Source organism: Alphaproteobacteria bacterium, from assembly GCA_033762625.1.
Lineage (GTDB): Bacteria > Pseudomonadota > Alphaproteobacteria > UBA9219 > RGZA01 > RGZA01.
Genome location: JANRLI010000025.1, coordinates 1 through 96,450, shown reverse-complemented (window position 1 = coordinate 96,450; position 96,450 = coordinate 1). Strand labels below are relative to the sequence as shown.

Annotated in this window: 85 protein-coding genes, 2 tRNA genes and 1 other RNA gene; 51 read left to right on the top strand and 37 right to left on the bottom strand. The window is 49.8% G+C overall.

Features of this window, described 5'->3' with window-relative positions; translation table 11 throughout:
* Positions 1-1,465 (bottom strand): hypothetical protein (locus SFW65_10640; protein ID MDX1923570.1); only part of this gene is annotated, 1,465 nt, incomplete at its 3' end.
* 83 nt (positions 1,466-1,548) lie between these two features.
* Positions 1,549-1,924: RNase P RNA component class A (rnpB, locus tag SFW65_10635), an RNA gene on the bottom strand.
* Positions 1,925-2,091: 167 nt separating this feature from the next.
* Here rnpB and SFW65_10630 point away from each other — a divergent pair.
* Positions 2,092-3,222, top strand: a complete 1,131-nt coding sequence (locus SFW65_10630) for an OmpA family protein (GenBank protein ID MDX1923569.1) — start codon at positions 2,092-2,094, stop codon at positions 3,220-3,222.
* Between the two features lie 266 nt (positions 3,223-3,488).
* Here SFW65_10630 and tcmP read toward each other — a convergent pair whose 3' ends face one another.
* The 4 genes from tcmP to SFW65_10610 all read right to left on the bottom strand — a co-directional run bounded on the left by tcmP (position 3,489) and on the right by SFW65_10610 (position 11,566).
* Positions 3,489-4,667: a three-Cys-motif partner protein TcmP gene (gene tcmP / locus SFW65_10625; GenBank protein MDX1923568.1), complete on the bottom strand. Its 1,179-nt coding sequence runs from the start codon at positions 4,665-4,667 to the stop codon at positions 3,489-3,491.
* The gene (locus SFW65_10620; protein ID MDX1923567.1) at positions 4,667-5,437 is read right to left on the bottom strand and encodes a phage Gp37/Gp68 family protein; all 771 of its coding nucleotides are present in this window, start codon (positions 5,435-5,437) and stop codon (positions 4,667-4,669) included. Before SFW65_10620 ends, tcmP begins: the two co-directional genes overlap by 1 nt.
* A gap of 89 nt (positions 5,438-5,526) precedes the next feature.
* Entirely contained in the window at positions 5,527-6,480 is a 954-nt protein-coding gene (gene pip, locus SFW65_10615; protein ID MDX1923566.1) for a prolyl aminopeptidase, read from the bottom strand.
* Between the two features lie 169 nt (positions 6,481-6,649).
* Positions 6,650-11,566 carry an NAD-glutamate dehydrogenase gene (locus SFW65_10610; protein MDX1923565.1) on the bottom strand — a complete coding sequence of 1,639 codons (4,917 nt, stop codon included), beginning with the start codon at positions 11,564-11,566 and terminating at the stop codon, positions 6,650-6,652.
* A gap of 153 nt (positions 11,567-11,719) precedes the next feature.
* On the opposite strand from SFW65_10610, the gene SFW65_10605 reads away from it, so the two are divergent.
* The 6 genes from SFW65_10605 (at position 11,720) to SFW65_10580 (ending at position 16,755) form a co-directional block, all read left to right on the top strand.
* On the top strand, positions 11,720-12,178 hold the full coding sequence (locus SFW65_10605; GenBank protein ID MDX1923564.1) for a RidA family protein: 459 nt from the start codon (positions 11,720-11,722) through the stop codon (positions 12,176-12,178).
* A 99-nt stretch (positions 12,179-12,277) separates the two neighbouring features.
* Entirely contained in the window at positions 12,278-13,444 is a 1,167-nt protein-coding gene (locus tag SFW65_10600; protein MDX1923563.1) for an EAL domain-containing protein, read from the top strand.
* Between the two features lie 151 nt (positions 13,445-13,595).
* Positions 13,596-14,420, top strand: coding sequence for a sulfite exporter TauE/SafE family protein (locus SFW65_10595; GenBank protein ID MDX1923562.1), 825 nt, complete (start codon positions 13,596-13,598; stop codon positions 14,418-14,420).
* Between the two features lie 101 nt (positions 14,421-14,521).
* The gene (locus SFW65_10590; GenBank protein ID MDX1923561.1) at positions 14,522-15,229 is read left to right on the top strand and encodes a hypothetical protein; all 708 of its coding nucleotides are present in this window, start codon (positions 14,522-14,524) and stop codon (positions 15,227-15,229) included.
* 37 nt (positions 15,230-15,266) lie between these two features.
* Positions 15,267-16,064, top strand: a complete 798-nt coding sequence (locus SFW65_10585; protein ID MDX1923560.1) for a DnaJ domain-containing protein — start codon at positions 15,267-15,269, stop codon at positions 16,062-16,064.
* Between the two features lie 4 nt (positions 16,065-16,068).
* Positions 16,069-16,755: an N-acetylmuramoyl-L-alanine amidase gene (locus SFW65_10580; GenBank protein MDX1923559.1), complete on the top strand. Its 687-nt coding sequence runs from the start codon at positions 16,069-16,071 to the stop codon at positions 16,753-16,755.
* Here SFW65_10580 and SFW65_10575 read toward each other — a convergent pair.
* The 21 genes from SFW65_10575 to SFW65_10475 form a co-directional block, all read right to left on the bottom strand.
* Positions 16,739-17,239 (bottom strand): RNA pyrophosphohydrolase, encoded by a 501-nt coding sequence (locus tag SFW65_10575; protein ID MDX1923558.1) that lies wholly within the window; start codon positions 17,237-17,239, stop codon positions 16,739-16,741. The genes SFW65_10580 and SFW65_10575 overlap by 17 nt on opposite strands.
* 1 nt (position 17,240) lies before the next feature.
* Positions 17,241-18,254 (bottom strand): divergent polysaccharide deacetylase family protein, encoded by a 1,014-nt coding sequence (locus SFW65_10570; protein MDX1923557.1) that lies wholly within the window; start codon positions 18,252-18,254, stop codon positions 17,241-17,243.
* 91 nt (positions 18,255-18,345) lie between these two features.
* Positions 18,346-19,860, bottom strand: a complete 1,515-nt coding sequence (locus SFW65_10565) for a S41 family peptidase (GenBank protein ID MDX1923556.1) — start codon at positions 19,858-19,860, stop codon at positions 18,346-18,348.
* Between the two features lie 71 nt (positions 19,861-19,931).
* On the bottom strand, positions 19,932-21,062 hold the full coding sequence (locus SFW65_10560; protein ID MDX1923555.1) for a peptidoglycan DD-metalloendopeptidase family protein: 1,131 nt from the start codon (positions 21,060-21,062) through the stop codon (positions 19,932-19,934).
* Positions 21,059-22,606, bottom strand: a complete 1,548-nt coding sequence (gpmI, locus tag SFW65_10555; protein MDX1923554.1) for a 2,3-bisphosphoglycerate-independent phosphoglycerate mutase — start codon at positions 22,604-22,606, stop codon at positions 21,059-21,061. The genes SFW65_10560 and gpmI overlap by 4 nt, the downstream gene beginning before the upstream one ends.
* 18 nt (positions 22,607-22,624) lie before the next feature.
* On the bottom strand, positions 22,625-23,083 hold the full coding sequence (locus tag SFW65_10550; GenBank protein MDX1923553.1) for a 23S rRNA (pseudouridine(1915)-N(3))-methyltransferase RlmH: 459 nt from the start codon (positions 23,081-23,083) through the stop codon (positions 22,625-22,627).
* A gap of 13 nt (positions 23,084-23,096) precedes the next feature.
* A complete protein-coding gene (locus tag SFW65_10545) occupies positions 23,097-23,513 on the bottom strand; it encodes a hypothetical protein (protein MDX1923552.1) in 417 nt (138 codons plus the stop codon).
* A 25-nt stretch (positions 23,514-23,538) separates the two neighbouring features.
* On the bottom strand, positions 23,539-24,063 hold the full coding sequence (rsfS, locus tag SFW65_10540) for a ribosome silencing factor (GenBank protein ID MDX1923551.1): 525 nt from the start codon (positions 24,061-24,063) through the stop codon (positions 23,539-23,541).
* Between the two features lies 1 nt (position 24,064).
* Positions 24,065-24,700 carry a nicotinate-nucleotide adenylyltransferase gene (locus tag SFW65_10535; protein MDX1923550.1) on the bottom strand — a complete coding sequence of 212 codons (636 nt, stop codon included), beginning with the start codon at positions 24,698-24,700 and terminating at the stop codon, positions 24,065-24,067.
* A gap of 11 nt (positions 24,701-24,711) precedes the next feature.
* Positions 24,712-25,989, bottom strand: a complete 1,278-nt coding sequence (locus tag SFW65_10530) for a glutamate-5-semialdehyde dehydrogenase (protein ID MDX1923549.1) — start codon at positions 25,987-25,989, stop codon at positions 24,712-24,714.
* A gap of 10 nt (positions 25,990-25,999) precedes the next feature.
* Positions 26,000-26,608 (bottom strand): hypothetical protein, encoded by a 609-nt coding sequence (locus tag SFW65_10525; protein ID MDX1923548.1) that lies wholly within the window; start codon positions 26,606-26,608, stop codon positions 26,000-26,002.
* An 8-nt stretch (positions 26,609-26,616) separates the two neighbouring features.
* The gene (proB, locus tag SFW65_10520) at positions 26,617-27,738 is read right to left on the bottom strand and encodes a glutamate 5-kinase (protein ID MDX1923547.1); all 1,122 of its coding nucleotides are present in this window, start codon (positions 27,736-27,738) and stop codon (positions 26,617-26,619) included.
* A 102-nt stretch (positions 27,739-27,840) separates the two neighbouring features.
* Positions 27,841-28,128: a hypothetical protein gene (locus SFW65_10515; GenBank protein ID MDX1923546.1), complete on the bottom strand. Its 288-nt coding sequence runs from the start codon at positions 28,126-28,128 to the stop codon at positions 27,841-27,843.
* A gap of 10 nt (positions 28,129-28,138) precedes the next feature.
* Positions 28,139-28,942, bottom strand: coding sequence for a hypothetical protein (locus tag SFW65_10510; protein ID MDX1923545.1), 804 nt, complete (start codon positions 28,940-28,942; stop codon positions 28,139-28,141).
* 77 nt (positions 28,943-29,019) lie between these two features.
* Positions 29,020-29,472, bottom strand: a complete 453-nt coding sequence (locus tag SFW65_10505) for a hypothetical protein (protein MDX1923544.1) — start codon at positions 29,470-29,472, stop codon at positions 29,020-29,022.
* 138 nt (positions 29,473-29,610) lie between these two features.
* A complete protein-coding gene (obgE, locus tag SFW65_10500) occupies positions 29,611-30,615 on the bottom strand; it encodes a GTPase ObgE (protein ID MDX1923543.1) in 1,005 nt (334 codons plus the stop codon).
* A 77-nt stretch (positions 30,616-30,692) separates the two neighbouring features.
* Positions 30,693-30,947, bottom strand: coding sequence for a 50S ribosomal protein L27 (rpmA, locus tag SFW65_10495; GenBank protein MDX1923542.1), 255 nt, complete (start codon positions 30,945-30,947; stop codon positions 30,693-30,695).
* 29 nt (positions 30,948-30,976) lie between these two features.
* Positions 30,977-31,291, bottom strand: coding sequence for a 50S ribosomal protein L21 (gene rplU / locus SFW65_10490; GenBank protein MDX1923541.1), 315 nt, complete (start codon positions 31,289-31,291; stop codon positions 30,977-30,979).
* 143 nt (positions 31,292-31,434) lie between these two features.
* Entirely contained in the window at positions 31,435-33,270 is a 1,836-nt protein-coding gene (locus tag SFW65_10485; GenBank protein MDX1923540.1) for a tetratricopeptide repeat protein, read from the bottom strand.
* Positions 33,267-35,111, bottom strand: coding sequence for a tetratricopeptide repeat protein (locus SFW65_10480; protein MDX1923539.1), 1,845 nt, complete (start codon positions 35,109-35,111; stop codon positions 33,267-33,269). Before SFW65_10480 ends, SFW65_10485 begins: the two co-directional genes overlap by 4 nt.
* A gap of 43 nt (positions 35,112-35,154) precedes the next feature.
* Positions 35,155-36,033 (bottom strand): glycosyltransferase family 2 protein, encoded by an 879-nt coding sequence (locus SFW65_10475; protein MDX1923538.1) that lies wholly within the window; start codon positions 36,031-36,033, stop codon positions 35,155-35,157.
* A 115-nt stretch (positions 36,034-36,148) separates the two neighbouring features.
* Between SFW65_10475 and SFW65_10470 the strand changes: the two genes are divergently transcribed.
* The 14 genes from SFW65_10470 to SFW65_10405 all read left to right on the top strand — a co-directional run bounded on the left by SFW65_10470 (position 36,149) and on the right by SFW65_10405 (position 58,017).
* Positions 36,149-36,225 (top strand) — tRNA-Arg (locus SFW65_10470).
* A gap of 79 nt (positions 36,226-36,304) precedes the next feature.
* Complete coding sequence (locus SFW65_10465; GenBank protein MDX1923537.1) at positions 36,305-36,658, top strand: zinc ribbon domain-containing protein YjdM; 354 nt, start codon at positions 36,305-36,307, stop codon at positions 36,656-36,658.
* Between the two features lie 401 nt (positions 36,659-37,059).
* On the top strand, positions 37,060-38,355 hold the full coding sequence (locus SFW65_10460; GenBank protein ID MDX1923536.1) for a galactosyldiacylglycerol synthase: 1,296 nt from the start codon (positions 37,060-37,062) through the stop codon (positions 38,353-38,355).
* A 17-nt stretch (positions 38,356-38,372) separates the two neighbouring features.
* The gene (locus SFW65_10455; GenBank protein MDX1923535.1) at positions 38,373-39,629 is read left to right on the top strand and encodes a metallophosphoesterase; all 1,257 of its coding nucleotides are present in this window, start codon (positions 38,373-38,375) and stop codon (positions 39,627-39,629) included.
* Entirely contained in the window at positions 39,626-40,471 is an 846-nt protein-coding gene (locus SFW65_10450) for an HAD hydrolase-like protein (protein MDX1923534.1), read from the top strand. The genes SFW65_10455 and SFW65_10450 overlap by 4 nt, the downstream gene beginning before the upstream one ends.
* Positions 40,472-40,876: 405 nt before the next feature.
* On the top strand, positions 40,877-41,830 hold the full coding sequence (locus tag SFW65_10445) for a hypothetical protein (GenBank protein ID MDX1923533.1): 954 nt from the start codon (positions 40,877-40,879) through the stop codon (positions 41,828-41,830).
* A 30-nt stretch (positions 41,831-41,860) separates the two neighbouring features.
* A complete protein-coding gene (locus SFW65_10440; protein MDX1923532.1) occupies positions 41,861-45,049 on the top strand; it encodes a hypothetical protein in 3,189 nt (1,062 codons plus the stop codon).
* On the top strand, positions 45,049-48,360 hold the full coding sequence (locus SFW65_10435) for a hypothetical protein (GenBank protein ID MDX1923531.1): 3,312 nt from the start codon (positions 45,049-45,051) through the stop codon (positions 48,358-48,360). Before SFW65_10440 ends, SFW65_10435 begins: the two co-directional genes overlap by 1 nt.
* Entirely contained in the window at positions 48,357-50,639 is a 2,283-nt protein-coding gene (locus SFW65_10430; protein ID MDX1923530.1) for a hypothetical protein, read from the top strand. Before SFW65_10435 ends, SFW65_10430 begins: the two co-directional genes overlap by 4 nt.
* 37 nt (positions 50,640-50,676) lie before the next feature.
* The gene (locus SFW65_10425) at positions 50,677-52,173 is read left to right on the top strand and encodes a hypothetical protein (GenBank protein MDX1923529.1); all 1,497 of its coding nucleotides are present in this window, start codon (positions 50,677-50,679) and stop codon (positions 52,171-52,173) included.
* Positions 52,174-52,551: 378 nt separating this feature from the next.
* On the top strand, positions 52,552-53,649 hold the full coding sequence (locus SFW65_10420) for a hypothetical protein (GenBank protein ID MDX1923528.1): 1,098 nt from the start codon (positions 52,552-52,554) through the stop codon (positions 53,647-53,649).
* Positions 53,650-53,778: 129 nt separating this feature from the next.
* On the top strand, positions 53,779-55,047 hold the full coding sequence (locus SFW65_10415; GenBank protein ID MDX1923527.1) for a PhoH family protein: 1,269 nt from the start codon (positions 53,779-53,781) through the stop codon (positions 55,045-55,047).
* Positions 55,048-55,121: 74 nt separating this feature from the next.
* Entirely contained in the window at positions 55,122-56,213 is a 1,092-nt protein-coding gene (locus SFW65_10410; protein ID MDX1923526.1) for a dienelactone hydrolase family protein, read from the top strand.
* Positions 56,214-56,346: 133 nt separating this feature from the next.
* Positions 56,347-58,017, top strand: a complete 1,671-nt coding sequence (locus SFW65_10405; GenBank protein ID MDX1923525.1) for a proprotein convertase P-domain-containing protein — start codon at positions 56,347-56,349, stop codon at positions 58,015-58,017.
* 114 nt (positions 58,018-58,131) lie between these two features.
* On the opposite strand, the gene SFW65_10400 is transcribed toward SFW65_10405, so the two are convergent.
* Positions 58,132-58,206 (bottom strand) — tRNA-Gly (locus SFW65_10400).
* A gap of 137 nt (positions 58,207-58,343) precedes the next feature.
* Between SFW65_10400 and trxA the strand changes: the two genes are divergently transcribed.
* The 4 genes from trxA to SFW65_10380 are packed head-to-tail and all read left to right on the top strand — an operon-like array spanning position 58,344 to position 60,515.
* Positions 58,344-59,276: a thioredoxin gene (gene trxA / locus SFW65_10395; protein MDX1923524.1), complete on the top strand. Its 933-nt coding sequence runs from the start codon at positions 58,344-58,346 to the stop codon at positions 59,274-59,276.
* A 6-nt stretch (positions 59,277-59,282) separates the two neighbouring features.
* The gene (locus tag SFW65_10390; protein MDX1923523.1) at positions 59,283-59,996 is read left to right on the top strand and encodes an LON peptidase substrate-binding domain-containing protein; all 714 of its coding nucleotides are present in this window, start codon (positions 59,283-59,285) and stop codon (positions 59,994-59,996) included.
* A gap of 8 nt (positions 59,997-60,004) precedes the next feature.
* On the top strand, positions 60,005-60,211 hold the full coding sequence (locus tag SFW65_10385) for a Trm112 family protein (protein MDX1923522.1): 207 nt from the start codon (positions 60,005-60,007) through the stop codon (positions 60,209-60,211).
* On the top strand, positions 60,204-60,515 hold the full coding sequence (locus SFW65_10380) for a gamma-butyrobetaine hydroxylase-like domain-containing protein (GenBank protein ID MDX1923521.1): 312 nt from the start codon (positions 60,204-60,206) through the stop codon (positions 60,513-60,515). Before SFW65_10385 ends, SFW65_10380 begins: the two co-directional genes overlap by 8 nt.
* 1 nt (position 60,516) lies before the next feature.
* On the opposite strand, the gene SFW65_10375 is transcribed toward SFW65_10380, so the two are convergent.
* Positions 60,517-61,467 carry a hypothetical protein gene (locus SFW65_10375; protein MDX1923520.1) on the bottom strand — a complete coding sequence of 317 codons (951 nt, stop codon included), beginning with the start codon at positions 61,465-61,467 and terminating at the stop codon, positions 60,517-60,519.
* 275 nt (positions 61,468-61,742) lie between these two features.
* Here SFW65_10375 and SFW65_10370 point away from each other — a divergent pair, with 275 nt between their 5' ends.
* Together SFW65_10370 and SFW65_10365 are read left to right on the top strand one after the other, a co-directional pair.
* Positions 61,743-62,186 carry a hypothetical protein gene (locus SFW65_10370; GenBank protein ID MDX1923519.1) on the top strand — a complete coding sequence of 148 codons (444 nt, stop codon included), beginning with the start codon at positions 61,743-61,745 and terminating at the stop codon, positions 62,184-62,186.
* A 33-nt stretch (positions 62,187-62,219) separates the two neighbouring features.
* On the top strand, positions 62,220-62,747 hold the full coding sequence (locus SFW65_10365; GenBank protein ID MDX1923518.1) for a hypothetical protein: 528 nt from the start codon (positions 62,220-62,222) through the stop codon (positions 62,745-62,747).
* Positions 62,748-62,806: 59 nt separating this feature from the next.
* Here SFW65_10365 and SFW65_10360 read toward each other — a convergent pair whose 3' ends face one another.
* Both SFW65_10360 and uvrA read right to left on the bottom strand, forming a co-directional pair.
* Positions 62,807-63,373: a hypothetical protein gene (locus SFW65_10360; protein ID MDX1923517.1), complete on the bottom strand. Its 567-nt coding sequence runs from the start codon at positions 63,371-63,373 to the stop codon at positions 62,807-62,809.
* A 127-nt stretch (positions 63,374-63,500) separates the two neighbouring features.
* On the bottom strand, positions 63,501-66,377 hold the full coding sequence (gene uvrA / locus SFW65_10355) for an excinuclease ABC subunit UvrA (protein MDX1923516.1): 2,877 nt from the start codon (positions 66,375-66,377) through the stop codon (positions 63,501-63,503).
* Between the two features lie 123 nt (positions 66,378-66,500).
* On the opposite strand from uvrA, the gene ssb reads away from it, so the two are divergent.
* Positions 66,501-66,980 carry a single-stranded DNA-binding protein gene (gene ssb, locus SFW65_10350; protein MDX1923515.1) on the top strand — a complete coding sequence of 160 codons (480 nt, stop codon included), beginning with the start codon at positions 66,501-66,503 and terminating at the stop codon, positions 66,978-66,980.
* Here ssb and SFW65_10345 read toward each other — a convergent pair.
* Positions 66,977-67,462, bottom strand: coding sequence for a hypothetical protein (locus SFW65_10345; GenBank protein MDX1923514.1), 486 nt, complete (start codon positions 67,460-67,462; stop codon positions 66,977-66,979). The genes ssb and SFW65_10345 overlap by 4 nt on opposite strands.
* Before the next feature lie 105 nt (positions 67,463-67,567).
* Here SFW65_10345 and dnaE point away from each other — a divergent pair, with 105 nt between their 5' ends.
* Complete coding sequence (dnaE, locus tag SFW65_10340; GenBank protein MDX1923513.1) at positions 67,568-70,999, top strand: DNA polymerase III subunit alpha; 3,432 nt, start codon at positions 67,568-67,570, stop codon at positions 70,997-70,999.
* A 43-nt stretch (positions 71,000-71,042) separates the two neighbouring features.
* Positions 71,043-71,498 carry a hypothetical protein gene (locus SFW65_10335; protein MDX1923512.1) on the top strand — a complete coding sequence of 152 codons (456 nt, stop codon included), beginning with the start codon at positions 71,043-71,045 and terminating at the stop codon, positions 71,496-71,498.
* 4 nt (positions 71,499-71,502) lie between these two features.
* Here SFW65_10335 and SFW65_10330 read toward each other — a convergent pair whose 3' ends face one another.
* Positions 71,503-72,417 carry a hypothetical protein gene (locus SFW65_10330; protein MDX1923511.1) on the bottom strand — a complete coding sequence of 305 codons (915 nt, stop codon included), beginning with the start codon at positions 72,415-72,417 and terminating at the stop codon, positions 71,503-71,505.
* A 333-nt stretch (positions 72,418-72,750) separates the two neighbouring features.
* On the opposite strand from SFW65_10330, the gene rpsB reads away from it, so the two are divergent.
* From rpsB to SFW65_10250, 16 genes are all read left to right on the top strand, one after another.
* A complete protein-coding gene (gene rpsB / locus SFW65_10325) occupies positions 72,751-73,530 on the top strand; it encodes a 30S ribosomal protein S2 (protein ID MDX1923510.1) in 780 nt (259 codons plus the stop codon).
* A gap of 33 nt (positions 73,531-73,563) precedes the next feature.
* Positions 73,564-74,487, top strand: a complete 924-nt coding sequence (gene tsf / locus SFW65_10320) for a translation elongation factor Ts (GenBank protein MDX1923509.1) — start codon at positions 73,564-73,566, stop codon at positions 74,485-74,487.
* A gap of 99 nt (positions 74,488-74,586) precedes the next feature.
* The gene (pyrH, locus tag SFW65_10315) at positions 74,587-75,318 is read left to right on the top strand and encodes a UMP kinase (GenBank protein ID MDX1923508.1); all 732 of its coding nucleotides are present in this window, start codon (positions 74,587-74,589) and stop codon (positions 75,316-75,318) included.
* A gap of 25 nt (positions 75,319-75,343) precedes the next feature.
* Complete coding sequence (gene frr / locus SFW65_10310; protein MDX1923507.1) at positions 75,344-75,895, top strand: ribosome recycling factor; 552 nt, start codon at positions 75,344-75,346, stop codon at positions 75,893-75,895.
* 23 nt (positions 75,896-75,918) lie between these two features.
* The gene (locus SFW65_10305) at positions 75,919-76,626 is read left to right on the top strand and encodes an isoprenyl transferase (GenBank protein ID MDX1923506.1); all 708 of its coding nucleotides are present in this window, start codon (positions 75,919-75,921) and stop codon (positions 76,624-76,626) included.
* A 13-nt stretch (positions 76,627-76,639) separates the two neighbouring features.
* Entirely contained in the window at positions 76,640-77,464 is an 825-nt protein-coding gene (locus SFW65_10300; protein ID MDX1923505.1) for a phosphatidate cytidylyltransferase, read from the top strand.
* A gap of 10 nt (positions 77,465-77,474) precedes the next feature.
* Positions 77,475-78,707, top strand: coding sequence for a 1-deoxy-D-xylulose-5-phosphate reductoisomerase (locus SFW65_10295; GenBank protein MDX1923504.1), 1,233 nt, complete (start codon positions 77,475-77,477; stop codon positions 78,705-78,707).
* Positions 78,708-78,750: 43 nt separating this feature from the next.
* Positions 78,751-79,884, top strand: a complete 1,134-nt coding sequence (rseP, locus tag SFW65_10290) for an RIP metalloprotease RseP (protein ID MDX1923503.1) — start codon at positions 78,751-78,753, stop codon at positions 79,882-79,884.
* Positions 79,885-79,921: 37 nt separating this feature from the next.
* Positions 79,922-82,285, top strand: coding sequence for an outer membrane protein assembly factor BamA (gene bamA, locus SFW65_10285; protein ID MDX1923502.1), 2,364 nt, complete (start codon positions 79,922-79,924; stop codon positions 82,283-82,285).
* A gap of 14 nt (positions 82,286-82,299) precedes the next feature.
* Positions 82,300-82,896 (top strand): OmpH family outer membrane protein, encoded by a 597-nt coding sequence (locus tag SFW65_10280; GenBank protein MDX1923501.1) that lies wholly within the window; start codon positions 82,300-82,302, stop codon positions 82,894-82,896.
* 90 nt (positions 82,897-82,986) lie between these two features.
* Positions 82,987-83,481: a 3-hydroxyacyl-ACP dehydratase FabZ gene (gene fabZ, locus SFW65_10275; GenBank protein ID MDX1923500.1), complete on the top strand. Its 495-nt coding sequence runs from the start codon at positions 82,987-82,989 to the stop codon at positions 83,479-83,481.
* A 9-nt stretch (positions 83,482-83,490) separates the two neighbouring features.
* On the top strand, positions 83,491-84,294 hold the full coding sequence (gene lpxA, locus SFW65_10270) for an acyl-ACP--UDP-N-acetylglucosamine O-acyltransferase (GenBank protein MDX1923499.1): 804 nt from the start codon (positions 83,491-83,493) through the stop codon (positions 84,292-84,294).
* A gap of 6 nt (positions 84,295-84,300) precedes the next feature.
* Positions 84,301-85,125, top strand: a complete 825-nt coding sequence (gene lpxI, locus SFW65_10265; protein MDX1923498.1) for a UDP-2,3-diacylglucosamine diphosphatase LpxI — start codon at positions 84,301-84,303, stop codon at positions 85,123-85,125.
* A complete protein-coding gene (gene lpxB / locus SFW65_10260; GenBank protein MDX1923497.1) occupies positions 85,122-86,300 on the top strand; it encodes a lipid-A-disaccharide synthase in 1,179 nt (392 codons plus the stop codon). The genes lpxI and lpxB overlap by 4 nt, the downstream gene beginning before the upstream one ends.
* Entirely contained in the window at positions 86,284-87,435 is a 1,152-nt protein-coding gene (locus tag SFW65_10255) for a glycosyltransferase family 4 protein (GenBank protein MDX1923496.1), read from the top strand. Before lpxB ends, SFW65_10255 begins: the two co-directional genes overlap by 17 nt.
* The gene (locus SFW65_10250) at positions 87,393-88,358 is read left to right on the top strand and encodes a glycosyltransferase family 9 protein (GenBank protein ID MDX1923495.1); all 966 of its coding nucleotides are present in this window, start codon (positions 87,393-87,395) and stop codon (positions 88,356-88,358) included. Before SFW65_10255 ends, SFW65_10250 begins: the two co-directional genes overlap by 43 nt.
* Before the next feature lie 8 nt (positions 88,359-88,366).
* Here SFW65_10250 and mgtE read toward each other — a convergent pair whose 3' ends face one another.
* Positions 88,367-89,752, bottom strand: coding sequence for a magnesium transporter (gene mgtE / locus SFW65_10245; protein MDX1923494.1), 1,386 nt, complete (start codon positions 89,750-89,752; stop codon positions 88,367-88,369).
* A gap of 183 nt (positions 89,753-89,935) precedes the next feature.
* On the opposite strand from mgtE, the gene rfbB reads away from it, so the two are divergent.
* From rfbB to gmd, 5 genes are read left to right on the top strand one after another with little or no spacing between them, the layout of a single operon-like run.
* A complete protein-coding gene (gene rfbB / locus SFW65_10240) occupies positions 89,936-91,018 on the top strand; it encodes a dTDP-glucose 4,6-dehydratase (GenBank protein MDX1923493.1) in 1,083 nt (360 codons plus the stop codon).
* A gap of 9 nt (positions 91,019-91,027) precedes the next feature.
* Positions 91,028-91,921: a dTDP-4-dehydrorhamnose reductase gene (gene rfbD, locus SFW65_10235; GenBank protein MDX1923492.1), complete on the top strand. Its 894-nt coding sequence runs from the start codon at positions 91,028-91,030 to the stop codon at positions 91,919-91,921.
* A gap of 18 nt (positions 91,922-91,939) precedes the next feature.
* A complete protein-coding gene (rfbA, locus tag SFW65_10230) occupies positions 91,940-92,821 on the top strand; it encodes a glucose-1-phosphate thymidylyltransferase RfbA (GenBank protein MDX1923491.1) in 882 nt (293 codons plus the stop codon).
* Positions 92,822-92,824: 3 nt separating this feature from the next.
* A complete protein-coding gene (gene rfbC, locus SFW65_10225) occupies positions 92,825-93,370 on the top strand; it encodes a dTDP-4-dehydrorhamnose 3,5-epimerase (protein ID MDX1923490.1) in 546 nt (181 codons plus the stop codon).
* Between the two features lie 38 nt (positions 93,371-93,408).
* Positions 93,409-94,530: a GDP-mannose 4,6-dehydratase gene (gene gmd, locus SFW65_10220; GenBank protein ID MDX1923489.1), complete on the top strand. Its 1,122-nt coding sequence runs from the start codon at positions 93,409-93,411 to the stop codon at positions 94,528-94,530.
* Here the strand turns inward: gmd and SFW65_10215 are convergent.
* The 3 genes from SFW65_10215 to SFW65_10205 all read right to left on the bottom strand — a co-directional run.
* Positions 94,527-94,892 carry a DUF983 domain-containing protein gene (locus tag SFW65_10215; GenBank protein MDX1923488.1) on the bottom strand — a complete coding sequence of 122 codons (366 nt, stop codon included), beginning with the start codon at positions 94,890-94,892 and terminating at the stop codon, positions 94,527-94,529. The two genes, gmd and SFW65_10215, sit on opposite strands and share 4 nt — an antisense overlap.
* Positions 94,892-95,596 (bottom strand): phosphatase PAP2 family protein, encoded by a 705-nt coding sequence (locus SFW65_10210; protein ID MDX1923487.1) that lies wholly within the window; start codon positions 95,594-95,596, stop codon positions 94,892-94,894. Before SFW65_10210 ends, SFW65_10215 begins: the two co-directional genes overlap by 1 nt.
* A gap of 17 nt (positions 95,597-95,613) precedes the next feature.
* A partial coding sequence (locus SFW65_10205; protein MDX1923486.1) for an inorganic phosphate transporter occupies positions 95,614-96,450 on the bottom strand: 837 nt, incomplete at its 5' end.

The following is a 96,450-nucleotide window of genomic DNA, read 5'->3' as shown; positions in this document are numbered from 1 at the left end:
TCCATGTTGAACTTGGACGGGCAACTTCTCCTTTTGCATCTTTAAACCCTGCGCCCACCGTACCAAACAAGGTCTTGGTTTTATACTTCTGGATTTTGCCAATTTGATGCAGATGCTCGGCATTGGCAAGAATGCGCGATTTAAGCCATGGGTTCCATGTCTTGATGTGCAATCCTGCTTCGCCCCACATGGCATTGGCAGTAATCAGCGCAGCTTGAATGGTTTTGTCATCCATATTGCCTTTGATATCAATTACGCGCGGATGAACAATGATCTTAAGCGGCTTAGCATTCGCGCTGCCATCCGGATGGCGATTATCAAATGTGATTTTGTCCCCTTCGGTTGATAGTTCGTGATGGAAATTTTCCCCCCAATTCCCGGGACGCGATAGTTCGCGTTTCAGTGTATCTACAATCAACGTAACTTGCTCTGGTGTGAAATTATCGGCTGTACCAATATTTGCTGCGGCATCGCCAGTAAGCAGTGAAGCATCCGGTGGTGTCGCTGCTCCCGTTGGCGTAGGATCTAGTGCGCGAATGTGTGCTGCTTGCTGTTCTGCCTGTTGCAATTCACGTTCAGCTGCTTCACGAGCAAGCTTCAATCGCTGATTTTCTTGTTCGCCGTCAGTGATATGTTGATGCAGTTCCGCGAGCTTGCGCTCTGCCTCCACTTTAGTGTCACGGGCTCTATCGCGCAGCGCGCGCTCAGCTTCATAGGCTGCTTTTGCCTGATGCGCAAGCGCTGCAAGACGCGCAGCCTCCGCGCGTATATCTGTTGCAGTTCGCAATTTACCCGCAGCGGCCAAAGATGCTGCATCGACATCGGCTTGTGTTCCTGTTGTGCTTGCTAAGGCAGCAATTGCTCTGCTCAGTTCTGCCTGCGCATCATCGCGCTCGCGCTCTGCTGTAACCGCAAGAGCATCTTGGGCTTGCGCTGCTGTGTACGCAGCGCTGCTTTCCCGACGTTTTTGCGTGGTGCTTCTTTCTTTTTCATCAAAAGCTGTATCGGCTAACGCCTTTTCCTGCTCAAGCGCAGGTAGACGCAAACGATGTGAAGCGAGCGTTCTTAAATTATTTGCTTCTGCTTGTTTGGCGATGGTTACGCGCTCATTTGCAATTCGTATGAGTTCATCTGCGGGATCAGCCGGTGCAATTACAACGCTGGGTCCAGTTGAAGGAGTAGCTGAAGGTGTGCCCGATGCAGCGCCCGTTGGTGTTGCAGTTGGCGTCGCAGAAGGTGTTGCAGTTGGCGTTGCAGAAGGTGTTGCAGATGGCGTCGCAGAAGGTGTTGCAGTTGGCGTTGCAGAAGGTGTTGCAGTTGGCGTCGCAGAAGGTGTTGCAGTTGGCGTTGCAGAAGGTGTTGCAGTTGGTGTTGCAGTTGGTGTTGCAGTTGGCGTTGCAGTTGGCGTTGCAGTTGGCGTTGCTGACGCAGTTCCAGAAGGAGTGCCAGAGGGAGTCGTACTCATCAAAAATTCCGCTTAAAAAATCTTAAATCGATTTCCAAATATATCACGGGATACTGAAAGTATAGGATTCATAATGATTAAAATTCACCAGATGGCCTGTAAGCCGGGTTTTGTCATCGCACCTTTAACAGTGTTAAGACGGTCATTCATCTAGCATGTGAATTACTTCACATGTCATGCAACCTACCCGGATGGTTAATGGTAAGATCAGCCAACCATCCCTATTTGGTCTTGCTCCTGGTGGGGTTTGCCATGCCGTTTTTATCACTAAAAACGCGGTGCGCTCTTACCGCACCATTTCACCCTTACCAACCCCCCGTCTTAGAAGCTGTTGGCGGTATCTTTCTGTTGCACTTTCCCTGAGGTCACCCCCGCTGGCTGTTAGCCAGCACCATAATCTTATGGAGCCCGGACTTTCCTCCCCAATCTTGCGAAAAAGGCGACCATCCAGCCATCTGGTGAAGTCGTAACAATACAACAAAAAGTGTTAAAAAGAATAGTTGCATAATTGCAACAAAACCAGCCTGACTCGTTGATTAATATTGGTAATTTGATTTTTGCCTATGGCCAAATGATTAAAAATGCTAACCCATGAGATGCATTTCAAACCATATCGAGGAAAACACATGAAGACGAATAATGTGATCGGCAAACTTGCAGCAGCAGCGTTGGTCGCTGCGCTTTTCATCCCGGGTTCAGCACAAGCTTATCCAAAGCAAGGCTGGTATATCGGCGCGGGTGCTGGTGTGAACTTCCTTCAAGATAATGATGCGAAGATTGGCGCAACCACCAACCGCATTGAATCAGACCCAGGTTTTATCCTTGATGGTTCGGTGGGTTTCGGTTTTGAAAACCAGTTTCGCCCTGAATTCGAAATCGCTTACCGCCGCAACAGCGTTGATAAGGTAACGGGCACTGGCGCAGGTACTTCCACCGGTAACTTTGACAGCGTCGCCTTCATGGGCAACTTGTTCTATGACTTCCAGACCCAATCCGGCGTAACCCCATATTTGGGTGCGGGTATCGGGGGCGCGCTGATTGGTGCGAATGATGCAGGCCGCGTATTTGGCGGTAACCTTTTTAACAACCAGCCATTCCAGTTTGCCTACCAAGGTATTGCCGGTTTGTCATACGAACTTAGCGAACGCTGGGACGTAACCGCAGACTATCGTTACTTCGCAACCATCGATCCCGAATATAAGACTGCTGTTGGCGGTTTCACCACCAGCGAAGCTGAATACCGCAACCACACCTTCTTGATCGGTTTGCGCTATGTGTTTGGTATCGAACGCGAAGTGCCAACCCCCGTTGCGATGCACACCCAGCCACGCGCTGTAACCGTTGTGCCAGCCCAGCAAATGATGATGGTGCAACAACCACAGCCGATGATGATGCAGCAGGTTCCGCCCGCACCACCGGTTGTTCCAGAAACTTATATTGTGTTCTTTGATTTCGACAAAACCTACCTTACCGCCGAAGCCAAAGAAACCATCCAACGCGCAGCCGATGCATTCCGCCGTGGCGGTGTAGCCCGCGTTCAAGTAACCGGTCACACCGATACCCGTGGCAGCACCCGCTATAACAAGCGTTTGTCAGACCGCCGCGCCGCGATGGTTCAAGGTTACATGGTTAGCCTTGGCATTCCACGTGATGAAATCACCACACGTGGCGCTGGCGAAAGCGAGCTGATGGTTCCAACGGCAAACAATGTTCGTGAAGCCAAGAACCGCCGCGCAGAAATCGTACTGGTTCAATAAGCGGTTTCTGAATAGCTAATTAAAAACGCCGCATGCATGTGCGGCGTTTTTTTTATGGCCAAATTGGCTGTGAAATAGCACTTTTAAAAATACGGTTGTGAAACAAGCGTTTATCAAAAATGTTTCACGTGAAACACAAGTCGCGGTTGAACACAGTGATTTAGCAAATTTTTTATAGACAAAAACGCAGCAGCATTTGCGATGTTTTCAAAATGCAAATTGAAATTTGGTTTTTAGGATTTTTCGAAGTTGTTCATACGAAGCAATTACTGGGGCTTGAGTTTGATGAGCGTATTTTCATTAATTCCACCTCTGGGCATTAATCGATTCAAGGTGATTAGATTGTTCTGCGCCATTTTTTTAAGCCATGCATGTAATATTTTATCTGTGACAGCAGGAAGTTGAAGAATGTCTTTAGCAAGTGCAGAATATTTTACCTCGTTTTTGGATTGCAAAAAAAATACAATTCGTTCAGGACCAATTTTTTCTGAATAAGAATGTAATTCTTCTAGAGGTGTAGCCTCAGGGATTTCAGCAGGGCCAAACAAATCGCTCATTCCCGTTTTCTCAGTCTTTTGCTTATAGGCGGCTACCTTCCTAACCTCATCGTATTGTTCTAATGATTTCTCCCGAATTTTATGAAATTGCTGCAAACCTTTTAAATGTGTTGTTGCATAAATAAGATAGAACCAAGAACGATCCATCGTTCTGTGTAGTATAGGCGAGTATGTAACAAGCCAATCTAATTTTGATGATATTCTTCTTAATCGCTGGCAATATAATTCAACAACGGCTGCTTCGTGGGTAATCCCTGCGTTCTCAAGGTCGCTTAATTCACTTTCCCACGCGCCGCCACCAAAAAGTTTTTCAAAACTTGCTTTAATTTTTTCTCGTTCATCGCCAACAAATCGTTTGATGTCGTTGAACATAAAATTAATTAAAAACTCTCCTTTTTGTTGAAAGAGAGGTTTAATTTTATCATAGGAATAGCCTGTCCATCCTGTGGGATCGATAAATATAAAAGCAAAGCTATTGCCCACGTATTTTTTTATATCAGATATAAGGTTTTCAAAGTCACCATTAAGAACTTCGGTATGAATGCCCTCTAGTTGATTGGATTGAATATACGTTTTTAATTGCTCGCATCGTGAGCGATTTTCTTCAATAAACAGGCAGCGAATAATTTTTTTTCTTTTATAGGTTGTTTCGGCATGTTGTCGGACTTCAGATAGCTTTTTTAATGCAATAGAAAAAGAAGTGTCAGAATAATTCCCATCTTTCGATTCCCATGGCCCAGAAAAACCATCCACATATACTAATTCGTCTCTGCTGTACAAAATATGGTAGGCAAGTGTCTTAATGTAATCACCAAACAGAATGTGTTTTGCGAGAGTTTGTTCGCGTCCCTCATATAAAAAGTTTTGTGCTGAATTTTGTGCACACATTATTCGGCTGCCTCTAAATAAAGAACTGCTGGATTAGAGGCTGTTTTCGAAAGGGCAGGGAACTGACTCCATAATTTACCTTGCAGAAGTCTGCCTCCAGACTTTGGTCTATATCCCCCCCATTGCTTGAAGAAGAAGGGTACTTTTTGTTTTACACATTGGTTTTTTACAGATATTGCCCATTCTGGCTCCATTGGTCGTGCATTTGGGCCGCTTTCACCGCCTGCAATAACCCAATGAATACCGGATAATTGTAAATCACCAGGAGGGCCAATAAGTGGTTCTACAGATAAGAATCTAATTGAAGCATTGGTTTCTTGTAGATGTGTTATGCGTGAAAGTTTGGTACTATTTTCTACAGAAACACCTAACCAAATATGCTCAGGTGCTTTCCCTTTTTTATAACGATTGTTTATGTATTTCTTCATCAAAGAGCTGCGCTTTGTGAGTACTTGAAAAACATGCCAATCGGCCTTTTCCATAGTATCAAAGACGCTATCTATATGTTCGATGGGAATTTCTTTATGAAAAAGATCACTCATGGAATTTACAAAAACCAAACGAGGCTTTTTCCATGCGAGAGGTTGAGTTAATCTTTCAGGCCTGATTTTTAAATCAAAACCATTTTCAAATGGATGACCTTTGACTCCACGAAAACGCTCGGAAAATCTTTCTGCATAACAAAAATCACAGCCCAAACTAATTTTCGTGCAACCTGTAACGGGGTTCCAAGTGCTATTGGTCCACTCAATGGTACTTTTATCAGCCATCACTCATCCTATAAGAACATAAAGTGAACGTAGCAAATGTTGATACTATAGTCTAGTTATAAGTATGCGGGGTATGGGGGAGGTAAGATCTACCCCACAATATCCTTAAACCTATCTGTCGCTTCAATAAGTGCGCTGCGGATACCGGGTTCGAGTGCGGCGTGGCCAGCATTAGGAACGACGATGAAATCCGCTTCCGGCCATGCTTTATGCAATTTGAATGCATTGGCAACCGGGCACACCATGTCATATCGCCCATGCACGATGACACCGGGGATATGGCGGATGCGCGCGATGTTATCGATCAACTGCGTTTCGGGTTTGAACAAGTTGTTTTTGAAATAATGCGCTTCAAGCCGCGAGATGGATGCGGCGCGTTTACCATCATCAGGATTTGATTGAACATCCGGGTTGGGGAGGAGGGTGGAGCAGGCGCTTTCATATTGGCTCCACGCCGCATAGGCCCGCACGCGGATATTCGGATTTGGGTCATCCATCAATTTCAGATACGCATCCAGCAGATTGCCGCGTTCGGCTTCGGGCACCAGACTTGCGAAGGCTTCCCACGCATCGGGGAATACGGTGGCAAGGCCATAAAGGAACCAGTTGATTTCCCATTGTTCGAGCAAGCAAATGCCGCGCAGGATTAAACCCAGCACACGCTGCGGATGCGTTTGGGCATAAGCCAATGCAAGCGTGCTGCCCCATGAACCCCCAAACACATGCCAGCGTTCAAGGCCAAGGTGCATACGCAGCTTTTCCATATCATCAATCAGATGCTGCGTTGTATTTTCCGCCATTTCGCCATGCGGGGTGGATTTACCCGAACCGCGCTGGTCGAACAGAATGATGTGCCAGTGCTTGGGGTCAAAGAAACGGCGATGCACGCTTTGCGTGCCAGCGCCCGGCCCGCCATGCAGGAATACCACCGGCGTGCCTTTGGGGTTGCCGCTGGTTTCCCAGTATAAATCGTGAAGCTCGCTGACCTTGAGCCGCCCGGTTTGATAAGGCTCAATCGGGGGAAAGAGTTCACGGCGTTTCACTGCAATTCCACCTTTTGGCCCACCTTTTGGACTGCAAAACGCGCCGTTCTGTGCGCGGCAACGCGCGTACCACAACGTACGCTTGCCTTGCCGTGCTCGAACACCACGTTTTTCGCCTCAAAAATTGGGATTGTACCATTTGAAAGCATCGTGGATGAGCCTTGCAAGGTTAGCCTTTGTAAGCAAGTTGTTGCAGATGACGCAGGGCCAGGTTCAACATGGCAAAGTCAGCATGGCGCGTTGCGGCAATTTCGCCAAGCATTACGCTGTATTGACGTGCAATATCGGCCTTGGGTTCCACCCAGTTTTCAATAAGCAGTTCGGGTTTTGCCTTGGCCGAGGAAGCAGGGGATGCTTTCGCGCCCTTCTTGCCTTTGGCTGCTGGCGCAACTTTACCGCTGCTTACTTTACCATTTGCTTGCAGCACCAGATTGGTAAGCACCGATTGCATATCATACAAATCATCAACCAGATTGGTTGCGGCTTCGCGTTGCCATACGTTTTCGGAGGATAAATCGCGTGCCTGCGTGCGCAGCCAGAAGATGCGGAAGCGTTGTTCAACGGCAAAATACAATTCCGCCACGCTTTCAAGGCTGCGGCCGGTTTTTTCCGACAAGCTGACGATTTCAGGGATGTGCGCCAAGACAGGCAGGCCCAGAATATCGTCAATAATCTTGGAAGGTACGCCAGCCTTGCGGAAATCGGCGGCGCGCTTTTCGTTTTCATCACGGGTGATGAATTCATCGGCGCGCTCGCTCATCCACTTGCGCAGCGTTACCACCGCATCGCCATGCTTTTTAATCAAGGCTTCGCTGCTCGCGATAGTGGAATGGCGAACATACCACGGGGTTGCGCGTTCAATCATTTTGGCAAGGCGGGTGTAGAGTTCGGTTGTGACCTTGCTGTCAATTTTGCCTTCCAGCTTTTCGATTTCATTCCATGTGGTGCGCAGACCATAAACGGTGCGAAGCACGGCATAGGCGCCTGCAATTTCCGCAGCCGATTTGCCGGTCTTTTCCTGCATCAATTGAATAAGATGCGTGCCGCCACGGTTGATGAGGCTGTTGGTTGTAAAGGTTGCGATGATTTCACGGCGCAAGCGGTGGGTGCGAATGGCATTCGCATATTCCGTTTGCAGCGCTTTGGGGAAGTAGATGAACAAATCACCTTCCAGCGCGGGGTTATTCGGCAATTCGCTTGCCAGAATTTCCTCGTATAAATCGATTTTCGCATAGGCCATCAGCACTGCCAATTCAGGACGGGTTAGGCCTTTGCCTAAACGTGCGCGTTCCTGAATGGCTTCGTCATTGGGCAAAAATTCAACCTTGCGGTTCAGCAGACCCTTGCGCTCCAGCGCGGTCATGAGCCGTGCATGGATGGGCAGCAATTCAGCCGCGCGCGCTTGCGTGACCGTAAGCGCCAGCGTTTGCAGATGGTTATCGCGCAAGACCAGACCAGCCACATCATCGGTCATTTTGGCCAATAATGCATTGCGTGCCTTGGTTGACAATTTGCCGGAGGCCACCGCAGGAGCGAGCAGGATCTTGATATTCACTTCATGGTCGGATGTATCGACGCCCGCGGAGTTATCAATTGCATCGGTGTTCAAACGGCCACCACGCAGCGCATAGGAAATACGCGCCTTTTGCGTCATGCCAAGGTTTGCGCCTTCGCCGATCACCTGTGCTTGAACGCTTTCGGCATTCACGCGGCAGGCATCATTGCTGCGGTCGCCCACATCGGCATCGTTTTCATCTTCCGCCTTGATATAGGTGCCGATACCACCGAAATAGAGCAACTCGACCTGTGCTTGCAGCATCGCTTGCATCAGGGCATCCGGGGTTACGCTGTCGGACTTGATATTGAACAGCTCGCGCGCTTCTTTTGATAATTGAATCGTCTTGGCATCGCGGTTGTAAACGCCGCCGCCTTTGCTAATCAGCTTTTTTTCGTAATCGCTCCACTGGCTGCCCGGTAAATCGAACAGGCGTTGGCGTTCAACAAATGATTTTGCGCTGTCGGGCGATGGGTCGATAAAAATATGCTTGTGGTTAAACGCACCAACAAGGCGGATATGCTGTGATAACAACATGCCGTTGCCGAACACGTCGCCCGCCATATCGCCGATGCCGACAACCGTGAAATCTTCCTTCTGGATGTCTTTGCCCATTTCGCGGAAATGGCGTTTGATGCCTTCCCATGCGCCGCGTGCGGTAATGCCCATGCCCTTATGGTCGTAGCCAGCCGAGCCGCCCGATGCGAACGCATCGCCCAGCCAGAAACCGTATTCAATGGAAAGCGCATTCGCAATGTCAGAGAATTTTGCCGTGCCTTTATCAGCCGCAACCACCAGATACGGATCATCTTCGTCATGGCGTACCACGTTTTTCGGCGGAACAATTTTTTCGCCTACGCGGTTATCGGTAATATCCAATAATCCGCGCATCATGATTTGGTAGCAGGCAATGCCTTCCTTGCCCATATCAGCAGGTTTGGGGTCTTTCACCACAAAGCCGCCCTTGGAACCCACGGGCACAATCACGGTGTTCTTCACCTGCTGTGCCTTCATAAGGCCCAGAACTTCGGTGCGGAAATCTTCACGGCGATCTGACCAGCGGATGCCGCCACGTGCAACCTTGCCGCCACGCAAATGAATGGCTTCGGTGCGCGGGGAGTAAACGAAAATTTCCACGTGTGGACGTGGCAGTGGCAGACCATCCAATTTCTTGCTGTCGAGTTTAAACGACAGATAGGATTTGGGTTCGCCGTTTTCATCTTTTTGGAAATAGTTGGTGCGCAAGGTGTTTTGAATGACGTTGAGCGCGCGGCGAAGAATGCGGTCTTCTTCCAGCATGCTGACATCTTTCAAATATTCCGCGATGTCTTTTTCCAGCTTTGCGGATTGCTTTGCGCCTTCCTTGCCTAATTCAGGATTATGACGCGCGATGAATAACTGCGCCAATAAACGCGCCGCCTTTGGATGTTGCGATAGGGTGCGGATGATCGCCTGTTCGGAATAGGGCAGGCGTGCCTGGCGCAGATATTTGCCAATGGCGCGCAAAATCACCACTTCGCGCCAGTTCATATCGGCGAGCAGAATAAGCTGGTTATAAGCATCGGCTTCGACTTGCTTGTTCCATACTTTGAGCAGGCATTCTTCGAACTTGGCTTTTACCTGTTCAAGGTTGATGGAAATGCCCGGCTTTACTTCCGCATGGCAATCTTGAATCCACACCGATTGCGTCGCGCCCGCGGGTTTGATTTCATAAGGCCCCAGAACCGCGTTGGTCTTTAAGCCCATATCCTGCATCATCGGCAGAATAAGTGATAAGGATAATGGCGCATTTGGAGAGAACCATTTCAGATGAATGCGCTCCGCGCTGCCGCCTGCTGGACGATAAAGATTCAATTCCAGCGCATTGTTTTTAAGAACATCTTCGATAAAGGCCAAATCTTTGAGTGACTCATTTGCATTGACGGTTTCACAATAGGAATCCGGGAATGCATCGGCATAGGTGTTGGCAAGCTGCAACCCGCGGTTCTCGCCAAACGCTGCAACCAGCTCGTTGCGCAAACGGCCAGACCAGCCGCGGCTTGCGTCTTCCAGCTCATGCTCCAGCTTGGCGCGGTCATAGGTGGGGATTTGGCCCTTGGATGTGCGCACGACAATAAAGATTTGTGCCAACGATTCATTGGTGATCTTTACGTTGAAATCACTGGATGCGCCGTTGAACGTCTTCATCAGGATGCGCTGGAATTCTTTGCGCAGCTTGGTGATATATAAATCACGTGGAACATAAATCAGGCAGTTCACGAAACGCTCGAACGCATCATGACGGATGAACAAGGCAAGGCGTTGGCGTTCTTGAAGATCCAAAATGCCAAGCGCGGTTTCCAACAATTCTTTTGCAGAAATCTGGAACAGTTCATCACGCGGATAGGAATTCAGAATATGCGTGAATACTTTTCCGTTATAGCTGCGCGGATCAAGGCCGGCATGGTCAAGTGCGTAGGAAATTTTTTCGCGGATAAGCGGAACATCTTTGGCCAAACGGTTATAGGATGACGAGGTAAACAGGCCCACAAATAGGCGTTCGCCAACCAGCTTGCCCTGTGCGTTGTAACGCTTGATCAAAATCGCGTCCATCGGCGTGGTGCGGTGAACCACCGATTGTTTATAGGTTTTGGTAATCAGCGCCAATTGCTTGCGTTCAAGGAAGTGGTGGATGTCGGATGGCTGGCTGCCTTCGCCTTCTTCGCCAAAGAACATGACGGATACCGCATCGCTCAGGATTCCAAGCCCGCTGCCCTGCGTCGTCGTCAGGTGCATGTTCTTACCTGTCCCTGACACATGGTAATCGCGCGCGCCTAGGAATGTAAAATTATCCGCTTCAAGCCATGCAAGGAAGTTTGCGGTTTCTTCGCGTTCACCAACTGGCAGGCCAACGGTTTCATTGCGCGGCAATTCGGTGATGGTTTCCATGATCTTGGTGCGCATCGCAGACCAGTCGCGCACAGCAAGGCGAACATTGTATAGCACGCGTTCAAGGTTTGCGGTGATTTCGGCAAGCTTGGCCGCTTCATGGGTTTCATCGATTTCGATATACATCCATGACTCAACGCTTAGTTCATCCGGTGAGGTTGTCTTGCCAGCAAAATGTTCAAATTGATTACGTTCATTACGCACAATGTGCACAACCGGATGAACAACAAGATGAATGCCAAGACCCATGCGGTTGAGTTCGCCGGTGGTGCTATCAACAAGGAAGGGCATGTCGTCATTCGCAACCATGATGACGGTGTGACGGCTGACATACCCGTCTTTTTTCAGCGATGGGTTTAATACGCGCAGCTTGGGCGTGCCGCGTTTGCGTTCATGGATAAACGCTGAAAAGCTTTCCGCGATGGCCGATAAGTCATGGTCATGGAATTGGGTGCGGTCACGGGCAGGGATGTGTGATGAAAGTACCTTTTTGATTTCTGCTCCAGTTTTGGATGGTTTACTGGCTTCCTTTACGGCGTTTTTTGCTGTGGGGGATTTGGATTCTTTTTGCGATTTTTTGGATGCGGTACGGGCAGCGTTCACGGTTAAAAACCTTTTTCAGAAAAGGGGTTAGTCCCCAAAATTGATGTCGGGACTCAATAAGGTAAGAAACATGACAACAGGAGTAGGAAATCTCAAGTCTTTTGGTTATGTTAGGCTTCTTTTTTCGACAGTTTTCATCAATAGGAACAAACCATGCCCACAGCTTTAGAACGACTTTCCGCGCTCGGCATCACCCTGCCAACACCTGCAAACCCCGTTGCCGCCTATGTTGCAACGCAGCGAGCCGGAGATTTGCTTTTCGTGTCAGGGCAGTTACCCCGCAAGGACGGCGTTTTGCTCCATGAAGGGCTTGTGGGCCGCGACGTAACCCTTGAAGAAGCGCAGGCCTGCGCCAAGCTTTGCGGCCTTCATATTCTGTCACAAGTCGAAGCGGCTGTGGGATTAGCCAAGGTTAAACAATGCGTGAAGCTGACCGGTTTTGTGGCATCCATGCCTGATTTCACCCAGCAGCCTGTGGTTATCAATGGCTGTTCGCAATTGCTGATTGATGTGCTTGGCGAACAGGGCAGACATAGCCGCAGCGCGGTTGGCGTTGCTGCGCTGCCCATCAATGCACCCGTAGAGGTTGAGGCAATCTTTTTGGTTAGCTGATATTAGCCAACCACCTTGATGAAATGTTAAATGAATCGTTGCACAGTCAGTTCAGCGATTTGTTTTGCTGAATGCACGCCCATCTTTTAACGTGATGTCATGATTGCCGAACAAGATTTCATCCTCGCGATACGCCGTTTCAACCGGCTGAATTCAACGCATACCATTGTGAATGTGCGCCGCAAGCTGGTTGATTACGACATTGTTTCCAGTGACAATGTTGAAAGCGCAATACGTTTAATTGTCAAAAAATCGAGTGGCGAAGTCTTTGCTATGGCCAATGGTGATTTGTTTTTAGTCATGCCGCTGCATAATTCAGAAGAAACTACAGCATTGAAAACCGCGCTGTATGCCGCAATGGAAATAACAACCGAAAGCGATCAGGATAAGGCGATTACCTTTTACGAATTGCCGCGTGATTATTCGGCGCTGCGTCAACGCGCGAATGTGTATGTTGAACAAGCGAATGCTTCCGAACATATGGGGGCCATTCAAACCGCAACGCAGGCTTTGCAGGCACATGATGTGCAAGGGCCGCTGACCGCATGGAGCCTTAGCCAGGTTGAAAACCTTCTTGATAAAATTGATATCAAGCGTTACGTGCGCACCCAGCCCGTGTATCGGCAAGATGAACGCGGCGTATGGGAAAAGAAACAAATCGATTTTTTTATTGGCATAAGTGATTTGAAGCGTGAACGCTTGCCACGCCTTATTCTGGACACGCCGGAGCGGTTGTTTCTGGAACTGTGCAGCTCGCTTGACCGTAAATTGCTAATGGAGCTGACCAGCTTTACTGCGCAATGGGAAAACAAGTCGATTAGCCTGAATTTATCGGTAGAAACTGCCCTGTCATCGGTGTTCGCACAATTTTGTCAGGCGGTGGCAAAGCCTGTGCGCAGTAAGGTTAGCTTTGAAATTCACCGCAGCGAATTATTCCTGAACTACACCACTACGCAAAATGCGCTGAGCATATTAAAAGGTGAGGGGTTCAATGTAGGGATTGATGGTATAACCGCATCGGTGTTGCCATATATCAACTTCACACGCATGACGAATGTTGATTTTTATAAAATCAATGTATCAAAAGATAAATGGTCGGGCATGAATAACCCTGATGTTCTGGAAGCGCTGAAAACCCTGCCAGCAGAAAAAATCATTTTCAGCCATTGCGACCACGATGAAGCATTACCGTTTGGCCAAAAACTGGGCGTACGTTCGTACCAAGGTTGGCTAATCGACGATGTGGCGAATGCCATAATTTCATAATTTCCAATCGCGGCGCTGATCTAATACTTATCAGCCACAGTTTTCCAAAACATGGATTGAGTCGCAGTTTGTGGCTTGTGTTATAGGCACTTGGACATCATCTTGAATGAGCGTTCAATTCCGCCGCGTAATAAAAGATCCAATAAACAGAATGAATGAATTAGTTCAATACCTTCCCGATTTAGCGATGCTGATTTGTGCGGGGATGGTTGGCGGCTTTATTGCAGGATTATTTGGCGTAGGCGGCGGCACCATCACCGTTCCCGTTCTGTATTATTGGTTTACGCATATGGGCATTTCGCCCGAAGTTGCGATGCATGTTTCGGTGGGCACATCGCTTGCCACGATTATTGCGACATCGCTTTCATCATCACGCGCGCATGAAAAACGCGGCAGCGTCGATCAGGATATTTTAAAAATTTGGGGCCCGCCCATTGCTGTGGGTGCGGTAATGGGCGCGCTCATTGCCGGCGTCATGTCGGGCACGGGTATGCGTTTGGCATTTGGCGGGTTCCTGATTTTCGTTGCGCTGTACATGCTGATTGGTAAAGACGGCGCGGTATTGCGTAATTCATTACCATCGATTTGGGCGCAGCGGTTTATTTCATGGTTTATTGGAACTTTCTCGTCCATTGTGGGTGTTGGCGGCGGTGCGCTTAGTGTTCCGACGCTGGCCGCATGTAATGTGCCAATGCAACGTGCTGTGGGCACTTCATCTGCATTTGGCGTTATTATCGCAATGCCGGGAGCTGCCGGATTTATCATCAGTGGTTGGGGGCATGAAGGCTTGCCGCCATATTCACTTGGCTTTGTAAATTTGATGGCATTGGTGGTATTGTTGCCAACCACGGCATTGCTTGCGCCCGTGGGTGCAAAGGTCGCCCATTTTCTGAGCCGCCAACTGCTGCGCCGGATATTTGGGGCATTTCTTTTGTTTATTGCAGCCAAGATGCTTTATGGCGTCTTAAGTGTTTGATTTTATTCACTAGGCAGCTTTTTCCCTTAAATCGTTGTTAAGCTTTTGAATGCACAATAAATCCTGAATTTGCGGGTTACCCGCCTTTTGGGAAATGGCTTATGACTACAGCAATCACAGCCGCGCAGGCCAAAAAAAATCTGACACTCATTTTGGCTGAATATCAGGTCAATAAAACCGAGCTGTTGCAAGGCACAACCGAAGTCGATCCATTTGATACGAAGACCCCGCTGGAAAAGAAAAAAATCCGTGCATTTGAACAGACATCAAATGACGTAACGGGCGATAGCACCCAGACAGCCCGTGATGCAGGAAATTTAACGCGCGGCAAAACACGCCTTAATATCATCAGCGCATTGACCGCCGGCGACAAGGTTGACTTCTTCAAATTCAAAGTAACCGAAAAAGAAAATCTGGGCATTGCTATTCAAACAGATGGTGATGTGCGCGTACAGATTTTAAATTCAAGCGGGCGGGTTATTGCAGACAGTGAAGCCAAGTATGGCGATAAGTACGACAATTTCCAAAAAGCTGGAAAGCAGGCTTTGCAGTTGGATAAAGGGCAGTACTATATAAAAGTCACGCGCGCTAGCGGAACATTGGATACCGCGAGACCAAATTATGCCATTCAGCTTGCTTCGACCAACTACTTTGAAAGCGATTATACGACCACCGAAAAGCCCGCGATAAAGCAAACCTATGGCAGTGCTGGGGCTCAAAGTGGCTCGACCATTAACCAGCTACTTAATCAAGTGTATGGCGGTCTGTTTGATTCCGCCAACGGCACCTATTATAGCAAAGAAGTATAGCGTCTTTTTTCACAGCTAGCAGGCGAGCAAGGCCTTCGTGAACGCACTTCATTTAAAAAATTTCCCATATCATGATCATAAGGGTAAACTAATCGGTACTGGCTTGGGCTTGGCTGCCTGTTTTTTTTGGGGCGTGTGGGGCGCATTCATCGGCATTGTGTCAGGCCTTGCCTTTGACGTATGGGGATTATTTTTGTCTGGGAAGCACACAGAACCAAAAGCAATTGCACCGCCAAAAACGCATGATGCGCCAACGGTGGTAGCTTTAGTAATGCTTGCCAAGGCGTATGCCTTTCCGGCGCTTTCAAAACCGGCACGTGCAATAGCCATTTTAAAAAATTTCTACACGCTGAACGCATCAACGCTGCGGTATATCGGGCGTATTGTGGCAGCAGATGCAGCAGCAACTTCGGAAGTGAATTATGCGCTGACCCAGTTGCGCATTGAAGGCGCAGGCAAGGCAGAAAAACTGCATGCGATGCTGGCTTGCCTTCTGGATTTGGCGGTGGAAGGGCATCATCACCTTGACCGCGCAACCGTTGCAACGCTGGAGCAGATTGCGGCGAAGCTGAATTATGACCCCGATGATTTTGCTGCGCTTGCCACCATTAAAGGTTATCTGCCGGATGCGTTATATGACCCTTATCAGATATTGGGCCTGCCCACGGGTGCGGGGGTCGATGCCGCAGCAAAGGCGTATAAACGTCTAATTCAGGAATTCCATCCTGACCGCTGGCAGGGACGCAACAGCTTTGCCTTGCAGCGCGCACAGGAAAAAACGGTTCTCATCAACGATGCCTATACCCGCATTAAAAAAGCCGCCGGGACCTATTAAGCCTATGCTCAAGCAATCCTCGCCCAATTTCGATGACCGCAAAGGATGTGATGCGCCATCCTTGGTCATTTTACATTATACCGGCATGATCGACGGCGCATCGGCGATTGCGCGACTTTGCGATGCCGCATCAAAAGTCAGCGCCCATTATGTGGTGGAAGAAGATGGCCGCGTTTTTCAATTAGTGGATGAGGCAAAGCGCGCATGGCATGCCGGAAAAAGTTTCTGGCGCGGCATCGTCGATGTAAATTCCCATTCAATAGGCATTGAAATCGTAAACCCGGGCCATGAATTCGGTTACCGCCCATTTCCGGGTGAGCAAATGCAGGCCGTATTGAAGTTATGCCTTGAAATCAAAGCCAGATACACGTTGCCAGCCACAGCATTTATCGGTCATTCCGATGTTGCTCCGCTGCGCAAAGAAGACCCAGGGGAATTGTTCGACTGGAAGATGCTGGCGCAAAACGGTATTGGCATCTGGCCAGAACCGCTTGCACAAGATGATGAACCGCTGACCTTAGTGGGCGCAGAAAAGTTGCTATCCGGTATCGGTTATGATTGCGGGATTGATGAAGAATCACTGCATGCGGCGCTGCGTGCATTCCAGCGTCATTTTGTGCAGCACAGGGTCACAGGACAATTGGATAGCGATACTGCAAAAACGCTGCGTGCCGTTAGCCGAGTTTTTTGATTTGATTGATAAGCGGCTCGAATTCGGCTGCAACGCTTTCATAGACTGCGCGTTTAAATGGCACAATAAGCTGCGCGACCTCCGGCAAGGATACCCATTTCCATGCGATGAATTCGGGGCCTTCTTCATCATTATGTGCGACTAAATCGATATCCTTGTCAGTGCCAAGGAATTTTAACGCAAACCAATGCTGTTCTTGCCCCCGATATTTGCCCTTATAAACCGAGCGATGCTGCAAAAAATCAGGAAAATCGTAGCGGTAAGTTTGCGCAGTCTGCCCGATGATTTCAGCCTTGCTAACACCGATTTCTTCATGCAGTTCGCGAAGCGCCGCGACCTTGGGGTCTTCGCCTTTTTGAATGCCGCCTTGCGGCATTTGCCATGCGCCTGGTGTATCGCGGCGTTCACCGCAGAACACACGGCCATCATGATTGATCAGCATAATGCCAACGCATGACCGATAGGGAAGGGGGTGTTGTTCCATGCTATTTCGCTAATGATGATAAAGGCGCAAGCGAGATCCGCTTATCCGGAAGTTGCTTTATCCAGTCGCGCAGCAAGGACAAGGATAATGGCGATGGCTGCACCATGAGAATGGTGTGTACGTTTTTAAACGCAGACTTTTCAATATCCTGCAAGATGCGGGTTATATCGTTTGTTCCCATGTTTTCGTCGATATGAACATCCACTTTGGCCGAAGGCATGCGGATTTCCTTGCAAAGTATATCGCCTGCGCTGAGCGGCGTTAAGTTTGCATCCAGCCACATCAGGCCACGCTTGTTCAGTTCTTCCAGAATGGGGCGGAAGCGTTCGGGCGTTGTGCTCATGCGGGAACCCGAAAGCGATGTTACGCCAATATAGCCTTTGCCATTCACAAGGTATTTGAGCAACAAGGCCTTGTTTTCATCGTTGTTGTTATGAATCAGCAAGCTGTCAGGCCCCGGATCACTTGATGGGTAATCGAGCGGTTCCATCGGAATACCGAGCACGGTTTCATGACCAAGCTGGCGCGCTTTGGCCATCCACGCATCCGGTTCATTGCTGTATTTAGAAAAGATGAGTGTAACGGGGCCGGGTAAATCGGTGATTGCACTTTGGCTGATTTGCTGCGAGAGACCCAATTCGCCAATCACGACCGTAACACGCGGACGTGCATCGGCTTGATTATAGGGCCGAGCATAGCTGTGCCATGATACACGGCCATCTGGCGCGGTAATCGGAATAAATCCATTTCCGAGCGGTTCTTGCAATTCGGCAATTGGCGCCGCGGGCAGCGGTTCTACCCAATGGCTGTCATTTTCCTGCGCGGCAGTGATTTGCGGCTGGGTAAGGGGCGGGGGAACAGGTTCAGCCACAACAACTGCTGCTGGAATTTCAGTTTGCTTGGGTTTCAGCAGTGGAAGTGTAAAAGCAACCGCAAGCAATAGTGCAAAAACACCCAGAAACACATAGCCAAATACCTTGCGGTCAATTGGCGTTTTGCGGCTGATATTTTCCAACTCCGTTATCACAACGCTCTTGAGCCTTGGTAAAGGCTTAAGAGCGTCAGAGAGTTCAGGCAGTTTTATATCCACGCTTTTTCCTTAAGGGTTAAGGCGCAGCTTTCGCTGGTTTTTCTTTTTCGCTACCGGTTTCTGACACAGGTGTTACAGGATTGCCGCGTTTTTCATAGAGCGAAATACCGCGCAGCAAGTCAAGTGCACGAGCCAATTGATAATCGAACGGTTTCTTCACTTCCTTGCCATCCTTGTCTTTGCCGTCTTTATCCTTGGCATCGGAAGTTTCCTCCTCGACATCGCCCATGGCGCCATCGCTGGCGCTCTTCTTATCCTTACTTTCATCCTTCTTTTCTGCGTTGTCGTTTGCGGGTTTCTTTTCGTTTGGATTTGCCAAAGCGCCCTTCAAATCGGCTTCGGTTAAACCCTTCTTGGGTTTGATTTCTTCAACCTTGGCTGGAAGCACTTCGATATCCGGTTTGATCCCTTCGGCCTGAATCGAACGGCCAGAGGGGGTGAAGTAGCGGGCGGTGGTCAAACGCATTGCGCCGCCATTTTGCAGCGGAATGATGGTTTGAACCGAACCCTTACCGAATGATTTGGTACCAATCACAATCGCGCGGCGGTGGTCTTGCAGTGCGCCAGCAACAATTTCAGAAGCTGAAGCAGAGCCGCCATTCACCATCAACACAATCGGCTTACCGTTGGTGCGGTCGCCGCCACGAGAGAGGAAGGATTGATTATCTTCGCTATGGCGGCCTTTGGTTGAAACCACTGGAACGCCAGCTGGCAAGAATACGCTGGATACAGAAATAGCCTGTTCCAGCAAACCGCCAGGATTGTTGCGCAAGTCGAGCACAAAGCCAATCAGCTTGTCGCCTGCCGTCTTTTCAAATTCAGCAAGCGCAGCATCAAGACCGATTTGGGTTTGTTCATTAAAGGTGGTAATGCGGATGTAGCCAATCACATTATCTTTCACTTCAAACTTAACCGATTTGATTTTGATGATGGCGCGAACGATAGACACATCAAAGGGCACACTTGAAAGACCGCCGCGACGGATGGTGAGTTTGATTTTGCTGCCGGGGGTGCCGCGCATTTTATCAACGGCTTCGGAAAGGGTGAGTTCGGTAACCGGATGGTCATCAATATGGGTGATTAAATCACCGGATTGCAGACCGGCCTTTGCCGCTGGGGTATCGTCAATCGGCGATACAACCTTCACAATGTTGTCTTCCATGGTAACTTCGATGCCAAGCCCGCCGAATTCGCCGCGGGTTTGGGTTTGCATTTCGCCAAAGCTTTTCTTTGTCATGTAACCCGAATGCGGGTCGAGTGACATAAGCATGCCATTTAAAGAGGATTCCACGAGTTTTTCGTCCGTCACGCTGTCCACGTAATCCGCGCGTACACGTTCCATCACATCGCTGAACAGGCTTAAATATTTAAAAGTATCCCTGGCGTCCGGTGACTCTTCTTCTTTTTCTTTTTTTGTATCTTGGGCATGCAGAACAGCGGGGACACCAAAACCGAGACCAGATGCAAAGATGATGGCAACCAAGGAAACGAAAAGCGATTTTTTACTCATTGTTTTAAAATGATTTGGCATCAGTTGGATTTCCTTGTTTGTAACGCGAACCCTTTGGGTTTGGCCCAACCGGTCCTGCATAGAATGGGTTATTAGTTAGTAGCGACGTTAGTAACTTTTACATATTGCGCAGGGTTGATGGGTGCACCTTTATAACGCAGCTCGAAATAAAGTTGCGTATTGTTGCCTTGCTCCATGGAGCTGCGGCCTAAAGGTTCACCTGCATTAACGACCTGCCCAACAGCAGAATCAAGCCGGCCAAAGCCAGCCAAGAAGGAATGATAGTCATCCCCATGCCGGATAATCAAGATATTGCCGTAACCTTTAAATGGCCCCGCAAAGACGACCTGCCCATCCGCTGGCGCAACAATCATTTCGCCGCCACGAACCCGCATGGTTAGGCCACGCGAGGCCGCGCCCACATCATCCGCATCACCAAAACCGTAGAGAATCTTGCCCTTAGCAGGGGCCATAAATGCGACGTGCCCACCTTTTTTGAGTTTTTGCGGCACGGGGATAATGCCGGATGAAGTAACTTTTTGAACGAGGTCTTGGACGTTCTGCGCTTCCTTGGTCAGATCAGCAATCTGGGCTTGCAAGTCGCCGCGTTGGCTTTCAGTTGCTTTCAGCCATGCCTGACGCTGGTTCAACAATTTATTCAGTTCGTCCTGTTTTGATGCGAATGTTTTTTGCGCATCTTTGAGCGCGGCTTCTTTATCAAGAATATCTGCGCGGGTGATTTGCAACTTATCAATCTGGGTAGAAAGGCGTTGTGCTTCCAGCGCGTATTGCGGCAGGGCTTCACGCAGTAAAATCGCGCTGCGGATATTATCAACCGGCTTTTCGGGGCGGATTATCATAAGTTCGGACGGTGTGCGCGCCATGCGCAGCAAGGCGGTTAGCACTTCCTCCATATGGCGTTTTTGCTGGTTCAATTCAGCCTGTTGCTGACTTTCGGCACGTTGCAGGGTTTCCAGCTTTTGATGGTAATTCATCAATATATCTTCGCTGTTTTCTTGTTCCCGCGCGGCGCTGACCAGTTTTGCGCGTAAATCAGCAAGTTCGGATTCCGTCGTATCCAGTTGTTTTTTTAATTCCGCATCACGCGCGCGCTTTGCATTTAAATCCTGCTGCAATTTTTCAAGCTCAGGCGGAATGGCGGCATGCACAGGAACGCTGATGCCAAGAATGCAGAACAGAATGATACGCGCGATATGCTTCATTCGTTGATGATGGTTTTCCCTGTCATGGTTGTTGGTTGCGGCAGATTTAAAAAATGCAGAAGGGTTGGCGCAACATCCGCCAGCTTGCCATCATGGATTTTTTTAACATCGGGTGCGTTGATTAAAATAGCTGGCACAAGGTTCAGCGTGTGGGCCGTATGTGGGCCGTGTGTGTCATCATCATGCATGCGTTCGCAATTGCCGTGATCTGCGGTAAGAAGGATTACGCCGCCCTGTTTCTTCACGGCTGCTTCGACGCGGCCAATGCAGGTATCAAGCGCTTCAACCGCTTTAATCGCCGCATTTAAGTCGCCGGTGTGTCCCACCATATCGCCATTGGCGTAGTTCACGACAATCATATCAAACTTGCCGCTATCAATCGCGGCAACCAGCTTATCGGTGACTTCGTATGCGGACATTTCCGGCTGTAAATCATATGTCGCAACTTTGGGTGAGGGCACAAGGATACGTTCTTCGCCTGCATAAGGTTCTTCGCGTCCGCCATTAAAGAAGAAGGTGACATGCGGATATTTTTCGGTTTCGGCTATGCGCAATTGCTTCATGCCCGCCTTTGATACGATTTCACCTAATGTATCGGTGATAATTTTTGGCGGGAATAACGCGTTCATCATCACTTTTAGCTTGTCGGAATATTCCACCATGCCCGTGATAGCTGCGAACTTAACAAGCTTGTCGCGCTTGAACCCATCAAATGCAGGGTCAATTAGCGTATGCAGGATTTCACGCGCGCGGTCGGCACGGAAATTGATAAATAGGATACCATCACCGTCTTTTGCGCCCACGTAACCGTTTAATGCAACGGGTAGCACGAATTCATCATATACTTTTTCGGCGTAGCTTTCTTTGATCGCTGCCAAAGCATCATTGCTTTTTTTGCCTTCGCCCAGCGCAATAAGGCGATATGCTTTTTCAACCCGTTCCCAGCGTTTATCGCGGTCCATCGCGTAGTAGCGCCCACACAGTGAAACAACCTTTACGTTGTTTAATCCTGCGATGTCTTTTTGCAGTTTGAAAATTTGGTCAACCGCGCTTTGTGGCGGCATATCACGCCCGTCTAAAAACGCATGAATGGCAACCGGCACCTCCGCAACAGAAAGAATTCCGGAAAGGGCGACAATATGGTCTTGGTGTGAATGCACACCGCCAGGTGATGCAAGCCCCATTAAATGACATGTGCCTTTGGATGCCTGCAGTTTTTTGATTAAATCAATAAGGGCAGGGGTGGTTTTCAATTCATCGTTTTTTATGACGCGATCAATCATCGGCAAATCTTGGAAAATCACTTGACCTGCGCCCAAATTCATATGGCCGACTTCGGAATTACCCATTTGCCCGTGGGGTAGCCCAACATGCTCTTCACTCGCATCAAGCAGCGAATGCGGGCAGGTCGCAAAATAGCGATCGATATTCGGCGTATGTGCAAGCGATACGGCATTATCGGGCGCATCAGGACGATGACCAAAACCATCAAATACGCACAGGACAACAGGACGGGCTTTCATGTTGGGTAATTGGGAAGACATAGTAAAACGAAACCTTACTTATTCACGGTGATAGGGATGCCCAGCCATAATTTGCTGGGCACGGTAAAGCTGTTCTACCAGCATTACGCGCGCCATCATATGGGGCCATGTCATTCTGCCAAAACTAAGTAAAAAGTCAGCCTTTTTCCGCACAAAATCGGTATGTCCGTTCGCGCCGCCAATCAGGAAAGCAAGATTGTGCGATTCGTTATTCTGCCAATGCTCGATTTTATGGGCAAAATCCATGCTGCTGGTTTCCTTGCCGCGCTCATCACATGCAATGACACGGTAGCCTTCAGGTATGGCGGCAAGCAGCGCTTGGGATTCTTTATCGCGCAGCTTGTTCGGATTGGTATCCTTGAAATCAAATTCCCGAACAGTCAATTTCCAACGCAGGCGTTTTTGATACTCTGCCATGGCATCGGCCATGGGGCCTTGTTTCATTTTGCCGATGGCAAGGATAAGGATGTTGGGCAAATCAGTTATTACCCTAGCGGTGAAAGACAACGCCAACAAGCCCGATGGTAAGCATCACGCCGCCAATCGCCATAACCGCTTGCGCCGCATAGCCCCAATAGACATTTGGGTTCGCCGCATTGTAATTCACGGCGCTGCGCCACACGGCGACAATCTGCAATACGGTAAGCGGCACGGTGATGATGAACGTAACGATACCCAGCAGGGATAAGAACACCGGAATTGGAATTATTGCCGCAATCAATTTGACAAGCAGGTTAAGGCACACATTCGGGAAAACAGTTAGCCCCCAGAATGCTTGCCATAAGGGAAGTTCCCCGTTCCATGCGCGATTAACGAACGCGCGCAGATTATCTGGCTGGAAAAAGGCGTTGAGGTTTTCTGCTTTAAAAAAGTTTTTCACTTCATCGATGCTGAAATTGTCGCTCATCATAGCCTCCTTGGGTTAGGGGTGATTATAAATCTTTAAACGTCTGTTGCAGGGGAGGTTCAAGTCCCCATACTTCTTCAAGGCGGTAGAAGGCGCGTACTTCCGGACGGAAGACATGCACAATCACATCGCCGCCATCGACAACCGCCCAATCGCCAGCGGCTTTACCTTCGTTGCGCACGTTCTTCGCGCCAGATTCACGCAAGGCTTTATCGACCGCTTCGGATAGCGCGTTCACCGAACGTGATGAACGGCCGGTGGTGATAATAAGGAAATCGCAGATGGGGGATTGCCCGCGTACATCAATGCAAATGGTGTCTTCGGCCTTGCCGTCATCCAGTGCTTTCATGACCTTATCGCGCATGAATTCCTGAAGGTCTTTGACCTTACTTTCTTTCGCGGCGGGCTTTTTGGATTTAACGGGCGCGGTGTTACGCGCAACAATCTTCATTTGCTTTTGGGGTGCAGCCTTTTTCGGCCCAGCTTTTTTTGCAACGGGTTTTGATTTACCGGCAGATTTTTTTGCGGTTGGTTTCTTTGGTTTAGCCACTTTATTTCCCTTTGGTGCGGTTGCGGATTTGCGTTGCGGATTCAGAATTCAAACGGTTACTGAACAATATCCATTTTTTGGATGTGCTCGTTGTAAAATTATGGGTGCCAAGCTGTTTTGCTTTGGAAGGCGGAATGCGGTTCTTATAAAACCGTTGCGCCGCCTTGCCGCGTAAAACACCCACAGCATAAGGCGGGCGGCGGTAAACAGCAACATCACAAAGCTTAAATATCTCGTGCCAGCGCTGCCAACGGGGGATTTGAATAAGGTTATCGGCCCCCATCATCCAGATAAAGCGGGTGCGTGGAAAACGACGGGTAAGCTGTTTCAAGGTATCGGCAGTAAAGCGTGTGCCTAATTTACCTTCCATATCACTGACGATGATATTCGGGCAATCGCGCGTGAGCAGTTTTGCGCCTTCAAAGCGCTGCGCAAAGCTTGCCATGCCTTTATCGCTTTTCAATGGGTTCTGCGGCGAGACAAGCCACCACACCGCATCGAGTTTCATATTTTTCAGCGCGAGCTGGCTGATATGCAAATGCCCTTCATGCGCGGGATTGAAAGAGCCGCCCAATAATCCGATACGAAGCTTGCGGTAGGAGGAACCAGAAAGCAGAGGCGGGGAAATTGGAAGCAAAAGGTTTTCCTTTAAGGACGAGTTTGTCCGTTGCCCAATACGATGTATTTATAACTGACCAATTGTGCTGCGCCGATGGGCCCGCGCGCGTGAAGGCGACCTGTGGCGATACCAAGTTCGCCGCCAAAACCGAATTCACCGCCATCGGCAAACTGGGTGGAGGCATTCACCATCACAATCGCGCTATCGACCTGACGCGTGAAGGTTTCAGCTGCCGCTTTATCTTCTGTTACGATGCAATCGGTATGGTGCGATGAATAGGTATCAATATGTTCCATTGCTTCGTGAATGCTGCTGACAACGCGCGCGGCAACGATGTGATCAAGATATTCCTTGCCCCAATCAGCTTGTTCAGCTTTCTTCACGCGCGCATCAATCGATTGAATAGCATCATCGCCGCGAACTTCACAGCCCAGATCCAGCAGGTTCTTTATGGTTGATGTCGCAATCGTCTTTAGCGTTGATGCTTCAAACAACAAACACTCGACTGCGCCGCAAATGGAGCAGCGGCGCATCTTTGCATTTTGAATAATGGCTTTTGCTTTTTCAGCATCGGCTTTTGCATCCACATAAATGTGGTTCACACCTTCATACTGGCGTAGCAAAGGAATTTTGCTTTCGCGTTCGACGCGTTCAATCAGTTCGCGCCCGCCACGTGGCACAATTACATCAACATGCTGGCTCATCGTTAGTAATGCGCCGACGGCAGCGCGGTCAGTCGTTGGCACAAGTTGAATGGCGGTTTTTGGCAAACCGCTTTCGCTGAGACCTTCTTGCAGGGCGTTAGCAATAGCAAGGGAGCTTTCAAAACAGTCTGAACCGCAACGCAAGATAATCGCATTACCGCCACGAAGGGCGATGGATGCCGCTTCAGCCGTCACATTCGGGCGGCTTTCGTAAATCATGCCAATGACACCAAGGGGCGCAGAGACACGTTGGATCTTCAACCCGTTTGGGCGCGTCCATTCTTCCAGAATTTTTCCAATGGGGTCGGGTTGCTTGGCCACTTCCTCCAATCCCTTGGCGATTGCTTCGAGCCGTTCTGGTGTGAGGGTAAGGCGGTCAATCATCGCCTTGCTAATGGTGGTTTGGCCGCGCGCAACATCCAGGGCATTGGCTTTTAATATGGCATCTTTATTGGCGCGTAATTTTTGCGCGCAAATTTGCAAGGCTTTGGTGCGCTGCGCGGCTGTGGCGTTGGCAAGCAAAGGCAACGCGGCCTTGGCATTTAAGCCAATCGCTTCAAGTTCCTTAACCCAATTAGTTGTGTCGTTCGCTGCTGTTTGCATAAAGCATAATTTAGAGCCCTGCGCGGTACTTTTCCAGCGCCTTTTGTAATGCTTCCGGGCTTATTCCAAGGGGTTCGGGGTCAATCACGAGATAATTTTCGCGTTCCACGAGTGATTTGACCTGTGCGATATCATTATCTTCCGATGGCTCGTAAAGCCATGTAATAGGTGGAGCGAGCTTGGTATGCACGCGGATTTCATAGGTCGTTTGTTCAATCGACTGTTTTTTAAAGGTGGTGCTGGTTTTCAGTTCAACCGATGTGACGTAAGTCCATGGAATAATCCAGCCATTGCGGCGCACATCATATTGCAGTTTTTGCGCAGTGATGGCGATCACCGGCTTGCTGTCATCAATCGCACGAAACGCTTCGGCCTTTTGGTGAAGCAGGAATGCGCCAATACCGCACATGATGGCGAGCACAAGCGCGATAAGGGAACGCTTGGCGGTGCCAAATAATCCCAAGGTGCAAAATAAATAATAAACGCTTGCAGTTGCCGCAAGGATGGCGGCAATCGTTAATCCGGATTTGCCGATTTGAATGGCTGTTGCATCGCTGAAAAACTGCGCATCTGAGCCTGATTTTAAGTTTTCAAGAACCTGTAATGCGCTGTTATCCATGTATGCCTCTATTTATTCATGACCATGTTATCGCGGTGAATCATTTCTTCTTGGCCTGCGTAACCCAGCAGGCGTTCGATATCATCGCTGCGTTTGCCACAGATTTTATCGGCTTCATCACGGTCGAACGCGATTAGCCCGCACCCAATCGTTTGACCGGATAATGTTTTAATGGCCACTGCATCGCCGCTGGCGAATACCCCTTCGCATGATTTGACACCAGCGGGCAGCAAGCTGCGCCCGTCCTGCAATGCTTTAACCGCGCCATCATCGATGATGATCGCGCCTTTCATGCTCATATGCGCGGCAATCCAGCGCTTGCGCGCGGCAAGCGGCGTGGTGGATGGTGTGAACCATGTGCAGCGCAGGGTGCCTTCATCCAGCTTGCGTAGGGGATTTTCTTCCGTGCCTTTTAAGATGGCCATGCGGCAACCTGATGTCACAGCGATTTTTGCCGCCATGATTTTTGTTTTCATGCCGCCGCTGCTGACCCCCGGTTGTGGGTCACCCGCCATGGCTTCAATTTCCGCACTAATTTCCTTTACTTCAGGAATAAAGGTGGCGGATGGGTTGGTTTTGGGATCTGCAGAATAAAGCCCATCAATATCTGATAGTAATATAAGGGTATCCGCACTTATCATTTGTGCCACGCGCGCAGCCAAACGGTCGTTATCGCCGATGCGGATTTCCGCCGTGCTGACGGTGTCATTCTCGTTGATAATCGGCAACGCATTGAGTTTGAGGATTTTTTCAATCGCCCCGCGGCAGGTTAAATGACGCTGGCGGTCTTCGGTATCATCGAGTGTGAGGAGTACTTGCGCAGTAATCGTTTGGCTTGCTTTGAAAACTTCTTCCCATGCTTGCATTAAAATGGGTTGGCCAACGGCAGTGGCGGCCTGTTTTTCTTCCATGCTTAGGGCACGTTTGATTTTATCGCGCGATAACCCGACAAGGCTGCGGCCCAATGCGCCAGCGCCCGATGTTACAATTATGACTTCGCGGCCTTTGGCGCGCCATGCGACAACATCATTTGCCAAGGCTTGCATCCACGCAAGGCGTGCTTTGCCATTCGTATCGGCAATAAGGGCGGAGCCAATTTTGATGATGATGCGGTGGGCGTTAGCTAACAAATTTGTAAACCTTGTGATTCAGATTGGATTCAATAATGCCTATTGCCGCCCCATAACGCAACAGGGGCGGGGGAGACGGCGCTGGGCTAATAATAGTGGATATTATTGTGGTGGCTGCGGTTTCCCGGTATGCACTTTTAGTCTGCAAGCCATCGACAAAATTGGAAATCCAGGTGCGTAGGATAACCACGCGATATGTGTTGCTGATGTGGGGTCAGCAGTTTGCCCGGTCAATTTTGCTGCAGTTTGTTCAATGCATGCGCGGTGCTGGCGGGAGGATGTAAACGCAGATGGATACAGATTATTCAACACGTAATATGCAGCAACGCCTGTTAATCCGGCTGCAAAAACAATTTCGCCTGCAACGCGTGCTCTTCTTCCAAGTATCATGAAATATCCTTTAGCCTACCTGATGACGCCATTCCGCAGGGGCCGCCCCGTATTGGCGGTTTGCAGGTTCTCTAGGCTCAAGCGTTCCGCGCTTTTGTGGCAAGCGGTCTTCAATTGCTTTTACGTTGGAATTATACCGATCAAGATTGAACTGGGATGGTTCAAACTTCACGCGCACTAATTCTTCCACAATCAACAAGGCATGATAGGGCTGGAAGGTACGGTTTTGAGTGCGATAAGCCGTATCCATCGTTTCAATCATTTGTTGCAAAATAGTTATACGGGCCGTCGCAATAATACCATTCAACTCGTTATCCGATTTGCCCGCGAATTGCGGAAGCGTTTTCAGTTCCGCGCGCTTTTCTGCAAAATCCTTGCGCGTTTGAACATCCACATCTTTCCAGAATTGGTCATATTGTTGCTGGGTTGTAAACTTGTATGGCCAAATCAAATCTTTCGTGAAGTCGAGTGGTTCAGGTGTTGCGCCTTTACCTTGACCGTAACGCTGCAAGATACCGCCTGCATTTTGCCATGCGAGCGGTTCGATGATTGCCATATACTGCGCCATATAAACACCTACGCAGAAGCTTTCCCAAGCACGGACGGCGGCAGGGTTGTTTTGATTTTCAGATAGAATTTTGAATGAAACGCCAGCGCCAGTGCAGATTTCCAATGGCTTGATAATTGGCGAGCCTTTTTCACCCGGATACGCGGCATGCGCAGGTGTTGGCAAGATGTAGGGGGCAAGACCGGATGTTAAAATTGCTACGCCTGTTGCAGCTGCAATCGCCGCTTGTCTGAAATCAATAATCATCAAAAATCCTTTGACTAAAAATGGGGTGCCTGCAACCTAGGTAAACATAATACTTTCGTCAAATGGCGTTTCGCATTTTATCGAGCGATATGTATGGCCTTTGGCACCAATTTTAATAATTTGGCGGGTTTGGGTTCAACACCTGCTTTATAAGCCTCTTTGAAATAGGTCTGAGCGATGATGCGCCATGCAATTAGCCGTTCTTCCTTTTCTGCGGCCGGAAGGGTGACGAGTTCATAGCCAATGCCTTGCATTTCAGAAAAGAACGTATTGGCGGTTTTATTCGGCCATCGCTCCGCATCGATATCTTGAATGGTCAGACGGTATTTTTTGCCATAGGTAAAAAATATATCCATATAAACATCGAGGCCCGTGAGCTGGTAGGCGCCAAGATGATAGGCTGCACAGACCGCAGCAATCTGTTTGCGTTCACGTGGGCTTAATGCTTCGGCTTGCTGCGCAAGGCCGGCACCAGTGCATAGTTCCATTTTCATTTCGGTAAATGGATCGGGGTGCGTCCAGCTTTTCATGTGGCCGAGCATATAGATGGCGCAAAAGATAAGAACTAGCCAAAGGAAGTATTTGAAAAGTTCCAGCATGGTGCAATGCTAACGCGGTGCGGATAAGTAAAAAATGTACTTGGGATGCCGAAATTACATAAGCAGGATTTATGTATTTTTTATGACTTTGTAAAGTTCCCACAGAATTTCCTTCACACCCTGATGTGCCGCGGCGGAAATCGGATAAATAGGCGTTTTTTTGGCAGCTTTTTTTAGTTTTGCTGTTTTGGCTTTTACGTCTTCCGGCGTCAGCGCATCGCATTTGTTCAGCGCGATGATTTCCGGTTTTTCAACAAGGCCGTTTCCATACGCCTTTAGTTCCTTGCGGATGGTTTTATAGCTGGCAACGACATCATCTGCCGTAGCATCAATCAGGTGCAGAAGGATTTTTGTGCGTTCAACGTGGCCAAGGAAACGATCACCGAGCCCATGTCCTTCATGCGCCCCTTCGATAAGGCCGGGAATATCAGCCAGCACAAATTCAACGCCATCTTGGGGATTGCCAAGGCGAACAACGCCAAGGCCAGGGGAAAGGGTGGTGAAGGGGTAATCGGCAATCTTTGGTTTTGCAGCAGTGCATGATGCAAGGAACGTGGATTTACCTGCATTGGGCAAGCCGATAAGACCTGCATCCGCAATCAATTTAAGGCGGAGAATAATTGTATGTTCTTCACCTTTCCACCCCGGCGTATTCTTGCGCGGTGAACGGTTGGTGGATGTTTTAAAATAATCATTTCCAAATCCGCCATCGCCGCCTTTGAGCAGTACGATGCGCTGGCCAACTTCCTGCATATCAGCAAGGCATTTTTCTTCAAACTCGTCATAGATCTGGGTGCCGACGGGAACTTTCAAAATGACATCATTGCCATTCGCGCCGGAACGCAAACGACCTTCGCCATGATGACCATTGCCTGCCTTGAAATGCTGCTGATAGCGAAAGTCAATCAGCGTATTCAGATTATCGGCAGCTTCCACAATCACATCGCCGCCTTTGCCGCCATTCCCGCCATCCGGGCCGCCATATTCAATGAATTTCTCGCGGCGGAAGCTGATGCAGCCGGGCCCGCCATCGCCGCTTTTCACATAGATTTTAGCTTGGTCGAGAAATTTCATCTGTCTTCACTTCAAAAAACAATACCCCCGACTGGCAAGAGCGGGGGTATTGGTAACTTGTTACGCGGTGACGCTGATTAAGCAGCGCGCACACTTACATATTTCTTGCCACCCTTACCGGTGTGGAATTCTACGCGGCCAGTGATGAGCGCGAATAATGTATGATCCTTGCCCATGCCAACATTATCTGCCGGGTGAACATCGGTACCGCGTTGACGCAGGATGATGTTACCTGCAATCGCAACTTCGGAACCAAAACGCTTTACGCCCAAACGGCGACCAGCTGAATCGCGGCCATTTCGTGAACTACCGCCTGCTTTTTTATGTGCCATGACTTACTCTCCTGAAAACCTGATTTGAATTACGCGCTCTTGATGCCGGTGATACGCAGAACGGTGAGGTTCTGGCGGTGGCCGTTCTTGCGGCGGTAATTTTGACGGCGCTTTTTCTTGAATACGATGACCTTGTCATCCTTTTCATGGCGCACAACTTCGGCGCTGACGCTTGCACCCTTTACGGTCGGGTTGCCAGCGGTGGTTTTGGAAGCATCGGCAACGAGCAGAACTTCTTTGAGTTCAATGGTCTTGCCTGCTTCAACGTCCAGCTTTTCAACGCGAAGAACATCGTCTTGCGCAACTTTGTATTGCTTGCCGCCGGTTTGAATAATCGCGAACATGATATTTTCCTAATCTTAAAAACAAATAGCAGCTTTACGGCCAAGGATACCCTTGGGGTTTAAAGCTGCCTAAACTCTTCAGTGCGCTGTTTTGTAGTGGATTGGGTGGGGGCTTGTCAAACAAATAGGAAGATATTAACGGCTTATTTTGAGCTGTTTTTCCCAATAAAATCAGCCAAAGCTGCTTTAACTGCCGCTAATACTTGCTTCCAATCCCCTGTGGTTTCCTGCCTGAACAGGCGCATGGTGGGGTACCACGGGCTGTCGGAGCGGTTTAACAGCCAGCGCCAGTCGGGGTTTTTGGTGATTAATGTCCAGACGGGAAGGCCCAGCGCGCCCGCCAAATGGGCTGGCGCGGAATCGATGGTGATGAGCAAATCAAGCTCTGCCAGCGTGGCGGCAGTGTCGGCAAGGTTTTTGATATTGGGCGCAATATCCAGTACGCCGAATTTTTGCATGCGCTGCGCATCGCCTTCCTTGGGCTGATATTGCAGTGAATAGAATGTAACGCCGCGCATTCCCAGAATATCATCCCACATATCAAACGGGATGGAGCGTTCATGGTCGCGTTTGTGCATAGGGTTTCCTGCCCATACCAAGCCCACCTTTATGCCGTTTCCCTCCAGTTTGAATTTTGCATCGCCCTTTTTCGGATTAGGAAGATAGGGGACAGTGCCCGGAATGTTATTAAGTCCTGTGCCAAGCATACCTGGTAAATCCATCGTGCCGCATACGGCATCGACCTCTGGTGGAACGGATTTGTCAGCAACATTCCATGAGACAACTTTATCTGCACCATCCCAGTTTTCGAGCAGTGCATACAGCACAGGGCGCACATACGCATACACCTTTGCGCCGCGTGCGCGAAGAATGGGCACATAACGCAGCATGTGAATGGTATCGCCGAAGCCTTGTTCTTCTTGCACCAATATGGTTTTACCGGCGGGATTACTGCCATCCCATACTTCGCCATTCATGCGCATGGCTTTGAACTTTTCCATCGCCGCCCAACGCCAACGGTAGCGGCGGAAACCTTCGTGCAATTGGCCCGCGACCAGCAAATTCATCGAACGGTTCCAAGGCGCGGAAAGTTCGGAAGGATTAAGCATGAATGTCTGGCTGTAATAGTCATCTGCATCATTAAACTTGCATTGATTCAGCGCGAGGGAGCCGAGTGTCACGGATACATCTGCCAAATCGGGTTCGAGGGTGAAGAGCGTGCGAAGAATATAACTCGCCTTTGCATTATCACCTTTCAACAAATAACTGGTGCCCAGCGAGAAGATGCAATTGCGGATACGTTCGTCTTTTGTATTAATCGAGTAGGCATCCGAGAGATAATCAATAATTTCATCATTCTTTAAGCCCAGAATTTGCTGGGCAGAGCGCTGTGCGGCATCGAACATCGTTGGTTGGTCATTATGTTCAATCGCAATGTCGTAAAGACTAAACAACATTTCAGAATGTTCGGGATGAAGTTTTAACCCCAGTTCAAGCTGTTGCTTGGCGGATTTGTAATCCAGCAATGCGCTATATATATGTGCAAGGTTGTTGTGGGTAAGAGCGTGAGTGCTATCAATTGCGAGTGCTTTGAGATAACTTTCCTTAGCTAATGCGTATTTTTTTTGCTCCCGCTGTGCATTGCCGAGATTGTAATAAGCTTCCACCCAATCGGGCATTAAACGCACTGCGTTTTGAAAGGCTTCTTCTGCCCATGCAAAGCGCCCCGATTTTTGATAGGCATTGCCAAGGTAGAAATAGAAAAGTCCCGCGTTACTATCAAGCGCGATGGCTTGGCGGATATAATCAATCGCGGCATCGAATTCTTTTTTATCGCAGAGCAGTGAACCCAGCAGCGCTAGTGCATCGGCGTTCTTTGGATCAAATTTCAGCGCAAGCCGGTAGCCTTTTTCCGCTTCATCCAGTTTTCCGGCTTGATGCAGAGCAGTGACGCCTTTTAAAAGACCTTCCGCGCTCATGCTGCGCTCACTTTATTTGTTTGGTGGTTATTTTGAAATTCCAGAAGCGATTGCTGAACCTGTTTCAAGACGGGCGCCCAATCGCCTGATACCGTCTGGCGGAAGAGGCGCATGGTGGGATACCATGGGCTGTCGCTGCGCCCCAATAAATATCGCCAATCGGCATCGACGGTTAGCAAGGTCCATACCGGCAGGCCCAGTGCGCCAGCCAAATGCGCCGGTGCGCTATCTACCGTAATCAGCAAATCAAGTTCAGCCAATGTCGCAGCACTATCTGCCAAGGTGTTGATTTTCTGTGCAAGATTGGTGACGCCGTATTGTTTCATCAGCTGCACGTCTTTTTGCTCCGGCTTGAATTGCAAACCGTAGAATGTGAACCCTTGCATCGCCGTAATATCTTTCAAAAGTTCGAAGGGATATGACCGCGCAAAGTTGCGTTTATGTGCGGGGTTGCCCGACCAGACGAGACCGATTTTGAGACCAGCACCCTCCAGCTTATATTTCGGGTCACCCTTTTTGGGGTTGGGGATATAGGGCACGTTTGCTGGCAGGTTATTCATGGTGATACCAAGATAACCCGGCAAATCCATCACGCCGCAGGCACAGTCCACCTCCGGCGGCACATTTTTATTGTCGGCTTTCCATGACACGACTTGGCTTGGGCCATCCCACCCTTCCAGCAGTGCGTAAAGTTCGGGGCGCACGTAAGCGAGCACATTTGCGCCGCGCTCTTTTAAAAGGGGCATGAAACGCAACATTTGAATGGTATCGCCAAAGCCCTGTTCTTCCTGAACGGCGATGGTTTTGCCTGATGGTTGTTGCCCATCCCAGCGTTCCACATTCAGCCGCATGCGTTTATATTTTTCCATCGCCGACCAGCGCCAGCCGTAACGACGGAACCCTTCTTGTAAATTACCATTGATGAGCAATGCCATAGAGCGGTTCCACGGCGCATCAATCTGCTTAGGGTTCATCATAAAAGTTTCAGCATAATAGCAATCTGCGAGTTCAGGTTGATTGCGCGAGAGCTGAACAGAGCCAAGCATCAACTGTACTTCTTCCCAATCGGGCTCATGGTGATTGATGAGGCGCAATACATAGCTTGCGCGTTTCAAATCAACGGTCAGAAAATAACTGGCGGCAACCGCCATTAAACAATGGCGCGTTTGTTCGTCGCGCGTATCCAGTTTTGGGATGCTTTCCAGATAGTCGATAATGTCCATGCCATCCGGCACGCCCAATTTGATACGTGCGATACGCTGCGCGGCATCGAACGCGCCAAGAAAATCGTTGTGTTCGAGCGCGATATCATGCGTGGTAAACAATAATTCCAGATTGGCGGGTTCCATTTTAAGCGCCATGTGCAATTGCGCCTTGGCTGATGCATAATCGCTTAATTCGCTATAAACCTGCGCAAGATTATTGTGGCATTGAATATGACGCGGGGATTGCTGCAGAGCTTTCTTATAGCTTTCCTTGGCAAAAGCGGGTTTGCCTAATTTGCGCTGGGCATTGCCAAGATTATACAGCGCGGCATCCCATTTCGGCGCGTAGGTGGTGGCTTTGGTGAACGAAGCCTCGGCTGAAACAATATCGCCTGATTTTTCATAAGCATTGCCCAGATGAAAATGAAAGAGCGGCGCCTTGGGGTCGATGGTTAGCGCCTGCTTGATCAGTGCGATGGCATCACTGTGCTGGTTCTTGTGCGAGAGGACAGATCCAAGCAACGCCATGCCATCGGCATTGCGCGGTTCTTGATGCAGCAGGAGACGATACGCGTTTTCCGCGTCATCCATCATTCCTGCCTGATGAAGGGCCATTGCACTCTGAAGTATATTCATGGAATTGAATCTACACCGCGCTTAACCGCACGAAAACGTGATTCTAGCGGGTGGCTTGCTCGCGGCGTGGCGCATTGGCGCCCTCGGCACTGATGATGTCGGCAATCGTCACAATTTCAATGCTTTGTTCATTGCGCGCGTTATAGCGTTGCTGAAGCCACATCACGCCAAATAAATCAAACAACCCATCAAGGGCGCGTTTGAAATTGGTATATTTCGATGTGCCATGCTTGCGCTGGCGGTCATTGACCGGAATATAAACCACATCATGCCCATACAATTTGAACAGCGTTGGTTCATAGCGGTGGATATTATCAAAATAGGGAAGCGCAAGATACGCATCGCGGCGGAATACCTTTAACGCGCAGCCGGTATCGGGGCAGTCATCTTGTAACAGGAAACGCCGCAGACCGTTTGCAAATCTGCTGGCAAAGCGTTTGGAACCTGTTGCCGCGCGGTTGACGCGCACACCGGAAACCAGAACATTTTTAAACGGATTGCTTTCAAGCGCGACAGTCAGAAGACGTGGAATATCGGCCGGATCATTTTGACCGTCGCCATCCATGGTAATAATCCATTCGCCGCGCGCATGACGCAGGCCTGTCCATACACCTTGGCTTTTTCCATACCGTGCCTGATGGCAAATGAGACGGATGTGCGGGAAGCGGCGCATCGCTTGCTGAATTTCATCGGTGGTTGGATCAACGCTGTGATCATCCACGAAAATAAGTTCGTAATTATTCTTGGTAACAGGCAGGGTTTCCAAAACGGTGGTAATTTCCTGCGCGAGGGGCAAAATATTACCCGCTTCATCAGCGACAGAAATGATAACCGAAACCAAACGGTCTTGTGCCGCTATGGGAAAACCGGGGCGGTTTAATTGCTTGGTTAAGGATTGAAACGGGGCTGTTTTGTTTGACATGGCACATATATAATTAAGCAAATATGGAATTACTAGGGCAAACCACGGTAAAACAGGAACTTATTGGCTTGCAAACCCTGAACTTTTTGATTAGGTTGCGGCCTCTTAAAAAGTTGCACCCGTAGCTCAACTGGATAGAGCATCTGACTACGGATCAGAAGGTTAGAGATTCGAATTCTCTCGGGTGCACCATTCACCACATCATTGCCTCTTCGCGTGTGACCCCGGCTTTGCCAACGTGTTTTCCGAGTTATGGCAAGACAGGACCAGTATGAGCGAGCCAACCAAATGCCCTAAATGCGGATCGGAATATTGCTATCAAGATGGCGCGTTATTGGTATGCCCGGAGTGCGCTTATGAATGGAATATGGAAGCTAGTCATGAACCAGAGGCCGCAACTCATACCGAAATCCGTGATGCGAATGGCAATGTGCTAACCACGGGTGATACCGTTGCATTAATCAAGGATTTGAAGGTGAAGGGTTCATCTTCCACGGTCAAAAGCGGGACCAAGGTCAAGAACATCCGCCTTGTTGCTGATCCGGTGGATGGGCATGACATTGCCTGTAAAATCGATGGTATCGGCGCGATGTATTTAAAGTCGGAATTCGTCAAAAAAGTTTGATGCACAAACAACCTATTACGTTGATGCGCACACGGTACGGTATGTAAGGGGGGAAAGTTAGAACCCGCAGCAGTGCCAGAATTTTGCTAACACCAACCCTACTGCGGGCAGATCGTTTCTGTTTATAGAAACGAAGCTTTAAACCATACGCTGATTTGCATAAAAAGTCATCCGGTTAAATCGCTATGATTTGCAAATAATTAGCTAGACGATTCAGGCCAGATGCGTAGATTTGGCGGTGCTAACACCACCAACCAAATCCAGTGACAGAATCCATTTTTACTCTGAAATGTTTGAACGGCGATGATCGCCCGCTTTTGCGGGTGGTTTTGACGCGCGTGCTTTAACGCTTCATAGCGAAATGTGGATTTTCGTGTGCTGGATCCAGTGCCGGAATCCATATGACCCAGCAACATGCCTTATCAGAGGACGTGCATCCGAGTGATGCGCCGTCCAAACGTCGTAAGCTTCAGCTCTATTTCTTTGATGCAGGCGGAGGGCATCGTAGCGCAGCCGAAGCGCTTATCCAAAGCGCAAAGGCAAGCTATCCCGGTTGGGATATTGAGCTAGTTAATTTACAGGAGCTTTTGAAAAAAGCCGACCCTGTCTATCAGGTGACGGGCGTTCAGGCCGAAACCATTTATAATGCGGCGATTAAACGCGGCTGGACCTATGGCTCGCGGCCATTCCTTCGCGCATTACAGCGCGGCATACGCATGAATGCAGCGCCGATGAAAAAAGTGCTGCGCGCGCATTTCGTGCAATCAAAACCCGATTTGATTGTTTCCGTGGTTCCGAATTTTAACAAGGTGATGTTCGATGCACTGCGTGACGTGCATAAAGATGTGCCTTATGTCACCATCATGACGGATATCGCGGATAGCCCACCGCATTTCTGGATGGAAAACCAGGACCAGTACATCATCGTTGGCAGTCATAAGGCTGCGTTGCAAGCGCATATGTCGGGTTTTTATCGCCCTGAACGTATTTTGGAAACATCGGGCATGATTTTGCGGCCCGCGTTTTATCAAGATGCCGGTAATAAACCGTTGACCCATCAGGCGATTGGGTTAGACCCCAATAAAAAAACAGCGCTGATTATGTTCGGCGGTAATGGTTCGATCGTTTCCAAGGGCATCGCGCTAAAGCTTTTGCAGCAGGGCATTCAAAGCATCGTGCTGTGCGGGCATAACAAGCAATTATTGGCAGATTTGCAGGGCATAGAAGGGTGTCACGCAATTGGCTTTACCCAAAAGGTTGCCGATTACATGCGGCTTGCCAACTTTTTTATTGGCAAACCCGGCCCTGGCAGCATGAGCGAGGCCTTGCATTTGGGTTTGCCGGTGGTGCTCTTGAACAATCGTGGCACGATGATTCAGGAACGCTACAACATCATATGGGCGGAAGAAAACAAGCTGGGTGTTTCCATCGATAACTTTGCCCATATCGGGCGCGCCGCGACGTTCCTGTTAAATAACGGGCGGCTTGACCAACACAGTTCCAACGCACGCCGTCTTAATAATCGCGCAGTGTTTGAAATTCCAAAAATGCTGGAAAGCATCATGGATGCAAATCCGGTTTCTCCACCAGCTGAGGCAATAGTTTTACCCGGACGCATGGTCGTGCGCCCCGGTGCGCGGCTTCGCGCTATGCTTCGAAGCCGGCCGCGCAATCAATCCCAACCTCCGTTTGTATGAAATAAATATTTAAAACCATGAATGACGCTGCGCCTTTACTGCTGACTGACCGCGAACTTGATACGTTGCACCGGATACTGGAACCGCTTGCCGGCGTGGACATGCCGGACACCGATTTACCCATCCATGAATTCCGCACCGCCTTCATGTCGGATTTGCATTTGGGGCGGCCAGACAGCAAAACCGATAAGCAATCGATTTTTCTGGATCGGGCGCGCCTTGCCAACAAAATTGTGATTAATGGCGATTTTATCGATTACTGGCTGTTCCGTGCATCGCGCCCGCAACACCTTGGCCGCATATTCAAAGATGATACGCATATGCGCACTGCGTTAAAGTTTTTAAGGCTTGCAGCGCATGTTTCGTTGCGGATGGTTAAATGGGAAGTATTCAAACCCTATGATGACGAGACGATGCGTTGGGGACAGTCGCATAATATTCCCCTGCAAAAGCTGTTGCGTGTTCTGCGCAAAGTGCCGGGTATTTTTGTTCCAGGGAACCATGATGAAATTTTTCGTGGCTTTACCAATGAATTGCACCTGATGGGAGAGGATGCGGCCGCGCTGGTTACAGCGCAAAACGGCCAGCCGGTTGACCCGAAATTACGCACCGCATATTTCAAAAGCCCGTCATTAGGGAATATGGATGTTTTGGAAGAATTTATTTATGAAACCGTGACAGGCGAGCACATGCATGTGTGCCACGGCGATAAATTTGATAATCCGATGAAAAAATCCAGCACGCTGGGAATGCTGGCAACATGCGTCTATCACAATGGCGTCGCGCCGCTGGTACGCAACCTTGGGTTTCCTGATACAGCATCATCCATGACCGATTATATAAATAGCATGGATGGCAAAAAGGACATGACGAAGTATTACGATCGCTACGCTGAATTTCTGGACAATCAAAATGCAGCTATTGTGGAGTATAACCGTGCGCATCCTGACCAAAAGCCGCGCCCATTATTGCGCGGCGGTATTCACGGCCATATTCATAATCCCGGTATTTTTTACCATCGCGGCTATGTATTTATTGATAGCGGCGATTGGGTGGATGATGCCCATTGCACCGCTGCCGTCGAGCACCTTGACGGGTCATGGCAGATTATGACTGTCAACCGCGAGTTAGGGATACACCCGCATCCGGTAACGCCGGAACGTGTGCAGATATTTAAAAACCGCAGTGATTTATCGCCCATACCCAAAGAACGCCCGCCGCGCCCCGATGTTGGCTGGAGTATGCCGGCGGTGAATGCAGGAGTTACATTATGAGCAAATCGCTTATCCTGTTGATTGATATTGATGGCACGCTGGTTGATACCGACAAGCATTTAAGTTATGCCATGACTGCCCAGTATGCAAAATATGGTCTGCACTTTGAACCACACGAGTTTTTTGAACCCAAGACATTTGCGATGCCGAACAAGGATGGGGCGATGGAAGTGGCAACAACCATGCTGTTTGGCGCATCATGGGAAGTAAATTACTATTATCTTAAATCAAAAATCCCTGATGCTCCGGTAGATGTACAAACTTTTCGAAAAGAAATTGTGGATCGGGTGACGAGCAATCATGACGGTGTGATCCCGCGCTGCGATGTGATTGAAACCGTGCTGGCCCTGCGTGAACACTGCAAGGCCAATAATATCGGTTTTTCAGCGGTTGCCGTAACCAATGGCGCAGGAACGGAAGCACGAGCAAATCTGAAAATAGTAGAAGCCGAAGGATTAGTGGTCGATGGATTGGTGAATGCCGATGATGTTGAAATCCCATTCCGTAAGCCACACCCCAAGCCGTATTTGATGGGATATGAAATTGCCTGCGATGTGTTGCGGCGTAATGGATATAATCTGGAAGGTGCGTGCGTTGTGGCACTGGAAGATAGCCCGCCAGGTGCACGCAGCGCATTGGCAGCAGGCGAAATATATGATGGTCTGTGTTATTATATTCCCACAACAAAGCGCGCGATATTAATACCGCAAATGACGGATGCGCAATTGGATCGCTTCGTTGTACAGCAGGATGTTTCGGCGCTTGGCATGCATATTAAAACGCAATTGCATGGACGTGGCACGCGCGCAACCATGCAAATTCAAGCCCGTGCTGCGTTGTAATTTTTTGATTATGTATGGTGGGATTAAAACCCGCAGCAGTGCCAGAATTTTGCTAACACCAACCCTACTGCGGGCAGACGTTCGTGATCATCAAGCGTGATTAAACAAGAACGAAGCCTAAGAATGTAAGATGATTTGCATAAAGAGTCGATATGATAAATTGATACGAAAGTAAAATTATTCACTGGACGATTCATTTTTATCATATAGATTTCGTGACGCTAACACCAACAACCACCAGTGACGGAATAACCCTACTCATTTAAAATTTAAAATGTGGCACGGCATGTTTACCCGCTTTAGCGGGGTATATGCGGCGCATGTTTATGAACTGAAAACGCATTAAACTGTGTGGTCAGGCTGAGGAGAGTTGTGTCCGGAATTGGCTAAATCGCCGGAATTTTTATGCTCCTTGATACGTCGTTAGAGGAACAAGCGGAGCTTTGCCTTGCGCAAGGTGAAGCGTTACCTGTTTTGCGCGCCGCAAAACGTCCTCATGCTTATCAGCCTGTGGTTGCGGAGCCGCAGACGCAACCCAAAATGCAATTCATTCCTCCCAATCATGGGTTGGTGATTGTGGGTGAAAAAAAGCGTGCCGTAGTTTTTTGCGATTACAGCAGCCGCGATAGCACCGGAAAAATGCGCAAGACCTTGGCGTTGTGCGAGCGATACCATTACGACATTCTGGTCATAGATGTAACGCGCAAAAAGGAAATAGACCTTAGCCGCGATGCGCGGGATTTTTTGCTTTTCGACCGTAATGTTCCGTTGATTAGCCTGCACTCTCCGCAATTGAACCGCGAACATATGCTGAGCTGGCTGTTTAGCGCGAATACCAGTATGGCGCTCGACGTTGCAAAAGATGGCTTGCGATGGATGGCGGATAGTCATGCGGATACACCCTACGCTCAAAAAAAGCTTAATAGGAATACAGACCTGATCGCGGTAAGCACGCATGATCGCGCGGTGAATGACAAGGCGCACAGCGCCATGACTGCGCCGTTTCTCATCATCGCCATGAATGACGACCATGTAAAACAATTGCAGAATACAAATGGCGCCGCCCATGCCGTGGTACATGGCGGGCATCCACATGATTGCAAGGCAATCACAGAAATAGCAGCGCGTTTGGATAACAAGGTTGCTGTATTCCATCCCGAACCACCCAAACGGTTGACCCATGCAGGAACCATAAGTCTGTCGCAGCTTCGCGCCGACAAAGCCGTAGTGGTTACGAATACGCCCGACATGATCCGTGTATTGAGAGATTTTTCCAAGCCAACCGGCGGCGCGCCATCGATTGCGCACCGACCCGGAACGCGTAACGGAGGAATGGTTCACGCCGCGCAGTTTTTATAAGGCCGTGTTTTTAGTTAGTGAGGTTTGCTGATGAGTAAAACCGATCGGTACCATGTGGGTCGCGCTGCGCGTGATGTTGTGCAGCGCAAAAATGGCAAGTCTTCAAATGCTTTTTCGCCGGACTATTGCCTGCAATTGTTGGGACTTGATGGCGCGGTAAAGCCATTCACCAAAAATGAACCAATTATTCTAAGCGATGGTGAAATTGACCCGCGAACCGGTGGCGGCGTTGTATTAAAAACCATTATCAAGCTGGATGAACACAAGCGCCTGCGCAGTCTTGAAACATTATATATGTTGCTGCAACCGAATGGCCGATACGTGGTCAGCAAATTGGCTGAACTGTCATTCCGCGCTTATCCAAATTATCTCACGTTGCAACAGGCCAGCATATTGGGGCGTGGCATAAACCCCCAGCATACCGACCGTGTATTGCGTTTATTCGGCGCCTTGCAGCGCATGCACACCGACATCCGCAATATGCATTTTCCGGATGTCGGAAAAATCATGGAGGATTTTCAAATCGCAGCGCTCATCGGCGAACGCTTGCATCTGCCGGGCATGTCAGCCAAAGGCGGCTTTGATTTTCAAGCGCCGATTGATTACCCGGTAAGCGCAGGCGCGCAGCCATTGCCATATGATTATTTACCGGAACTGCTTGGTCTTGGCCGCAATGATCTGGAGCCGATGTATGATTTTGGTGAAGCGCGCAGCAAAACAGAAATTGATCGGCAAAATGGTGCAATCCATAATTTCAAGGCAAGCCGTATTGAAAATGCAAAGCATGGTTCGCTGGTCGCAGCAACCACGCCGCATAATGCGCGACATGGCAGCCCGATTACCGATTTAATCGATGTGCGCTGGAAAGTAACGGGCGACCATGCGGTATTTGACCAGTTTGTAGTGTTGGGCGAAGAAAGCTGCAAATTGCCAACGGCACACCTGCAAAAACGTATCGGAATTGTGAACAAGGCGATGAAGGATTTGCGCCGGCGTCGTTATCCCCATGTGCTGGATTATATTGCGGAATATGATCAGCGCAATTTGGTGGATAAGCGCGCACTGACTGGCGTTGTGGATGAACATAAGCAAATGGTTGTGGTGCCATTTGGCGGACATAATGACCGCGAATATCTGCCGGGATTTGGCGCAACGATTGGCGGAAATTGCAAAGGCATTTTTACCTATTGGCGTGATGCGAACGGCCGCGTGCAGCGCAAAGGCGTCATTATCGATTTAGGGATTATTTTCAGTAAAAACCACGCGGTGCAGGCAAGCGAACAAGGCAATTGGGATTACGTTGTACCTGATATTGTAAATTATCTCGATGACATCGATCATTTCTTTGCAACGCATTTACACGCTGACCATCTGGATGGATATATCGATTACATCGCGCGCGGGTTGCTGCAAGGAAAGCATTTTCATGCAACAGCGTTTGTTTGCCGCGTGCTGGAACAAAAACTCAAGAAACGCAAAGTGCCGCAGGAACGCTGGCCATTGATGCACACGCTCAGCGGCAAAGGGTTTGTTCATGTAAATGCGGGCGATGAACGGGTGATGTCGGTTTATTATGCAGCTGATAGCATTCCGCATAGCACGGATAACACCCCTTATCTTGTCTTGCCTGCTCCTTATCGCTGCGATATCGCGGGCAACGCAAAAACTAAATCGGTTACGCCCAACCCGCATTACTGGGTCTATGGCAATATGGGGGATACCAGCTTTGGGCGCTACAATTTACCGGATTATGAAGGGGTGAAACCGCCCGATACCGGTTTTTCACAAGATTTGTTGCGTATCTTTAAAAAAAATATCGGCATTGAATATGCAGATATTCCAAAAGTATCGGGCGCGGCATTTGGCAAAGTGCATTTTATGGAGTGTGACCCGACATCCATTCACCGCGACGGTTTTGCGCCCGATGTGGTGGATGTCGAGCAGAACCTTTGCCGTCTGAACGAATGGTTTTCCGATAAAGGGCTTATTCTATTGGGCCTCAGCACCGCCAAGCGGCAGGATGAAATGTGCCTGCGCTTTGCCAATTTGTCGCAGCGCGATATATCGGTGTTTGGCGCGTATAAAGAAGACCGCTTTACCGATATGAGCGTGATGGGTGTTAACACCAATGTGCTTGCGCGCAATCCTGCCGGAAAAAATGTGCAGGCTTATCTGGATTGGCATGGCGGCAGAGAAGGGGTTGTACCTGTTAAATACTTCCGCCGCACCGCCAAGGAATGGCACACTATTGTGGAGGCGGATGTTGGCCGCGTGCTTATCCTTGGCACCGGTAGCCAGGGAACCGATATTGAAAAAGATGCGTTTGGTACGCAGCTCGCCGAGTTTCGCTCGCTCTTGCAGATGGATCCCAAATATCGCCCGACAGCCTTTGGCAAGGATTTACGTAATTTTCTGGTGGTTTATGCGCAAGGCGCTATTCCGGGTAATGAAGAAACGCAGTATGCGCAAATCAAGAAAACCGCGATTGAACTGGACATCACCGTTGCGGTTTCCGTGCATGAAGGCGCACGCTTTTACAATTTAAAAGAACCTTATCTATCACGCATCTTGCAGGATTTGGAACGCAGAGGCGAACGCTTTACGCGCGAGCCTAATAACGGATTGTTCATTCAAAAATTTGCGCTTTATCCGCCCGGACACGGTTGGAAAGAAGATTACCGCCAAGGCGTTTTCCCATGGATGAAGAAAAATGGTGTTGGCATGGTTTCGGCGCAGCATTTCGGCAAACTAGAATCGCCGCGCATTACGCATGAACTGGCGCGTGAGGCAGGGTTGCGACACCCGAGTGAAGCGATATCAAACCACACCGCGTTTTCCATGCGCGACGGCGGAAAACGACTGGAGATTATCGGGCATTTGCCACCATCATTTATTCTAGCACGGCAAAACCGGCGCGCCGATAAATATCATGGCGGCACTGCGGAATATAAACGCGTGGTTGTGGCGGCAGGGCAGGTTGGCACCGCGCTTGGCGGATTGTTTGCGAATAATAATACGGTTTATACCCAAGATTTCGGTAATGAGGATTACGACCGCGTATTATCGGAAGCGCAACTGTTACCAGCCAAACGCAATCGGCGTGATATCAACGCCGCATTGACCGAATTACCACCCGAACTGACCGCGCGGCGTAATTTGCCAACATCAGGAATGCGCACGCCATCGCTTCCACAACATGATCATCTGGAGTTTGCCTGATGTATGCGCCAGACCCGCAACTGCATCGCAATTTTCCGATGGATTATTACCGCGGGCCCGCGCGGGAGACGTTTTATTCAACCCATCCCGATTACCAGCCATCCTATGACGATGTGCGGCATATGGTGGAAGCCGGAAAGCTGATTGAAATGTTCTACGATTTCGAAGCATCCGATAAACTGGCGGGCAGTGCCGTGCCAAAAGAGTATGCTGCACTGGCCTTTGATTTGCGCGGACGGTTGCTGGCGCATTTGCGTATTCCCATCGCTATTCCGGAACATCAAGCCTACGCGATTGGCGCAGCGTTGGTTGGCCGTATCAGCGTGCGTGATATGGCGCAGGGTTGGCCGGGCCATATGGCGGCAACCATGGTGCAGAATTTCCTTAAACAATCCACGCAGCTGAATGGAAATGTATTGGGGCTTGAAGAAGTCACGTTTGCGGATGGAAAAAAAGGATTCAGATATGAATTGCCAAGCGATGGCAAGGCGCCGATTGAACTGGAGATTCACCAGAGCGGGAAGAAATTCCGTTATGCGGGTGAAGAAGATTGGCAAAAAATCTATGGTGTATCGCAACCCTTTAACGGCGAAAATTACGATGACCCGATGGCAAGCCATTGGTATGCGCGCATGGGTATGGCAAGCTTGTTCCCCGGAAACCAGAAACGTCATGATACGTTCCGTGAAGATGTGCGCGCCAAAGCGATTTGGGAATGGGCGTTTGGCAAACAGGGTAAGGATGGTTTGCTGCTGCCTGACCGCTGGCATAAAAAAACCAAGCGCATGGTGCGCTCGACGCGCCTTGGCGATATTTTACTGGCCAATAGCCGTTCGGCAAACCGTGCCAGAGGCGTTCAGGGCGGCGCAGTATTTTATGATGGACGCGACCCTGACCCGGAAATCATGCATGCATCGGACGAAGATGCGGCGGGAACAGCGGCTTTAAGTTTCTATCTTCGCCGCCTTGACCCTGACGGCATGCGCTTTGTTTCCGGTTTGGCGGAGCGAAATAGCTATAAGGATTTTCTACAAGGCACGAATGATTTTACTGACCGCCCAGCAATTGGATTTGTGCATTATGATGAAGGGATGTTGACGCGCGGGATTGGCACGTTGCTGGCTACGGATGATGAATATGACGGATTTGGCGACCGCAAGCGCGCATTATTGTTTAATTTATGCCATAACCCAGATGATGTTTTGCATTTAAATCATGAACAATTGCGCCCGTTGCTCGTGCAGCGGCATAACCCGATTTTTGTGCCATTGGTTTTAAACCGCACACCGCAAGTTTGCGAATTTGACCGTGCCTATAAGGCTGGCGCAGGCGGGCAGCAACCGCCCGAAGAATATCACCGCCGCCGCCATGTGATCTTAAGTCATCGCGGATTTATTCAGCGTGTGATGGAAACGCAGCTTGATTTAGTAAGTGTCACTCGCCCACCCAATATCGTAACCACGCGTTTATTGGAAGATGATAGTTATAGCCGATACGGTGATTTGAAATATTTTGCCTATAAGGATGCGGCAACGGGGCAAGTTATTCCCATACGCAAAACCGAATACCCGGATGTGTATGCGCGCGCGACCAATAAATGGAATTATGTGCGTCAGTTCGATTACTTGCTGCGTAGGGCAACCGAAGGCCACGCCATTGAATACAGCGATGATGAGGCTGCGCTGCTGGATTATCAGGAACGTTTGAAGGAAGTTGAACGCAAGCTTAAAGCCCATCAGGTCGGGTGGGATAAGCCATTCACCTTGCCGGATACAGGCATCGCGCCAGATACGATTGAAGATGCACGCATGCATTTGTGGACGATGCGCCATCAATGCCGCGGGGCATTGTTCAATTGCGTGCCGGAGTTCTGGGTTATCAATTCACGCGGGCAGCGTTTACCGTGGGAAAAAGTGATTGCGATGGAAAGCGCGACGCGCAAAGGGCAATGGCCGCTGCGCGAAGACCGTGAAACGGGCGATCATTTGCGTATTACCTTTGAACGTAATGATAAATTGCACGCAATCATTACGGCGCTGCGTGTGCTTGATGCAGATGCGTTTATTGGCAAGCAGGGAAGCCCGCGCTGGCAAGCGTGGTGGCGTAAATATGTGGATACGCATTACGCGGAATGGAAACCGTTTTACGAAGCATTCATCACATTGGGCGTGCAGGGCCCACCGAATTTAGAAGCATCCGAACAGCGCCGCATGAGCGAGCGAAAAGCATTACTGGAAATTGACCAGTTGATGAACAAGGCAGCGGAAACACCGGCCAGCGATTACATACGCACAGTTTTAAAAACACCACAGGGTCAGAAGTTACTAGCTGAACACCGTGCGCACAAGCAGCGTCGCTTGAAAGCATATCCATGGACGCCAGATAAAATGGAATTGATGGGGTATGATGCGCAGACGGCATATCCCGTAATGAATACCCGCTACCGCATCGACCCTAAAAAACTGATACGGCTTAAAGTGCCGGATGTGATGCTGGACCATCCGGATTGGGACGATCATTGGCACCGTTTCCATATTATTGAACGCCCGAACCGCGACGTTTTACGTGCCATTGAAAAGGCAGGGCCTGATACAGCAGTACTGCTGGTGGGCGAAGCAACGGGCATGTTCCGTTTGGCAGCTAAAGCCGTATGTCACCGTTTGCCGCCCCAAGGCGAGCGAACGCAGCAAGCGATAGCCCGCGCTCAGGCATCATACGGCACTGTGGGTAGAAGATTATCCGGCCTTGCTGACGGGCTGCGCCTTTTAAGCTTCGAGCAAATGGCACCTGTGCATTTTGAACGTAAGGTGGATGAGCATATCCAGCATGTTGCTGTGCCAGCGCAGGATTGGGCAGGGCTGGCCGATGCACGCGCGGGTGGCTTGCCCAAGCCACTAAAGAAGCTTACCGGAATTATCGTGCGCGATACAGGTCAGGAATTCACTAAAGGAAATATCCGTTTGCGGCGCATGTCCCGTGGGGAAGAAACGGGCGATGAATATATGGGCCGCCTTAAATCAGCGCAGCGCATGTCACTGGACGATATTCGCAAAATGAGCGATGCACAGGCACAGCAATTCGGCAAATTATCTGCTGCCGATTTATACAGCCAATGGAAAAAATTATTTGCTGATATGCGCGTGGCTGACCCTGCCAAGCAAAAGCTGTGGGTTTTGAAGCTGGAGCGGCCGGTTAGTACGCTTACCTATACGTATTTCAACCGAGCGGAGCAGCCGGTTGCAGCCTTTATTTCCACACGGCCACTGCGTGGTCGCACGCCTCAATCACCCCAACGGAGGGCCGCAGCATGAGTATGTTAGAACCCGATCACGCAGCATTGTACCGCGACGTTCATTTGTTTGGTGAAAAGCGTGGATTGTTTTCGCCGTTTTACCATGCGCATGCGCGAAAGAAAGGACCTCGGTTTGACCAGATGCGCGCGGTAAACACGGTGGCGTTTGCAACGCTTGCACAGTTGCTGCAAGGAAAACGTGCGATTTACCGTTTTGGCGCGATTTCAAAAGGCATGCGCGCAAATTATCAGGCGAAGATGAACGGCCCGTTCATGGTAGAACGCAGCGACGGGTCGTTAAAGCGCGGGTTTGATACGCTGGATTTGGACGAAAAAATCGGTTCGCAGCAATATCTTGCTGAAGTCATTATGCCAAACCAGCGCACACAGATTGAAGGTTTAAGTTTCCTTCGCTCCCTGTTTCCTGAAAGCCCTGTGATTGTGCCGGCGTTTTTGCAAGCAGCAACGGTATTGTCGGGGCAGCCCAATTTTGATCGTGGCGTCAAACGCAAAGATAAAGATTACATGGTGTTGTGGGATCCGGTTATTGTGGAGCTGATTAACATGTTGCCGATGCAAGGCGATTGGCATTTCTCTCGTTCATCCCACCTTGAGCTTGGCCGCGCAGTACTGATTGCAGCGGGATTAGAACCCCGCAGACCGCAAGCGGATATGAGTTTTCCTGATATCGATAAACAGGAAGTTACGCTATATGAAATGGCGAAAAAGCGTCTTGAATATCTTGTGTGGGCCGTAGAAAACAAGTTTGATCTGGACATCGAACCAACGCAATTGGTGCGTGATTTGGCGATTGCGCAAATGGCGGAACGTGGCTTACTGCCAAACGCCAACCCGGTTTTCATGGCAGGGATTGAAGCGAATATCGCCGGACTGCGCGATTTGCAAAAAGAGGTTGAACCGTTTTTACTGGCGCAAATCAAAGCCGATAAATTTGAAATTGATACGGTGGATTTGCACACTGTTAACCCCGATTTTTGTTTTGCAGTTGATGCAGCAAAGGGCGGCGTGCTTCCCGCAACATCCATCAGTCTATCAGGGTTAAGCCAACAATTCGCCTTGCGCCGATATTCCGATGCCGATTTGCAATCGGATATTTATAATAGCGAAGAAATCCGCCGGATGAATGTGCAGGGCTTTGCGCTAGGCGCGGGCGATATTTTCTTGCCGCCCATGCGGCAGAGCGATACTGAAGCCAAATCACTTAAAGACCATGATGGCAGAAGCATTTTCTCGCGCCCCATCATTGCCGATTTGACCGAGCGTGAAATGATGCAAGCGCAGTTTGTGCTGGGCGTTGCGGAAACCTTCATGCTGCCAGCCAAGCGCACATTATTTATCGTCGCGGATGACAAATATGGCCCTGAAACGGATAAATTACACGAAGCGGCACAACTTGCTTATAACGATGAAGCGCCGAATGTTGCAGGTGCTGCGTTCCAGAAAAAAATCCGCGAGCCACATCGCTCTGCAATCCGTGAACTGCAGCAAAAGCTAAGTGTACACGGGCACGTAATCAGCACGTCCGATTTCCAGCGTTTTTATGGTGTATTCCAGAACCTGCCTGAATTTGCGGTATCGCCGGGGGAAGCGATGCCGGGCAGCGCAGCGCGTCTTGCGGCGCGGCATCGTTATCTTGCGCGTAATGTGACCGATTTTGTGTTCAAGACCGGCATGTGGGAACAATCGAATGACGGCGTACAGGATATGATTTTGGCCACCCGCATGCAGTTGGGCTTAGAATCTGGCGCAGAGCATGAACCACACACCATTCGCTTGGTTGATGAAAACGGAAAGCCGCTAAGCTTGGCAGACCGCGCCATGGCGATATGGCCGCAATTAAAAAACGCAATAGAGGCTGGGCGTGATGCGCGTGATTTGGTGGAACCAGCAACAGCGATTGCACAGTTATGGGCATTTCACCGTTTGCTGACCGATCACCCGCTGCGCCAGATGGTATTTACTGATTTGCGCGGAAAGGAAAAACTGTTTCTTCCTGCAAACATGAACTGGCACCGCTTGCCGGTTCAGCCCGGCGCATATGATCAACAGGCATTTGAAAAATTGTGGCACGACGAAATCAAACCAGCGCTGGAAGGTCGTTTGGCCATGGCTGTGCGTACCCGCCACCTATCGCATATTGATGATTTTGCAGAATTGAAGCGCAGACAGGATGCCGCGCAAAAAATCGATATGGCTGGAACGCGGCCAGAAGCGGTGCGCACGGCAAAAAGCGGCGGTGTGGTTGGTGTGCGTGAAGCATCGCGCAACGCAATGTGAGAGTTTACATGAAACGAGATAAAGAAGGAAACGGTTCATGAATGAGCAACGTCTTGAAGATCTGGCACTGGTCAGGAAAGCGCCGCGTTATTCGCCTGTACTTGTTCCGCTTTCTGTGAAATCGGTCGAGCAGTATCGCCGGAGAGCTTCGGCAAAGGAGCGCAGATGGCTTCGAAACAATTTTGATCCGGAAACCAAAGAGGCAGCCTATCGGTATAATGCACAGGACAGGATCGCCCGTGCCTATGTTCCGGTCAGTGATGATTATATCGACCATGAGCGGGTTAAAACATTATACGACGACCGTTTTATGCTATCCGGCTGGGTCGATAATCTGGGTGAAGGAACGTATAAGCTTTCTTCAAAACTCCGGTTATCGAGCATGCAAGCGCATAATCTGGCGTTTGGATGGGGCGCGGCAGCATACCGGTTTGATAAGTATAAATCCAAAAGGAAGCCGCGAAAGACTTTTTTGGAAATACCGGAAGGGGCAGATGCAGCCAAGCTGCAACGTGAGTTGAATGCGACATGCTTTGTTCAGGATTTAATCAACGAGCCTTCCAATATTATGAATTGTGAAGGACTGACGAATGAAGCCAGAGCGCTTGCCAAAAAATATGGCGCATCCATAAGCGTCATTCAAGGAAAGAAACTGGCAGAAGCCAATTATCCGTTGATTTATGCAGTCGGCAAAGCTTCGGAAGAGGAACCGCGGTTAATTGACATGGAATGGGGCGACCCATCGCACCCACGCATCACGTTAGTAGGCAAAGGCGTTGTCTTCGATACGGGCGGTATCAATGCCAAGTATGAAGACCAAATGCGCGACATGAAGTATGACATGGCTGGGGCAGCGCACGCGTTAGGCACCGCCTATATGATTATGGATGCGAATTTGCCGGTGCGGTTACGCGTATTGTTGCCCGTTGTTGAAAATGCCAACGGCCCGAAAGGGTATAAGCAGGGTGATGTGTTGAAAACCCGCAAGGGCGAAACGCTAGAGGTGACCCACACCGATGCCGAAGGCCGTTTGATATTATCCGATGCTTTGTATGAAGCGGCACATCCGGTAAGCCCCGAGCATAAAAGGCCTGATTTGATTATCGGATTTGGTACAACCGGCTGGCACGGATTCACCGAATTTCCCGGCTGGGGATCGGTGTATTCAAACCGCAAACCGGTTCAAGAGCAGTTCATGCGCTGCGCGGCAGAATGTCAGGAGTATTTCACAGCGCGGCCTTTCCTGAAGCCACTGCAAAATGAATTGAGAGCGGCGCATTCCAGTGCCGAACTAATCCAGTCGGCGGAAGGCCACCAACGCTATGATGATCTGATGGTGTTTAGTCTGTTGCATATGCAGGTGGAAAGCGTATTGGGCGAAAAGGGCAGGGAAGCACCTTTTGTGTATATGGACCTTGCGCCGTTCCGCGAAGCGAACTCCACTGCCACCCAATATCCACCTGATTTGCCGACAGGCGGTTTTGCAATGGGCGTACGTTCTTCGTTCCGATTGGTTGAACAGCATTGCCAATAGAACGCATATTGCGAGTTTAAATTTTTGATTTTTGGGAATTAAAAAACCCGCAGCAGTGCCAGAATTTTGCTAACACCAACCCTACTGCGGGTTATTGCGTTCGATGCGTTGAAGCAGAACGAACCTTTATATGTATGCTGATTTGGACAAAGAGTCGATACGAAAAAATGATACGAAAGTAAAATAATTAACTAGACGATTCATTTTATTGAAGTAAATTCCGTGGCGCTAACACCATAACCACCAGTGACGGAATCACCTCTCTGACAGTATATGTTGCGCGATTGGATTACCCGCTTTAGCGGGGTAGTTTATGCCCGCACTATGTTCGCAAGGAGAAATGTGTATCCGGAATTGGGCTAAACTGCCGGAATACCCATGCCCAATAAGGCACACCAAGCACCAGAAACCAAAATCGCCGAAATAAACCGGGATATTCTGCGCCATATCGACCGCGCGAATAATGTTGATTGGAATAATGTTGTGCCGCTTGCCATTAATTATGGGCGTTGCCGCGCAACCGGCATGATGGTGAAGGAATTTGCCGACGAATTGCTTGAAGCCGGTCTTATTAAGCAAACAGCCGATGGTATTTACGGCCTGAATATCGAAGCACGTAGTCTTACCAAGGAAGATGTTGAAGCGCATATCCGGAAAATCGAGCAATACTGCATTGAAAAGAAGCATATTGCGGAGTTGCGTGGCGAGCGTCTGTATTTGACCGACAGTCTGAACCCCGAGCATAAAGACCGTTATGCAAGCTATGACCGTAATCTGCGTGTGATGGGGTTTTGGGTGCATTCCGTATGTGTCATTACGCATCAATGCACGGGCGAGCATAAAGGGGATTTAATTCTGGCCGAACGCCATCCGCTGATTATCGAAACCAAGAATGACAGCAAGTGGGATCCGTTATCCGGTGCGATTTCCGCAGGGGCAACAGCATTCGAGACATTGGTAAGCGAAGGATTTGATGAATACGGCTTAAGCGAACAGCAGATGCGTCGCGCCCGTCCACTGACCACCGTGACCACGCAACGCGTATGCAGCGAGAACCCATTTCATATCGTGCGTGAGCGGGTGCAAGTCAGCAAGCTTGGGCTTACGGGAAAAGAGTTCAAGCGCCTAGAATGCCATGACGTCAAAGATGTGGTTGTGCCGCATGGCGAGGGTACCCGCAAAATGGGTGTCACATCGAATGTAAATTTTGTGCGGGTGTCACCCGCCAAGGTGATCGAACATTTACATAAACGTAAACATTTGAAAAACGGCAAAGCCTTATCGATGCTAAGTTACCTCTTGCATGCGGGCCATATTACTGCGGCTCATTCATGCGAGCCGGATATGCGACAGGCCCTTGCACGTAAGCCAAAAATCTATTGCCGTGCCACCAAAGGTTGGAAGCTGCGCGCGCATATGCCTGTTCGCGGCGCGATGCGCCATCTGCCACGTGCTGAATCCAGGTTGGCTGCATGAGCTTCACCACGACGCGTGAATTATTTATCGACGCTGCGCGTATGGTTGCCAAAAAAAATGATAATTATTCATCCGCATCAAATCCACCGCAAGCATCCATTTTAATCCAAGGATGAAAGGAAGCAGATTATGAATGCCCCGACCCATGGCGATGGCCACCATAGTTTGTTTGTGCCTGCGGCGCAGCAGGTAGCGTTAAGTGATGCAATTGAACTGCGCCGGTTTCAGGGGGTGAAGGAAGGACACCGCGTTGCCCTTATTGAAAAACTGCTGCATGGCATTGCGACGGTTGCGTTAAGTAAAGACAATAACGAAATTTTGCTGATGGCATGCAGCAATGAAGAAAACTACCGCCTTGCAAAAAAGCTGATGGCTGAATTCAATGACATGTTCATCGCCGTAAAAGAAAAGCATGACAATAATAAAAAGCGCGTGGAAGTGATGTATGAACGCATCAAAACCATCCGTGAAAGTAACGGCCTGTTTAAAGACAAAGATACCAAAATTCCTGGGTTCCTGCGTGATGTGAAACCGATGCCGCGCCAACCGTTAAGCGAAGGCCAAGCCCCGCTGATTACAAGTCTGGCAGATGATACTACCAGCATTATCGCTGTTATTGCGCATTTTGGTTCTGGTAAAACCTATCTGCCTTTCGCGCAAGGGCTTGAAGACATTATAACAGGTCGCCGCACTAAACTGATTGCGACACGTAAAGAGTCAACTGTGCACAAACACATCGGTTTTGTGCCCGGAACGCAGCATGACAAAACCAAACGGGATAACCATGCAGCATTTGAAAATCTGGTCAAGGTGATGATGGATTGGGGGGTATCTGAAAAAGATGCGATTGATAAGACGGAGCGCTTAATCAAACCGTCGAAATCCTTATTGCCGGGTCAGGAAATTGTGGAAATTGTCCTGCCTGAACAATTGGAAGGCCGCACTATTCATGACGCGGTAATTATTTTGGATGAAGCGCATGGTATCCCCACATCGCTAATGCGCGGAATTCTGGGGCGGCTTGGCAATAATTCGAAATTGATCATCGTGGGCGATTTCCACCAGATAAATGACAAGCGTTTGCGCCAAACCCATTATGATGAAGATGATGGGTGCGGGCTTGCCTATGCCGTGTCGTTTCTGGCTGATAGTCCCAATATTGATAACATCGCCATGATTGTAAATATGGATGCCAAGGACGTGCACCGCAGCGATGCAACACGCGAGGTTGCCTTTGCGATGCAGGCTTACGCCAAAAAGCGCGGACGTTTTCCGGTATGGCAGGGCGATATTGATAACGCGCTGGCGCAATATGCCGAGCGCAAGCAGGCAGCAGCACGAACAAATGTTGCAACGCTGCGCAGGTCGCGAATTGCTGCGGCAAGTTGTGAAGCCTGATTGAGTCGCGGGTGGGCGGTGGGATACATTGAGGCGGCTTGTTTAGCAGCGTGCAGGGATGGTATTATGCCTTTATGAAATCAAAGGCATTTTTATTATCCGTCATTATTTCTCTGCTGTTCGCGTGTGTTTCAGCTTTTGCCAATACTGCGCCACAACCTGTTGCTCAGCCTGCGGCGCAGCAGCCACCGACAGCCGCGCCGGTTCACGACAAAACAATTCTGCCTCCCAAAATTCCGCAAGATAAATTGCCAAAGAAAATCAAACTGGCGGGCAGCGCGTATATTCCATTTAAAACATGGGATCGCGGGAAAGAAATACAAGGTGGCGGCTTTTTATTGCTTCCGCCTAACCTGATCATCGGGAAAGACAAGGTGCCGGTTGTCATCATCATGCATGGCAGCAGGGGCGTGACGCCTGACCATGAATATGTTTATGCGCGGGAGCTGGCCGCGATGGGCGTAGCTGCTTTTGTGGTGGACAGTTATACGCCGCGCGGCATCGCCACAACGCATGAGAACCAGCGTTTGATTTCTATCCGTGACTTTACGCTGGATGCCTACCGCGCCCTTTACGAGCTGCGCAAGGAACCGCGAGTTGATATCAGCCGTGCAGGAATTGTAGGTTTTTCCAAAGGGGCGATTGTCGCATTGCTGACAGCGATGAATGTAAAACGCAATGAATTGCGCATCGATAAAAATCTGAAATTCAAGGCGCATTACCTGTTTTATCCGGGATGTGTGTTGCATTACCGCGATAATTCAACCACCGGCGCGCCGATTACCTTTTTCCTTGGCGAAAAGGATACCTATACGGGTGTAGCGCCATGCGTGCAGCTGTCGAATGAATTGAAAAGCACCGGTTCGCGCACACAAAACTTTATTTATAAAGATGCTGTCCACGCATGGGATTTTCCTGGTGAGGAAGCCCACCCTGAAGCAGAAGTATTCATGAATTGCAGCTTCTTCCAGCAGCAGGATGGTACATGGAATGAAGCCAAATCCGGCGTGAAGGGTATCAAAGGATTGGAAGGGCCGATGTATGAAAAAGCTTTAAAAGGCTGTTTAACCTATGGCGAAGTTTCCAGAGAAAACCCAAAGGCCAGCGCGCAATCGATGGCGGATTTCAAACGCCTTGTGAAAGAACAGTTGCTCGGCAAGCCGTGATTGCTGCTATGCAGCATATAACTATTCACATTTTTTTTGTAAATTGCGCAAAAAAAACCTCAACACAAATCAATTTTGGCAATACGCTTTAAAGCTTGTTCGGCGTTTGGCTTTGAATGGGTAGGGTTATTACTTGCTGCCACCCCTTGAGGATCATGTTTTATCGTTCTCTCCCGCTGGGTTAGCGGCACCTGAAAGTCGCCTGGAGCGAAGCAATAACGCGAGATATAAAACATTATGGGATGTTATCCAGTTTTGTAACACCCATGGCATTCCTTATGTCACGGATAGCGCGAACGCAGTTCTGCCCACCGCGTTATTGCAAGAATTATTCAAAAAGCACTATGCAGTAAGATTATTGCCGCCCACCACCCTTAGGCATCAGGGGGCTTCAACCATCATCGCGCTGGAAAGCAAAAACATCAATAACCCGGATAGTTATCACGGGCAGGTCGTTTCAGCGATTGCCGGTCATGTGGGGGCGCATTTGTGGCCGGGGGTCAGTTCCATTTTTATAAAAACCGATGCTAACCCTGCCTTCCGCAGTGCTTTCGAAGCACCGCTGGATAAACCGCTTAAGGCATTGCTGGAGGATCAAGGCGTGCCGGTAGTGGTTTCCTGTGTGGATTGGGGCGATTTGCATTTGGGGTTTGATCATAAGGTGGGCGACCAGTTCGAGCATTTCTGGAAGGCGACGGCGTTCATGGTCACGTCTTGCGGAAATGACGGGTTGTTTGGTCCTAATGGCAATATTCAGGTGCCATTCCAAAAACATATGGCGTTTAGCCACGCATCACCCCTGGCGGTAAGCGTGGGAGCCGCCGAATGGGGCCCACAAGGTTTTTATATTGGCGGATATAGTTCCGCGAATAGCCCGACATTCCTTGCACCTGTCGCGCCAGCCGCGCGCGTGAAATGGCAGCCTGACCGCAATCCGGAAGCGATTATCGGCACATCAGCGGCAGGGCCCTATGCAGGCGGAATTTTAGCGTCACTTAATCGGCGTTATGGTTCGTATTTAACGCGCGAGCAGATATTATTCGCGGTATTGGCAACCTGCGATAAAACGGTGGTCGTTGCGAGCTTTGGCAAACATACGCCGAATTCTTATGGCATCAGTTATCAGGCCAATGGCGCAGGGCTTACCTACAATGCAGGGCCGGGCGGGTTCGGGCTTATCAATCCGCATATGGCGGATCATTTATTGGCGCATATGGTCGCGTTGACACAACACAATCCTGATTTAATCACCGTGCCGACCGAGGTGCGCGTTGAGCTGGGAATTGATAATGCGCATAACTACCGCGCCAAAGACGGGTATTATTATTACGACATTGAATTGCCGGATGGGTACGCGCTTAAAACCACCATCGAAGCGGAGTTCACCAATGCCCCCGACAAAGATGTAGCCCATGGGCAAATCATGTTAACCAGCCCATCTGGTACATCATTCCCCATGGTGACGAGCCGTTCGCATAAACACGGGGTATTCAACGGCCTTAGCACCAGCCATGCATGGGCGGGGGAGGAAATGGGCGGTCGCTGGCGCGTGCGCAGTACGGAGCCCATTAAACGCTTACGCATCAGCCATCATCACTTTTTGGAAGGTGATGTCATCCATAACATGAATATTCAAAAATTATTGTGCACGCCCGTGCCGGATTTAAGTGATGCAGTTCCACTAACCGAATTAAAACCAACCCTGCGGGTAATGCGCGAAGTAGCGGGACAAGCCAAGCCGCTTCTCCCAGCGCAAATGCTGCATGTGCCATCGGTGCTGGAAGCGAATGTGGCAAGGATGTAGAGCTGTGGGAGGGTTCTCTCAAACTGGAGCGGGGATGAGGATTCGAACCCCGTGCCGCTTTGCGGCACATATAAAATTTGTCGAGGGTTCCTGGCAAATTCGTTTATCTCAAACTGGAGCGGGCGAAGGGATTCGAACCCTCGACCCTAACCTTGGCAAGGTTATGCTCTACCCCTGAGCTACGCCCGCTTCCTGTTGAGTGGCGCGATAATACGCAAAGGATTGGACTTTGCAAGTATCTTTAATAAATGCCCTAAAACACTTGCCGTTAGGCCATAACTGCACCATCTTATAGGTGTTCACGCAAACCTTTAACGAAGTATCCCATGCAATTACCTGCACAATCAGTTGCGCCTAATTCCCAAGCTGCGGCCATTAAAGATGGCACGACGGAGTCGTTCATGGTGGATGTAATTGAGGCATCCAAAGAACGCCCCGTGATTGTTGATTTTTGGGCGGAATGGTGTGGCCCTTGCAAGCAGCTCATCCCGTCGCTTGAAAAAGCAGTGAAGGCACAAAATGGCAAGGTGCATCTTGTGAAGGTGAATGTTGACCAGAACAGGGAACTGGCTGCTGGCCTTCGCGTGCAATCCATTCCCGCGGTATTCGTCTTTTTCCAAGGCCAGCCGATTGATGCGTTTGTTGGCGCTTTGCCTGACAGCGAAATCAAAAAAATGGTGGATAATCTTGCCAACGTAAATGCCAAAAACCCGGAAGGGCAAAATGTGGCATCGATGCTGAAACAGGCGGAAGGCTTTGTAGCTGAAGGCAAGTTAGACCATGCCCAAGCATTGTATAGTGCGATACTTGAAATTGAAGGTGAAAATGCCGCTGCCTATACGGGTTTGATCAAGGCATTTTTAGCAGCGGATAACGCCGAAGAGGCGACGTACCTATATGAAAATGCACCTGATGCGGTGAAGGCCGATAAGGCTTGGGCATCGGTGCAAACCGCGTTTGAATTAAAAGAAAAACTAGCGAAGTCTGCGCTGGGCGCCGATGCAACGCAGGTATTAAAAGCCAAGGTGGATGCCGAACCAGCTAATCATCAGGCGCGGTTTGACTATGCGCTGGCATTGTTTGCCGAAAATAACCGGGAGCAGGCGATGGATGAATTACTGGAAATCATCCGCCGTGACCGCAAATGGAACGATGAAGCTGCACGCAAGGAATTGGTGACGATATTTGATGCCCTTGGGCCGATGGATCCGTTGGTGATTGCGGCGCGTAAAAAGCTTTCATCCATTTTGTTCGCGTGAGATGCCATGTTGAACGATCCAACAAATCCTAAAAATCTTGGGCCGAAAATTGCTGGAACACCATTCATCACCCGGCCTGAAGATCTGCCGGAGATTATTCCTATCTTTCCGTTAGCGGGCGTATTGCTGCTGCCGGGCGGGCGGTTGCCATTGAATATCTTTGAGCCGCGCTATCTGGCGATGATTGAAAACGCATTGGCGCATAAGCGTATCTTTGGCATGGTGCAACCAACTGGCATTAATAACCCCGATGGTTCATCGCAGGTGTTTAAAGTTGGCTGCGCGGGGCGTATCCATTCATTCAATGAAACGGATGATGGGCGTTTGCTCATCAGTTTGGTGGGCGTGTGCCGTTTCCGTATCCGCGAGGAAGTGGAGTTGCAGCATGGCTTCCGCCGCGCGAAAGCAGAATGGGATGATTACCTGCATGACTTAACCGAAACCTGCAAACCTGCCTGCGTTGACCGCGATAAATTAATGCAGCACATGAAATGTTATTTCAAATTGCAGGGTGTTGCGGGCGATTGGGATGTGATTGAAAAAACCAATGATAATAAATTGATTACATCGCTGGCGATGATTTGCCCGTTCCAGCCAAGCGAAAAGCAAGCCTTGCTGGAAGCCAAGACGATTGAAGAGCGTTGTCGTTTGCTGACCACCTTGATGGATATGGCCTTGCTGGGCGAAGAAAACGATGATTGCGACACCATAAAGCATTAGGATAACGCATGAAACCCAAAGACGAACTCCCCAATACCCATACCCGCGTTGACCCGCGCTTGCTGGAAGTGTTGGTGTGCCCCATCACTAAATCCTCGCTACGTTATGATGCAGCCGCGCAGGAACTGATTTCCGATGCGGCGAAGCTGGCATTCCCCATTCGTGATGGTATTCCCGTTATGTTGATTGATGATGCACGGCGAATTGATGAATAGCGCATCGATGAATAAAGAGCCGTGGCCAACCGAACTTAAATTAAAGAAAAGCGCGAACACGCTGACCATCACCTTTGATGATGGAAAAGTGTTGACGCTTAGTGCGAAGAACCTGCGTGAAAACAGTCCATCTGCCGAAGTGCAGGGGCATGGCGGACAAAAGCCTGAAGTGAACATCAATCCAAACGTGCGCATCACCGGCGTAGAAGCAGTGGGCAATTATGCCGTGCGCATTTTGTTTGATGATGGGCACGCAACCGGCCTTTACAGCTGGGCATGGCTTTATCATTTAAAGGCTGGTTGAGTTACGCGGATTTGCGCGGGCTGCCAGCGTCATCCTCATCATCGTAATCTTGCGCAACGTCACGCGTTTCGGTGAGGGTTTCTTCCGCTTTTTGCGCTGGAGATTTTTGGCGTTGTTGGCTTTTGCCGTTTTTGTTCAAGGCTTCCAGCATTAATGAAATCATGCTGGTGGCGGTATTAAAGAAAATGGTCGCATCACTGATGCTGATGCTTGCTTCGGCATTGTGAAGTGCGGGGCGAATGCGGCCTTCAATATCGCTGAGCATACCGATAATACGTGCATCAGGAGAATTGGCGTTCTTGCTTTTGCTCATCGCAACCAGACGTGGCAATGCTTCATGCCATAATACATCGGATTTACTGGCCGTGCCGCCACCAAAGGCTTCACTGTATTTGCTGAGTAAATCTTCGGATGCGCGCACCAGATGGAAGCAGCATGCGCCTGCCAAACCGAATGCCAATGCGCGGCCAGCGGCGCGGATATCTGCACGCACACCATGCGGCATAATACGCAGCGTTTCCTCGGCAAATTGGTTATCCGCATGTTCGGTAAGTTCATAGGTGTCGAACAAGCCACGCTTTGGCACAGTGAACACAGCCTTGCGGCTTAACTCCGATGCAAACGCCGTTTCGAATTTTTCAACGAGCGAGCGGAGCAGGGTAAGCTCATGCGCATCAATCACTTCTTCGCGGCCCGGAAAACGGAATTGTCTGGTATTCAAATCAATAAAGTTTTTATCGAAAATTGCGCCAAGTTTATTTAGCAGTGCATTTGCTTCTGGCTTGGAGTGTTCAAGCTGAATAGGATCGCCCTTAATCAGGGTGTCGAGCGCGGTTTGCGCTTCCATCAGCGGCACAAACATCTCCGCCGCGCCAACGGCAGTGCGGTTGGCAACTACGCGATATAATTTCGCGCCAAGATCATAAAATTTATACTGGCTAATCGGGTTCATTTGTTCCGCTGGCCCACATATTCAGCACCAAAATGGTCGCCCTGTTTAGCAAGCGCGCCGTAATCGGGGCAAGGAAAATGTTACGAAGTAGCAAAGAAACAGGTGCATATTAATATTTCTGGCCGTGCTTAGACTGCTCAGTTTAGTGCAGTAATGGCCGCTATTAATAAAAAATCACAAAAATGCCGCTTTAGTTTCGCTTCCGGCAGTGTATAACGCTGCACCGCACAAAATGTGGATAAGTTGTGAATATATAGGAAACGGAAGAAACGATCATGGCCTTGTTACCTTACAGACAGCGCGTAGCTAAAGCTGCACTACCGCCGCGCAGAAAACCCGAAGATATCGCCGCGCAAGAAGGTGTGTTGATTGCTTGGAATACCTTCATTGAAGGGAATGATCAGGACGCAATCTTGGCTGCCGCAAAACTATTGGTGAATAAGGCTGTGGCGATTGCTGGTGTGAAGGCATCGGACGCATGCGAACTAATGGGCGGTATTTCCGTATCCGCGCATGATCGTGATGAAACATTGAAGGCGGCAATTTTAAACATTCACGATGATGGCGCAGACGCCATTTCGCGCAGCCATACGGGGATCATCATCAGCTCGATTGGTAGAGTTCGCGCGCCGATGGTGGTAACGCGCAAACCGCGCGATGAAAGATATCCGGCTGGCCCATATACCGTTTCATGGGCACTCATTCAACCAAACCCATAATCAACAAAAAAGTAGAAAGACACAGGAAGTAAAATGACTACCCCGCAATTACAAGCAAGGCCACGTCGGTTAGCCCAGCGCGTGGCGCCCGCAGTACCGCAGGAACATGAAGTGGTGCAATTCCCCGGTGTAATGCGCACATCACCCGCAAAGCAGGTTTCGGCAATCGCTGCGGAACAAAACCGTTTGTGGCGCATGGCGTTTAACACATATCAAGAAGGTGCAACACTGGAGAGCATTGCACGCACTTTTGCAGAATTGGATAGAGCCATTCGTGACCCCAAAAATGAAGTGGTGGATACAAGCGTTGAAAACGGCTCTTCCGTAAAAACCGCCGCGATTAATGCTCATGCCAACGCATTTTCAAATCTTTCCTATATGGCGCAGGATTTGAAGAACAATGGCCGCGTCGAAGAAGGCGAAGCATTATCCGCAGTTTTGAAAACCGCTAAGGCGAACCGCGAAGCACCGGATGATGTTCCGGTCATCCAGATGCAGCGCCCTGATCCTGACCGTGCGATCAAAGACGCGCAAGCACAGCAACAGCAATTACAGCTTTAGGTTAAGCAGCGCATTGTTTTGAATGCGTAGCCTGTAGCTGTGCTTTTACCGTTTGGTCTTTAACGGTGTCCCGCACGGCCTGCATGGCCACGGTCTCCGCGCAAATCGCGGCGATCATGTCGTTGTTCCCGGCGGTCGCCGCGCAGGTCACGAACATCCTGATGCAGTTCATGCTTATCTTTACGTAATTCGGCGCGATCTTCTGCTAGCTCTTTTTTATCTCCGTTTTTGATATCGTTGGCGATTTCACGGCGATCCTCGTGCAGTTCACGTTTGTCCTGACCAATCTCGTGGCGATCCTGCATTTTCTCGCGATGATCTTCTCTAAGCTCCTGTCGGTCATGGAAGCGCTCGCGGCGTTCCGCCATTTTTTGTTTGAATGCCATGCGTTCTTCGGCGGACATCGATGCAAACTTTTCCTTCATCGCTTCGCGGCGTGCTTCCATCTTTTGCTTGAATTCCGCGCGTTGTTCGGGCGTCATCGACTTGAATTTTTCGCGAAATTGCCCATGCATGGCTGGCGCTTCGCCCGCTGGCGGTGATGGCATGTCTTCCGCAACGGCAGTTCCTGCAATCATCAATAAACTGGCAAGTGAAAAAATAGAGAGGAACTTTTGAGCGGACATTTGGAAACTCCTGAGCAAGAGATATGACTGCCATAGTGTTGCATGGCACAATTAATTTTTTGCTAGAGAGTAAAGTTAAAAAAACTTACAATTTCGAATGATTTTAAAGTGACCCAGATGCCCCGTATTAGCTTTTTGCGCGTTTTTTGAGTGTTTGGGTTGGTAAATAAGGCTTTAAATATTTACCCGTAAAGCTGGCTTCGCATTCGGCCACATCTTCGGGTGTGCCTTCGGCTACAATTTCACCGCCACGGTCACCGCCTTCGGGCCCTAAATCGATAATCCAGTCAGCGGTTTTGATCACTTCCAGATTGTGTTCGATGACCACCACGGTGTTTCCTTGGTCAACCAGTGTGTGCAGCACTTCCAATAAACGCTTCACATCTTCGAAGTGCAAACCGGTCGTGGGTTCATCGAGGATATAGAATGTCTTACCCGTTGAACGGCGGGAGAGTTCCTTTGCCAGCTTCACGCGTTGCGCTTCGCCGCCCGAAAGCGTTGTTGCGTTTTGGCCAATCGCCATATAGCTGAGGCCGACCTGGTTCAGTGTTGCGATCTTATCGCGGATGGAGGGGATGCTTTCAAAGAACATCAAGCCTTCCTCCACATTCATGTTTAGCACATCGCTGATGGATTTGTCTTTCCATGTGACTTGCAGCGTTTCGCGGTTATAGCGTTTGCCATTGCATTCATCGCAGGTCACATACACATCCGGCAGGAAGTGCATTTCAATTTTAATAACGCCATCGCCTTCACAGGCTTCGCAGCGTCCGCCTTTTACGTTGAACGAAAAACGCCCCGGGCCATACCCGCGCGCCTTTGCTTCCGGCAGGCCCGCAAACCAATCACGAATGGGCGCGAATGCACCAGTATAGGTGGCGGGGTTGGAACGCGGCGTGCGCCCAATGGGGGATTGATCGATATCGATCACCTTATCAATCAGGTTCAGGCCCTTGATGGATTTATGCGGTTCGGGAATTTCACGGCTGTCATTCAATTCCTGTGAAATACCGCGGAACAATGTTTCAAGAATAAGCGTGGATTTACCTGAGCCCGAAACCCCGGTCACGCAGGTGAATGTACCCAGTGGGATTTTGGTGCTGACATTCTTTAAGTTATTGCCGCTTGCGCCATTGATCTCGATGAATTCGCCCTTGCGGCCTGCGCGGCGTTTTTCTGGCAGCGGTATTTGCCGTTTGCCGGAAAGATATAGCGCGGTAAGGCTGTGCGGGTTTTTCATCACCTCATCGGGTGTACCTTGCGCGATCACTTTTCCGCCATGCACACCGGCACCGGGGCCAATATCGACCAGATGGTCGGCCGCGCGGATGGCATCTTCATCATGTTCCACCACGATGACGGTATTGCCGAGTTCGCGCAGGCGGCGCAGCGTTTCCAGCAAGCGGTCATTATCACGCTGATGCAAACCGATGCTGGGTTCATCCAGCACGTAAAGTACGCCCGTTAGCCCCGAACCGATTTGTGATGCCAAACGAATGCGTTGGCTTTCCCCGCCCGATAATGTGCCGGAATGACGTGATAGGGAAAGATAATCCAGTCCCACATTCACAAGGAAACCAAGGCGTTCGTTGATCTCCTTCAAGATACGCGCGGCGATCTCTTTTTCTTTTGGCTTTAACGTGGCGTGTAGATTTTTGAACCATGTGGCGGCATTTAAAATGGAAAGCTCACCAATTTCAGCGATGTTCTTTTTATCGATCTTCACTGCAAGCGCTTCGGCCTTCAGGCGTTGACCATGACACACATCGCATGCTTGCGTGTTTTGATAACGGCTCATATCCTCGCGCTTCCAGTTGCTTTCGGTTTCCTTGAAGCGGCGTTCAAGGTTGGCGAGCACACCTTCGAACGGTTTGTTCACTTTCAAATACCCGTTCGCGCTTTCCCAGACATAGGGCAGGGGTTCATCACCCGTGCCGTTCAAAATGATGTCTTTGGTTTTTTCGGGGAGTTTTTTCCATGGGTCGGTAATTTTTCCACCGAATTTCTTGCAGATCGCTTCAAGCACAGCGGTATAATAGGTTTTCCAAGGGGCAATCGCGCCTTCTGCCAGGCTTAGATGCTCATTGGGAATGACCAGCTTGGGGTCGAAGATCATCTTTTCGCCCAAACCATCGCAAGCGGGGCATGCGCCGTGCGGATTGTTGAAGGAGAATAAACGTGGTTCGATTTCTTCAATCGTAAAACCGCTGACGGGGCAGGCGAATTTTGCGGAGAATACGTGGCGTTTGCCGACTTCATTTTCTTTGGCGACTTCCTCCACATACACCAAGCCTTCACCCATCTTCAGCGCGGTTTCGATGGAATCCGCAACGCGGTTTCCTAACCCTTCTTTCTTGACCACCAAACGGTCAACGACCACTTCGATATCGTGTTTCAGTCTCTTATCCAGTTTGGGCAGATCATCCGCTTCGTATAATTTTCCATCGATCTTGAAACGCTGGAACCCTTTTTTGTGAAGCTCGACCAGTTCCTTTTTATATTCGCCTTTGCGGCCACGCACGATGGGCGCAAGGAGGAGCAGCTTCGTGCCTTCCTTAATCGCCGCGATGCGATCGACCATTTGGCTGACCGTTTGGCTTTCAATCGGCAAACCTGTGGTCGGCGAATAGGGAACGCCCACGCGCGCCCATAACAAACGCATATAGTCATAGATTTCAGTAACCGTGCCCACAGTGGAGCGCGGGTTTTTCGATGTGGTTTTTTGTTCAATGGAAATGGCGGGTGATAAGCCTTCGATGGAATCCACATCCGGCTTTTGCATCATTTCCAGAAACTGGCGCGCGTAGGCCGACAAGCTTTCCACATAGCGGCGTTGGCCTTCGGCATAGATGGTATCGAAGGCGAGGGATGATTTACCCGAACCCGATAGCCCCGTGATGACCACCAATTTGTTCTTGGGCAGCGCGATATCGATGTTCTTTAAATTATGTTCCCGCGCGCCTTTAATGACGATTTGCGGTTCGGTTGGTTGCTTGCTGGCCATCGGTTATCCACAGATAAAGTGTAAACATAAGACATAAACGAGTTTCAGAGAAAAACAAGAACTTGTCGTGAACAAAATTTCGCAATAAGGTGCTTTCTCACATTTTATAGAAATAGGTGCATCATGGCAGGCAGCGTTAATAAAGTTATTTTAGTAGGTAATTTGGGCAAAGATCCCGAAGTGCGTTCATTCCAGAATGGCGGGCGCGTTGCGAATTTCTCAGTTGCGACTTCCGAAAACTGGAAGGATAAGACCACCGGTGAACGCAAAGAAAAGACCGAATGGCATAAGGTAGAAGTTTACAACGACCGCATCATTGATGTTGCTGAAAAATACCTGAAAAAAGGTTCCAAAGTGTATATCGAGGGTGCATTGGAAACCCGCAAATACACCGATAAAGAAGGCCAAGAAAAATACACGACCGCCGTTGTGCTTAAGCAATATCGCGGCGAGCTGACCATGCTGGATGGCAAGAGCAGCGGCGGCAGCGATTATTCCGTGGATGATGCAAGCAACGACAGCGCAAGCTTTGCGCCCGCGCAAAAACGCGTTGCATCAGGCGGCGGTGGTGCTTCTGAACTGGATGATGAAATCCCGTTCTAACCGTTGGTTGCTTTTGGCGCTGCTACCGGGGTATTTGATTTAACAGCGGTTGTAATTGCGTCGCTAAGCGAAAGCGCAATACTGGTCATGAGGTTAGCTTGGGCTGTGTCAATCCCTTTGGCGGTTATTGTTCCGTCAATATCTTTGAATGCTGACCAGACCTCTTTGCCTTGTTTGTTTTTTGCGGTGATTTCTATTTCATTTGCCCTGTGCAAAATTCTGATTTCAGAAATTTTTGCAAGATCGCCATGTGGTTCAACATAACCTACGACGCTTCTTGTTGTAATGTCATTGTTAACAAGGTCATTGGTGATAATATTAATTAGTTCTCCGGATTCTATCTGGGAAAAAATTCTTGCGAATTGTGCACTAGCGGCGGTGCTGAACCTGCCTACATCTTCCACCTCAGATCGTTCGATATTCAAATTTGATCCAGCGCTTCCTTGGGTATGTGTTTTGCGGGTGTAAGAGTATTGTGCCATGCCAAAATCCTGTGGTTATTGAAATGAATGTTAAGAGTTATTCTATTGCCTATTTAGGGAAAGTAATTACGCTATCTATGGTTAATAGATTAACGCCGCTGATATATGTTCATCCATCTCCGCACACATTCTGCCTATTCGCTGCTTGAAGGCGCGATAAAGGTCAAAGACGTTGTCAAACTGGCAAAGCATCACAACATGCCTGCGGTGGCGGTGACCGATACCAACAATATGTTCGGCGCGTTGGAATTCGCGTTGGAAGCGGTGGAGAACGGCATTCAACCCATTATGGGTTGTCAGCTTCGCGTGCTGGATAAGACCATCAAAGGCTTTGATAAAATCGCCGATGCTTCGCTTATCCTCATTGCGCAAAACGAAACAGGTTATAAAAACCTCACGCAATTGGTCAGCGCTGCATATCTGGATACACCCGAAGATGGTTCGCCGCATGTCACCCTTTCGAAGTTAGAAAAATACAGCGATGGCATTATCGTTCTAACGGGCGGTGCAAATGGCCCCATCGGGCAATTGATATTGACGGGGCAGACGGCAAGCGCGGAAGAATTGCTGCAACGTCTGCAAAAAGCATTCCCCACGCGCTTATATGTGGAATTGCAACGCCATAAGGAAGGCGATATCGGCGACAAGGAAGAACGCACCGAAGGGCATTTCCTTGATCTCGCCTATAAATACAATTTGCCGATTGTCGCGACCAATGATGTGCAGTTCGCGATTGAGGATATGAGCGAAGCGCATGATGCGTTGTTATGTATCGCATCCAAAGGATATGTGAGCGATACCGACCGCGCGCGTGTAACTACCAATCATTATTTTAAGACTGCGGAAGAAATGGAAGATCTGTTCGATGATCTTCCCGAAGCGATTGCGAACACAGTTATCATCGCGCAGCGTTGCACCTTTTGGCCCAAGAAACACAAACCCATTTTGCCGCCGTTTAAAACGGCATCCGGTCTTGATGAAGTCGGCGAATTGCGCCGGCAAGCGATCGAGGGTTTAAACAAACGCTATCTCACCAACACCTATATTACCGATAAAAAATTATATGAAGACCGCCTGAATTTCGAATTAAACGTCATTACCAATATGGGGTTTGCGGGTTACTTCCTGATTGTTGCGGACTTCATTCAATGGGCAAAGGCGAATAATATTCCGGTTGGCCCGGGCCGTGGTTCGGGTGTGGGTTCATTGGTTGCATGGGCGCTCACCATCACTGACCTTGACCCCATTCCATTCGGGTTGCTGTTTGAACGGTTCCTCAACCCCGAACGCGTATCGATGCCGGATTTCGATATCGACTTTTGTCAGGAACGGCGTGACGAGGTTATTGGCTATGTGCAGCAGCGTTACGGGAAAGACCGAGTTGCGCAGATTATTACGTTTGGCAAGTTGCAGGCGCGCGCAGTGCTGCGCAATGTGGGCCGTGTGCTGGGCATGCCATTGGGCTATGTTGATAAAATTTGTAAACTTGTGCCATTCAATCCGGCCAACCCTGTGACATTAAAAGACGCGGTGAAGGTTGAACCGCAGTTAAAAGCCTTGCGCGATGAAGATGCCAGCGTTGCGCAGCTCATCGACATCGCCTTGAAGCTGGAGGGGTTATATGCGCACGCATCGACCCACGCGGCGGGTTTGGTGATCGGCGATAGGCCATTGCAAGAACTCATTCCCATGTACCGTGACCCGCGTTCGCCATTGCCGGTGACGCAGTTCAATATGAAAACAGTTGAACAGGCGGGGCTGGTCAAATTCGACTTCTTGGGTTTGAAAACATTAGACGTATTGCAGCTTGCAGAAAAAATGGCGAAGGCACAGGGCGCGGTGCTGGATATCAATAACCTTCCGCTGGATGATGCCAAGACATACGAGATGATTGCCAAGGGTGATACACTTGGGGTGTTCCAGCTTGAAAGTGCGGGCATGCGCGACACGCTGCGCCGGATGAAGCCAAACCGCTTTGAAGATATTATCGCGCTTGTTGCACTTTACCGTCCCGGCCCGATGGATAACATTCCTAAATACATCAAGGTGAAGGCGGGCGAAGAACAGCCAGATTATCTGCATCCACTGCTTGAGCCTGTGCTGAAAGAAACTTACGGCATTGCGATTTATCAGGAACAGGTGATGCAAATCGCGCAGGTTTTGGCTGGATATACGCTGGGCAGCGCTGATTTGCTGCGCCGCGCGATGGGTAAAAAAATTAAAGAGGAAATGGCGGCGCAGCGCCAAAGCTTCATTGAAGGTGCCGCGAAAAAAGGTGTCGATGGCGAACAGGCATCGATGATCTTTGATCAGGTGGATAAGTTCGCAGGCTATGGCTTTAATAAATCGCACGCGGCCGCATATGCGCTTATTGCCTATCAAACCGCATATATGAAGGCGAATTATCCGGTCGCGTTCTATGCCGCATCCATGACCTTTGAAATGGGCGCGGTCGATAAACTGAATTTATTCCGGCAGGAATTGACGCGCAAATCCATCCCCTTGCTGCCGCCCGATGTCAACCGCAGCCATGATGTATTCGCCATGGAAGATGTCGGCGATGGTAAGCAAGGCATTCGTTATGCACTCGCCGCCATCAAGGGTGTGGGGCAGGCGGCCATGAAAGCCTTGGTTGCGGAACGCGAAGCAAAAGGAAAATTCAAGGATATGTTCGAATTCGCATCACGGCTTGATAACCGCGTGATGAATAAACGGCAGATGGAAAACCTGATTAATGCGGGCGCGTTTGATAGTTTGCATAAAAACCGCGCGCAGCTGATTGAACATGTTGAAATGTTCACGCGGCTTGCCAGTGCCGCAACGCAGGAGCGCGAGTCAGGACAGGTGAGCATGTTCGGCAATGCGCAGAATATCAGCAAACCGCAAATGCAGGATGTAAAACCATGGGATGAGCTGATTAAGCTGCAAAATGAATTCTCCGCGCTGGGCTTTTTTCTGTCATCACATCCGCTGGATGCCTATCGCCCGTTGCTGGATAGATTGGGCGCCATTAAAGCATCCGGCCTTGCAGCGGCGGCGGGTTCATCCGGTTCTACGCGGCGCAAGATCGCAGGTATTGTGATATCCAAACAGGAGCGCACGGCAAAATCAGGCAACCGTTTTGCGTTTGTGCAGCTTTCCGATAATTCCGGCATGTTTGAAGCAACGCTATTCTCCGAAACCTTGTCCGCGCACCGCGATAGTCTGGTGGCGGGTACGCCCTTGCTGCTGAGTGTGGATGTGCAAGGCAAACCCGATGAATACCGGTTGACGGTGCAGGGGCTGGAAAAGTTGGAAATGGTCGCGGCGCGCGAAAGCCAAGGGCTTGCACTGGTGCTGGGTATGGATAGGGCGATTGGGCCATTACAGGCCATCACCGCCAAGCTGCCAAAGGGCAAAAGCCGCATTCAAATCAAAATCGATATTGATGGCGAAGAGGAGGCGGAGATTGAATTGGCGGGTCGTTATACCATTCCGCCGGAAATGCGCAGCGAGATTAAGAGCTTAAACGGCATTCTTGAAGTGCAGGATTTATAAGATTTGCCCAAATCTCGCCGTTGTTGTGGAGTATCTTATTACAATGCGCTTCATTTTCCCGACCCTTGCCTTTCTGTTTTTTGTACCGCTGGCACATGCGAATGAGGCAGCGACGACCATTAATAAAGGCTTCGAGCGTGAGCGGTTTAAAGATGCCTATAATCCCAAAGCAGAATGCGAATATCCAAATTCATGCGAAGGTGATGGCAAAAAATATGGCCGCAGCGATGGCGAGCTGACCGACGCACAAACCGGCGGTCGATTGAATGAGTTTGTTGACCGCAAACATGTTCATTGGAAAGTGAAGCGCCCGTATAATCCAAGCGGCCTTGGGTTCCTCAGCCCATGTCAGGCACAGGTGCAGGACGAGATTAACGCGCATACCGGTGAGAATGACGAGATTATATTCACCGGTCATCCGAAAAGCGGTTTGGCCTTCGACCGGTACGGCAACCGCTATAACTTTTCCTGTGCGGGCGGCAATATCAGCATCTGGTAGCTGATTATTTTAGCTTATCATTGCGCAGAGCGGGTGCCGTGTTTGGTCTAGCTGCTGGCGCGGTGGGCACGGGGCCAAATAATCCGGCATCTTTTGCAGCATTGATCAACGCCAATGCGTTTTGTTTTGCAGCGATTAAGCTGGTGGGTACAAATTCTGCGATCATTCGTTTGCGTGTATGGGCAGGTAAATTTTCGCGCCCGAATGATAAAACGCTGTCCAGATTGGGAATATAATTATATTTTTCACCGCGTTCGGTTAGTTCATAGGTAATTAGCGCTGAATGAATCTCTTGTGACGGCGCGTTGCTTGCAGGGGTGATGGCGCGAATTTGCGATGCGTAGCTGACAAATAATTCTGCTGTTTCTAGTTCAAGCAAGGATGCGGATGTGTTGCCGGTGCTGGATGCGAATTGCTTTACCACAATACGGCTTGATGTTTGGATGTTATCAATCCCCAATATTGAAGTAGAATATTCTACGCGCAGCCTCCCAAGGTATAGGTCTTCATAGATATCAACTGATGCAGTAATAGGCGCGCCTTTGATGTCGTTATGGTGGATGATCAGTTTTATACCGCGAGTATGTGTGCCCGCGTGAAATTCTCTACCAATCGATGCTGTTGGAGTGTCGGTATATACGGTGAATGCGATTTTTGGTTTCTTTTGCCCATAGGCATCTATCGCTGTGTCGGTGTGCGTGAACTGGAATGTTGCCGGATTGTTTTCTGTCTCCGCTTCAAAATCGATTTTTATTTTATCCCGCTGGATTTTATGACCGTAGCTGGCAAAAATTTTTTCAGCGATTTCAACCACGCGTTCCGGATTGGAAAAATCAAAGCCGGGCGTTGCAAATTTTTGCGGGATACCGCCCGCGCTTTGGGCGGCAGTTTGGGTTGGCAGGAGCAGGGCGGCTGCCATTACAAATATGGATTTTCGGCGGGTTAGGGGCGGCATATGGCCTATATCTATGTTTTAAAATATCTGCCCCAGTGTATAGCTCGCACCCGAAAGTAAAAAGATTAATGGCATGAAGGGCTTAACGGGTGGCTGTGAATACCAATTATAGACTTGCATTACATCCTTAAGACCCCTACAACATCGCCCAACAGCTTCGTTAGAAGTTTAACTTAAATCACAGGCAAGTTTAGGCCTATGGGTGGACAAAAAAACTGCCCTGCTGCCGTCCGGTGTTGAGCGATGCTCAATCACAACAGACTTGCCGACGTATTAACCGGAGAAGGGAACTAAAACATGGCAATGCCATCATTCAGCATGCGTCAGCTCATGGAAGCGGGCGTACATTTCGGACATAACACACGCCGTTGGAATCCGAAGATGTCTTCATATCTTTTCGGCGTTCGCAATAACGTACACATCATCGATCTGGAACAAACCGTTCCATTGCTTTACCGTGGCCTGAACGCCATTCGCGATGTGGTTTCACAAGGTGGCCGCGTATTATTCGTTGGCACCAAGCACCAAGCGCAAGAAAAAATTGCAGCTTCAGCACGCCAATGCGGTCAATACTTTGTGAACAGCCGTTGGCTGGGCGGTATGCTCACCAACTGGAAGACCATTTCATACTCCATCAAGCGTCTGCGCGATCTGGAAACCGAAATTGTTGAACAAGCTGCAAAGCTGACCAAGAAAGAACTTTTGGAAAAGACCCGTGAACGCAACAAGCTTGAACAAGCCTTGGGCGGTATTAAAGATATGGGCGGTTTGCCAGACATCATCTTCATCATCGATACCAACAAAGAAGATATCGCTGTAAAAGAAGCACAAAAGCTTGGCATTCCTGTGGTTGCTGTTCTTGACAGCAATTCCGATCCATCGGGCATTGCATATCCCGTTCCAGGTAACGATGACGCGCTGCGTGCCATTGAATTTTACTGTGACGTGGTTGCGCAATCCGTTCTTGATGGTTTGCAAAAAGAAATGGTTGCAAGCGGTATTGATTTGGGCGCGGCAGAAAAGCCAGCTGAAATCCTGCTGCCAACCGGCGTAGCAAACGATACTAAGACTGCTTAAGACTTAACGACCTTACATATATAAGAGGAACTCATGGCGGATATTTCTGCAAATGCGGTAAAGGAACTGCGCGAAAAAACTGGCGCAGGGATGATGGATTGCAAGAAGGCGTTGACCGAGGCTGCTGGCGATATGGAAGCAGCGATCGATTGGCTTCGCAAGAAGGGCCTTTCGGCAGCTGCCAAGAAAGCTGGCCGCGTTGCTGCTGAAGGTCTGGTTGCTGTTGTGGCAAGCGGCACCAAGGGCACAGCGGTTGAAGTGAATGCGGAAACCGACTTTGTTGGTCGCAATGAAGGCTTTCAATCCTATGTTCGCACGGTTGCGGATGTGGCACACAACACCACAACTGATATCGAAAAGCTGAAGACCCAGCCATACCCTGGCACTGGCCGCGATGTGTTTGGTGAAATCACCAACCTGATTGCAACCGTGGGTGAAAACATGAACCTTCGCCGCGCAACGCAGGTGAGTGTGAAGGAAGGTGTTGTTGCTAGCTACATGCACAATGCGATTGCTCCTGGCATTGGCAAGATCGGCGTATTGGTTGCGCTGGAATCCAAGGCTGATGCCGCAAAGCTGCAAGCGCTTGGCAAACAGATTGCTATGCACATTGCTGCTGCGCGTCCTGAATTTCTGGATGCAAGCAGCGTGGATGCAAAGGCGTTGGAACGTGAACGCGCGATTTTCACGGAACAAGCCCAAGCCGCAGGTAAGCCAGCCGAAATCATCGCCAAGATGGTGGATGGCCGCATCAAGAAATACTATGAAGAAGTATGCTTGCTTGAGCAAACCTTTGTGGTGGACGGCGAAACCAAGATCAAGGCGGTTGTTGAAAAAGCCGCAAAAGACCTAGGTACCCCCGTGCAATTGACCGCTTTTGTTCGCTATCACCTTGGTGAAGGAATCGAAAAAGAACAGACGGACTTTGCCGCCGAAGTTGCTAAGATGGCTAGCTAATACATCGCTTGTTTCTGGCGTTGGTCTTTTTTGGGTGGTTTGGATGGGGAGTAAAACATGGCTGATAATCTCGCACGTAAAAATGTTAAGGATGAAGCTATGAATACTTCTATCAAGCCTGCAAAGTACCAACGCATTCTTCTCAAACTTTCCGGTGAAGCCTTGATGGGCGAGCGCGATTATGGGCTCGACCAAACCGTGCTTGACCGTGTTGCCGAAGAAATCAAAGACGTTGTATCCAAAGGCATTCAGGTGTGCGTGGTGATTGGCGGCGGAAATATCTTCCGCGGCGTATCGGGCGCAGCAAGCGGCATGGAACGCGCAACCGCAGATTACATGGGGATGCTTGCCACCATGATGAATGCGTTGGCGATGCAGAATGCTCTTGAAAAAGTCTCCGTTCAAACCCGTGTGCAATCCGCCATTCCGATGGCGGCCGTGTGCGAACCTTATATTCGTCGCCGTGCCATTCGCCATATGGAAAAAGGCCGTGTGGTGATTTTCGCAGCTGGTACCGGTAACCCGTTCTTTACTACCGATACAGCGGCGGCATTGCGCGCATCTGAAATGGGCTGTGATGCGCTGATTAAAGCAACCAAGGTAGATGGTGTTTATTCCGCCGATCCGCGCAAGGATAAGAACGCAACACGTTTTGAACGCCTGACCTATTTAGATGTGCTGACCAAGGATCTGGAAGTGATGGATACATCGGCCATTTCATTGGCACGCCAAAGCCGCATTCCCATCATCGTATTCTCTATCTTCTCGCATGGCGAGCTTGCCGAAGTTGTCCAAGGCAAGGGACGCTTTACGATTATCACTGAAAATTAGTATCTAAAACTAGAAAGAAAATCTCATGGCACTTCTCGATGATTTGAAACACCGTATGGATGCTTCGCTGGACAGTTTTAAAAAAGAACTCGCTGGCCTTCGCACCGGCCGCGCCAATGTCGGCATGCTGGAGCCTGTAATGGTAGAGGCCTATGGCAACATGATGCCACTGAACCAAGTTGCGACCATCAGCGTTGCGGAACCCCGTTTGCTGACCGTGCAAGTGTGGGATAAGGGCATGGGCAAAAATGTTGAAAAAGCCATTCGTGACGCGGGGTTGGGGTTGAACCCACAAGGTGATGGGCAGCTTATTCGCGTGCCAGTGCCCGATTTGACACAAGAACGCCGCATGGAACTTTCCAAAGTTGCCGGCAAATATGCTGAAGCTGCCCGCGTTGCTGTGCGCAATGTGCGCCGCGATGGTATGGATGATCTGAAAAAACAGGAAAAAGACAAGAAAATCGGCGAAGACGAACATAAAACGCTTTCTGAAAAAATCCAGAAGCTGACCGACGAAGTCATCAAGAAAATTGATGAAGCATTAGCGCATAAAGAAAAAGATATCATGGTCGTTTAAGGGCGACGTTAGGGACTAGCTGCATGACAACTACCCCTAAACATGTCGCAATTATCATGGATGGCAATGGCCGCTGGGCTGCTGCGCGTCATCTGCCGCGCGTGATGGGGCATAAGGCAGGAATTGATGCGGTGCGCCGGGCGTTGCAATCGGCGGTGGATGCACATATTCCCTATCTGACCTTGTATGGTTTTTCATCGGAAAACTGGAAGCGCCCCAGCGATGAAGTGCAGGATTTGATGGGGCTGCTGCGTCTCTATTTGCAGGGCGAATTGGCGCAGCTTCATAAAGAACAGGTGCGTCTGCGTATTATCGGTGATCGCAGCAGATTTGATGCGGATATCATCACTCTGATTGAAAAAGCCGAAGAACTGACCGCACAAAATACGCGGCTTAATTTAACCGTGGCATTAAGTTATGGTGGCCGGCAGGAAATGGTGCGCGCCGTGCAAATGCTGGCAGAAAAAGCATCGGCGGGTTTGATTGCGCCGCAGGCAATCGATGAAGCCGCAGTTTCCGCGCAGCTTTATACGCAGGATATTCCCGACCCTGATTTAATCATCCGCACATCGGGCGAAAAACGCATCAGCAATTTCCTGCTCTGGCAATCGGCCTATGCCGAATTCGTATTCCTCGATACGCTGTGGCCAGATTTCACTGCGGAAGATATGAACCGCGCTTTAGATGAATTCAATAAGCGCGAACGCAGATATGGTGCCAGAGCATCATGAAAAAGTTTGCGTCATGACGTTGTTTCACATTTCAAAAAACCTGATGATACGTCTTGTCAGTGCGCTGGTGCTGGTGCCGTCATTCCTTGCAATTTTGATGTTGGGTGGATTGCCATGGCAAAGCCTGATGCTGCTGGGTTGCCTGTTCGCGGGCTATGAATGGTTGGCCATGTTGAACCCCAAACAGCAAAAGCGTGTCTGGGTGTGCGTTTTGTTTTCACTTGCGTTAACCTGGGGTATTGCGTTGCAGGCAGATATCAATACCGCATTTATGTTGTGTCTGTCGCTTAGCCTTGTGTTGATGGCGGGGTTTCGTCTTTCAAAAATCGAAAAGCCCGTTTTGCTATCCATGGGGGTTTCGTATCTGGGCTCGGCCATGCTCGCGCTTTTGCATATCCGCGAAGTAGGGGGCTTTACGCTGGCGGCCACCTTATGCGGGGTTGTATGGCTCACCGACACGGGGGCCTTTTTTACAGGAAAAATGTTGCGCGGCGCCAAATTAGCGCCGGACATCAGTCCTAGCAAAACATGGACCGGATTCATCGGTGGCCTGTGTTGTGCTGCGCTTATGGCCTATCTTTGTTCAATGCTATTTTCTGCACAAAAACCGCTAGTTGTGGTAGGAGTTGGTCTTGGCTTGTCATTGGCCGCCCACTGTGGTGACCTATTCGAATCATGGGTAAAACGTCACGCTGGCGTAAAGGATAGCGGCGTTATTATCCCCGGTCATGGCGGCTTGCTTGACCGCGTGGATGGGTTGATTATGGCGGCTCTATTGCTGTCGGTTGCCCTTTGGATGAACGGGTTTGATTTGTCCTGGTGGACGCAAAGTAATTGAGTGGATCTAGATGAGTGATAACGTGAAGGCATTGAAGCAAACAGTTGATTTTTCAAGAGTAACGCAGACTGCCCCGCGCAGCGTTACTGTGCTTGGCTCGACCGGTTCGGTGGGAACCCAGACGCTGGAGCTTATCGAAGCCAACCCGAACCAATTCACCGTGACCGCGCTAACCGCGAACCAGAATGTGGATTTGTTGATTAAGCAGGCGTTGGCGTTGCGCCCTGAATTGGTCGTGATTGGCGATGAAAGCAAGTACAAGGCATTAAAGGACGGTTTGGGCAGCGCTGTGGCGGGTAAGGGGATTGAGCTTGCCGCAGGCGCGCAGGCCATAACGCAAGCTGCGCAGCGCAAAAGTGATTGGGTGATGGCCGCAATTGTTGGTGCAGCGGGTTTGCCGCCAACCTTGGCAGCAGTAAAGCGCGGCGCAACCGTTGCATTCGCCAATAAAGAATGCCTTGTTTGCGCAGGCCCGTTGATGATGCGCGAAGTGCGTGACCACGGGGCGCATTTGCTGCCGGTGGATAGTGAACACAATGCCATTTATCAGGTATTTGATGATGAAGGCCGTGATGGAATTGAACGATTAATTCTTACCGCGTCGGGCGGCCCGTTCCGTCACACCAGTTTGGAAGATATGGCACGCGTAACCCCGCAAGAAGCGGTCAAGCATCCGGTATGGTCGATGGGTTCCAAGATTTCCATCGATAGCGCGACGATGATGAATAAGGGATTGGAAATTATCGAAGCAAGCTTCCTGTTCGATATGCCGGAAGAAAAAATTGGTGTGATTGTGCATCCGCAATCGGTTATTCACAGCATGGTTGAATACAAGGACGGTTCGGTGCTTGCCCAGCTTGGCAGCCCCGATATGCGTACGCCGATTGCGTATGCGCTTGCTTACCCCAAGCGCATGACAACACCGGCGGCGCGCCTTAACCTCGCGCAAATCGGTTCACTGACCTTTGAGGAACCGGATCCAACCCGTTTCCGCGCCTTACACTTGACCCGTGAAGCGTTAAAACGCGGGGGAACTGCACCAACTATTTTGAACGCCGCCAATGAAATCGCGGTAGATGCGTTTTTAAACAACAAAATTGGCTTCCTTGATATTGCCAAAATTGTAGAGGAGACTCTTTCCACCATGAATATCCAGCCGCTTGATACACTTGAAGCGGTCACGACCAGCGATACAGCGGCGCGCCGTATTGCATCTGAAAAAGTCAAAGCTTGCGGTAAGTAAGCTCACCAAATCAATTAGTAGGCTAATCACGTTAGGAATTTGAATGTTAGATATTTTGCTCCATACCTTGCCATCCTTTCTGCTCGTACTCGGTATTGTTGTGTTCGTGCATGAATTTGGCCATTACATCGTCGCCAAAATGTGCGGCGTGAAAATTGAATCGTTCTCGCTTGGATTTGGTCCGGAAGTCATCGGCTTTAATGACAAGTCGGGCACACGCTGGCGCTTTAGCATTTTGCCGCTTGGGGGCTATGTTAAAATGTTTGGCGATGCCGACCCGTCCAGCACGCCCGATGCAAAAGTATATACGATGACGGAAGCTGAAAAGAAGCAGGCGTTCTTCCACAAAACGGTTGGGCAGCGGGCAGCGATTGTTGCGGCGGGCCCTGCGATTAATTTCCTCTTCACCTTCATTGTGTTTGTGGGCTTGTTCACAACCGAAGGCCAGCCATTCACACCGCCACGCATTGGCGAGGTGGTGAAGGAAGGCCCGGCTGCCGCAGCTGGCATTTTGCCCGGCGATACATTTTTGAAAATCAACAAGGTTGCGATCACACGCTTTGAAGATATTCGTCTCGAGATTTCAACCAGCCGCGCCGAGCCAATGGTAATTTCGTTAGATCGCGGCGGCGTGGTGATGGAAAAAACCATCATTCCCAAAATGGCGGAGGTCAAAGACCGCTTTGGCGCAGTGCATCAGGTTGGACAGATTGGCGTGAAGGCTGAAACCGGCAAGATGACCTATCGCAAGCTGGAATTCGTGCCAGCGGTAAACGCTGCTGTGACTGAAATGGGCACGATGGTTGGCACCACACTGAAAGCGATTGGCCAGATTATTGTGGGCACGCGTGGCACGGAAGAACTGGGCGGGCCGTTACGTATTGCTGAAATGTCAGGTAAGATTGGCAAGGAAGGTATTGTCCCGCTAATTTGGTTCATGGCGGTGATTTCGCTTAGCCTTGGGTTATTCAATTTATTCCCCATTCCTTTGCTGGATGGCGGGCATTTGTTCTTTTACGCCGTCGAAGCGATAAAAGGCGGGCCCGTGCATGAAAGCATTATGGAATTCACGTCTAAAGTGGGGTTCTTCTTCATTATCAGCATGATGTTGTTCTTCACATGGAACGACATTAATCAGTTGCAGATCTTTAGTTATGTTAAAGGTCTGTTTTCCTAATACGATGCTCTCTTAAATTCTAAGTATCCCGCCTGTTATGAGTTTATTGGTTCGTTATCTTTTTATCGCGTTATTCGTGCTGTTAACACCGGCGCGCGCGATTGCGTTTCAACCAAATGCCCCCGAAGCGCAGAGCTTTGATGCTGGTCCGGTATTTGGCGCGGAAGCGGCTGCTGCGCCTGCGGAAAGCGCGCCAATCATTTCAGATGTGCGCGTTGAAGGCGTGCAGCGCATTGAAGCTGACACCGTGCGTTCATATCTTTCGCTAACCAAGGGGGATGCCGCCACCACCGCTAAAATGAATGATAGCGTTAAGGTGTTATTCTCAACCGGATTTTTTTCCGATGTTCATGTGAGTTTGGTTGAAGGCAATGTATTGCTGGTGAAGGTGGTTGAAAACCCCGTGATCAACCGCGTGGTGTTTGAAGGAAACCATGCGATTGAAACCAAGGATTTGGAAAAAGAAATCCAGCTGAAAGTGCGTCAGGTCTATACCAAGAGCCGCGTAAAGAGCGATACCCAACGTATTCTGGACGTATATCGCCGTTCCGGTCGCTTTGCCGTATTGGTCGAGCCTAAGGTGATTAGCCTTGAACAAAACCGCGTTGATCTGGTGTTTGAGGTTACCGAAGGCGATCGTACCGGCGTGCGGCGCATTAACTTTATTGGCAATAAAGTATTTGGTGAGGACGAATTACGTGGTGCCGTGAATACCCGCGAAACAGAATGGTGGCGTTTCTTTAGTAACTCCGATTTCTATGATCCTGACCGTTTGAACTACGATAAGGAATTGTTGCGCCGGTTTTATCTGAACCACGGTTATGTGGATTTCCGTGTATTGTCGTCGCATGCCGAACTGACGCCTGACCGTAAAGACTTCCTTATTACCTTTGCGATTGAAGAAGGGGAGAAGTACACCTTTGGCAAGGTTGATTTGGGCACAACACTGAAACGCATTAATCTGGATGCGCTGCGCGCAAAAATTACCACCCAAACGGGTGATACGTATAGCGCGGAAAAGGTTGAAAAGACCGTTGCGCAGCTGACAGCCGCGATTGGCGATTTGCAATATGGCTTTGCGCAAGTGCAGCCAAAGCTCACTCCCGATAAGGCAAAGCGCACCGTTGACATTAATTATGCCGTGAATGAAGGCCCGCGTGTATTCGTGCAGCGCATCGATATTGCGGGAAACACCCGCACGCTTGACCGCGTTATCCGCCGCCAGATGCAATTGTCGGAAGGCGACCCATTCCTGAACAACAAGCTGAAAAAGTCGGAACAAAACATCCGTGACCTTGGCTTCTTTGAGGAAGTAAAGGTAACGCCAAGCGAAGGCGGGCAGCCCGATCAATCGGTTATCGCAGTGGATGTGAAGGAAAAATCAACGGGTGATTTCTCCATCGGTGCGGGGTTCTCGTCAACCGACGGCCCATTGGGTGACTTCAGCATCAACGAACGTAACCTCCTGGGTAAAGGGCAAAACCTGCGCTTTGGTATTCAGGCATCGGCGCGCAGGCAGCAATATGACATCAGCTTTACCGAGCCGTATTTCCTTGAAAAGGATTTGGCGGTTGGCGGTGATTTGTTCCGCACCACGCGTGATAATCAGGATGTAAGCTCGTTCAACGAAGAACGTAACGGGTTTAACTTGCGTGCGGGCTACGCGCTTTCCGATGTGCTGAGTGAAAGATGGAATTATGGTTTAACGCAAACCAAGATTACCAACGTGCCAACAACCGCATCCCGCTTTGTTCGTGAACAGCAGGGGACCAGCATCACCTCGTTGATTGGTCATGAATTGATGTACGATAAACGCAACAGCAAACTGAACCCGACCGAAGGCTTCTATTTGAAGATGAATAATGATCTGGCGGGGGTTGGCGGTGATGTTCAGTTCTTACGTACCAAGATTGGCGGCGCGTATTACACACCGCTGTTCGAAAAGTGGACCCTGAACCTTGGTGGCGAAGTTGGTTATATCTTTGGCCTTGGTCAGGATGTGCGGATTAATGACCGTTTCTATCTGGGCGGCGAAAATCTTCGTGGCTTTAAGTTTGCCGGCGTTGGTCCGCGCGATTTGACAGCTGGCGTAAACGATGCCTTGGGCGGTAACCGCTTTGCCCGTAGCCGTGTGGAAATCAGCTTCCCAACAGGTCTGCCTGAAGAATTTGGAGTCCGCGGACGCGTGTTTAACGATGCCGGTATCCTTGATCAGGTGGATGCAACTGCGCTGCCGGGCGAAAACTTCAAGGCTGACAGCAAGCTGCGCATGAGCTCGGGTATCGGCGTTACATGGCAATCGCCGTTTGGCCCTATCGGGGTTGACTTGGCGCAGCCTATCCTTAAAGAATCCTATGATATTACCGAATTCTTCCGCTTCAGCTTTGGGACACGTTTCTAACATTTGGGCTTCTAATGAGATATGTGTTAGCCTTCATCATCGCGTTTTGGGCCGTCGCAGCAGCGGCTGAAGTTGCGCCTTCGCCGCCGGGCACGGCTGCAACGCCGCGCTTTCCGATTTTGATTGTGGATGTAAAACATGTGCTGGATGATTCAAAAGCAGCCATCAGCGCGCAAAAGAAAATAGAAGTGCAGCGCAGCGCGTTCCAAGATGAAATCTCATCACAGGAAAAGAAAATCCGTGAAGCGGAACAGGAACTGGTGCAGCAACGCGGCAAGCTTGATGAAAAAGCCTATGCTGAAAAAGAAACCCAGTTGCGCCAGAAATTCCGCGACGTTGAAAAATACGTTCAGGAACGTCGCGCTACGCTGGAAAAGGCAACCAGCCAATCCTTGGGCAAGGTGCATGATGTCATGAAAGATATTGTTTCCGATATTGCCAAGAAACGGGGCGCACAATTGGTGCTGGCAAAGCAGGGTAATCAGGCGGTGTTGTGGACGATTGACGGCAATGACATTACCGCTGAAGTCAGCGCCCGTTTGAACGCGCAATTGCCGGATATTGCGGTAAACATTGATGTTCCGGACGCAAAAAAAGACCCAACAAAATAACCTATCACCTTGATTTTGCGTTGATTTAACGGGCGAAATAAGGCATTGATAAACGCTCTTCATTTTCTAAGAGCCGTGCCGAGACCCACCATGACAGACGCAAAAGCAAAAAGCACCACCATCGATATTCAAGGAATTATGGATCGTATCCCGCATCGTTACCCGATGCTGCTGATTGACCGTGTGATTGATGTGGTGACCGGCGAAAGCGCAACCGGTGTCAAGAACGTGACGGTAAATGAACCATTTTTCCAGGGCCATTTCCCAAGCCACCCGATTATGCCGGGCGTGTTGATTGTGGAAGCCATGGCGCAAACCTCTGCCGTGCTGGTGGTGGATATGCTCGATGAAATCGAAGAAGGCCGCCATATGGTGTATTTCATGACGATTGATGAAGCGCGCTTCCGTCGCCCGGTATTCCCCGGCGATACGCTGCACATTAAGGTTAAAAAAGATCGTCAGCGCGGCAATGTGTGGAAGTTCAGAGGCGAAGCCTATGTAGGTAGCGATAAGGTTGCCGAGGCAATGTATAGCGCCATGCTGATTGATACCAAGCGCGAAAGCATGCTTGGTCAGGACAAGTAAGGAACCAACGTGGCGCAGGATATTCATAAAACCGCAATCATCGACCCTGCTGCCAGCCTGGCGGATGACGTAAGCATCGGGCCTTATTGCGTGGTTGGGCCTAATGTCAAACTTAGCTGGAATGTAAAATTACATAGCCATGTAGTGATTGAAGGAAATACCAGCATTGGCGAAGATACCGAGATTTATCCGTTCGCATCCATCGGCACGGCGCCGCAAGACAAAAAATTCAAAGGCGAGCATTCGCGCCTTGAAATCGGTAAGCGCAATTCCATCCGTGAACATGTGACGATTAATCCCGGTACCGAGGGCGGCGGGCTTGTGACCAAAATCGGTGATGATTGCCTGATTATGATTGGCGCGCATGTGGCGCATGATTGCCAGATTGGTAATCATGTTATTCTGGTCAATAATGCAACGCTGGCGGGGCATGTGCATGTGGGGCACCATGCGATTATCGGCGGCAATTCGGCTGTGCATCAGTTTGTGCGCATTGGCGCGCATGCGATGATTGGCGGTATGTCCGGCGTTGAAAATGATGTTATTCCCTATGGCACCGTGATGGGCGAGCGCGCACGACTGGCAGGGTTAAATCTGGTTGGCCTTGAACGCCGTGGTTTCAAAAAAGAACAAATCAACGAATTGCGCAACGCGTACCGCATGCTGTTTGCGCCGGAAGGCACGTTCTCCGAGCGGCTCGAAGGGGTTGCGGATAATTATGCGGCATCGGAAGTCGTCAAAGATATCGTTACCTTTATTCGCAACAAATCTTCGCGGCCCATTTGCCAGCCGCGCAGTGATCAAGCCGCATAATTCTGCATGGAAAAGCCACTCGGTATCATTGCTGGTGGTGGGGAAGCTCCCAAACGCTTGATTGCGCAGTGCATGCGTATGAATAAACCCTTCCACGTTCTGGCGCTGGAAGGCCAAACCGATAAGGATATTGTGGAACTTGCCGATGATTTGCCGATTAGCTGGCTGCCGCTGGGTTCGGCTGCGGCTGCGATTGCGCTGGGCAAGGAAAAGGGCGTGACGGATGTCGTGTTGCTCGGCCGCGTGCGCCGCCCCAGCCTTGCCGAATTGAAACCCGATTGGCTAATGATGCAAAAATTGGCGCGCATTGGCTTTGGTATTCTGGGCGATGATGGGTTGCTCAAAGCAGTTGCCAAGGAATTTGAAGCGGAAGGCTTCCGTATCATCGCGGTGCAAGATGTATTTGCAGATTTCCTGTTTCCCGAAGGACAGCTTGGTAAGCATGCCGCAAATGAAACTGCGCAAACAGATATTAAGCGCGGCATAGAAATCGCGCGCACGCTTGGTGAATTGGATGTAGGGCAGGCGGTGGTCGTACAGCAGGGTATTGTGCTGGGCATTGAAGCGATTGAGGGCACGGATGCGCTGATTGGCCGCGCCGGTGTATTAAAACGTGAAGGCGCTGCACCGATTCTGGTAAAGCTTAAAAAACCCCAACAAGATATGCGTCTGGATTTGCCAACGATTGGCATTTCAACGGTGCGCGAAGCGCGCGCCGCGGGGCTTTGCGGTATTGCAGCGCAAGCACATGGTTGTCTGCTGATTGACCGCGAAGAGGTCATTAAACTTGCAGATGCTTACGGTATTTTCCTTATCGGATTAAAGCTATGAGCGAGAAAGTTCCCGATAAAACACCGTGTTTCTTTCTGGTTGCATGCGAGCCATCGGGCGATTTGCTCGGCGCGCGGTTGATGGCGGCATTAAAAAAACTGTTTAATGGCAAAGTGCGGTTTGAAGGGGTCGGCGGCGAACGCATGCAGGCGGAAGGGTTAAACACCCTGTTCCAACAATCGGAACTGGCGTTATTCGGGTTGGTTGAATTGCTACCGAAAATTCCCCATGTATTAAAGCGCCTCAAGGAAACCGTTGAAGCGGCCAAGCGCATCCGTCCTGATGCGGTGGTAACGATTGATGGCCCTGATTTTTGTTTTCGTTTAGCCAAGCAATTAAAGAGCGAAAAAATTCCGCTTATTCATTATGTGGCGCCAACCGTTTGGGCATGGCGTCCCGGGCGCGCCAAAAAAATTGCCAAGATATTTGATCATTTGTTGGCGATATTGCCGTTCGAGCCGCCGTATTTCGAAAAAGTCGGGCTTCCTTGTACTTTTGTTGGTCATACCGTAACAGAAGGCGGCGCAGACAAAGGCGATGCGGATCGCTTTTATAAGGAAATGAATATTCCGCGTAACATGAAAATTATTACCGTATTGCCCGGCAGCCGCCGCAGCGAAATTAAGCGTCTTGCGCCCGTATTTGCCGAAACGCTGAAGCAGTTACAGCCATTGACCGAAGGCTTTAAGGTCATTGTGCCAACCGTTCCACAGATTCTGGATTTTATTGGGCCTTATTTAAAAAACTGGCCCATCAAGCCGTTGGTGTTAATTGGTGACCAGCAAAAATACGATGCGTTTGCGGCAAGTCATGTCGCGCTGGCCGCATCCGGCACCGTAGCTGTGGAACTGGCACTGGCGAAAACCCCGCATATTATTGCGTATAAGCTCAATCCAATCACTGTGTTGCTGTATCGCTGGTTCATTAAAGTGAAATACGCGAATTTGACCAACTTATTACTCAATCGCCCCGTTGTGCCGGAATTTTTACAGCAATTTTGTACACCCGAAGCGATGTCAAAAAAGCTGTTTGAGTTATGGAGCGATGCAAAGCTTCGCCAAGATCAACGCAAAGCGTTTGATGAAATAAAAATCATGCTGAGGAATGACGATATGCCGCCATCGGAAAAAGCAGCGCGGGTGGTATGCGAGGTTGCGAATGTCCAGATCCGATAAAATGTCATCCGATAAGCTGACGGTATTGCAGGTTATTCCAAGTCTGGAAGCGGGCGGTGCAGAACGCGCTGTCGTTGATATTTCAGTTGCTTTAATTAAAGCAGGTCATGAAGCGATTGTGGTCAGCAAAGGCGGTTATTTACAGGCGGAATTGCAGGCCAAACATGCGCGCCATATTAGGCAGGATGTGGCCAGCAAGAACCTGTTCCGTATCATCTTTAACGCGTTTTTCCTTGCTTATATCATTATCAAGGAAGAAGTGGATATCATTCATGCGCGTAGCCGCGCCCCGGCATGGAGCGCATTATGGGCTGCGCGAATGACGGGAACGCCGTTTGTGACGACATTCCATGCTGCATACAAGAGCAATTTCTTTTTGAAACACTGGTATAACAGCGTGATGACGAAATCAGACCGCATCATCGCGATTTCGGAATTTATTGCACGGCATATAAAAAAGAATTATGGCGTGAATGCATCACGCATCACGGTTATTCCGCGCGGTATTGATATGAGTGTCTATGATGCCGCAGCGATTTCCGATGAACGCAAACAAAAATTGCTGAACATCTGGAATAACAAAGCGGGCGTACCGGTGATGATTATGCCGGGGCGTTTATCGCCGATTAAGGGGCATGAATTGGTGCTGGATGCGCTCAGCACGCTTAAACAACACCCGTTTATATGCGTATTTATTGGTCCCGACCAAGGGCGTAGCAAATACAGCGAGCGTCTGCGCGGACTGGTTGAGGAATATGGGTTGAAAGATAAAATTATCTGGATGGATGGCGGCGATGTGCCAGCGGCTTATTCGCTGGCGCAGTTGGTGTTAAGCCCCAGCCAAGTTGCCGAAGGATTTGGCCGTGTTCCGGTTGAGGCGCAGGCCATGGGCGTACCCGTGATTGCAACCGCGTTGGGCGCGACCGATGAAACGATAGTGGATGGTCAAACCGGTTGGCTCGTGCCGCCAGGCGATGCGCAGGCGCTCAGCAACGCGATTTTAAAATGTTTGAATTTAAGCGCAGAAGAACGCGCCGCCATGTCACAGCGGGCAAAAGAGTATGTGCATGGCAAATTCCAATTGCAGCAAATGTGCGCAGCCACATTGCAGGTATATGCGGAGATTGCGAAGTGACGGGCGCAAAAAATATCCTCGTCATACGCCTTGGCGCGCTTGGCGATATCTTGCTGTGTATGAAGCCATTTCAGGATATCCGTGCGGCGCATAAGGATGCGAAAGTTACCTTGTTGACCATGCCTGCGTTTGCGGGACTTGCGCGGCAAATGCCATGGTTTGATGCAGTAATTGAAGATAATCGCCCCAGCTGGTGGCAGTGGGATGAGTGGAAAAAGTTATATACGGCAGTGCGCTCGCGAAACTTTGACTGCGTTATTGATTTGCAGAACAAGCCACGCTCCCGTTTCTATAAACCGTTTTTCTTTGATAAAAATGTGCAGTGGTCCAGCACCGCTGGCAATTCCACATTCCCGCCCACAACCTTTCCATTAAAAATTCATCGCCAGCAGGAATTACTGGTGCAGCTACGTAATGCAGGCATTGGCGATAGCGGGCCGTTGAATCTGGACTGGTTGGCAGCGCCAATTACTGATTTGAATTTGCCCAAGCGCTATGTGGTGTTTATTCCGGGCTGCTCGCCGCATCTGCTTCATAAACGCTGGCCCCCTGCGCATTACGCAAAGCTAGCCAAAACCTTTGCCGATATGGGCTGCGGCGTAGTGGTGGTTGGTACAAAAGCCGATGCGGCGTCAATTGCGGCGATTAAAGAAGAAGCAAGTTTTATTATTGATGTGTCTGGCCAAACCAGCTTTGCGCAATTGGCAAGTCTGGTGCGCAAGGCCGAAGGCGTAGTGGGCAATGACACAGGCCCCACATTCCTTGCGGCCATGGTTGGTGCTCCAACACTTACGCTGATGTCGCATCACACCGACCCCGTGCGTTCAGGCCCCGTTGGTCCGCGTTGTGCATGGCTGAAAGAAAACACTATCGCGGATATCAGCGTTGAAGCAGTTCAGCGCGAGATGGCCAAATTAATTTAACAGGCTTGTTATTTGATCATGAAGATGGTCGCAAGACCAAGGAATGCCAGATAGCCGCATACGTCGGTTACCGTGGTCACCAGCGCGCTTGATGAAATCGCAGGGTCAATTTTGAATTTATTGAGGACGATGGGAATGAATGCGCCTGCCAGCCCCGCGGCAATCATATTGATAATCATGGCAAGCGCGATCACCAGCGCAATCATCCAGTTATGATACCAAAGCCCTGCACAGATGCTGATGATGCCTGCGAATAACAGGCCGTTGAATGCGCCCACCGATGCTTCTTTGGCAAGGAAAGCCAGTGCATTGACGGATGTAAGTTCGCGCAGCGCAAGCCCGCGCACAGCAACCGCCAGTGTTTGCGTGCCTGCATTGCCGCCTTGTGATGCCACAATCGGCATCAGTACGGCCAGCGCAACCACGGATTGCAGTGTGCCTTCGAAAAATGAAATGACGTAAGAAGCGAGTAGGGCGGTGATTAAATTCACAAACAGCCACGTAAAGCGGGAGCGTGTAGTCGTAACAATATCGCGGTAAAAGTCGGGTTCGCTAACGCCGCTAAGGTGAACGAGTTCTTCGGTTGCGCGCTCTTCGATAATATCAATCACGTCATCAATGGTAATCATACCGACAAGGCGGTGCTGTTCATCTTCAACCGGCGCAGAAACAAGGCCGTAGCGCTGGAATAAATAGGCAACTTCCTTTTGGTCCATCATCACCGGCATGCGCTGGCTTTGCTCGTCCATAATCTCTTTGATGGGCGTTGTTGATTTTGCGGTCAGCAAGCGGTGCAGTGGCACAGCGCCCAGTGTGTGACCTTCGCTATCAACTACGAATACGTCATAAAACGCTTCCGGCAATTCTTGACGGCTGCGGATGTAATCCACGCATTGCTGGGTATTCCAGTCATCTGGTACGGCAAGCAATTCGCGTTGCATCAAGCGGCCCGCGCTGTCTTCCGGATATGAAAGGGCAGTGCGCAGTGCATCGCGTTCTTCTGCTGGCAGCGCAGATAAAACTTCGCGTTGCGTTTGACGGTCGAGGTTTTCCATAACCTCAACCGCGTCATCGGTTTCAAGATTGGTGATGGCTTCGGCAAGCTGGCCGGGTTCCATCTGTTCCACGACATCTTCACGCACATTTTCATCAAGCAGCGGAAGAACGTCGGGATTTAATTTTGTCTTGGTTAAATCGAAAAGTTGTTCGCGTTGTTCGGCAGAACAAAAATGCACAAGGTCAGCAAAATCTTCTGGCTCCAACGGGTCAATTAATGCAAGGAGTGAAACTGAATCTTTAGCATCTAATGCATCAAACACGCGCAGCAAAAACCCATCCGTCAACACGGCGTGCTTATTACCCGTTTTTTCGTTTGGGTTGATGGGTTCGGCCATTTGTAAAGACTCTGATTTTATCGTAAATCCTTCTCGCGTTTTATGCTGTGAAACCCGTTTTCACAAGCAAATAAATCATTGAAATGGAAGTGATTTGCGCCCCTGTTCCAGCCTTGCGTCATGGGCGCTCAAAGCCGTATAGTTAAGCGCGATTTACACGCCATTTTTTGGGGATAAGCAGGTATGATTTTGGTGACGGGCGGCGCGGGATTCATCGGCGCAAATTTTGTCCTCGATTGGCTGACAGATACTTCTGTGTCTGTGGGGGCTGAGCCCGTCGTGAACCTTGATAAGCTGACCTATGCCGGAAATGCCGAGAGCCTTGCTTCCCTCAAAGGCGATAAACGCCATATTTTCGTGCAAGGGGATATTGGTAATTATGCGCTGGTTGCCAAGCTGCTGGCAGAGCATAAGCCGCGCGCGATTGTGCATTTTGCAGCAGAATCACACGTTGACCGTTCCATTCACAGCCCCGATGCCTTTATTGAAACCAATGTCATGGGAACCTTCCGTTTGTTGGAGGCAGCCTTGGCCTATTGGCGGGAATTGCAGGGCGAAGCAAAGGCGGCGTTTCGTTTCCTTCATGTTTCGACCGATGAGGTCTATGGCTCGTTAGGGCCAAATGACCCGGCCGTTACCGAAAACCACCCGCACCAGCCCAACAGCCCTTATTCGGCCAGCAAGGCTGCTGCTGACCATCTGGTGCGCGCATACCATCATACTTATGGCCTGCCGGTTCTGACCACCAATTGCTCCAACAATTATGGCCCATACCATTTCCCGGAAAAGCTTATCCCGTTGATGATTGTCAATGCGCTGGCAGGTAAGGTCTTGCCCATTTATGGCGATGGCTTGCAAATCCGCGACTGGCTTTATGTGACTGACCATTGCGCGGCCATTCGCCGCGTATTGGAAGCAGGCCGAGTGGGGGAGGTTTATAATATCGGCGGCAATAATGAACGTGCCAATATCGAACTTGTGAAAGCGATTTGCGCATTGCTGGATAAGGAGCGCCCGCTAAGCAACGGCAAATCATACGCCCAGCAAATCACCCATGTGACTGACCGCCCGGGCCATGACCGACGGTATGCGATTAATGCAAGCAAGATTGAACGCGAGCTGGGCTGGACGCCAACCGAGACGTTTGAAACGGGCCTGCGCAAGACAGTGGATTGGGTTTTAAAAAATCCGCAATGGATTGCGAATGTGCAATCAGGCGCCTACCGCGAGTGGATAAAGAAAAATTATCTCGGGCAAGTGGCGTAAGGCAGTAGCATGAAAATTCTCCTGTTCGGTAAAAACGGTAATCTGGGCAGTGAACTGCAACGCAGCCTAGCGCCGCTTGGAACGCTGATTACCCTGAACAGGGCTAGCACAGAACATTGCGGCGACTTGGGTAATTTAGACGGCATAGCGCACAGCATCGCCGCCGTAAGGCCGGATGTGATTGTGAATGCGGCAGCTTATACAGCCGTAGATAAAGCAGAAAGTGAAAAGCCGGTTGCCAAGCTGATTAATACATCCGCGCCGGAAGTCATGGCGGTAGAAGCCAAACGGTTTAACGCCAAGCTTATCCATTTTTCGACCGATTATGTGTTTGATGGTGTTGGCAACAAACCCTACCGCGAGAGTGATACACCAAACCCTATCAACACCTATGGCCAAACCAAAAAGGATGGGGAGGATGCAATTATTGCATCCGGCGCGCAGCACATTATCCTTCGCACTTCTTGGGTCTATGGTGCAGCAGGACGGAATTTTGTGAAGACGATTATTGAGCTTGCCAAAGCCCGTGAGACATTAAACGTGATCAATGACCAGATCGGCGCACCCACAGGCGCATCAATGCTGGCGGATTGTACCGCGCAGGTGATACGCCATGGGCGTGCCGCCAATGGTATTTATCATCTAACAGCGGCGGGTGAGACATCATGGTATCATTACGCGCAATTTATCGTGCAGAGCCTGCACAGCATGGGTATGCAATTGAAGCTGCCATTTGAAGGCATAAAACCCATTCCAAGCAGCGATTATCCAACGCCGGCAACGCGTCCGCTTAATTCGCGCCTTGATACAACGGCGTTTAAAGAAACATTTGGAATTACCTTGCCGCAATGGCAAAACGGTGTGACGGCATTGCTTACACAACTTCACGGAAAACAGCCATGACATATGCGAGAAATAAAAATGACTGCGCGTAAAGGTATTATTCTGGCAGGCGGTAGTGGCACGCGGCTTCATCCAGTAACCAAGGTTGTTTCCAAACAGCTTTTGCCGGTTTATGACAAGCCGATGATTTATTACCCGCTCACTACGCTGATGTTGGCGGGTATTAGAGATATTCTTATTATTTCTACGCCGCAGGATTTGCCGCGTTTTGAGCAATTGCTGGGTAATGGCAGCGATTGGGGAATTAATTTGTCATACGCCGTACAACCATCCCCCGATGGGCTGGCGCAGGCCTTTATTATCGGCAAAACCTTTGTCGGCAATAATCCATCCGCGCTTATTCTGGGCGATAATATTTTTTATGGCACAGATTTGGCAGATAAGTTGCACAATGCCGATAAAAACGAAAAAGGCGCAACCGTATTTGCATATCACGTGAATGAACCCAATCGTTACGGGGTATTGGGCTTTGATAAAAACGGTAAAGCGAATTCATTGGAAGAAAAACCCGAAAAACCAAAAAGCAATTATGCCGTTACGGGCTTGTATTTTTATGACAACCAAGTGTGCAGCATTGCGGCGGGCTTAAAGCCATCAAAGCGCGGTGAATTGGAAATCTCCGATGTCAACCGCACCTATTTGGAACAGGGCCAATTGAATGTGCAAACCATGGGCCGTGGCTATGCATGGCTGGATACCGGAACGCATGAGAGTTTGATTGAAGCGAGCAATTTTATTGAAACCATTGAACATCGTCAGGGGTTAAAGGTTGCGTGCCCTGAAGAAATTGCCTTCGCACAGGGTTATATCAATGCAGGCCAATTGGAAAAGCTGGCCCAGCCGCTTGCCAAAAGCGCATATGGCGAATATCTGCTGAAACTTCTTAAAGAAAAAAACTAAGTCATGAAGGTTACGCCCACTGCTATTCCCGATGTGTTGTTGATTGAACCAAAGGTGCATGGTGATGCACGTGGTTTTTTCTTTGAAAGCTTCAATGTGCGCGATTTCAACGCAGCGGCGGGATTTGTTCCAAACTTTGTGCAGGATAACCACAGTCGTTCATCGAAAAATATTTTGCGCGGCATGCATTACCAGTTGACCAAGCCGCAAGGAAAACTGGTGCGTGTGGTGCGCGGCGCAGTGTTTGATGTGGCGGTAGATATGCGCAGATCATCGCCCACCTATGGAAAATATGTGGGAACGGAGCTTAGCGAAGATAATCACAAGCAATTATGGGTGCCCCCCGGATTTGCGCATGGGTTTCTTACGCTGACTGATTCGGCTGATTTTTTATATAAGACGACTGATTACTATGCGCCCGAAGACGAGCATTGCGTGATGTGGAACGATAACGCGTTGAATATCGCATGGCCCTTAACGGGGGAGCCGAAAATATCCCCGCGTGATGCCAAAGGCGTAGCATTTGCCAGCGCCCCTGCATTTGCATAAGGTGTTACTATCGCATTCAGATTAATGAGTTTACCTAAATGGCTAAGAAAAAAGTCGCGCTTGTTACAGGTATCACCGGGCAAGATGGCGCGTATCTTGCGGAATTTCTTTTGAAAAAAGATTACGAGGTGCACGGCATCAAACGCCCTGTGTCGTTGTTTAATACCGACCGCATTGACCATTTGTATCAAGACCCGCTCTTGCCTGGTGCGCAGCTGTTTTTACATTACGGCGATATGACCGAAAGCATGAGCCTGATGCGCATTGTGCAAATGGTGCAACCGGATGAAATTTATAATTTGGCGGCGCAAAGCCATGTAGCTGTGTCGTTTGAAGAACCTGAATATACGGCAAATGCCGATGCGTTAGGCCCACTGCGTTTATTGGAAGCCATTCGTACCATGGGGCTGAAAGATAAAACGCGGTTTTATCAGGCATCCACATCGGAATTATTTGGCAAGGTGCATGAAACCCCGCAAAAGGAAACAACACCGTTCCATCCGCGTTCGCCTTATGGTGTTGCCAAGCTTTATGCGCACTGGATTACCATTAATTACCGTGAAGCCTATGGGATGTATGCGTGCAACGGTATTTTGTTCAATCATGAATCCCCGATGCGCGGCGAAACATTCGTGACGCGCAAAATTACCCGTGCGCTGGCGCGGATTAAACTGGGATTGCAGCAATGCCTGTTCCTTGGAAACCTTGATGCCAAGCGCGATTGGGGCCACGCCAAAGATTATGTACGCATGCAATGGATGATTTTGCAGCAGGACAAGCCCGATGATTACGTGATTGCAAGCGGCGAGCAGCACAGTGTACGCGAATTTGTGGAAGCAACTGCAAAGGTGCTGGATATGAAAATCCGTTGGGATGGCAAGGGTGCGGATGAAAAAGGCTATGATGAAAAAGGCCGCTGCATCGTTGCCATCAGCAACCGCTATTTCCGCCCTGCGGAAGTCGACAGCCTGATTGGTGATGCCACCAAAGCCAAGCAAAAGCTTGGCTGGAAGCCCGAAGTTTCTTTCGAGCAATTGGTGAAGGAAATGGCGCTATCCGATTTTGAACTTGCTAAACGCGACCACTTAACGTCTGAACATGATATGAAGGCGAAGGTCGAACGCATGAAGGGTAGCTGGTTCAACCAGTCGAAAGATTAGGCGGCTTGGCGGTTTTTCCAGATTATGCCTATAAATAACCCCTTGGCACGCGGTAGAATGAGCGCCATCAATGCAATCGACACGCTGCCCCATAGCAGTATGGATTGCCATTCCGGTCTTGTGGAAGGGCCCATGCCGAAGATGATGGGCAGCATGATGTGCCCGACAATCAAAATCGTCAGCCATGGCGGGCCGTCATCAGCACGGATATTGCCAAGGGTTTCGCCGCAGACGGAGCAGTTCGGGACAGGCTTGATATAGGATTGCAGCAGCTTTCCTTCGCCGCATTTAGGGCAGCGGCCCGCGACACAACGTAAAATCGCGCTGAACATGCTTACGGCGGCAGGCGTTTGATTGGCCATTACTTGGTGCTGGCTTTGAGTTCTTCGCGCGCAGCTTTCAAATCGCTTTGGAACTCATCGTTTTGTAGCATCGCGCCAAGCAAAATCGCGCCCAGTCTTTTGCCTGCATCAATATCTTCAGGATAATGCATGCCGGCTTGAATGCGGTGTTGCGCAACTTTGTTCGCTTGCTGGCGAAGGGCAGGGCGTTGATCCGGAACGAGCAAGCCAAGTACCTCAGCAAGGATATAAGCAAGCGTGGTATGACCGCTGGGGTAGGCATTGTTATTAGCTGTGTTTAGCAAGAGCTTTACCTGTTTTGGCGCAGCGTCATATGGACGAAGAGCTCCCCAGAATTGCTTGGTCGTTTCAACGACAATACCGGTGTCATTATATACTTGTTTAAGCATCGCAAAGGTTTTTGGTAATTTTTCTGCTGTGAAGTTCGCGCCTAGTACGTCACTGACGATCTGTACGCTCACCATCTGTTCCTTTTCCATCGCGGCCTTGTCTTGCTTGGAGATATGACGCTGTGCCTGAACAATCATGGCGACTTGCTTCTTCCACTCCGCGCTGCCTTTCTTGGCAGGTGGAGGAAGCACATCGGGTGAAATAAGTTTGGTGTTCAAATAAACCGGCGGTTCAGCTCCTTCTGGCAGGGCATGGGCAGGAGCTGCCATGGCAAGCAATACAACAAACATTAATTGACTAAATAAGATACGCATCAAGGCTCTCCATTACGTTAGGTAAGTGTGAATACAATAAATAATCCCGCAGCAAATATCGCCGATCCAAGAAAGATGCTGACTGGCAATGTCAAAATCCATGCCAGCAATATATCACGGATTGTTTTGGTTTGTAGCCCTGATTGATTGGCGGCCATGGTGCCTGCTACCCCTGAAGACAAGAGATGAGTCGTGCTAACCGGCATCCCAAGGGTGTCGGCAGCGCTAATCGTGGCAAAAGCCACCAGTTCGGCTGTGGCACCTTGGCCATAGCTCATATGCGATTTGCCAATTTTTTCACCAATTGTCACAACAATACGCTTCCAGCCAACCATCGTGCCAAGGCCAAGGGTGGTTGCGACCAGCGCTTTCAGCCAGATGGGTATTTCGGGATGCGGCTCACCAAAAAATTCCGGCGCGAATGTAACAAATGCAACCATGAGCAAGCCCATGCCTTTTTGTCCGTCATTGGAGCCATGCGCAAAGCTTACGCCCGTGCAGGTAAAAATAAGTAGCAGGCGGATAGGGAGAGGCGGCGGTTTATTGCCATCCGGCGCGGTGTAGAGTGCAGGAATTTTAACAATAGCTTTCATGCCCAATAGCATCAATGCAGCAAGCACAAATCCGATAAGCGGCGAGATAACAAGTGAAAGCCCGATGCTGTGTACCTTTGCCCAATTCAGCCCTTCGCCAAAATGCCCCTGCATATAGGAGTGAACCAGCGCAACTCCAATCATGGACCCAATCAGCGTATGCGAAGAGCTGGCGGGTAGGCCAAAAAACCAAGTGCCCAAATTCCAGATAATCGCAGCAAGGGGGATGGCAAACACCATGGCCATGCTGGTGGTGGAGCC

Coding starts and splice junctions, on each gene's coding strand:
- SFW65_10630 (MDX1923569.1), top strand. CDS start 2,092: ATGAAGACGAATAATGTGATCGGCAAACTTGCAGCAGCAGCGTTGGTC.
- tcmP (MDX1923568.1), bottom strand. CDS start 4,667: ATGTGTGCACAAAATTCAGCACAAAACTTTTTATATGAGGGACGCGAA.
- SFW65_10620 (MDX1923567.1), bottom strand. CDS start 5,437: ATGGCTGATAAAAGTACCATTGAGTGGACCAATAGCACTTGGAACCCC.
- SFW65_10605 (MDX1923564.1), top strand. CDS start 11,720: ATGCCCACAGCTTTAGAACGACTTTCCGCGCTCGGCATCACCCTGCCA.
- SFW65_10600 (MDX1923563.1), top strand. CDS start 12,278: ATGATTGCCGAACAAGATTTCATCCTCGCGATACGCCGTTTCAACCGG.
- SFW65_10595 (MDX1923562.1), top strand. CDS start 13,596: ATGAATGAATTAGTTCAATACCTTCCCGATTTAGCGATGCTGATTTGT.
- SFW65_10590 (MDX1923561.1), top strand. CDS start 14,522: ATGACTACAGCAATCACAGCCGCGCAGGCCAAAAAAAATCTGACACTC.
- SFW65_10580 (MDX1923559.1), top strand. CDS start 16,069: ATGCTCAAGCAATCCTCGCCCAATTTCGATGACCGCAAAGGATGTGAT.
- SFW65_10575 (MDX1923558.1), bottom strand. CDS start 17,239: ATGGAACAACACCCCCTTCCCTATCGGTCATGCGTTGGCATTATGCTG.
- SFW65_10565 (MDX1923556.1), bottom strand. CDS start 19,860: ATGCCAAATCATTTTAAAACAATGAGTAAAAAATCGCTTTTCGTTTCC.
- SFW65_10560 (MDX1923555.1), bottom strand. CDS start 21,062: ATGAAGCATATCGCGCGTATCATTCTGTTCTGCATTCTTGGCATCAGC.
- gpmI (MDX1923554.1), bottom strand. CDS start 22,606: ATGTCTTCCCAATTACCCAACATGAAAGCCCGTCCTGTTGTCCTGTGC.
- SFW65_10545 (MDX1923552.1), bottom strand. CDS start 23,513: ATGAGCGACAATTTCAGCATCGATGAAGTGAAAAACTTTTTTAAAGCA.
- SFW65_10530 (MDX1923549.1), bottom strand. CDS start 25,989: ATGCAAACAGCAGCGAACGACACAACTAATTGGGTTAAGGAACTTGAA.
- SFW65_10525 (MDX1923548.1), bottom strand. CDS start 26,608: ATGGATAACAGCGCATTACAGGTTCTTGAAAACTTAAAATCAGGCTCA.
- SFW65_10515 (MDX1923546.1), bottom strand. CDS start 28,128: ATGATACTTGGAAGAAGAGCACGCGTTGCAGGCGAAATTGTTTTTGCA.
- SFW65_10510 (MDX1923545.1), bottom strand. CDS start 28,942: ATGATTATTGATTTCAGACAAGCGGCGATTGCAGCTGCAACAGGCGTA.
- SFW65_10505 (MDX1923544.1), bottom strand. CDS start 29,472: ATGAAAAGCTGGACGCACCCCGATCCATTTACCGAAATGAAAATGGAA.
- obgE (MDX1923543.1), bottom strand. CDS start 30,615: ATGAAATTTCTCGACCAAGCTAAAATCTATGTGAAAAGCGGCGATGGC.
- rpmA (MDX1923542.1), bottom strand. CDS start 30,947: ATGGCACATAAAAAAGCAGGCGGTAGTTCACGAAATGGCCGCGATTCA.
- rplU (MDX1923541.1), bottom strand. CDS start 31,291: ATGTTCGCGATTATTCAAACCGGCGGCAAGCAATACAAAGTTGCGCAA.
- SFW65_10485 (MDX1923540.1), bottom strand. CDS start 33,270: ATGAGCGCGGAAGGTCTTTTAAAAGGCGTCACTGCTCTGCATCAAGCC.
- SFW65_10480 (MDX1923539.1), bottom strand. CDS start 35,111: ATGAATATACTTCAGAGTGCAATGGCCCTTCATCAGGCAGGAATGATG.
- SFW65_10475 (MDX1923538.1), bottom strand. CDS start 36,033: ATGTCAAACAAAACAGCCCCGTTTCAATCCTTAACCAAGCAATTAAAC.
- SFW65_10465 (MDX1923537.1), top strand. CDS start 36,305: ATGAGCGAGCCAACCAAATGCCCTAAATGCGGATCGGAATATTGCTAT.
- SFW65_10460 (MDX1923536.1), top strand. CDS start 37,060: ATGACCCAGCAACATGCCTTATCAGAGGACGTGCATCCGAGTGATGCG.
- SFW65_10455 (MDX1923535.1), top strand. CDS start 38,373: ATGAATGACGCTGCGCCTTTACTGCTGACTGACCGCGAACTTGATACG.
- SFW65_10450 (MDX1923534.1), top strand. CDS start 39,626: ATGAGCAAATCGCTTATCCTGTTGATTGATATTGATGGCACGCTGGTT.
- SFW65_10445 (MDX1923533.1), top strand. CDS start 40,877: ATGCTCCTTGATACGTCGTTAGAGGAACAAGCGGAGCTTTGCCTTGCG.
- SFW65_10440 (MDX1923532.1), top strand. CDS start 41,861: ATGAGTAAAACCGATCGGTACCATGTGGGTCGCGCTGCGCGTGATGTT.
- SFW65_10435 (MDX1923531.1), top strand. CDS start 45,049: ATGTATGCGCCAGACCCGCAACTGCATCGCAATTTTCCGATGGATTAT.
- SFW65_10430 (MDX1923530.1), top strand. CDS start 48,357: ATGAGTATGTTAGAACCCGATCACGCAGCATTGTACCGCGACGTTCAT.
- SFW65_10425 (MDX1923529.1), top strand. CDS start 50,677: ATGAATGAGCAACGTCTTGAAGATCTGGCACTGGTCAGGAAAGCGCCG.
- SFW65_10420 (MDX1923528.1), top strand. CDS start 52,552: ATGCCCAATAAGGCACACCAAGCACCAGAAACCAAAATCGCCGAAATA.
- SFW65_10415 (MDX1923527.1), top strand. CDS start 53,779: ATGAATGCCCCGACCCATGGCGATGGCCACCATAGTTTGTTTGTGCCT.
- SFW65_10410 (MDX1923526.1), top strand. CDS start 55,122: ATGAAATCAAAGGCATTTTTATTATCCGTCATTATTTCTCTGCTGTTC.
- trxA (MDX1923524.1), top strand. CDS start 58,344: ATGCAATTACCTGCACAATCAGTTGCGCCTAATTCCCAAGCTGCGGCC.
- SFW65_10390 (MDX1923523.1), top strand. CDS start 59,283: ATGTTGAACGATCCAACAAATCCTAAAAATCTTGGGCCGAAAATTGCT.
- SFW65_10385 (MDX1923522.1), top strand. CDS start 60,005: ATGAAACCCAAAGACGAACTCCCCAATACCCATACCCGCGTTGACCCG.
- SFW65_10380 (MDX1923521.1), top strand. CDS start 60,204: ATGAATAGCGCATCGATGAATAAAGAGCCGTGGCCAACCGAACTTAAA.
- SFW65_10375 (MDX1923520.1), bottom strand. CDS start 61,467: ATGAACCCGATTAGCCAGTATAAATTTTATGATCTTGGCGCGAAATTA.
- SFW65_10370 (MDX1923519.1), top strand. CDS start 61,743: ATGGCCTTGTTACCTTACAGACAGCGCGTAGCTAAAGCTGCACTACCG.
- SFW65_10365 (MDX1923518.1), top strand. CDS start 62,220: ATGACTACCCCGCAATTACAAGCAAGGCCACGTCGGTTAGCCCAGCGC.
- SFW65_10360 (MDX1923517.1), bottom strand. CDS start 63,373: ATGTCCGCTCAAAAGTTCCTCTCTATTTTTTCACTTGCCAGTTTATTG.
- uvrA (MDX1923516.1), bottom strand. CDS start 66,377: ATGGCCAGCAAGCAACCAACCGAACCGCAAATCGTCATTAAAGGCGCG.
- ssb (MDX1923515.1), top strand. CDS start 66,501: ATGGCAGGCAGCGTTAATAAAGTTATTTTAGTAGGTAATTTGGGCAAA.
- SFW65_10345 (MDX1923514.1), bottom strand. CDS start 67,462: ATGGCACAATACTCTTACACCCGCAAAACACATACCCAAGGAAGCGCT.
- dnaE (MDX1923513.1), top strand. CDS start 67,568: ATGTTCATCCATCTCCGCACACATTCTGCCTATTCGCTGCTTGAAGGC.
- SFW65_10335 (MDX1923512.1), top strand. CDS start 71,043: ATGCGCTTCATTTTCCCGACCCTTGCCTTTCTGTTTTTTGTACCGCTG.
- SFW65_10330 (MDX1923511.1), bottom strand. CDS start 72,417: ATGGCAGCCGCCCTGCTCCTGCCAACCCAAACTGCCGCCCAAAGCGCG.
- rpsB (MDX1923510.1), top strand. CDS start 72,751: ATGGCAATGCCATCATTCAGCATGCGTCAGCTCATGGAAGCGGGCGTA.
- tsf (MDX1923509.1), top strand. CDS start 73,564: ATGGCGGATATTTCTGCAAATGCGGTAAAGGAACTGCGCGAAAAAACT.
- pyrH (MDX1923508.1), top strand. CDS start 74,587: ATGAATACTTCTATCAAGCCTGCAAAGTACCAACGCATTCTTCTCAAA.
- frr (MDX1923507.1), top strand. CDS start 75,344: ATGGCACTTCTCGATGATTTGAAACACCGTATGGATGCTTCGCTGGAC.
- SFW65_10305 (MDX1923506.1), top strand. CDS start 75,919: ATGACAACTACCCCTAAACATGTCGCAATTATCATGGATGGCAATGGC.
- SFW65_10300 (MDX1923505.1), top strand. CDS start 76,640: ATGACGTTGTTTCACATTTCAAAAAACCTGATGATACGTCTTGTCAGT.
- SFW65_10295 (MDX1923504.1), top strand. CDS start 77,475: ATGAGTGATAACGTGAAGGCATTGAAGCAAACAGTTGATTTTTCAAGA.
- rseP (MDX1923503.1), top strand. CDS start 78,751: ATGTTAGATATTTTGCTCCATACCTTGCCATCCTTTCTGCTCGTACTC.
- bamA (MDX1923502.1), top strand. CDS start 79,922: ATGAGTTTATTGGTTCGTTATCTTTTTATCGCGTTATTCGTGCTGTTA.
- SFW65_10280 (MDX1923501.1), top strand. CDS start 82,300: ATGAGATATGTGTTAGCCTTCATCATCGCGTTTTGGGCCGTCGCAGCA.
- fabZ (MDX1923500.1), top strand. CDS start 82,987: ATGACAGACGCAAAAGCAAAAAGCACCACCATCGATATTCAAGGAATT.
- lpxI (MDX1923498.1), top strand. CDS start 84,301: ATGGAAAAGCCACTCGGTATCATTGCTGGTGGTGGGGAAGCTCCCAAA.
- lpxB (MDX1923497.1), top strand. CDS start 85,122: ATGAGCGAGAAAGTTCCCGATAAAACACCGTGTTTCTTTCTGGTTGCA.
- SFW65_10255 (MDX1923496.1), top strand. CDS start 86,284: ATGTCCAGATCCGATAAAATGTCATCCGATAAGCTGACGGTATTGCAG.
- mgtE (MDX1923494.1), bottom strand. CDS start 89,752: ATGGCCGAACCCATCAACCCAAACGAAAAAACGGGTAATAAGCACGCC.
- rfbB (MDX1923493.1), top strand. CDS start 89,936: ATGATTTTGGTGACGGGCGGCGCGGGATTCATCGGCGCAAATTTTGTC.
- rfbD (MDX1923492.1), top strand. CDS start 91,028: ATGAAAATTCTCCTGTTCGGTAAAAACGGTAATCTGGGCAGTGAACTG.
- rfbA (MDX1923491.1), top strand. CDS start 91,940: ATGACTGCGCGTAAAGGTATTATTCTGGCAGGCGGTAGTGGCACGCGG.
- rfbC (MDX1923490.1), top strand. CDS start 92,825: ATGAAGGTTACGCCCACTGCTATTCCCGATGTGTTGTTGATTGAACCA.
- gmd (MDX1923489.1), top strand. CDS start 93,409: ATGGCTAAGAAAAAAGTCGCGCTTGTTACAGGTATCACCGGGCAAGAT.
- SFW65_10215 (MDX1923488.1), bottom strand. CDS start 94,892: ATGGCCAATCAAACGCCTGCCGCCGTAAGCATGTTCAGCGCGATTTTA.
- SFW65_10210 (MDX1923487.1), bottom strand. CDS start 95,596: ATGCGTATCTTATTTAGTCAATTAATGTTTGTTGTATTGCTTGCCATG.